This is a genomic window from Pedobacter heparinus, assembly GCF_032678725.1.
In the GTDB taxonomy this organism is placed as follows: domain Bacteria; phylum Bacteroidota; class Bacteroidia; order Sphingobacteriales; family Sphingobacteriaceae; genus Pedobacter; species Pedobacter heparinus_A.
In genome coordinates this window covers 1-115,343 of sequence record NZ_JAVTSC010000009.1, presented here as the reverse complement: position 1 = coordinate 115,343, position 115,343 = coordinate 1, and the positions used below count along the sequence as shown (strand labels likewise).

At 43.2% G+C, this 115,343-nt stretch carries 97 protein-coding genes and 2 tRNA genes (1 of these 99 running past the window's edge); 49 read left to right on the top strand and 50 right to left on the bottom strand.

The genetic code is table 11. The annotated features are described in order from the left end of the window. From R2Q85_RS14715 to R2Q85_RS14685, 7 genes are all read left to right on the top strand, one after another. Positions 1 to 230, top strand: partial view of an Rpn family recombination-promoting nuclease/putative transposase gene (locus R2Q85_RS14715; protein ID WP_316812553.1) — the 3' portion only. 682 nt of this gene lie to the left of the window's left edge; only the last 230 of its 912 coding nucleotides appear in the window; the start codon falls outside the window, past its left edge; the stop codon is at positions 228 to 230. Between the two features lie 92 nt (positions 231 to 322). Next, positions 323 to 466, top strand: coding sequence for a hypothetical protein (locus R2Q85_RS14710; RefSeq protein ID WP_316812552.1), 144 nt, complete (start codon positions 323 to 325; stop codon positions 464 to 466). Positions 467 to 482: 16 nt separating this feature from the next. Beyond that, a complete protein-coding gene (locus tag R2Q85_RS14705) occupies positions 483 to 1,040 on the top strand; it encodes a hypothetical protein (RefSeq protein WP_316812551.1) in 558 nt (185 codons plus the stop codon). Positions 1,041 to 1,447: 407 nt separating this feature from the next. Beyond that, positions 1,448 to 1,681 (top strand): hypothetical protein, encoded by a 234-nt coding sequence (locus R2Q85_RS14700; protein ID WP_316812550.1) that lies wholly within the window; start codon positions 1,448 to 1,450, stop codon positions 1,679 to 1,681. 327 nt (positions 1,682 to 2,008) lie between these two features. Further along, positions 2,009 to 2,509 (top strand): N-acetyltransferase, encoded by a 501-nt coding sequence (locus tag R2Q85_RS14695; RefSeq protein ID WP_316812549.1) that lies wholly within the window; start codon positions 2,009 to 2,011, stop codon positions 2,507 to 2,509. After that, positions 2,505 to 2,978 (top strand): PD-(D/E)XK nuclease family transposase, encoded by a 474-nt coding sequence (locus R2Q85_RS14690; RefSeq protein WP_316812668.1) that lies wholly within the window; start codon positions 2,505 to 2,507, stop codon positions 2,976 to 2,978. Before R2Q85_RS14695 ends, R2Q85_RS14690 begins: the two co-directional genes overlap by 5 nt. A gap of 167 nt (positions 2,979 to 3,145) precedes the next feature. After that, positions 3,146 to 4,570, top strand: a complete 1,425-nt coding sequence (locus tag R2Q85_RS14685) for an alpha/beta hydrolase family protein (RefSeq protein WP_316812548.1) — start codon at positions 3,146 to 3,148, stop codon at positions 4,568 to 4,570. Positions 4,571 to 4,646: 76 nt separating this feature from the next. Here the strand turns inward: R2Q85_RS14685 and R2Q85_RS14680 are convergent, their stop codons facing one another. After that, entirely contained in the window at positions 4,647 to 6,821 is a 2,175-nt protein-coding gene (locus R2Q85_RS14680) for a tetratricopeptide repeat protein (protein ID WP_316812547.1), read from the bottom strand. 194 nt (positions 6,822 to 7,015) lie between these two features. Between R2Q85_RS14680 and R2Q85_RS14675 the strand changes: the two genes are divergently transcribed. The 3 genes from R2Q85_RS14675 (at position 7,016) to R2Q85_RS14665 (ending at position 10,014) form a co-directional block, all read left to right on the top strand. After that, on the top strand, positions 7,016 to 7,555 hold the full coding sequence (locus tag R2Q85_RS14675) for a GNAT family N-acetyltransferase (RefSeq protein ID WP_316812546.1): 540 nt from the start codon (positions 7,016 to 7,018) through the stop codon (positions 7,553 to 7,555). A gap of 100 nt (positions 7,556 to 7,655) precedes the next feature. Continuing rightward, positions 7,656 to 8,807 (top strand): tetratricopeptide repeat protein, encoded by a 1,152-nt coding sequence (locus tag R2Q85_RS14670; RefSeq protein WP_316812545.1) that lies wholly within the window; start codon positions 7,656 to 7,658, stop codon positions 8,805 to 8,807. A 226-nt stretch (positions 8,808 to 9,033) separates the two neighbouring features. Then, positions 9,034 to 10,014: a hypothetical protein gene (locus tag R2Q85_RS14665; protein WP_316812544.1), complete on the top strand. Its 981-nt coding sequence runs from the start codon at positions 9,034 to 9,036 to the stop codon at positions 10,012 to 10,014. A gap of 222 nt (positions 10,015 to 10,236) precedes the next feature. Here R2Q85_RS14665 and R2Q85_RS14660 read toward each other — a convergent pair whose 3' ends face one another. Continuing rightward, positions 10,237 to 10,935, bottom strand: coding sequence for a DUF4377 domain-containing protein (locus R2Q85_RS14660; RefSeq protein WP_316812543.1), 699 nt, complete (start codon positions 10,933 to 10,935; stop codon positions 10,237 to 10,239). A 102-nt stretch (positions 10,936 to 11,037) separates the two neighbouring features. Here R2Q85_RS14660 and R2Q85_RS14655 point away from each other — a divergent pair, with 102 nt between their 5' ends. Then, positions 11,038 to 11,286, top strand: a complete 249-nt coding sequence (locus R2Q85_RS14655; RefSeq protein WP_143715770.1) for a hypothetical protein — start codon at positions 11,038 to 11,040, stop codon at positions 11,284 to 11,286. A gap of 28 nt (positions 11,287 to 11,314) precedes the next feature. On the opposite strand, the gene surE (R2Q85_RS14650) is transcribed toward R2Q85_RS14655, so the two are convergent. Continuing rightward, entirely contained in the window at positions 11,315 to 12,046 is a 732-nt protein-coding gene (gene surE / locus R2Q85_RS14650) for a 5'/3'-nucleotidase SurE (protein ID WP_316812542.1), read from the bottom strand. 56 nt (positions 12,047 to 12,102) lie between these two features. Here surE (R2Q85_RS14650) and R2Q85_RS14645 point away from each other — a divergent pair, with 56 nt between their 5' ends. Then, positions 12,103 to 13,023, top strand: coding sequence for a diacylglycerol/lipid kinase family protein (locus tag R2Q85_RS14645; protein WP_316812541.1), 921 nt, complete (start codon positions 12,103 to 12,105; stop codon positions 13,021 to 13,023). Between the two features lie 463 nt (positions 13,024 to 13,486). On the opposite strand, the gene R2Q85_RS14640 is transcribed toward R2Q85_RS14645, so the two are convergent. The 5 genes from R2Q85_RS14640 to R2Q85_RS14620 are packed head-to-tail and all read right to left on the bottom strand — an operon-like array spanning position 13,487 to position 19,284. After that, complete coding sequence (locus tag R2Q85_RS14640) at positions 13,487 to 14,089, bottom strand: histidine phosphatase family protein (RefSeq protein WP_316812540.1); 603 nt, start codon at positions 14,087 to 14,089, stop codon at positions 13,487 to 13,489. Then, positions 14,082 to 15,536 carry an FGGY-family carbohydrate kinase gene (locus R2Q85_RS14635; protein WP_316812539.1) on the bottom strand — a complete coding sequence of 485 codons (1,455 nt, stop codon included), beginning with the start codon at positions 15,534 to 15,536 and terminating at the stop codon, positions 14,082 to 14,084. Before R2Q85_RS14635 ends, R2Q85_RS14640 begins: the two co-directional genes overlap by 8 nt. Position 15,537: 1 nt before the next feature. Next, the gene (locus tag R2Q85_RS14630; protein WP_316812538.1) at positions 15,538 to 16,989 is read right to left on the bottom strand and encodes an FGGY-family carbohydrate kinase; all 1,452 of its coding nucleotides are present in this window, start codon (positions 16,987 to 16,989) and stop codon (positions 15,538 to 15,540) included. A 7-nt stretch (positions 16,990 to 16,996) separates the two neighbouring features. Then, positions 16,997 to 17,956: a 2-hydroxyacid dehydrogenase gene (locus tag R2Q85_RS14625; protein WP_316812537.1), complete on the bottom strand. Its 960-nt coding sequence runs from the start codon at positions 17,954 to 17,956 to the stop codon at positions 16,997 to 16,999. Between the two features lie 41 nt (positions 17,957 to 17,997). After that, entirely contained in the window at positions 17,998 to 19,284 is a 1,287-nt protein-coding gene (locus tag R2Q85_RS14620; protein WP_316812536.1) for an MFS transporter, read from the bottom strand. A gap of 276 nt (positions 19,285 to 19,560) precedes the next feature. Here R2Q85_RS14620 and R2Q85_RS14615 point away from each other — a divergent pair, with 276 nt between their 5' ends. Next, a complete protein-coding gene (locus R2Q85_RS14615) occupies positions 19,561 to 20,325 on the top strand; it encodes a DeoR/GlpR family DNA-binding transcription regulator (protein ID WP_316812535.1) in 765 nt (254 codons plus the stop codon). Between the two features lie 84 nt (positions 20,326 to 20,409). Here R2Q85_RS14615 and R2Q85_RS14610 read toward each other — a convergent pair whose 3' ends face one another. Continuing rightward, entirely contained in the window at positions 20,410 to 20,769 is a 360-nt protein-coding gene (locus tag R2Q85_RS14610) for a response regulator transcription factor (protein WP_316812534.1), read from the bottom strand. Positions 20,770 to 20,840: 71 nt separating this feature from the next. Continuing rightward, the gene (locus tag R2Q85_RS14605; RefSeq protein ID WP_316812533.1) at positions 20,841 to 22,157 is read right to left on the bottom strand and encodes a DUF3887 domain-containing protein; all 1,317 of its coding nucleotides are present in this window, start codon (positions 22,155 to 22,157) and stop codon (positions 20,841 to 20,843) included. Between the two features lie 144 nt (positions 22,158 to 22,301). Between R2Q85_RS14605 and R2Q85_RS14600 the strand changes: the two genes are divergently transcribed. The 4 genes from R2Q85_RS14600 to R2Q85_RS14585 all read left to right on the top strand — a co-directional run bounded on the left by R2Q85_RS14600 (position 22,302) and on the right by R2Q85_RS14585 (position 25,888). Continuing rightward, a tRNA-Ala gene (locus R2Q85_RS14600) sits at positions 22,302 to 22,375 on the top strand. Positions 22,376 to 22,470: 95 nt separating this feature from the next. After that, complete coding sequence (locus R2Q85_RS14595; RefSeq protein ID WP_316812532.1) at positions 22,471 to 24,075, top strand: Na+/H+ antiporter; 1,605 nt, start codon at positions 22,471 to 22,473, stop codon at positions 24,073 to 24,075. Between the two features lie 18 nt (positions 24,076 to 24,093). Further along, a complete protein-coding gene (locus R2Q85_RS14590) occupies positions 24,094 to 24,663 on the top strand; it encodes an acyl-CoA thioesterase (RefSeq protein WP_316812531.1) in 570 nt (189 codons plus the stop codon). A gap of 28 nt (positions 24,664 to 24,691) precedes the next feature. Next, positions 24,692 to 25,888, top strand: coding sequence for a phage tail sheath family protein (locus tag R2Q85_RS14585; protein ID WP_316812530.1), 1,197 nt, complete (start codon positions 24,692 to 24,694; stop codon positions 25,886 to 25,888). 3 nt (positions 25,889 to 25,891) lie between these two features. Here R2Q85_RS14585 and lpxB read toward each other — a convergent pair whose 3' ends face one another. The 3 genes from lpxB to surE (R2Q85_RS14570) are packed head-to-tail and all read right to left on the bottom strand — an operon-like array spanning position 25,892 to position 28,133. Then, positions 25,892 to 27,004: a lipid-A-disaccharide synthase gene (gene lpxB / locus R2Q85_RS14580; RefSeq protein WP_316812529.1), complete on the bottom strand. Its 1,113-nt coding sequence runs from the start codon at positions 27,002 to 27,004 to the stop codon at positions 25,892 to 25,894. Further along, positions 27,005 to 27,286 carry a stationary phase survival protein SurE gene (locus R2Q85_RS14575; RefSeq protein WP_316812528.1) on the bottom strand — a complete coding sequence of 94 codons (282 nt, stop codon included), beginning with the start codon at positions 27,284 to 27,286 and terminating at the stop codon, positions 27,005 to 27,007. Between the two features lies 1 nt (position 27,287). Then, positions 27,288 to 28,133: a 5'/3'-nucleotidase SurE gene (gene surE / locus R2Q85_RS14570; RefSeq protein WP_316812527.1), complete on the bottom strand. Its 846-nt coding sequence runs from the start codon at positions 28,131 to 28,133 to the stop codon at positions 27,288 to 27,290. 257 nt (positions 28,134 to 28,390) lie between these two features. Here surE (R2Q85_RS14570) and R2Q85_RS14565 point away from each other — a divergent pair, with 257 nt between their 5' ends. Next, the gene (locus R2Q85_RS14565; protein ID WP_316812526.1) at positions 28,391 to 31,324 is read left to right on the top strand and encodes a M16 family metallopeptidase; all 2,934 of its coding nucleotides are present in this window, start codon (positions 28,391 to 28,393) and stop codon (positions 31,322 to 31,324) included. Positions 31,325 to 31,386: 62 nt separating this feature from the next. Here R2Q85_RS14565 and R2Q85_RS14560 read toward each other — a convergent pair whose 3' ends face one another. Next, positions 31,387 to 31,572 (bottom strand): CsbD family protein, encoded by a 186-nt coding sequence (locus R2Q85_RS14560; protein WP_316812525.1) that lies wholly within the window; start codon positions 31,570 to 31,572, stop codon positions 31,387 to 31,389. A gap of 80 nt (positions 31,573 to 31,652) precedes the next feature. On the opposite strand from R2Q85_RS14560, the gene R2Q85_RS14555 reads away from it, so the two are divergent. Then, a complete protein-coding gene (locus R2Q85_RS14555; RefSeq protein ID WP_316812524.1) occupies positions 31,653 to 34,070 on the top strand; it encodes a hypothetical protein in 2,418 nt (805 codons plus the stop codon). A 46-nt stretch (positions 34,071 to 34,116) separates the two neighbouring features. Here R2Q85_RS14555 and acs read toward each other — a convergent pair whose 3' ends face one another. The 3 genes from acs to R2Q85_RS14540 form a co-directional block, all read right to left on the bottom strand. After that, positions 34,117 to 36,015 (bottom strand): acetate--CoA ligase, encoded by a 1,899-nt coding sequence (acs, locus tag R2Q85_RS14550; protein ID WP_316812523.1) that lies wholly within the window; start codon positions 36,013 to 36,015, stop codon positions 34,117 to 34,119. A gap of 239 nt (positions 36,016 to 36,254) precedes the next feature. Next, positions 36,255 to 36,425: a quinol oxidase subunit 4 gene (locus tag R2Q85_RS14545; RefSeq protein ID WP_316812522.1), complete on the bottom strand. Its 171-nt coding sequence runs from the start codon at positions 36,423 to 36,425 to the stop codon at positions 36,255 to 36,257. Between the two features lie 69 nt (positions 36,426 to 36,494). Continuing rightward, positions 36,495 to 37,019 (bottom strand): hypothetical protein, encoded by a 525-nt coding sequence (locus tag R2Q85_RS14540; protein ID WP_316812521.1) that lies wholly within the window; start codon positions 37,017 to 37,019, stop codon positions 36,495 to 36,497. A gap of 202 nt (positions 37,020 to 37,221) precedes the next feature. Here R2Q85_RS14540 and R2Q85_RS14535 point away from each other — a divergent pair, with 202 nt between their 5' ends. Together R2Q85_RS14535 and R2Q85_RS14530 are read left to right on the top strand one after the other, a co-directional pair. Beyond that, positions 37,222 to 38,220 (top strand): pentapeptide repeat-containing protein, encoded by a 999-nt coding sequence (locus R2Q85_RS14535; RefSeq protein ID WP_316812520.1) that lies wholly within the window; start codon positions 37,222 to 37,224, stop codon positions 38,218 to 38,220. Between the two features lie 127 nt (positions 38,221 to 38,347). Continuing rightward, positions 38,348 to 38,527 (top strand): hypothetical protein, encoded by a 180-nt coding sequence (locus R2Q85_RS14530; protein WP_316812519.1) that lies wholly within the window; start codon positions 38,348 to 38,350, stop codon positions 38,525 to 38,527. A 6-nt stretch (positions 38,528 to 38,533) separates the two neighbouring features. Here R2Q85_RS14530 and R2Q85_RS14525 read toward each other — a convergent pair whose 3' ends face one another. After that, entirely contained in the window at positions 38,534 to 39,826 is a 1,293-nt protein-coding gene (locus R2Q85_RS14525) for a sialidase family protein (protein WP_316812518.1), read from the bottom strand. A gap of 547 nt (positions 39,827 to 40,373) precedes the next feature. Between R2Q85_RS14525 and rpmB the strand changes: the two genes are divergently transcribed. The 7 genes from rpmB (at position 40,374) to R2Q85_RS14490 (ending at position 46,142) form a co-directional block, all read left to right on the top strand. Continuing rightward, positions 40,374 to 40,607: a 50S ribosomal protein L28 gene (rpmB, locus tag R2Q85_RS14520; RefSeq protein WP_084237516.1), complete on the top strand. Its 234-nt coding sequence runs from the start codon at positions 40,374 to 40,376 to the stop codon at positions 40,605 to 40,607. A gap of 40 nt (positions 40,608 to 40,647) precedes the next feature. After that, entirely contained in the window at positions 40,648 to 40,830 is a 183-nt protein-coding gene (rpmG, locus tag R2Q85_RS14515) for a 50S ribosomal protein L33 (RefSeq protein ID WP_015809322.1), read from the top strand. Between the two features lie 38 nt (positions 40,831 to 40,868). After that, a complete protein-coding gene (locus tag R2Q85_RS14510; protein ID WP_015809323.1) occupies positions 40,869 to 41,027 on the top strand; it encodes a DUF4295 domain-containing protein in 159 nt (52 codons plus the stop codon). A 72-nt stretch (positions 41,028 to 41,099) separates the two neighbouring features. Continuing rightward, positions 41,100 to 42,062, top strand: a complete 963-nt coding sequence (ftsY, locus tag R2Q85_RS14505) for a signal recognition particle-docking protein FtsY (protein WP_316812517.1) — start codon at positions 41,100 to 41,102, stop codon at positions 42,060 to 42,062. Between the two features lie 21 nt (positions 42,063 to 42,083). Further along, a complete protein-coding gene (gene rimO / locus R2Q85_RS14500) occupies positions 42,084 to 43,418 on the top strand; it encodes a 30S ribosomal protein S12 methylthiotransferase RimO (RefSeq protein WP_316812516.1) in 1,335 nt (444 codons plus the stop codon). A 46-nt stretch (positions 43,419 to 43,464) separates the two neighbouring features. Then, positions 43,465 to 45,051: a bacillithiol biosynthesis cysteine-adding enzyme BshC gene (bshC, locus tag R2Q85_RS14495; RefSeq protein WP_316812515.1), complete on the top strand. Its 1,587-nt coding sequence runs from the start codon at positions 43,465 to 43,467 to the stop codon at positions 45,049 to 45,051. Positions 45,052 to 45,056: 5 nt separating this feature from the next. Further along, positions 45,057 to 46,142 carry an Ldh family oxidoreductase gene (locus R2Q85_RS14490; protein ID WP_316812514.1) on the top strand — a complete coding sequence of 362 codons (1,086 nt, stop codon included), beginning with the start codon at positions 45,057 to 45,059 and terminating at the stop codon, positions 46,140 to 46,142. Here the strand turns inward: R2Q85_RS14490 and lepB are convergent. The 5 genes from lepB to R2Q85_RS14465 all read right to left on the bottom strand — a co-directional run bounded on the left by lepB (position 46,139) and on the right by R2Q85_RS14465 (position 50,505). Further along, a complete protein-coding gene (lepB, locus tag R2Q85_RS14485; protein ID WP_316812513.1) occupies positions 46,139 to 47,350 on the bottom strand; it encodes a signal peptidase I in 1,212 nt (403 codons plus the stop codon). The genes R2Q85_RS14490 and lepB overlap by 4 nt on opposite strands. A 5-nt stretch (positions 47,351 to 47,355) precedes the next feature. Next, positions 47,356 to 48,096, bottom strand: a complete 741-nt coding sequence (dapB, locus tag R2Q85_RS14480; RefSeq protein ID WP_316812512.1) for a 4-hydroxy-tetrahydrodipicolinate reductase — start codon at positions 48,094 to 48,096, stop codon at positions 47,356 to 47,358. Positions 48,097 to 48,151: 55 nt separating this feature from the next. Further along, positions 48,152 to 48,703: a DUF5683 domain-containing protein gene (locus R2Q85_RS14475; protein ID WP_316812511.1), complete on the bottom strand. Its 552-nt coding sequence runs from the start codon at positions 48,701 to 48,703 to the stop codon at positions 48,152 to 48,154. Between the two features lie 68 nt (positions 48,704 to 48,771). Beyond that, positions 48,772 to 49,692 carry a ParB/RepB/Spo0J family partition protein gene (locus tag R2Q85_RS14470; protein ID WP_316812510.1) on the bottom strand — a complete coding sequence of 307 codons (921 nt, stop codon included), beginning with the start codon at positions 49,690 to 49,692 and terminating at the stop codon, positions 48,772 to 48,774. A gap of 9 nt (positions 49,693 to 49,701) precedes the next feature. Further along, on the bottom strand, positions 49,702 to 50,505 hold the full coding sequence (locus tag R2Q85_RS14465; RefSeq protein ID WP_316812509.1) for an AAA family ATPase: 804 nt from the start codon (positions 50,503 to 50,505) through the stop codon (positions 49,702 to 49,704). 182 nt (positions 50,506 to 50,687) lie between these two features. Here R2Q85_RS14465 and R2Q85_RS14460 point away from each other — a divergent pair, with 182 nt between their 5' ends. Beyond that, on the top strand, positions 50,688 to 51,209 hold the full coding sequence (locus R2Q85_RS14460; RefSeq protein ID WP_316812508.1) for an NAD(P)H-dependent oxidoreductase: 522 nt from the start codon (positions 50,688 to 50,690) through the stop codon (positions 51,207 to 51,209). Here the strand turns inward: R2Q85_RS14460 and R2Q85_RS14455 are convergent. Then, positions 51,196 to 51,654, bottom strand: coding sequence for a hypothetical protein (locus R2Q85_RS14455; RefSeq protein WP_316812507.1), 459 nt, complete (start codon positions 51,652 to 51,654; stop codon positions 51,196 to 51,198). The genes R2Q85_RS14460 and R2Q85_RS14455 overlap by 14 nt on opposite strands. Positions 51,655 to 51,699: 45 nt before the next feature. On the opposite strand from R2Q85_RS14455, the gene R2Q85_RS14450 reads away from it, so the two are divergent. After that, the gene (locus tag R2Q85_RS14450; protein WP_316812506.1) at positions 51,700 to 53,334 is read left to right on the top strand and encodes an ABC transporter substrate-binding protein; all 1,635 of its coding nucleotides are present in this window, start codon (positions 51,700 to 51,702) and stop codon (positions 53,332 to 53,334) included. On the opposite strand, the gene R2Q85_RS14445 is transcribed toward R2Q85_RS14450, so the two are convergent. Continuing rightward, positions 53,331 to 55,766, bottom strand: coding sequence for a TonB-dependent receptor domain-containing protein (locus R2Q85_RS14445; RefSeq protein WP_316812505.1), 2,436 nt, complete (start codon positions 55,764 to 55,766; stop codon positions 53,331 to 53,333). The two genes, R2Q85_RS14450 and R2Q85_RS14445, sit on opposite strands and share 4 nt — an antisense overlap. A gap of 113 nt (positions 55,767 to 55,879) precedes the next feature. On the opposite strand from R2Q85_RS14445, the gene R2Q85_RS14440 reads away from it, so the two are divergent. Further along, a complete protein-coding gene (locus R2Q85_RS14440) occupies positions 55,880 to 56,335 on the top strand; it encodes a hypothetical protein (protein WP_316812504.1) in 456 nt (151 codons plus the stop codon). A 1-nt stretch (position 56,336) separates the two neighbouring features. Here the strand turns inward: R2Q85_RS14440 and R2Q85_RS14435 are convergent, their stop codons facing one another. The 6 genes from R2Q85_RS14435 to R2Q85_RS14410 all read right to left on the bottom strand — a co-directional run bounded on the left by R2Q85_RS14435 (position 56,337) and on the right by R2Q85_RS14410 (position 64,297). Further along, the gene (locus R2Q85_RS14435) at positions 56,337 to 58,289 is read right to left on the bottom strand and encodes an LTA synthase family protein (RefSeq protein ID WP_316812503.1); all 1,953 of its coding nucleotides are present in this window, start codon (positions 58,287 to 58,289) and stop codon (positions 56,337 to 56,339) included. 134 nt (positions 58,290 to 58,423) lie between these two features. Next, complete coding sequence (gene leuS, locus R2Q85_RS14430) at positions 58,424 to 61,234, bottom strand: leucine--tRNA ligase (RefSeq protein WP_316812502.1); 2,811 nt, start codon at positions 61,232 to 61,234, stop codon at positions 58,424 to 58,426. Positions 61,235 to 61,280: 46 nt separating this feature from the next. Then, a complete protein-coding gene (locus R2Q85_RS14425; protein ID WP_316812501.1) occupies positions 61,281 to 62,528 on the bottom strand; it encodes a chloride channel protein in 1,248 nt (415 codons plus the stop codon). A 48-nt stretch (positions 62,529 to 62,576) separates the two neighbouring features. Next, positions 62,577 to 62,984, bottom strand: coding sequence for a lipocalin family protein (locus R2Q85_RS14420; RefSeq protein WP_316812500.1), 408 nt, complete (start codon positions 62,982 to 62,984; stop codon positions 62,577 to 62,579). A 142-nt stretch (positions 62,985 to 63,126) separates the two neighbouring features. Beyond that, positions 63,127 to 63,357 (bottom strand): hypothetical protein, encoded by a 231-nt coding sequence (locus R2Q85_RS14415; RefSeq protein ID WP_316812499.1) that lies wholly within the window; start codon positions 63,355 to 63,357, stop codon positions 63,127 to 63,129. Between the two features lie 58 nt (positions 63,358 to 63,415). Beyond that, on the bottom strand, positions 63,416 to 64,297 hold the full coding sequence (locus R2Q85_RS14410; protein ID WP_316812498.1) for a DUF1080 domain-containing protein: 882 nt from the start codon (positions 64,295 to 64,297) through the stop codon (positions 63,416 to 63,418). A 183-nt stretch (positions 64,298 to 64,480) separates the two neighbouring features. Here R2Q85_RS14410 and R2Q85_RS14405 point away from each other — a divergent pair, with 183 nt between their 5' ends. From R2Q85_RS14405 to R2Q85_RS14370, 8 genes are all read left to right on the top strand, one after another. Beyond that, entirely contained in the window at positions 64,481 to 65,359 is an 879-nt protein-coding gene (locus R2Q85_RS14405; protein ID WP_316812497.1) for a cell division protein FtsX, read from the top strand. Further along, positions 65,359 to 65,583 carry a DUF3098 domain-containing protein gene (locus R2Q85_RS14400; RefSeq protein ID WP_316812496.1) on the top strand — a complete coding sequence of 75 codons (225 nt, stop codon included), beginning with the start codon at positions 65,359 to 65,361 and terminating at the stop codon, positions 65,581 to 65,583. The genes R2Q85_RS14405 and R2Q85_RS14400 overlap by 1 nt, the downstream gene beginning before the upstream one ends. Before the next feature lie 9 nt (positions 65,584 to 65,592). Continuing rightward, positions 65,593 to 66,387, top strand: a complete 795-nt coding sequence (locus R2Q85_RS14395) for an undecaprenyl-diphosphate phosphatase (RefSeq protein ID WP_316812495.1) — start codon at positions 65,593 to 65,595, stop codon at positions 66,385 to 66,387. Next, positions 66,384 to 67,070, top strand: coding sequence for a tRNA pseudouridine(55) synthase TruB (truB, locus tag R2Q85_RS14390; RefSeq protein WP_316812494.1), 687 nt, complete (start codon positions 66,384 to 66,386; stop codon positions 67,068 to 67,070). Before R2Q85_RS14395 ends, truB begins: the two co-directional genes overlap by 4 nt. 2 nt (positions 67,071 to 67,072) lie before the next feature. Then, positions 67,073 to 67,936, top strand: a complete 864-nt coding sequence (locus tag R2Q85_RS14385) for a YitT family protein (RefSeq protein ID WP_316812493.1) — start codon at positions 67,073 to 67,075, stop codon at positions 67,934 to 67,936. A 15-nt stretch (positions 67,937 to 67,951) separates the two neighbouring features. Next, positions 67,952 to 68,887: a bifunctional riboflavin kinase/FAD synthetase gene (locus R2Q85_RS14380; RefSeq protein WP_316812492.1), complete on the top strand. Its 936-nt coding sequence runs from the start codon at positions 67,952 to 67,954 to the stop codon at positions 68,885 to 68,887. 82 nt (positions 68,888 to 68,969) lie between these two features. Beyond that, positions 68,970 to 69,308, top strand: a complete 339-nt coding sequence (locus R2Q85_RS14375) for a hypothetical protein (protein WP_316812491.1) — start codon at positions 68,970 to 68,972, stop codon at positions 69,306 to 69,308. A gap of 59 nt (positions 69,309 to 69,367) precedes the next feature. Beyond that, on the top strand, positions 69,368 to 71,602 hold the full coding sequence (locus tag R2Q85_RS14370) for a cation:proton antiporter (protein WP_316812490.1): 2,235 nt from the start codon (positions 69,368 to 69,370) through the stop codon (positions 71,600 to 71,602). Here R2Q85_RS14370 and R2Q85_RS14365 read toward each other — a convergent pair. Further along, positions 71,595 to 72,176, bottom strand: a complete 582-nt coding sequence (locus tag R2Q85_RS14365) for a LysE family transporter (RefSeq protein ID WP_316812489.1) — start codon at positions 72,174 to 72,176, stop codon at positions 71,595 to 71,597. The genes R2Q85_RS14370 and R2Q85_RS14365 overlap by 8 nt on opposite strands. Positions 72,177 to 72,244: 68 nt before the next feature. Beyond that, positions 72,245 to 75,052: an excinuclease ABC subunit UvrA gene (uvrA, locus tag R2Q85_RS14360; protein WP_316812488.1), complete on the bottom strand. Its 2,808-nt coding sequence runs from the start codon at positions 75,050 to 75,052 to the stop codon at positions 72,245 to 72,247. A gap of 264 nt (positions 75,053 to 75,316) precedes the next feature. Between uvrA and R2Q85_RS14355 the strand changes: the two genes are divergently transcribed. The 4 genes from R2Q85_RS14355 to recA all read left to right on the top strand — a co-directional run bounded on the left by R2Q85_RS14355 (position 75,317) and on the right by recA (position 78,089). Beyond that, positions 75,317 to 75,892 carry an RNA polymerase sigma factor gene (locus tag R2Q85_RS14355; RefSeq protein ID WP_316812487.1) on the top strand — a complete coding sequence of 192 codons (576 nt, stop codon included), beginning with the start codon at positions 75,317 to 75,319 and terminating at the stop codon, positions 75,890 to 75,892. A gap of 94 nt (positions 75,893 to 75,986) precedes the next feature. Next, complete coding sequence (locus R2Q85_RS14350) at positions 75,987 to 76,223, top strand: hypothetical protein (protein ID WP_316812486.1); 237 nt, start codon at positions 75,987 to 75,989, stop codon at positions 76,221 to 76,223. A 53-nt stretch (positions 76,224 to 76,276) separates the two neighbouring features. Then, on the top strand, positions 76,277 to 76,954 hold the full coding sequence (nth, locus tag R2Q85_RS14345) for an endonuclease III (protein ID WP_316812485.1): 678 nt from the start codon (positions 76,277 to 76,279) through the stop codon (positions 76,952 to 76,954). 121 nt (positions 76,955 to 77,075) lie between these two features. Next, complete coding sequence (gene recA / locus R2Q85_RS14340; protein ID WP_316812484.1) at positions 77,076 to 78,089, top strand: recombinase RecA; 1,014 nt, start codon at positions 77,076 to 77,078, stop codon at positions 78,087 to 78,089. A gap of 58 nt (positions 78,090 to 78,147) precedes the next feature. Here the strand turns inward: recA and R2Q85_RS14335 are convergent, their stop codons facing one another. Both R2Q85_RS14335 and tsaD read right to left on the bottom strand, forming a co-directional pair. Then, on the bottom strand, positions 78,148 to 78,369 hold the full coding sequence (locus R2Q85_RS14335; RefSeq protein ID WP_316812483.1) for a hypothetical protein: 222 nt from the start codon (positions 78,367 to 78,369) through the stop codon (positions 78,148 to 78,150). A gap of 14 nt (positions 78,370 to 78,383) precedes the next feature. Further along, complete coding sequence (tsaD, locus tag R2Q85_RS14330) at positions 78,384 to 79,385, bottom strand: tRNA (adenosine(37)-N6)-threonylcarbamoyltransferase complex transferase subunit TsaD (protein ID WP_316812482.1); 1,002 nt, start codon at positions 79,383 to 79,385, stop codon at positions 78,384 to 78,386. 153 nt (positions 79,386 to 79,538) lie between these two features. On the opposite strand from tsaD, the gene R2Q85_RS14325 reads away from it, so the two are divergent. Further along, entirely contained in the window at positions 79,539 to 83,897 is a 4,359-nt protein-coding gene (locus R2Q85_RS14325; protein ID WP_316812481.1) for a translocation/assembly module TamB domain-containing protein, read from the top strand. Here the strand turns inward: R2Q85_RS14325 and R2Q85_RS14320 are convergent, their stop codons facing one another. From R2Q85_RS14320 to R2Q85_RS14310, 3 genes are all read right to left on the bottom strand, one after another. Continuing rightward, a complete protein-coding gene (locus tag R2Q85_RS14320) occupies positions 83,898 to 85,109 on the bottom strand; it encodes a bifunctional 3,4-dihydroxy-2-butanone-4-phosphate synthase/GTP cyclohydrolase II (RefSeq protein WP_316812480.1) in 1,212 nt (403 codons plus the stop codon). A 140-nt stretch (positions 85,110 to 85,249) separates the two neighbouring features. Next, the gene (locus tag R2Q85_RS14315; protein WP_316812479.1) at positions 85,250 to 86,680 is read right to left on the bottom strand and encodes an LptF/LptG family permease; all 1,431 of its coding nucleotides are present in this window, start codon (positions 86,678 to 86,680) and stop codon (positions 85,250 to 85,252) included. Between the two features lie 30 nt (positions 86,681 to 86,710). Beyond that, positions 86,711 to 87,091, bottom strand: a complete 381-nt coding sequence (locus R2Q85_RS14310; protein ID WP_316812478.1) for an START-like domain-containing protein — start codon at positions 87,089 to 87,091, stop codon at positions 86,711 to 86,713. 104 nt (positions 87,092 to 87,195) lie between these two features. Here R2Q85_RS14310 and R2Q85_RS14305 point away from each other — a divergent pair. Further along, a tRNA-Met gene (locus R2Q85_RS14305) sits at positions 87,196 to 87,269 on the top strand. A 200-nt stretch (positions 87,270 to 87,469) separates the two neighbouring features. Continuing rightward, positions 87,470 to 88,231 carry a hypothetical protein gene (locus tag R2Q85_RS14300; protein ID WP_316812477.1) on the top strand — a complete coding sequence of 254 codons (762 nt, stop codon included), beginning with the start codon at positions 87,470 to 87,472 and terminating at the stop codon, positions 88,229 to 88,231. A 28-nt stretch (positions 88,232 to 88,259) separates the two neighbouring features. Here R2Q85_RS14300 and R2Q85_RS14295 read toward each other — a convergent pair whose 3' ends face one another. The 7 genes from R2Q85_RS14295 to R2Q85_RS14265 are packed head-to-tail and all read right to left on the bottom strand — an operon-like array spanning position 88,260 to position 103,971. Next, positions 88,260 to 89,930 carry a sodium:solute symporter family protein gene (locus R2Q85_RS14295; protein WP_316812476.1) on the bottom strand — a complete coding sequence of 557 codons (1,671 nt, stop codon included), beginning with the start codon at positions 89,928 to 89,930 and terminating at the stop codon, positions 88,260 to 88,262. Then, complete coding sequence (locus R2Q85_RS14290; RefSeq protein WP_316812475.1) at positions 89,927 to 92,227, bottom strand: FAD-dependent oxidoreductase; 2,301 nt, start codon at positions 92,225 to 92,227, stop codon at positions 89,927 to 89,929. Before R2Q85_RS14290 ends, R2Q85_RS14295 begins: the two co-directional genes overlap by 4 nt. A gap of 49 nt (positions 92,228 to 92,276) precedes the next feature. After that, positions 92,277 to 95,687, bottom strand: coding sequence for a hypothetical protein (locus tag R2Q85_RS14285; protein WP_316812474.1), 3,411 nt, complete (start codon positions 95,685 to 95,687; stop codon positions 92,277 to 92,279). A 12-nt stretch (positions 95,688 to 95,699) separates the two neighbouring features. Beyond that, positions 95,700 to 98,288 (bottom strand): glycerophosphoryl diester phosphodiesterase, encoded by a 2,589-nt coding sequence (locus R2Q85_RS14280; RefSeq protein WP_316812473.1) that lies wholly within the window; start codon positions 98,286 to 98,288, stop codon positions 95,700 to 95,702. After that, positions 98,285 to 99,184: a DUF5017 domain-containing protein gene (locus R2Q85_RS14275; protein WP_316812472.1), complete on the bottom strand. Its 900-nt coding sequence runs from the start codon at positions 99,182 to 99,184 to the stop codon at positions 98,285 to 98,287. The genes R2Q85_RS14280 and R2Q85_RS14275 overlap by 4 nt, the downstream gene beginning before the upstream one ends. Before the next feature lie 17 nt (positions 99,185 to 99,201). Further along, positions 99,202 to 100,773, bottom strand: a complete 1,572-nt coding sequence (locus R2Q85_RS14270; RefSeq protein WP_316812471.1) for a RagB/SusD family nutrient uptake outer membrane protein — start codon at positions 100,771 to 100,773, stop codon at positions 99,202 to 99,204. 18 nt (positions 100,774 to 100,791) lie between these two features. Beyond that, positions 100,792 to 103,971 carry a TonB-dependent receptor gene (locus R2Q85_RS14265; RefSeq protein WP_316812470.1) on the bottom strand — a complete coding sequence of 1,060 codons (3,180 nt, stop codon included), beginning with the start codon at positions 103,969 to 103,971 and terminating at the stop codon, positions 100,792 to 100,794. A 274-nt stretch (positions 103,972 to 104,245) separates the two neighbouring features. Here R2Q85_RS14265 and R2Q85_RS14260 point away from each other — a divergent pair, with 274 nt between their 5' ends. Next, entirely contained in the window at positions 104,246 to 105,271 is a 1,026-nt protein-coding gene (locus R2Q85_RS14260; protein WP_316812469.1) for a GntR family transcriptional regulator, read from the top strand. A 44-nt stretch (positions 105,272 to 105,315) separates the two neighbouring features. Continuing rightward, positions 105,316 to 107,547 carry an alpha-L-rhamnosidase C-terminal domain-containing protein gene (locus tag R2Q85_RS14255; RefSeq protein WP_316812468.1) on the top strand — a complete coding sequence of 744 codons (2,232 nt, stop codon included), beginning with the start codon at positions 105,316 to 105,318 and terminating at the stop codon, positions 107,545 to 107,547. A gap of 1 nt (position 107,548) precedes the next feature. On the opposite strand, the gene R2Q85_RS14250 is transcribed toward R2Q85_RS14255, so the two are convergent. From R2Q85_RS14250 to R2Q85_RS14235, 4 genes are read right to left on the bottom strand one after another with little or no spacing between them, the layout of a single operon-like run. Next, the gene (locus tag R2Q85_RS14250; protein WP_316812467.1) at positions 107,549 to 108,394 is read right to left on the bottom strand and encodes an N-acetylglucosamine kinase; all 846 of its coding nucleotides are present in this window, start codon (positions 108,392 to 108,394) and stop codon (positions 107,549 to 107,551) included. A 7-nt stretch (positions 108,395 to 108,401) separates the two neighbouring features. Continuing rightward, positions 108,402 to 109,697 (bottom strand): sugar MFS transporter, encoded by a 1,296-nt coding sequence (locus R2Q85_RS14245; protein ID WP_316812466.1) that lies wholly within the window; start codon positions 109,695 to 109,697, stop codon positions 108,402 to 108,404. A gap of 5 nt (positions 109,698 to 109,702) precedes the next feature. Then, positions 109,703 to 111,451 carry a hypothetical protein gene (locus R2Q85_RS14240; RefSeq protein WP_316812465.1) on the bottom strand — a complete coding sequence of 583 codons (1,749 nt, stop codon included), beginning with the start codon at positions 111,449 to 111,451 and terminating at the stop codon, positions 109,703 to 109,705. Positions 111,452 to 111,479: 28 nt separating this feature from the next. After that, entirely contained in the window at positions 111,480 to 112,283 is an 804-nt protein-coding gene (locus tag R2Q85_RS14235) for an N-acetylmuramic acid 6-phosphate etherase (RefSeq protein WP_316812464.1), read from the bottom strand. 426 nt (positions 112,284 to 112,709) lie between these two features. On the opposite strand from R2Q85_RS14235, the gene R2Q85_RS14230 reads away from it, so the two are divergent. Further along, the gene (locus tag R2Q85_RS14230; RefSeq protein WP_316812463.1) at positions 112,710 to 113,459 is read left to right on the top strand and encodes a DeoR/GlpR family DNA-binding transcription regulator; all 750 of its coding nucleotides are present in this window, start codon (positions 112,710 to 112,712) and stop codon (positions 113,457 to 113,459) included. On the opposite strand, the gene R2Q85_RS14225 is transcribed toward R2Q85_RS14230, so the two are convergent. Further along, positions 113,460 to 115,214 (bottom strand): S8 family peptidase, encoded by a 1,755-nt coding sequence (locus R2Q85_RS14225; protein ID WP_316812462.1) that lies wholly within the window; start codon positions 115,212 to 115,214, stop codon positions 113,460 to 113,462. It lies immediately after the preceding gene. Between the last annotated feature and the right edge of the window lie 129 nt (positions 115,215 to 115,343).

The following is a 115,343-nucleotide window of genomic DNA, read 5'->3' as shown; positions in this document are numbered from 1 at the left end:
GCAATTTAACACCTGAAGAGATGAACGAATATCAGCAAAGTCTAAAAATACAACGTGACAATAATGCCACGCTACGCTACGCCGAAAAAGAAGCCAGGGCAAAGGGATTGGCTGAAGGCGAACACAAAAAAGCTGTAGAAATGGCGCTCAAACTCTTAACCAAAGGTACTGCTCTTGATGAAATTGCGGATTTAACCGGCCTTACCATCAAAGAGATCGAAGAACTTTAGCTCACCCGCCAATTCAACGCGTAAAGATACCATTGGTTCCGCGCAAAAATTACCTTATTTTTGTGGTGATAAATCACCACATTTGATCGTCAATGGACAAATTGCTGAAGAACTACGATGCGCTGGTACAAGAATACAACAAAACTATTGTTGACAGTTTTAATATAGACGATTTCAGGAAATACAATGAGATTTTGCTTTCGGCCCATAGCTGCGCTGTTGAGGGCAATCTATAAATAAAGAAAATGTCTGATGGAGCCTGTAATCATTAAAAAGTCCAGAGACGGAGAAGAAAACGCAAGTATTGGCTGCCTGTTTATCATTATCATCCCGGTTATCTGGGCCATATACGAGATCGCAACAACCAAACATAGCTTTGAGGTCTGGTTTTTCTCCGGATTCATTGCTGTTCTATTCGCCGTTCCGCTCGAATATTTCCTGGTTTCCAGGCTGCCTTTAAGTCCGTCGATGATCATCAACAAAGAAGGGATCACATTTTTTTCCAATCTCAAAAGATACAGCGGCCTGGCGCTGGTTAGGAAATATTACCCAATTCATGAAGCGCTGATCAAATGGGATGAGGTCAAAGACTTCATGCTCGATACCCGCTATGAAGACAGGCCCAATGGAGATCAGGGTGGCACCATGACTGTTCGGCTCGACACGCTCATTATGGTGGGTGCCCCTGATAAAAGGGACCATTACCACTCCATAGGCAACTTAACGTTAGCCCCGGAGCAGATCCTTGCGCTGTGCAAGGAGTTTCACATTACGTATAAAAGCCTGCCAAAACGCAATATCATTCGTTAATTTACCCCTAAAACTAGCCAATATCTAATTCTTATGTTTTGTCTTATACAGAGCTCTATTAAATCTTTGCAACTCATCTCAAAATATTGAATATTTAAACAATATATTGCTATAAGTCAAATACTTAAAAAAATAAATGTTGCTTTTTCTGTGGTTACTAAATTCAAATCTGTCTAGATTCACCTGACTAACTTAAAATCTATGACAGAAAAAAACAGCCGCTACATCGATCCGCTTACAGCCTATAACCATTTCACGTCATTTCGAGGGAAGCGAAGCGACGAGAAACCCCTTGAACTATGCAAATCCACGTTAAAGCACGCTCAAACAAGAGGTCTCTCTTATCGTCGAGATGACGGCAAGAAAAATAAAACAATCAATGATTAAAAATCTTTAAAATTGCGGAGATGAGTAAAATGACTAAAGAAGAACGTGAATTGTACCACTCAGATGTGAAAGCAAAATCTGACTGGAATGCGGGTATTCGTTACGCAGAAAAAAAGGCTAAGGAAGAAGGAAAGGAAGAAGGAAAACTGGAAGAGAAAATTGAAATTGCTAAAAGCCTCAAAGATGAGGGACTATCAATCGAGTTAATATCTAAAACGACAGGTCTTCCCATCGAAGAAATCGAAAAGCTATAAATTTTATATAAAAATTTATAGGCCCTGGAAAATTCCAGGGCCTTTTATATTATAGATCCTGTTTCATCGATAGGATCACTACAAGCATCGCCAGTTTTACCACACGTTTCCAATTGTCAACACACCGGCCCCTCACTCCATCCGGGGGTTTTATCCTGATCAACGGGAAGCGTGCGGTCTACCTTTAAAAACATTTATACGATTCCCTTGGTTTTATAGCTAAAGAATAAAGCCATGGCAGATAACAACAATATCATAAAAATAGCCACGGCACCGGATCAAGCCGGCGCCATTGGCGTATTAACCTTGGCATTCAGCCTTGACCCGATGGCCAGATGGTCACTGCCGGACCCGGCAAAATATCTGGCAGCTTTTCCGTCGATAGCGAAGGCTTTCGGTGGAAAAGCGTTCGAATCGGGAACTGCTTACATGGCCAATGGGATCACCGGCGTTGCCCTATGGCTGCCGCCTGGTGCCAGATCTGATGAAGAATCCCTGACAAGACTGTTCGACGAAAACACTGACAACGATATAAAAGAGGATATGCAGCGGATTTTTGAGCAAATGGAAAAATTTCATCCAACCGAACCGCACTGGTACTTGCCGATGATAGGTGTTGACCCGGTACATCAGGGTGCGGGGGCAGGCGCTGCACTGATGACCGAAGCACTCAAGGCCGTTGATCGTAATGGATCAATGGCCTATCTCGAATCTTCAAATCCCAGAAATATTTCGCTATATCAGCGTCACGGTTTCGAGGTAATAGGAGAAATTCAATCTGGCAGCTCCCCTGTTTTACGGCCCATGTTAAGGAGAGCACAATATTAGATTACCCAATACTCTTCCATCAGCATATGTCCATGATATCTGTCTGACAAACAGGTATACCGGCAAAATATTCTACGATAAAATGGGACTTATATTCATAGAGATGCTTAGCTTTGTAAAGAGCCCCACTGAGCTGGAGACCGACCTTGACAAATGGTTATACGCTTTAAAGCACTTAACCGAATTTAAGGAACGTCCTCAATATCTAAACGGCTCAGAATTTGATCCATTATTTGACCTGGCAAACTATGCCAATTTAAACGAAGAGGAAAGAAATATGTACAACGATAGTTTAAAGCACAAGTGGGATAATGAAAATGTGATGGATTATGCCATTAAAACTGCTGAGCAGAAAGGTCGCGAAGAAGAACGGGCTAAGATGGCTCTTAAACTCCTAGCCAAAGGCACTCCTATTGATGAAATTATAGAGTTAACAGGCCTTACTATTGAAGAAATCCAAGCCCTGTAATGCTCCCTAACCTTAATTATGGATACCGCTATCAAACCAACTGTCACGCTCTGCGACAATCCCTAAATACTACGGAAGGTTTTTGGCTAAGACCCTTTCAGAACAATTACGACCTGAGTTTGGGAGTGGATTTTCTTACAGACAATAAATAATCATAAATTGCCTATATGAAAAAAACGCTTTCTATCCTCCTGCTCCTTTTAGCAATAACCTCTACATACGCCCAGGAAATGACCGGAACCTGGTATGGTACACTCGATACTAAAGGCAGCAAACTACGTATAGTGTTTCACGTTTCTAAAACCGGAGACGCTTACACCACTACAATGGATAGCCCGGATCAGGGTGTTAGCGGCATTGCAACAGATAAGACCACCATACAGGGTAAGCAGCTTACGATCAGTGCTGCAGAATTTGGTTTAACTTATACGGGCAGCTATGTTCCTGACAGCAGTAAAATTACCGGAACATTTACTCAGGGTACAGGAAATTTTCCGCTCACGCTTAGTAAAAAAACTGCTACAGCTGTAACCGTAATCCGTCCTCAAGATCCTAAAGACTTTCCCTATAAACAAGAAGAAGTAACATTTGTCAACGTCAAAAACGGCAACCAGCTGGCCGGAACCCTGACCATGCCCTCCAATGGGAAGGCTTCAAAGATCGCAATACTGATCAGTGGCTCTGGCCCTCAAAACCGCAATGAAGAATTAGCTCCGTTTAACCACCGTCCTTTTCTGGTATGGAGCGACTGGCTAACCCGTAATGGAATAGCTGTATTAAGATACGATGACAGGGGAATAGGTAAATCAACCGGCAATTTTGCAAAAGCCAGCAGCGCCGATTTTGCAGATGATGCCGAAGCAGCTGTTAATTACATTTCCTCCAGGGCGGATCTGAAACATCTTTCCATAGGCCTGGTAGGTCATAGTGAAGGGGGTATGATTGCCCCTATGGTAGCCAGCCGCAATAAATCTGTTAAATTCATAGTACTGCTGGCCGGTACTGGCGTACCAATAGCAGAGTTGATGGTTCAGCAAAACCAGGATCTTATGCGTTTATCCGGTGCCCCGGCTAGTACAATAGCATTATCTGCAGCCACAAACACGAAGATCTATCAGGCCATGAACCAATATAAAAACTTGCCATTTGACGCTTTTAAAGCCAAAATAGATACCCTTATGTATGATGAATTCCGAACCCATCAAAAGGAATTATTATTAGGACAAGACGTTAACAAAGTTGTTGGAACGCTGTCAAAAACATTCTATACGCCATGGTTCAGGTACTTTATATCCTTTAACCCTGCGGTATACCTGAGTAAAGTTAAATGCCCGGTACTGGCCCTTAACGGTACACTGGATATGCAGATAAAAAGTGACACGAACCTTGCTGCAATCCAAACTGTCTTACAAAAAGCAGGCAATACCAGATTTGACATCATGCCGCTGCCAGGCCTCAATCACCTTTTTCAGCAAGCTACCACAGGCGGCACAGTGGAATATGGCCAGATTAGTGAAACAGTTAACCCGAAGGTGCTGCAAAAAGTGTCAGCATGGATAGCTGAAGTAGCGCTAAGGCCATCCGCGCAGTAGACACCGAGCGGGTACTGATGTACTGGCACATCGGCCAGCGAATATTCCTGGAAGAGCAGGAAAGAAAAAACCGCGCTCATCGCAGGATAAACACAAACTCGCCACCTTCATCACCAACCCCTTTTATGGCTGCATATTGAGGGAATGTTTGCGTGTTGTTAATAATCGCCTTGTAAAAATTATTAAAGAGATCTTTGGCGGTCAGGTATTTTAGCTTATTTTCTTTCAGATTTTTATTGAGGTAATAGATAAACTTACTGTTATCAGGCACAGGCTCCATATTGCCACTGGCCATAATTTTCCGGCTGGGATAAGTATACTGAACTTGTATATCCTTTGGTGCGTCGCTATCGATAGACCTGGTAAAGGCCCCGCTGAAACAGGCATCGGCAATGACGAGAATGTGTTTGGAATTGCTGCGTTTCAATGCTTTGTTGATATCATCCGAAGAAATATAGGTGGAGTTCATCCCCTTTTTAGCGGAAGCTGGGATCCAGTAGCCGTCTACATCACCAAACTTGTCTTTTTCAGCAATGCCATGCCCGGCGTAAAAAATTAGCAGGTTGTCATTGTCACCTAAGGAATTCGCTTTCTGAACAATGGTCTGCATGATTTCTTCACGTGTTTTGTTGTACACGGTCTGAATGTTACTGGTTTCAAAAGTATAGTTGCTTTGCAATACCTGCTTTAGCGACTCGGCATCCCTGGTTGGGTTTTGCAAGTCATCTATGCCTGGGTCCTGGTATTCATTTGCCGCAATCAGGAGGGCGTGAAAGACCGGCGGTTTATCTACGTCTACAGGAATGATCGCAGGTTCTTCTTTTTTCGCAGTAACTGGAGGTACGGATGCATTGAGCTGAAAAGTCTTTGTCCCGGTATTGTTATTCTTATCTGTGGCGATGATGCTGATGCTGTTCTGACCTTCCTTCAGCGCTATGGTAGTTAGAAACAAACCATCGTCCTCTACTTTCTGTGCCAGCAGCCCATTTACAGTGACACTTTTTATCCCTGATTCGTCTTTTGCCCTGCCTACAATCTCAATTTTCGTCTCATTCTTTACGATTTGCAGGCCCCGCGTAATTTGCGGACTGATCAGCTCAATTATTGGCTGGGTATTGTCTTTCTGATTTGCAATGCTTTGTTTTTGAGCTATGCGTTTAAGTGCTTCACTCACATCGGGTTGATTGGAGTTGATTACAGAGGCCTGGTTATAGGCATCGACCGCCTCAGCGTCGCGGTTCAGCTTTTCCAATACGTAACCCTTTAAGGCAAGTACATCTGAATACCCGGATTTATTTGCTGTCTTAATTTCAGAACCATATTCTTTCAGGGATTGATTGAGGCCGTTCAGGGCTTCCTGATACATTCCAGCAGGAATATACTCCGTAGCGGCCTTTAGATAGTGGATAAAAAATTTCCAGTCATCATTAGTGATGTATGAAGTTAATCCTTTTGCCTGGTAGTCTTTATAAACTGCCCTTGCCTCACTAAACTGACCCATCCTGATCAACGATGGCATCAAACTGATGTATGCCCTCGATTCTTTTGGGTCAAGACTGATCAGTGTTTTATAGTCGGCAACGGAGCGTTCATACTGGCCTGTTCTGGCAAATGACCAGCCTCTGTTGTTAAGCGCAACGGCATTTTTTGGGTTCATACTCAGGCTGGCATTTAAGTCTGCTATTGCTTTTTCAAACGCTCCAATATTAACATAAACCGATCCCCTTTTGGCCCATTGAATGGGATTTTTAGGATCGAGCAACACCAGCGTACTTAAATCTTCCAGTGCCTTCATTTTATCACCAGAGTTGTTGTAGGATGCTGCACGGTTGGCCAGGGCCATTAAATTTTTAGGGTCAAGCTGAAGCGCTTTATTGTTGTCTTCAATAGATTTATCGTATAATTTCTCGTTAAAATAGGCGTACCCTCTGCCGGTCAATGCGATCAGGTTTTGAGGCTCCAGCCGGAGTGCCTCGGTATAATCCGCGATTGCGCTGGTCCTGTCTTTCTTAAAATTATAGGTGCGCGCCCTGGTGATGTATAAATACGCCTCACCGGGGCTCTGTTTAATGGCTTCGTTGATGGCGGCCAAAGCCTCTTCATATTTACCAGCAAGGTTAAAAGTATTGGCATTTGAATTTAAGGTAGACGCCGTATTGCTTTGAGCTATACCTACAAACGGAGACAGAAAAAAGAGAATTGCGGTAATCTTTATGGTAGCATTAATTATTTTGATCATCATAGTGTTCATAGACCTTCCGTCTAATTTATTCAAAATACTTCATCAATCCAGCCTGTTTAAATTAATTTTTTATCCGGTAAGGAGACCTGGTATTCTAAACTTAAATACAGACAAATATTTACTAAAAATATTAGCACAACATACTGACTTTACCAGCCGGATTATTTATCTTTACCATAAGATAGTTATATAATTCAAGAACCATGAATCAGCCCGATTATTCAACATTCCCAACATTAACAACCCAAAGACTGCTACTCAGAAGACTTTCATTAGCCGACACGCCTGTAATTTATGAGTTGCGCTCTGATCCTGAAGTAGCCGTTTTAACAGGCAAAAAGCCCTTTACCAGTTTAGACGAAGCAACCGCCTATATCAATAAGATCGATAACCTCATCAATAACAATGAAAGTATCTTTTGGGCAATAGCTTATAAAGATTCCCCCACAATGTTAGGCGGAATTTGCCTCTGGAATTTTGACATATCCAATGAAACGGTAGAAATTGGTTACGAGTTGCTTCCACAGTTTCAAAGCAAAGGCATTATGGCAGAAGCCATTGCTTGTATACTGCAATATGGATTTGATACCATGGGCGCAAAAACGATTGTGGCATTCCCCTCCGCGGACAACCCCGCCTCTGTAAAACTGCTGGAAAAGACCGGCTTTACATTAATGCCCCGCGATTTTAAGCATACACATGCGGATGTTCCCGGAATGTTAACTTATACATATCAGCAATAGGTCTCCCACAATAAGTTTTTTATATCATCATTCCCGATGTAAGAAATTAAATTAGGATTAATAGTTGAAAACTAATAACTTAGTTATAAACTAAAAAGATATGAAAAAGCTGCGCTACTTTATCCTAATCCTATACACATCTTCTGCATTAGCTCAGTCCTCTGATACAATTGACAAGGAAAAATTGATTGAGTTCTATCAAAGTCAGCGTTTCACGGAAGCGGCAGCTTATCTGCAAATAGTTTACGGCGCCGAAACAGATCAGCCGAAAGAACTTGCACAAATCGCCTATACAAACCTGATGGCTGGCAACCTCGCCATTGCGGAAAAAAGTTATCTGAAGTTATACACACAGCAACCAGCCAGCCTACCTGTTTTATTTAATCTGGCGGCTATCAGTATGCGCAGGGGGGATGACGGGAAGGCGATGAGTTTTTACAAGGAGATCATAAAGATTGACAGCATGAATTTCAATGTTTACAAGCAACTCGCTTCGTTTTTTTTGAATCCGGCATCTCCAGAAAAAATAGCTAATCTTGAAAAGGCAAACAAGATCAACCCTACACATCCGGATGTAGCATTTGATCTGGCAACGGGCTATAATAAATTAAGTAAAAATGATTCTGCTTACCATGTATTGGATGTTGCATTAATTGCCGATACCGCTAATCTTTCGCTTTTAAAAGCCAAAATGCCGGTTTGCATCGCCCTATTAAAAATGAATGAAACTATTCAGACAGGTGTAAAGCTTATGGTTTATGGCGATAGTTCAGGTTATGTGCTCAGTAATCTTGGAAAGGCATATTACCTCAATAAGGAATATCAAAAAGCTATTGATATGTATACCATTATTGAACGGCTGCAGCAGCAGACAGAGTCTAGCCTTTACTATACCTCTCTGTGCTATAAGGAACTAAAAAACTATGTGAAAGCTGCCGACTATATGAAACGCTCTATTAAGGAGGGGATTTCACCATACATCTCGAACTATTATCAGATCTTGGGAGAGATCTACGAATTGACAGGCATGATTAAAGATGCAAATTTCGCCTATCACAAAAGTTTTGATTTCGAAAATACCGGAGGTGCATACTATAATCTTGGCTTGATTAACGATTTTAAAATGGATAACAAAAAGGCTGCTTTAAAATACTATCATCTGTATCTGGCCAGCAAACCTGATCCAGAAAAACGTAAAGAAGTAATTAAGTATGTAAAAATGAGGATCGCGTACTTGCAAGGGAAAAGCTAATTAAGTAACCACCCCTCCTCTATTTTAATTTCCACTTATATTGATTTCAAGGCTGACAGCAACCATAAAAAGGCAGCCATTTTTACCAGTTTGACACCCAGATTTTAATTCAATCCAAACTAAATTTGGTAAATCCATAAAACTTTAGTGTTTCCAGCTGATCTTTCCTAAGATTAAATTTCGTAACAATATCCAGTGTAGCTTTGTTCCATCTAAACAGCAATAAATGCCAGAAGAACTAATTGAAGCTGCACAAATATCAAATAAAAAGAAGGATGAAAAAGATCCCCGAAAAAAGAATGATATCATTTTTAAAGGGGCTTTTGAAGATTATTTCGTCCACCTGCTTCGTTTTACTTACCCAAATGCAGATCAGATCTTCGACTTCAATAAGGAGATAATATTCCTGAACCATGAACTGGCTGAAATAAATATTGATCCAGGTCTGTCTGGAGGAACAACAAGGACAGATCTGCTGGCAAAAGTCTTTTTAATGGACGGGACGGTACAATGTTTCTACCTCCATATCGAAATCCAGGCTGTAAGCAATGTCACCTTTCCAGAACGCGTTTTCGACTATTACATCCGTTTACGCGACAAATATGGCCCATCTGTAGTTTCATTGGCCGTATTTACTGGCAAAAAAAATCAATTGCGCCCAAATAGCTATAAATCCAGCATCCTTGGAACAGAACTCAGTTTCAAATTTAAAACTTATCAGATCTTTGACCATACAGAAGACGAATTGCTGGCAATGGATAATCCGTTTGCTTTGGTGGTAATTGTAGCACAACAGGAAGCGTTATCTAAGAAACTAAAAGATGCCGAACGGCATACTACAAGAATGAAGATTATTGATAAAATGGCGGCCAGCGGCAGATTTGATCAGGTGAGAATCAAGGAATTTGTACTGTTTTTGAACAGAATTATAATAGTTAAAAATTCAAAGTATAACGCTATATTTGATCAGCAGGTTAGCAACTTAACAGGAGGAAAAGTTACAATGGGAATAACAGAAACTTTAAAAATGCTGGATAGAGAAGAAGGCATTGAAATTGGAATTCAAAAAGCCGAAGCCCGAAAAAACCACGATTTCGTAGAAAACTTAATTACAAAATTAAGCCTGTCTGATGAACAGGCTGCCGATATTGCAGAAGTTACAATAGAATTCGTCGCCAAAGTCCGTGAAGAATTAAAAAATAAGTAGAGCTACTACCTTTCTCAACTCCATTCACACTACAACCTGTTTCCCCTTCAGGCAAAACGGAGACCAATTGAGCTTACCATGTCCTATTCATCAGCCAGCTGTATTGGCCGCATCAACTTCATGTCTCCTTCGGCTGCAGCCGAAGCAAAGCCGAATAAAACACGACCAATACACCTCCGGATGCCGAGTGAATAGCACATTACCAAATGGCAATTTTACCGCTTACAAAGGCATCACCCCAAACATTAGCACCAGCTTGTTGTTCTGGTATAAATTCAGGGTCTGGTCTGCCACGTCATATTTAAAGGTTTGGTCGCCAATCAGCGTCAAGAACTGGTGCTCCAGTTTATTGAGTTCATCACTGCAAGCCATCATGGTTCCTGCCATTTGTTTAAAGCTAAGGTTCCCTTCACTTTTATCATAGCCACCAAAAAAAGTATTACATCCTGATTTGCCTCCAACCCTTTTTTTCGTTCCGTCAAAGGTCATGTATATCGGAGATTCCGTTTGGGTTTGCCCGTTCATCTGGATCAGCTTCCATTTATGGTTCACTACAAAATCCCAGGCAGTAGTGGTGTTTACCTTCATTTTTATTTTTTTCAGCACCTTTTTGAGCTTGTATTCATAAGCTGAAGCATCAGCCGGTACATTTTTTCTCCTGGTCCTGTTCACCTGTAATACATACCGATAGCCAGGCATATAGGTAAATCCGGAAATCTGACTGTAAAATAACTCCCAGCTTTTGCTGTTCTTGTATTTCACCTGCATACAGGTCATAGGCGCAACGCCGGTACAACTGGCCAGCTCTTCTTTTACTACTAAGGTAATGACATCGGCTTTACCGGCCACCGACAAGCCTAACAGCATAACGAGTGTTAGCATGAATTTAGCACTGATCATTTTAAGCATATTGGTATTCATTTATTGGTATGTTAACAATAAGATGCAGCGATTGTTCTTTTTCCATATTTCCAAACCTTATTTAGTCTGCAAATGTTCTTAACTTTATATAAACAGCGGGCTATGGGAAAGTATCAACAGGAATGGAAAAAAATGCTACAGCAGGATGAAGCATTTGAAGATTGGAAGATCAGGACCAGCGGTGGCGATCTTTTGATCCGGGTACCCGAAGAAACCGACATGGAGGTATTAAAAATGCAATTTGCAGATACGATCTCTCACGTTGCCCCATTGGTAAAATCACCCAAAACCACGCTCAAATTCTTTGTGGGCAATTCGGCAGAAACAGACTTTATATTTACACTCAATTAAAAAACAGGGTCAACGGTCTTTCAGCGATTTACTTTGCAACAGCGAAATGCTGTGCCAGTTCAGTCTCATTGGTCAGGTCAAGCCGCAAAGGCGTAATGGAAACAAAGCCGTTTTCAACAGCCCATCTGTCAGTCCCTTCTTCTGCGGCTGCCAGTGGCGATACAGTGATCCAGTAATGCTTTCTTTGCATGGGATCTATTCCTGGCACCACCTTGCCATCATAAAGCCGGACAGATTGTTTTGTCCACCTGATCCCAACAGGCTTGGGCGGAAAGTTCACATTGTATAAACCAAGAGCAGTAGTGTTCAGCAACTCTGCCAGTGCCTGTTCTACATACTTGCCCAGCCCTTCAAAATCCGGCTCGGTTTTCCCTACCGGAGTACTCAGGGCAACTCCCTTCACGCCCAGTAAAACGGCCTGTTTGGCTGCTGCCAGTGTACCGGAGTGCCACATAGAATTGCCAAGGTTTGGCCCCATGTTTATACCAGACAACACCACATCGGTATCCGGATAAATGTGTAAGCCTAAGGCAGCACAGTCGGCAGGTGTACCATTTACCCGGTAAGCCTCCATACCTTCAAATGCTATAGGTGATTTTTTTATGGATAATGGCCTGGAATGAGTAATGGCATGGCCCATGGACGATTGCTCTACATCAGGGGCCACTATCCTTACTTCGCCAAACCTCAGCGCAATTTTTGCAAGTGCGGCAATTCCCGGGCTGTATATGCCGTCGTCATTTGTAATCAGGATCTTCATGATAAATTATTTAGGTACATTTAAAACCTTATTAAGGTCCATATTGTTCAGTCGATATGAAAAAACCTGGTAAACTGGTAAGATTAGTACACAACCCCACTGCTGGAGAAGGTGATTATTCCAGGAAAAACATCGTTAAACTGATCGAATCCCACGGTTATCGCTGCGTTTACAGCTCCTCTAAAAATAAAATACTGAAATCCATATCACCGGAGACAGAATTTATCGTAATCGCTGGCGGTGATGGAACGATCAGAAAAACCATCATCACTCTTCTTAATAAAAAACTGAAGTACAAACGCCCCATAGCCTTACTGCCTTTTGGAACAGCCAACAACATTGCCAGTTCATTAAACATCCCCTCAAACAATGCCATAAATATCCATTCCTGGGCAGAGTATAACCTTAAAAAGTTTGATGTTGGCCAGGTGGTCGGCTTAAAGAAAACAGCCTATTTTATCGAATCTTTTGGCTTTGGTATTTTTCCCAGATTGATGAAGGATCTGGAAAAAATGGACACCGCCCACATTAAAACTCCTGAACAGGAATTTAAACTTGCACTGGAAACCCTTTTTTCCATCAGTAAAAACTACCAATCCGTTCCGTTTAAACTGGAAATTGATGGGCAGCTGATCGAAGACAAGGCCATCATGATCGAGGTCATGAACATTTCTTACCTGGGTCCGCAATTAAAAATAAGTAAAGATGCAGACTCCGAAGATGGTTTTTTTGACGTGGTCATCGTAACAGAAAAAGACAGGAAAAAAATGGAAACCTATCTCAGCAACAAAATCGGGCTCAAAGATCCCCTCTTTCCTATTAAACCCATTCGCACCAAGAGCCTCCATATCAACTGGGAAGGGAAAGACATGCATGCGGATGACCAGGTCATCAAAACCAATCACCCCAGCTTAAAAATTTCCCTGATCGACAGCCTGCTCGAAATGGTTACCCCATCAAAGATTCCTAAAAGCTAGCCTGCCAACTTTTCATTCCTAAAAAAAGGCTGCAAAGGAAGAGCTAACCAAACCCCTCCCTTTAACAACCTGATTTGAAAAATCTTTTCTAAGTATCTGTCTTTACAAATCAATTAAAAAATAGTGCTTTGCTGATGAGGCATAGGATTCATTTTTTTCTTCTGTTAAGGAAGAAAAAACTTATTCCAGCCTCAGAAGGAATGTGCTATTTTTTAAGTAAATCATATAATGTCACACCCCAGCATACTAAGTATATAAAAACACCAACAATAGGCTCCCTGCTTTGAGCAAAAAAATTACCTTCTCTTATGAAAACCCCTTCTAGAAAATAAAATTACCTTCTCAGAGGAGGCCTAGCGTCTTTTTATTTTTTTCCTCAGAAAAAAATAAAATTTTTCGGAAGCTCATATTGATTTGGGTCCTCAAGAGCACTTCGTGGTTATGCAGCCTCCGAAGAGAACGGTTATTTTATCCTACTATTTAGCAATTTCAGGTTCAACTCCCCCGTTTCATCCAGACTAAACAACGTAATGGAAGAATTTTCCTGCACAATGCGCCGGTAATGTTTTAAAGGCATCCCCAGCTTATGGGCCAGGTATAAACGATTGAGACCATTATGCCCGACAACAAGAATGTTTCCCGAAGGATGTTTACGCAATATTTCCTGGTAAAAATCATCTACACGGGCCACAACCTCAGCTGCACTCTCGCCAGTACCACCTGCTTTTGCTACCGCCGGATCATCCATCCAGCTGTTCCATAAACCAGCATTTTCTGCAATGAACTCTTCCTTGGTCTTACCTTCCCATCCCCCAAAATCCACTTCTATCAGGCGTTCATCTGTTTGTACAGGCTTTAGTCCCGATGCGATCTCTGCTGTGTATTGAGCCCTTTTTAAAGGAGAAGAATAAACCGCATCAAAGCTCATCCCCTTTAGCTGGCTGTTCACCAGGTTGGCCTGGGCAATGCCTTTCTCCGTAAGGTCTATATCTGTTCTGCCGCAATAACGGTTTCCATCGGCATTGTATTTCGTTTCTCCATGACGGAGTAAATAAACATTAAGCATGTAACTCTCCCTTTTTAATATATCCCTTTTCCAATAATAAATTCAAAAACCTGTGGTAATTTTTATCATATACAGCCGCCAGTGCCGGCTCCGGATGCACCTCTTTGTCAATGGTGGTCAAAGCCGTTACCGCATCGGCCAGTGAGCCGAAATGCGTGTTCGATGCCGCCAGAATTGCCGCACCAACCGCACCCGATACCTCCTTCATTTTATAAATGGGCAGGTTCAGTACATTGCTGCGTATTTTCAACCATACCTCGCTGTTGCTACCGCCACCGGCAGTGAAAACAGCTTTGATCTTTTCATTGGTAAAGCCCTGTATCAGTTCAAAAGAAAAGCGTTCCAGGTAAGCAACCCCTTCCATATTGGCCGTAAATCGCTCTGCCATCGATAAACCTTCCGGTTCAAAACCAACTGCGTCCGGCGCCACCATCGGGAAGCGCTCGCCATGCTGGCGCAAAGGATAAGAGATCAGGTCTGTAGGGATCAGCTTTTCTGCCGCTTTGCTCAAGGCTTCCAGGTTATCACCAAACTCATTCGTTACCCAGTCGGCCCCGGTATTGCTCGCCCCGCCCGGCATCCAGTATCCCGCAGGGTGCCTATGGCTATAAATACGCCCTTCTTCGTCCACAATCTGTTTTTTGGTTACACCTTTTATCACCATCGTAGTACCAATAGTCGTATTCCATTCTCCTGGTTTTACCGCACCCGAAGCAATTTGCGAAGCGCAACCATCCGTAATACCTACTGTAACCTGTATACTTGCCGGCAGGCCCAGTGAATCGGCAACTGTCTGATCCAGGGTACCAATTACCGTACCCGAAGGAAACACCTCCGGCAGCCAGGATTTTTTCAAAGGCAAATGCGTGTATAAATATTCCGGCCATTCGTAATCACTTACGTCATAGCCTGTTTTAAAAGCATTGGTATAATCAGTCTTGCCCCAGCGGCCACTCAGTTTACCGGTAATGTAATCTGCCGCATGGATCCATTTTGCTATATGAACAGCTTTTTCCGGGTAAGTTTCGCCAAACCACACGATTTTAGCCAGCGCACTTGAGCTGTTAAAAGCCGTAAAACCCTTGTTATGGTATTTTACCGCTGCAGCCGTACACACTTCGGCTTGTTTGCCGGAGCGTTTGTCACTGTACATGATTGCATTGTGCAATGGTCTGTTTGCTGCATCCAAAGGGATTACCGTACCTGAGGTAGAGGTAACCGCCATCGCCATCACCTGTCCGAAATCGATATCCGGAGCCTTGGTTTTCAGGGATTTTAAACAAGCTACACAAGCCGCCCACCATAATTCTGGCGACTGCTCCTCTCTTGACTCCTCACTGAGCGGAAATACCTCGCCAGCACTTGCCACAACAACTCCGTTCACATCCAGCAAAACTACCCTTGCGCCTTGTGTTCCTATGTCAATTCCTATAAAATAAGGTGCCATACTAGCTGAATATTTCTATAAATGAGGCCCTGGTTTTTTTCCATTCTTCGTACAGTTTGGCATGCTGTTCATTTTGTTGGGGTAGTGTTTCTTCCAGCACAAAAGGTTCAATTTCGGCTTTGCCTAGCGCTTTGTTACAGATATATACTCCACCTACTACCGATGATTGACGGTAACTGTTCCTGATGATCACCCGCTTTTGCAGCAAATTGGCAATAAACTGCCGCAATGTAGCGCTTTGTACACCGCCGCCACAAGCCCAGATGTAATCCTGGTCGTGTGTGGTTACGCCGCAAAGGCTTTTATAATTTTCACTGATGCTGCAGGCAATATCCCATAGCGTGGCCCATACAAAACTTCCCCTGGTGAGCAAATGCGAAACCGGCGCATCAAAAATAAAACCACCCCGGGTAAGCGGCGCTTTTTCATCTGCTACTAAAGAGCCCAAAGAAGCGATGCACTGAAAATGGGTAACTTCTGCAAGCTCCCTTTCAATTACTTCATAACCTTCGACAGGGTAGAATATCTCTTTTAAGCGCTGGTAATTTAAACCGGTAACACCGGCATTGGCTTCCAGTATAAAGCTATGCCCATCCGTATGCCTGCTTGTCCAGGTACGTTCCTGTTCGTCGGTAATGTATGCTCCGGTAATCTTGATGATCGGGGTAGTGGTACCGGAAACCATAACCACATCGTTTTCCAAAGGTTTGGTACTGATGATGGCCAGTTGTGTATCAGCACCACCAACAATCACCTTTGCTTCGGGGTTAATGTTTAATGCTGCTGCCTCTCCAGGTAAAATTGTACCCAGCACTGTGCCCGACAAGGTCAGTTCAGGTAATACGGCAGTATCAATTTCAAATACATTGCACAGTTCGGCAGACCAGGTATGCTTTTCTACATCATAAAGCAAAGTCTCGGAAGCCTGCGAATGCTCATAGTGCAGCACACCACTCAATTTATATTCTACCCAGTCACTGATGCTTAAAAACACAGCAAACTCATTCCATATTTCAGGCCTCCTGTGTTTAATCCCTACTATCTTTAAGGCTGAGAAAAGCGAAGTCGGATAACGACCGGTCAGTTGGTAAACTGCACTCTTGTCTTTAATCATGCTGTCCCACTCCCTGCCCCTATGGTCAATATTTGGCAAACCGATCAGTGATTCGCCTTTTTTGCCGATCAGCACAATGCCTTCACGCTGGCTTGTTGCTGTTAAAGCCAGTACTTTTATCCCTGCAGGTGCCTGGCTCAATGCTTTGCCCGCCAGGCGCAGGATTTGTTCCCACAATGCATTCGGGTCAAAAAACAGCGCCTCCGGATAATTTTCATCCTTCTGGTTTTGCAGGTTCTCTCTTTCAATTCCCAGGATCTCTCCTGAAGTAGTTGCAACAGCTACGCGTACGTTTCCTGTACCAATGTCTATTACAATATATGCTTCCTGATTTGTCATGTCTGATCTAATTTACCTTTTCCTTTACAAACCAGGCCATGATCCTGCTGTTCATGATCTCTACATGGTGATCTTCCACCTCGTGAGTGGCACCCGCAATGTGCGGCGTAGCCAGTACATTTGGCAGATTGATGATCCGGTAATCCTTTTCATCAGGCGGTTCATGGTCAAATACATCCAGCACTGCGCCCCTGATGCGATTGTTTTCCAATGCCTCCAGCAAATCATCCCGTTTTACCACACTTGCACGTGCTGTATTCACAAATATAGCGTCCGGTTTCATTTTAGAGATCAGGCTTTTGTCGATCATCCCTATGGTAGCGGCATTTACCGGCAAATGGATCGACACGATATCACAGCTGGCAAATACATCTTCCAGTGAAGTCTTGGTATATTTGGCATCAAAATTTTCCAGGTAAGGATCGTAAAATCTGATCGCGCATGGAAAATTCTCTACCATGCTGGCAATCCGCTGCCCTACCGCACCAAAGCCCACCATACCAATAGTTTTGCCTGCCATCTCGTTACCTTTAAACTGCAGGTACGAGGTATGCGCATCGGCTGTCCAGTTTTTACCTTTCAGCCAGGCAACGCCTGCGTACGTATTCCTCATCAGGTCAATTACGGTTGCCAGGAACATTTCGGCCACAGCCTGTGCATTTCTGGCCGGGGTATGAAATACGGGGATCCCCATCTCTTTTGCAGTATCTAACGATACATTAGAAGGTGTTCCCCTGCACACTCCTATAAACTGAAGTTGCGGATTCGCTGCTATAACTTTTGCGGTAACATGATCGTGTTCTGTAATTAAGGCATCGGCTTTGGTTTCTGCCAGCAGCGCAATCAGTTCGTCCTCGTGAAATGCACGGCCAAGATCCTTCCATGGACGGTATACCACTTCGCCCAGTTTCTCTGCCAGTGTTTGTTGTCCCCGCTCATTGTAAGGGGCCGTAATCAGTATCCTCATATATGCTATATTATTATTGTTTTAATGCTTATTTAAACCTATTATGTTGCGGCTATAACTGCAGCAGGCTCACCAGAATGTGCAGTTTTAGCATTGTCAGGCAAGGTGATGAAACGGGTCAGAATGGCACTCAGCACGTAAAGCCCGGCAAGGATCCAAACCACACCTTCGTTACCCAGGCTACCGATAAAGATACCCACAATAGCGGGACCTACAAATACTGCCAAACCGGCACCAAGGTTTAAAACCGCCATAGCCGCGCCCTTGTCTTTTTTTACCAGAGATGGGACCAGCGCTGATAAAGGCACGTAGCCTGCCAGTAGTGCACCCCACAAAATACCACAGAACATCACCATCCAGAAACTGCTGCCAAACAATACCGGCGAATAATAGAACAATAAAGTGGTAATGGCACAGCCTACACCGCCAAACCACATCACTGTATTTCTCCAGCCAAAACCATCACCAACAAAACCAAAGATCAGGTTAAAGGCAATATTTGCTGTAAATATCGTTCCCCAGATCTGCAGCCATTCTGTAGTTGAAAAACCATGAGCTGCCATATAAGTAGGCAGGAATACCGGAAAAGCAAATTGTGCGGTAGTATTGATGATGCGGACAATCCCACCCAGTAAAACCTTAGGTTCTTCTTTCATAATGATCAATCCCTTGGCGAGCTCTTCCGCTTTTGTTGAAGTATTTTTACCAGCCGAAGCTTCAAACTTATCTTTGTTCAATACCAAAGCAAAGAAAGCACCTAAAAGAACCCAGAAGATGGAGCTCCATAATGTATCCAGATAGCCGAGATGCTCAATGGCCCAACTTGAATAATAGGCACCAAATACGTTTAAACCACCGGTAAAAACAAACCAGAACCATCCTACCGCAGAACCCAGCTTTTTGCCGGGACTGCGATAAGTTATCCAAACCAAAAACGAATAGGCAAATAGCGGATAGCCAAAGCCTCTTATAGCGTAAGTAATCAACATCATACCAAAGTTCAGGTCAGGCAGGCCATAGCCAACAAAACCTGCGGTACCGATAATATAAAGCAGCAGGCCCATCAGCATGGTCTTCTTCGGACCAAAGCCTTCGGCCAGTACACCCGAAAACCAGGAAGAGATGGCAATGGTAATACCATAAACCGTAAACAGTGACGCCGACTGTTGTATGGTCATTCCGCGACCGATCAGATAAGGGCTAAGCCAGCCCTGCTCTACTCCATCGCCCATCATGAAAATCATGATTCCTAAATAGCCCCATGCCAGCTGCTTTGGGATACCTGCCCTGCTGAGCAGGGAATTGTCTGAGTTTAATTCTTGTTTCATTTATATTTGGTTTTTGTTTATCCGCCTTCGGGTTATTCCGTTTTTATACTAATTACGTTTCTTTTATCAAAAGAATGAAATTAAACATAATAAAACAAAATAAAAGAGAAATAAATATTTAGAAAGTGATATTAAAAAAATTTACCGATCTTTAAGAGAACCTGTATTAAAGAATTGTGAATTGTTTTAGTTTACTATATTTGGAAAATTATAGGTTGTATTATAAAAATTTCGTAATATTAACAATCTGAAAATAGCGTTTAAAGCCATTAATAAATGAAGAACATTACCGAGCGCCATGAATTTATCATTCAGCAGCTGAAGAAGAACGGCAAAGTAAATATTATTGAACTCATCGAACTGATGAAAGTTTCAGGCGTAACAATAAGAAAGGATTTGAAACTTCTCGAAGATAAGAACCTTCTTTTTCGCACGCGCGGCGGTGGATCAATTAACAATCCTTACGCAACGGAGCGTACCATCAACGAAAAAGAGTTTATCAATTCTGAAGAAAAACAAAGAATTGCCAAAGCCGCACTGTCTATTATCGGCCAGAACGATTCCATCAGCATTGGCTCGGGCACAACTGTATTTGAACTGGCACGCTGTTTATACCCAAGCAAACACTTAACGGTAATTACACCCGCTTTAAAGGTAGGCCTGGAACTCAGCAACCGCCCTAATGTGGAGGTATTACAACTTGGCGGTCTGATCAGGCCAAATTCTTCATCCGTAGCGGGAGCCCATGCGGAAAAGATCCTGGCTGAGATTTCCTGCGGGGTATTGTTCCTTGGAGTGGATGGAATAGACCTGGACTTCGGATTCTCCATTACCAATATAGCCGAGGCTACCCTGAACCAAAAGATGATTGATACTGCACAAACACTGGTCATTATGGCCGACAGCACAAAATTTGACCGCAGGGGCTTGGGCAAAGTTTGTGGCTTTGATCAGGTACACTACGTGATCACCGACAGTAAGGTATCACCACAAACTGTAAAAATGATAGAAGATAAAGGCGTAAAAGTGATTGTTGCCTAGTTAAACATACAGCATTATCCTTGCATAAAAAGAAGGCCCGGCAAAAAATTGCCGGGCCTTCTTTTTATTTTCGAGACTAATTTTTTAATTCAGCAGCTTGTTGATCCTTTTAACAATATAATCAATATCAAAAGGTTTGCTGATGTAATCATTTGCACCTGCAGCCAGACTCTTATCCTTGTTCTTGTCATTTGCAGACATCACAATGATCGGGATGTGTTTTGTAAAAACATCCGTTTTAAGATCTGTACAAATATCAGTGCCATCTCCGTCTGGTAACATTACATCTAAAATAAATAAATCAGGCACAGAATCTTTAAGTTTACTTTTTAGTTCACCAAATGAAGACGAAAGTTGAAGTTCATAGCCCTCATCTTTCAACAAAACACCAATGATGTATCTGATATCTTCATCATCTTCAAGCACATGTATTCTTTTGATCATAATATAAAATAGCTTTACGTTTAACTAGTGGTTTCATAGCAACAATTTTGCCATAAATTCAAACAAGTAAACTAAATCTTAAGTTTTATCCAGGCGGCGATGTCATTAACAAGCGCCGGGGACACACTGGCGGGCGTTTCATACTGCTGCAGAGTGCCTTTTTCTGTCTGGGAACTTAACATATGGTTGAGGTCAGGATATAACTTCAGCGTGACATTTTTTTTCTTTCCCAAAGCGGAGTTCCATAAATTAAAATCGGTTACTGAAACCTGGAAATCATTGCCTCCCTGTGCAATAAAAATACGCTGTTTTAGTTTTTTAGCCGTTTCTACCTGCTTGTAATTGTTCAGGTCTACCCAATAAGCTGCTGACATTCCAAACAAGCTGGAATCAGCCTTCATCGTGCCCAGCTTGGTGATCCTGGTTTTATCGAACTCTTTGATCAAACTGTCCAGCATTTTTTTTCCCGCATTTGTGGTGTCCTTTGCCTGGGCAAACATATATTTATTCTGTTCAATAATGATATCTGTTAAAGACCTGGCCGGTGCAGCGGCCAGTATAATCCCGTTCAGATCAGGCGCCAGCAAGGCCAGTCTTGGTGCCAGTACACCGCCTAAACTATGTCCAAATAAATAGAGCTGTTTTTTATTTACCTCTGGCAGTGTCCTGGCCAGGGCAACTGCAGCAATTGCATCATCCAAAACCTCTTCCTTTACCGTACTTGCCCCCACAAAATCCATCGGATAGATCTTTGTCCTTTTCACGTAACGGATGCTGGCAATCCCCTTGGAAGCCAGGCCTAAAGCCAGGTCTTTTAAAGGTTTGTTCGGTCCGAACGTAGCATCCATATCCTGCGGACCAGATCCATGTACCAATACTACTATAGGAAAGCCAGTACCCTTTTTCGGTTCGGTCAGCATGCCCACCAGGTTATGTCCCGGCGTTTTCACATTAATCTCTTTTTCTTTATACAATGTGGTATCGGCATAAGCCGGAGGGGTATAAACCACCGATTTGGGTTTTGGCAAAGGGAAAAGTCCAACTAATTTTTCTGCTTTATTGTAAGCCAGTAAAAAATTCTGGGTATCCTTGGTAAACTTGGCTTCCACGATAACCCTGTAGAAATCCCCTTCGTTCTTACTGCTCAATACCGAGGTATTTTCCAGTTTACCCAATTGCTCGGAGATTTTGGTCCAGAGTTCCTTCAGATTGGCTTCAGTTACCTTAGCCTGAAAAGTAGGGTCGAAATTCCCGTAAGCCTCGGTAAACTTATCCTCAGAAAACAGGATAAAAAGGTCTTGCGAACGACCCAAAAGGTTCAGAAGGCCCTGCGAAAATGAGGCACTGGAAATGAAAAGTGTAAAAAACAGCAAAAATATTTTCTTCATGTGATTGGATTAGTTGTACCAAAGTTAGCATTAGCTTTAAATAAAGCACAAAATCAGCAACATATTTCAACATTTAATTTGCAGGGTTTCCAAAATTAATTACTTTTGCCCCACACTGATGATTTCGATCATTGGTAGCCACAAGGGGGATTAGCTCATTTGGCTAGAGCGCTTCGCTGGCAGTGAAGAGGTGATCGGTTCGAATCCGATATTCTCCACCCTTAAAGCCTTTCAGTTTTACTGGAAGGCTTTTTTTTTTGAAGATTACAATTCATACCTGCCTTATTCTGATACAATTTCCTATTTTTAGGACATGATACATGCCAACCTGCTTTTAATCCTGGCCCTGTTCTTTGCTATGGCGCTGCTCTTCCTGCTCAGTCAGCGCTGGAAGATCTCTTACCCCATATTTCTGGTCATTGGCGGGCTAGGTATCAGTTTCATACCAGGCATGCCCGTCATTAACATTAATCCCGACATTGTCTTCCTGATCTTTTTGCCCCCGCTGTTATTTGAAGCAGCCTGGTATACCTCCTGGAATGAGTTCTGGAAATGGCGGCGTTCCATCTTTTCCCTCGGTTTTGGGCTCGTACTCATCACCGCTCTGGCCATTGCCTATTTCTCTGTCAGCATCATTCCAGGTTTTACCCTTGCATTCGGCTTTTTATTAGGGGGCATCATCTCCCCTCCCGATGCGGTTGCAGCTACCTCCGTATTAAAGGGAGTAAACATGCCTAAAAGGGGCTTAACCATATTAGAAGGAGAGAGTCTGGTAAATGATGCGGCCTCACTAACGGTATTCAGGTTTGCCCTGGCGGCCATCCTGACCGGGCAATTTGTATTACAGGAGGCCGTTACCGATTTCCTGATCCTCGCTGTAATGGGTGTGGTAGTTGGCCTGGTTATCGCGCACCTGCTTTACCTTGTACTCCGGTACTGGGCCAAATCATCTAACATTACCACCCCCATCACACTGATCGCACCTTACCTGATGTACATTGTAGCTGAGGAATTTCACTGGTCTGGCGTACTTGCCGTAGTTAGCGGTGGCTTATTCCTTTCTTTCCGTTCCGGTGATTTTCTAAACTACCATACCCGCATACAAGGCAAGGAAGTATGGGCTACTGTAGGCTTTCTGCTCAATGGCTTTGTATTTATCCTGATCGGGCTGGAACTGCCCGTAATTGTAGCCGGGCTGGAAGGTTATTCCATGGAGGAAGCCATCAAATATGCGCTGATCATCAGCGCCATTGTTATTGTCGCCCGCATTGTGCTGGTATACATTTCGGCCTTTGTACCCCGGATGCTCAGCTCCCGCATCCGTAACAGAGAAAAAAGCCCGGGCTTAAAACTGCCTTTCATTATCGGATGGGCTGGCATGCGGGGTGTAGTCTCATTGGCTTCGGCACTGGCCATCCCCCTTACTTTAAGTACAGGAGAGGCTTTTCCGCACCGTAACATGATCCTTTTCATCACCTTCGTGGTGATCCTGGTTACCCTTGTGTTCCAGGGTTTAACCCTGCCCATCTTCCTCCGCCTGCTTAAAGTAGAAGAAATAGATGAACATATCCCTGAAGATGAACAACTGGAGACCATCCGGATGCAGCTGGCAAAAGAATGCGTAAGCTACCTGAACGAGCATTATAGTGCCGAAATGAACCAGTTTGAAACCATAGCCCGGGTTAAGGAGCAACTGGAAAGAAGCATCAGGGCCACAGAGCGGACCCTGATTGAACAATCGCAAAAAGAAGAGGTAACTTCGGTACGGAAGTTATACCGGCAGATCATGCTGGAGCTGATTGACCTCCGGAGAAAAGGCCTGAAGAAAATGAAAGCAACAAAAAAATATGACCACGAAGTGCTCCGGGATATGGAAGACAACCTGGACCTGGAAGAAGCCCGTTTAAATAAGCACTGACATTTTAAATTAAAAAACATGACCAAAACACCCCAAACTGAATCCAATACCTACAAACCTGTCAGTTTTTCTCAAACCGTACTTACCGAACTTATGATCCCTTCCTATTCCAATTTTGGGGGGAAAATCCATGGGGGGATCCTGCTTTCCCTGATGGACAAGGTGGCTTATGTATGCGCAGCCAAACATGCGGGCAATTATTGTGTCACCGCTTCTATAGACACTGTTAATTTCCTGGCACCCGTAGAAGTCGGAGAACTGGTATCGCTGATGGCCTCTATTAATTATGTAGGCAAGACCTCACTTGTAGTGGGCATCAGGGTGATCTCTGAAAATGTGAAAACCAATACCATCAAACATACCAATACCTGCTATTTCACCATGGTGGCAAAAGATGAGCAGAATAAAACCGTAATGGTTCCGGGACTGATCCTGGAAAACCATGAACAGGTACGGCGCTTTATTGAGTCCAGAGAACGCAAAGACATCCGGCGCAGTTACGCAAAAGAACTGGAGCAGGTGAGTATCCCTGAACAAGATGAGCAATGCATGGCCCTGCTGGCAGGTGAGCGCTGTAAACTGGCTTGATTAACGGAAAATAATTGTAACTTCAGGTATGGCAAAAACCTATAAAACCCCGGGGGTATATGTAGAAGAAGTACCTGGTTTACCACCATCGGTGGCACAGGTACCAACAGCCATCCCTGTATTTATTGGCTATACCGAAAAAGCTGGCGGGAATGCCGCTGAACTTCTGGCATCAGCAATGATCAATGACATCCTGGTAAGCGAGGCCAAATTGATCAGCTCCTTATTGGAATACGAAAGTTATTTCGGCAAAGCAGCGGTAGTAAGTACCGACATTCAAAACATGCAGCTTCACCTGCAATTGTTTTTTGCCAATGGTGGTGGCCCTTGCTATATCATTAGTGTAGGAAACACTACAGGAACACCTGAAAAAAACAACCTGCTTGCCGGCTTGGAAATGGCGGCAAGATACGACCAGCCCAGCTTGCTGGTTATTCCACAAACTGTTCAGCTAAATACAGCTGCTGCCGCTTATGAAGTATATAATGTGGCGTTATTGCAGGCAGCCGAACGCAAAGACCGCTTTGTACTGATCGATTGTTATGGAGATGATCCCCAGACCCTGCGCGGTGCGGAAGGCATAGGTGATGCACATTTAAAATATGGTGCTGCCTACCACCCTTTTCTAAAAACAACCCTTAACGCTGCCATCCTGCCGCCATCCGCCGCAATAGCCGGTATTTATGCGACCACAGATCAGAACCGTGGCGTATGGAAAGCCCCGGCAAATATAAGCCTGAACCTGGTGACCGCTCCTACACAGCAAATCACCAGCGAGATGCAGGACAATCTTAATATAGATGAAGTTGCAGGAAAATCGGTCAATGTGATCAGGATGTTTACCGGAAAAGGTGTGTTGGTATGGGGTGCCAGAACATTGGCCGGCAACGACAACGAATGGCGCTACATCCCGGTTAGCAGGTTGTTCATCATGGTAGAACAGAGCTGTAAAAAAGGAATGGAACGTTTCATTTTTGAACCCAATACTGCAAATACCTGGATTAAGATACGGACGATGCTGGAAAACTATCTCAGCAGTTTATGGCGGCAAGGTGCATTGCAGGGTGGCAAAGCCGGGCACGCTTTTTATGTATCCATTGGCTTGGGCCATACCATGACCGCATTGGATATCCTGGAAGGAAGGTTGATTGTAGAAATTGGTATGGCTGCCATACGCCCGGCAGAATTCGTCATCCTGAAGCTTAACCTCCGGTTAAATAGCTAAACCTTAAACTACTTCATGTTTGAGGTAATCAAGGATCAGTCCGGCTGTCCGCTGCGAAGCACCGGCAGTACCCATTTTGGCTGAAAGCTCCCGGTAATCCTCCATCATTTTAGCTCGAACAGGTCCCTGCAATATGTTTTCAAGCCTGTGGGTGATATTGGCAGTATTGCAGTCGTTCTGGATCAGCTCTGTAACCACAGCCTTGTCCATAATTAAATTTACCAGCGAGATGAACCTGATCTTGACCAGCGCGCGGGCAATAGCTACCGAAATGGCCCCGCCCCGGTATACCACCACCTGGGGCACATGAAACAACGCAGTTTCCAACGTTGCTGTGCCGGAAGCTACAATTGCAGCTTTCGCTATGTTCAGTAAGTTATAGGTCTGCGCAAAAACAAGGGTTACATTCTCTGTTTTAATAAACTGCCGGTAATAAGCTTCCTCAAAACTGGGCGCTGCGGCCACTACAAAGTGATGATCGGGAAAATGCGATGTTACACTCAGCATATCCGGCAACAAGCGTTCGATTTCCTGTTTACGGCTACCAGGCAGCAAAGCAATCACCTCTTTTTTCAGCCCGTACTTATTTCTGAATTCGGTATCTGGCGTAAACTGTGCAATTTCATCCAGTAAAGGATTGCCCACGTAGTCTACCTCCATACCCCATTCTTTGTAAAATTCAACTTCAAAAGGTAAAATGCAGAACATCTTATCCACTATCCTTTTTATTTTGAGCACGCGCTTCTGGTTCCATGCCCATACCTTCGGCGAAATGTAATAACACACCTTAATCCCGTTTTCTTTGGCAAAATCGGCAATTTTGAGGTTAAAGCCCGGAAAGTCTATCAGGACCAGCACATCGGGCTGATAGGCCAATACTGAGGCCTTGCAGGCCTTTAGGTTTTTAAAAATGGTCCGCAGGTTCAGTAGTACTTCGGTAAAGCCCATGAAAGCCATTTCCGAGTAATGTTTGTCCAATACCCCACCTTCTGCCAACATTTTATTGCCGCCATAAAACCTGAACTCCGCAGTCCCGTCCGCTGCTTTCAGGGCCTTCATCAAATTGGCCCCGTGCAGATCTCCGGAAGCTTCTCCTGCAACCAAATAATATTTCATCTACCGGTTTATTTTATAAAAAAAGAAAGCAAAGGCCCATAAAAAAGTGGCGCTGATGATGCCCCGGCCAATGTTCTCCTTGTTCAGTTTAAAAAAATAGTGCATCAGCAAGGCATTTACAGCAATACAGCCAATCAACAACAGATCGGCTTTGGCCAGAAATGCAAAGCGCTGCATCAGGTACATTACAATGGCGATCAATATACCTGGAACAACAAGCCCGATACCCAGACCGGTAAATACAGAATTTTTAAGGCGTTTCAGCTGTTCTTGCATATCCATTTTATCCAAGTGACAAGCCGTCCGGCGCTGGGGTCCTGCCGGTTGTTTTTTTTCCTGACACAGCAGCGACCTCACCAAAATCCCAGGTATTCAATACCGGAATGGCATGATGTGCAGTGAGGTCAAATTGTACCGGAACCACCGATACAAAACCATGTTCCAAAGCCCATACATCGGTATCTTCGCCTTTGTCATTGTTCTGAAAAACGCCGGTAAGCCAGTAATACGGGCGTTCATAAGGATCTTTACGCTCATCAAACTCTTCTGCCCATTTGGCATTGGCCTGCCGGCATATCTTAATGCCCTTCAATCCGTCACCCTTCGGAAAATTTACATTCAGCAGGGTTGCAGCCGGTAGTCCATGTTCCAGTACCAGCTCAGAGATCACTTTAATGAATTTTTTACAATGGCTAAAGTCTGCCTGCTGGGAAAAATCATCCAGCGAAAAACCTATGGAAGGAATTTGCTCTATTGCCCCCTCTACCGCAGCAGACATGGTACCTGAGTAAATCACGTTGATGGAATTGTTTAGCCCATGATTGATACCTGAAACACAAAGATCCGGCTTTTTACCTTTAAATATCTTATTTACAGCCAGTTTCACGCAATCCACCGGTGTGCCGGAGCATTTGTACATCTCCACGCCAGGATAAAGGTCTACTGCATCAAAGCGCAGGGGTTTGCCGATCGTAATGGCATGCCCCATACCTGATTGCGGGCCATCGGGGGCCACAACTACCACATTGCCCAGCTCCATCATTACTTCTATCAGGTTTTTGATGCCCGGTGCGGTGATCCCATCGTCATTCACTACTAAAATATTTGGTCTCAAATTTTGCTTCTTCATGATGTTTATTTTATATATTAAAGGCATGATCTGGATTGCAAACAGGATTACTGATATGCCAAAATCACCCATTTTACAAACGACATCGCCTTATGGCATTTCTGGAAGTAAAAGTACAAGAATTAGGGCACATAATTCAGCAATCAACTTATATTTGCCCCGAACTTATTCATCAGGGTACAGTCAAAGTAATTCGTCATCCAGGGACGGCAACCAAACTAAACACCTTGAAAATTAAAAAAACTAAATTAATCTAAATGAAGAACAAATTATTGTTGCTTGTCTGTTTTCTGATAACAGGTACAAGCCTGATGGCGCAATCCACCTATCAATGGAAAACAGCCTCTGCCGGTGGTTACAGCTATAAATATGTAACCAATGATCCTACAAAGTCACGCTTTTACACCTTAAAAAATGGGCTAACGGTGGTATTGTCTCCAAACCCAAAAGAGCCGATCATTGAATTCCGTCTGGCAGTGAGGGCAGGTAGTAATACCGATCCCCGCACCGCAACAGGCCTGGCCCATTACCTGGAGCACCTGCTGTTTAAAGGAACGGATAAATTTGGCACGCTTGACTTTGCCAAAGAGAAACCTTTGCTGGACAAGATCGACGCCTTGTATGAACAATACCATGAAACCAAAGATCCGGTAAAACGTAAGGAGATCTATGCCCTGATCGACAAGACATCAGGTGACGCTTCCAGCTATTCCATCGCCAATGAATACGATAAAATGATGAAAGCCATCGGCGGGCAGTCTACCAATGCGCATACCTGGTATGAGGAAACGGTGTATAAGGAAGATTTCCCTTCCAATGCAACCGATCAGTTCCTGGCCTTACAGGCAGAGCGTTTCCGTGCGCCTGTCTTCCGCATTTTCCATACAGAACTGGAAGCTGTATACGAAGAAAAGAACCGTGGCCTGGACAATGACTCCTGGAAAGTAAACGAACAAACCGGCGCCCTGTTGTTCCCAACTCACAATTACGGACAGCAGACTACCATTGGTACAGTGGAACACTTAAAAAACCCCTCCTTACTGGAGATCAGAAAGTACTACAACAAATATTATGTACCGAATAACATGGTCATTGCGCTTGCCGGTGACCTGAACCCCGACGAGATGATCAAAAAGATAGATCAGTCTTTTGCCTACATGAAGGCCAAACCCCTGGAGCTGTACAACCCTGCGCCTGAAAAACCGCTTACCCAGGTACAAAAAATCGACGTCTACGGCCCAAGTGCTGAAAGCGTTAGAATGTCTTACAGGGGTTATGCACAAAACACTACTCAAAGCCTGTTGCTCGACCTCATCTCCAGTATCTTATACAATGGAAAAGCAGGTTTACTGGACATCAACCTGAACAAACAACAGAAAGTTTTAGGCGCAAGTGCTGGTTACCAGCAGATGAAAGACTATGGTATTTTCACCCTGGCTGCGCAACCCAAGCAGGGCCAAAGCCTGGACGATGCCCAAAAGCTGTTGCTGGACCAGGTAAACATCCTTAAAAAAGGCGATTTTGATGAAAGCCTGATCAAAGCTACTGTTGCGAACAGCAAGCTGAGTTTGCTGCAGGCTTTTGATAAAAACCCTTTCCGGGTGGAGTCGGTCACCAATGAATTTATTTTAAACCGTGGCGAAAACTGGGACAAATCGCTAAATGCCCTGGATGCCATGGCCAAAGTCACTAAAAAACAGGTGATCGATTTTGCCAACGGGTTCTTTACAGACAATTACGTAGTGGCATACAAACATAAAGGTGAAGACAAGAACATCGGGAAGGTGGAAAAACCGGCCATTACACCGGTTAAAACCAATGCCTCAGAAACTTCGGAATTTGCCAAAAAACTACTGGCGATGCAGGTAAAACCGATTGCGCCTAAGTTTTTAGATTATAAAAAAGACCTGAACTACGGAAAAGTGGAAATTGCCGATGTAATTACGGTACAAAACAAGGAAAACAGCATTTTTAACCTGTCGTACCGGTTTGACATGGGCGCATGGAACTACAGGTTGCAGCCTTACGCTGCCCAGTATCTTAGCTTTTTAAGTACCGACAAATATACTGCAGAAGAGATCAGCAAAGCGTTCTACAACATCGCCTGCAGTTATAGCTTTAATGTAAGCAATGAAGTAACTACCATTAACATCAGTGGCCTGCAGGAAAACTTTGACAAGGCAGTAAGCCTGGTTGAACATATTTTTGCCAACTGCAAACCGAATGAGCAGGCCTTGAACGAATTAAAAAGCCGCATCTTAAAATCAAGGGAAAATAACAAACTGAATAAGGCCTCCATATTAAACGGCTTGACCACTTATGCCCAATATGGTGCCAGCAATCCCTTCAATTATACCCTGAGCAATGAAGAAGTTAAAAACATCACTTCGGATCAGCTGCTGTATATTTTGCACAACATCAACAACTACAGGCATGCCATTACCTATTACGGGCCCCAAACTTTAGCGGCATTCACTGCAAACATTGGCAAACTGCACAAGCTACCAAAGGAATTTACCCCAGAAGCTCCGGGAAAGAAATTCACTTATGCAACAGAAAATGGCAATCAGGTGTACTTTGCAAATTATGACATGGTACAATCAGAAATCCGATGGGTACGCAACGGTGGTCCTTACAACCAGACATGGGCCCCGAAAGTAACCCTGTTTAACAGCTATTTTGGCGGGGGTATGGGCTCTGTAGTTTTCCAGACCATCAGGGAATCCAAAGCCCTTGCCTATTCTACTTTTGCGGTATTCTCTTCACCAGACAAAAAAGAAAAGAATTATACGCTGGTAGCTTATGTAGGCAGTCAGGCCGATAAAATGAATGATGCCGTAAATGCCATGAACGAACTGCTGAACGATTTACCACGCACAGACAAGGCTTTTGATGCCTCAAAATACAATGCGCTGAATTCGATTGCAACCAGCAGGGTTACCAATGAAGACATCATTGGTGCTTACTTTTCGGATAAAAAACTCGGCTTTGATCACGATTCCAGGATAGATGAGTATTCAGGTTTAAAACCACTCCATTTTGATGACGTTAAAACATTTCATGAAAACAATGTAGCCAACAAAGCTTTCAACTACTGTATTGTCGCTTCAGAAAAGAATATAAAAATGGACGATCTGGCTAAATTTGGCACAGTAACCAAACTGACATTAGAACAGATATTTGGGTATTAAACTAAATATTTACGCACAAAAGAGGGGGCATGAAATTCATGCCCCCTCTTCATTTTACCCCTTTATAAAGATTTTATCCAGGTAACCAGTTCATCCCGTGTTTTGCCTGTTTTTTGCTGCAATTTACCCAACAACTCCTCGTCTTTTCCTTCTTCGTGTTTCAGATCATCATCTGTAAGATCAGCATAAGCTTGTTTCACTTTTCCCTTGATCTCGTTCCACTTTCCTTTTAATTCTAATTTATCCATGATCTTGTTTATATGTTTTACAATTGTTAGCTTGCTATTAAAACAGCCCTCATTCAGATTTGTTTTTTAAACCGAAATAAATGCGCTACTGGTTCGTCTGTATCTGCTGCTTCCTGCTAACTGGTCACATAGCCATGGCACAGCCAGGGGTTTCCATCCCTAAAGATCCTTTAGCTGAACAGCAATACTTATACAGCAAGGCCAAAAACAGGGCTAGCCTGTTCGTGCATTTTGACAAAAACATTTACACCAATAACGAAACGGTTTGGTTTAGCGGATACCTGATCAATGAACTGCAAACTGCCGCACATCGGTTAATGTCAGTTATCCTGGTCAGAAACGCCGACAGTTCCATTATCAAACAGCAAAAATTTATCATGGAATCGGGCTTATCCTCGGGTAGTATGCAATTGCCTGACTCTTTACTTGCCGGCGATTATCATTTCATAGCCAGTACCAGCAGGGTTAGTCAGGGCAAACCGGATGTTGTATTTATACAGCCCATCCTGATCAAAACAAATATAGAACCGGCTTTTAAAGCCAGTATCAAAATCCTGGAACGCGGCAGTGCAGGTAAAAAGCCAAACCAGTTGCTGATCAGTGCCACGACTTCCGACGCGAGGTTTCTCCCCAAGCCAGTTATCGTCAATTACCGCTATGGCAAAACCATCGATAAAACCAGCACCAATAGCTCTGGTGAAGTGATCTTAAAAGTAAACGAAGAGGAAAACATAAACGACCCCAACATCTATCTGAAATTAAAATATGGGAAGGACAGCAGCTTTTTAAATCTGCTGCTGCCCATCAGCAAACAAAAAGCCAGGGTAAACTTTTACCCTGAAGGTGGACATATGGTGAATGGCATTTCGGGAAGGGTTGCATGGGAAGCGAAAGACCAGAAGCAAGCCGTTCTTAGCGTTAAAGCCCAATTGTTTAAAAACGAAAAAGTAATAGATACCGTCGAAACCACTAGCTATGGTACGGGCAGCTTCTTTCTGAGGCCAGAAAAAGGAAGCAGCTATAGCCTTAAACTTATGCATGATGGTTTTGCCGACAGCACGTACCAGCTGCCTGTTGCCTTAAACCAGGGTATAGGCATTTCGGTGGCTAATGCCCTGGCAACCGATACCCTTTATGTACAACTCAGTAATCCTGGTAACCTACAGGTTTTAGTACGGCTCCACAATTTCAGAGAAACCTATATATACAATAGCATTACCGAAACTGCCGCTAAAGTATCTATCAAAATCCCCCTTAAAGACGTACCCAAAGGCCTATGTGCCTTAACTGTAACAGACAGCCTCGGGCGTCCTTTGGCCGAGCGTATGTGCTTTAGCCATTTCGATGCCAGCCAAAAGATCAAACTTACCACCAACCAGAAAAGCTATAATACCAGAAAAAAAGTAAGCCTTAAAATCAAACTGGACAGTCCTGACAGCCTGGCCATGGTCTCTGTGGCCTGTGTTCAGAGCGACCGCCTCTCTTCAAGGCTCAGCACCGATATAGAAAGCCATATTTACCTCAGCAGTCAGCTCAGCGTCCTTTCTCCCTATACTACCAAACGGGGCTATGAAGACCCGGATTACCTCCAAAACGTATTACTGGTTAAAGGATGGCGCAAATACAACTGGCAGGACCTGATGAACGCAAAACCCGCAGATACCCTGAAAAGCTATGACGATACCAGGATCTACCTGCGGGCCAAAGCAAAGCCAAGAACGAAAATACCGGTCTGGAACCTGTCTTTCAGCCTGATGAAACCAAAAGAAATTATCCTCCGTACTCTTGACAGTGCAGGCGCCTATGAATTTAAACCCTTTGACCTCCTCATCGAAAAGGAAAAACCCATTTACCTTTTTACCGGCCAGGATAATGTTAAAAAATTTGAATACAAACTAAGCGACCCCTACCCCAAACTCCATAAATCCTATTCAAAGATATTTAATCCGGAATTTCGTGAAGTACCTTCTGAAGTGCAAAACAACCAGGTAATTTCCCTCAAAAACAACGAAGGTGCCCACCGGCTCAAAGAAGTGGAGATTACGGCGAGAAACAGCGATTTCAGAGGCCTGAAGGGCGCAAATAATTGCGGGGATTATGTATGCAGATACCAGATCCTCAACTGTATCAATCACTACTACGATCCTGAAAATACCCAGCCGCTTGCTGGCAGAACTTATGCTGTCCGGACCCCATCAGGCGCCATGGGCAAAGAAACTTACCAGGCCTGCAAAGAACCGCCCAATGTTCCCGGAATGATCCTCATGGAAGGCATTTACGGCAAAAAAGAATTTTATCATAACGATTATGCAGACCCGCTTGAACCTGCTTTTGCATCTACTATTTACTGGAACAATGGCATCGTCTTAACAAAAAACGAACAGGAAATCAGCTTTTACACCAGCGACATTACGGGTAAGTTCAAAATAATTGTACAAGGAGTAGCTTTAAGTGATGTGTTGTATGGCGATTATGACTTTGAAGTAAAAAGGGAATAACAAAAATGTCATTCCCTTTTTATAGCCTCAGGATTAAACCCAGGTATTATTTCAGCTGTCCTGCTTTTTCGATGATCTCGGTTACAACAGCCGGATCTAATAACGTAGAAGTATCACCGATCTGCGAAGTTTCACCTTCGGCGATCTTCCTTAGGATGCGGCGCATGATTTTTCCGGAACGGGTTTTCGGTAAACCAGATACAAACAAGATCTTATCCGGCTTTGCAATGGCCCCAATAACACGGGTTACGGTTTGCAGGATATCCTTACGGGTAAGGTCTTCATCGTTGTGTACATTTGGATTGATCACGAAGGCATAAATGCCCTGTCCTTTTACATCATGCGGGTAACCTACTACGGCACTTTCTACCACGCCGGCATGCATGTTGATGGCATTCTCTACTTCAGCGGTTCCAATACGGTGGCCAGATACGTTGATCACATCATCTACCCTTCCGGTGATGCGGTAATAGCCATCTTCGTCTCTTAAACAGCCATCGCCAGTAAAGTAAAGTTCTTTATAGGTAGAGAAATAAGTCAGCTTGCAACGTTCATGGTCTTTATATAGGGTACGCAGCATACCCGGCCATGGAAACTTGATACATAGGTTTCCATTAACGCCATTGCCTTCAATTTCTTTACCCTGCTCATCTACCAGCATTGGCTGGATACCAGGCAAAGGTAAAGTTGCAAAACTTGGTTTGGTAGGCGTAACAAAAGCAATTGGCGAGATCATGATACCGCCAGTTTCTGTTTGCCACCAGGTATCCACAATAGGGCACTTGCTTTTGCCTATCTTTTCATCAAACCAGTGCCATGCTTCTTCATTAATTGGCTCACCTACTGATCCTAAAACCCGCAAAGAACTCAGATCAACGTCTTTAAGTGGCGCATCGCCAAAGCTCATTAACGAGCGTATGGCCGTAGGGGCTGTATATAAAATGTTTACTTTGTGTTTGTCTACCACCTGCCACATGCGCGAAGCATCAGGAAAAGTAGGAATCCCTTCAAACATCAATGTGGTTGCACCTTGCGACAGTGGCCCATATACGATGTAGGAGTGCCCGGTGATCCAGCCGATATCGGCAGTACAGAAAAACACCTCACCAGGCTGGTAATTGAATACATTAGAAAAAGTATAGCCCGCGTACACCATATAGCCACCAATGGTATGTGCTACCCCTTTAGGCTTACCGGTTGAACCCGAAGTATACAAAATGAACAACAGATCTTCTGCATCCATTTCTTCAGCCGGGCAATTCGTATCTACGAGTTTAATTTCATCTTCCCACCATACATCACGGCCTTTCAACATGGAAACAGCTATACGGGTGTGGGTAAGCACGATCACCCTTTCTACTGTAGGACAACCGATCAGTGCATCATCAATGACTTCTTTTAACTGGATCTGTTTGTTTCCCCTGAATGCACCGTCTGCGGTGATAACCACTTTACATTCTGCGTCGTTGATGCGATCGGCAATAGATTTGGCAGAAAAACCACCAAATACTACAGAATGGACTGCACCGATGCGGGCACAGGCCAGTACCGCAACCGCCAGTTCGGGCACCATTGGCATATAGATACAAACACGGTCGCCTTTTTTAACTCCATTTTTTTTCAGCACATTGCCAAAGCGGCAAACCTGCTCATGTAATATTTTATAACTTAGGGTAATGCTTTCTTTTTGAGGATCATTTGGTTCCCAGATAATGGCCGGTTTATCTCCATTTTCTGCAAGGTGTCTGTCTAAACAGTTTTCAGTGATGTTGAGCTTGGCGCCTTCAAACCACTTAATGTCTGGTTCAGAAAAATTCCAGGACAATACTTTGTTCCATTTTTTTCTCCACTGAAAGTTGTTGGCTATTCCTTCCCAAAACTGTTCAGGGTAATCTACACTATACTGATAAGTTTTTTGATACTCTTCAAATGATTTAATTTGCATGGTTTAATTTATTTCGGATACTAAAGTTCAAATATAACTTTATTAAAAAGCTATCAAAACTTTTATAGTATGTTTTATAAGATAAAATTGCAAAAAGTCATCACGGACACATCCAGAGCGGTTACGTAAACAAATTATTTTAAACGAACCTTTTCCAGATTATATTTTAGAACAAACGAAAAGAATTCATACCATTTTACAGGTGTAAATATGAGTTAACTGAACCAATACCCCCTTAGTTAATTCTTTTTCTGTTGTCCTGGGGCAAAAGGTTTTGCAGATTTTGAACTAGTCCCTTTTTTTGCCTGTCCGGGAGGAACTTTTCCACTGTTTCCAGCTGTCCTTGTCGTGTAGCAGGAAGTTAAAAACAGAAAACCTGAAAGGGTTAATATTAAATATATCTTTTTCATATATGTACTGATGCCAAACATGTGCCAAAAATAGGAATGGCCACTTATTGCGGCCATTCTCTCATCAAACTAGTGTTTTCCTTTGTTTCCCTTACCCTGGGAATTGGAATTACCTTTGCCATTTCCTTTAAAATTCCCATTGGCTGGTTTTGACTGACCACCTTTGGCCTTAAGCTGATTTTTTGGATGCCCTTTAACCACATAGTATTTAGGGTTATCGCTTCTTAAAATAACAGCTTGTCCGCGATTGGATTTATACTTGGCATATTTAATTTTCTGTTCTTTAAAATGCAGATAAGGTCGGGGCGAGTTGATTACAACCTTATAACCATTATATAGATCATAATTGCTATACCTGGACGGCAAATTGGAATTGAACACCCAGGCTCCATTATCCAGATAAACAAATTGTCTTTTTGGAACGTAATAATAGCTTTCTATATCCGGCAGGTAATAATAATCTACGTGATCATAACCAACAGGCCCCCAAAGTGGCTGAGAACCGATGTTAACATTTAAACTGATCTGTGCAGAGGACCGGGAAGGCATAAAGCCAGATATAGCGAGCAGGATTAAAAAAAATAACTTTTTCATAACTAAATCTGTTTTTAAAGGTGATGAACTTATCATAAGTTACTCAAAGTTCCAATATGAACATGAATTCAACATGAAATTCTAAGTTTATTACTCCATACCACTATAAGTAGCGCAAATACAACTAAGAGTTGTTGTTCTTTTACCAGTTCTGAGCATGAATCTGAATATCTTTGCCTGTCAAAACAAAGAGATAATAGCTATGTTAAATACTAAGATGATCGGCAGTAAAATTGCAGGAGCACGAAAGAAATTAAACATTTCTCAAGCCCAGCTTGCTGAGCGTCTGTTCATCAGCGCTCAGGCAGTCGGAAAGTGGGAACGCGGAGAATCAATGCCTGACATTACCACTTTTAATCGGCTGGCGGAAATTCTGGGTGTTGATCTTAACTATTTTTCAGAAAGCTTCATGCCTGAGATCGCTGGGGAGACAACTGTTGAATCTCTACCTGAAAAGCCAGAGAAAAAGCTAAGCTGGGATATGTCAAGCGGAAACTGGGTAGATGCTGATTTTTCCGGGTTGAAGAACCTGCAGGAAAAATTCAGCTCATCCAATTTGCAGCGCTGCAAGTTTATCGGTTCAGATATATCGGGACTTCTTTTAAAAAGCAATAATCTTGACAGCTGTGACTTCTCCAGTTCCGACATCAGCAACAGTCACATTCAGCGATCTCATTTAGACAACAATCTATTTAAGAAGAGCTCCCTGAGAGAAGCTAAATTCTTGAAAAGTTATATCAAATGCTGTGACTTCTCCAATTCTGACATCAGCAGCAGTCAAATTCAAAGCTCCCACCTGAGCAATAACCTGTTTAAGGACTGTTCGCTGAAAGGAGCTGATTTTTTTAAAAGTCATATCGAAGGCTGCGATTTCTCTCGTGCCAATTTTACCGGTATAAGATTTAAATCCGGGGGGTTCGAGCACAATAAACTCACAGATGCTGTGTGGAACCAGAGCTCTTTTATTGACACACAGATTGCCGATATTGTGTTTGATGGCACATTGGAGGACTGCTATTTTGAAAACTGCAGCTTTAACTGGGTTAAATTTCAGAATTCAACGCTTATCAACACTTTCTTTAAAAACAACAGGTTTAAACGGATCCGGTTTGTGGATTGCCAGGCAGATCGGATAACCTACGAATTCCTGAAAAGCGGGAAAGCAGACTTAACCGGCATCACGCTGTTAACATCTTATTGAAGCAGGCGACTCAACTCCATTAAAGAAAGACCTGATCAATTTAAAACAGCTGAAACATATTAATCCGTACAATGTTATACGTGTTTAAATGTATATACTATGGAAGCATGGTGAAAAAACTACAGCTATGAATAAATTTTTCAGAGGTATCATTGCCGCATGGGGCGCAAAGAAACTGGGAGGCGGTTGCCTGTCTACCATTATCATCTTCATTTTAATCTATACATTGTTGGGCAAATGCAATAACAATACGCGTGCTGCAACGCAAAACCAGCAAACAAAACCAGCTGTAGCCATCGGGAAATAATCAGCCTCAATATTTATTCCAATGGTGATTAGGCTTCATCCAGATGATCTTTGCGGCATATACCCTGCCGTCTGCACCATATTTGGTTGGCTGACGTTCTGACATTCCCTCTGAGGTGGTAACCCAAGTTTCGTTCTCATTGACATTAACTACGCCGAAGTTACCCAGCTGAGCACCTTTATTCGGCACCAGTACGCGCTCAGATGCCCTGATCACTACAAGCCGCTCTGGATCGATCTGGGCAATAAAAAGAGGGGCTCTGTGACGGACAACATTATCATTGTCTGTACTGCGCCTGGTATATACCAAAAAAAGTCCGTCATTATGTGTAACCCAATGTTGTTGCGTATTGTAACTTCCAAGATCTTTTCCATCATCAAAACGCCAGATTTTTGGTTTGGAAAAATGTAACCCATCCTTGCTCACAGCAACGTAGGCAGCAGAATCATTACGTAATGTCAGGTAAAAATGATGTTTATAAAATGTGAGCGATGGTTCTGGGAAGCCTCTCCCGGTAGGATGGCTGAGCACGTTTCCATGAGCTACATAGCTCAATTTCTTACCGTCAAATCTACAACGTAACACGGTAGCATTATACACACTAGCATTTCTGGCCTTAAAATAAATGGGGAGCAGAATATCTCCATTGGATAAATCTACACGCTGGGTACTTCCTGCGCCTGCATCATAAAACATATTGCTATCAGGTATCTTTAAGGGTAGCCAGGCAGACCAGCATTTTTTTTTGTCATCATAAACCGACCAGGCTGTGTATCGCCTTTCATTTTTGGCGTGGTGGTTGTCTTTGTATGGGATGGTATGTCCTGTACCAAGTAGTTTTTTTGTTTTATAGTGCCATTTCGGACTGAAATCCGACAACCCCATTTCCAAACCATTTGCCATGGATACCCGCCCAAGCGTTTTGGGGTTTGCCATCGGATCAGACCAGGTTTTACCCAGGTCCTTACTTTTTAAATGTGACAATGCAAAAAAAACATCACTCCTGCTAATCAGCCATTTTTGCATGGTCAGGACCACTTCGTTTGTTCCTTTTTTTGGAATGATTCCGGCATGGGGATGAAACCAGGTATCTATGCCATTGTAACCAGAGCTGATCACATCCAACTGTATTTTATAGTCGGGTGTTGCAGGACGATCCCTGTTTGCATCCTGGGCGCAGGCCAGTGAAAATAAAAAGGTAAAAAGAACAGTCCCCCATACCCGGTCAAAAATGAAACTAGAAAAACTATTGCCTGTCATACGACAATCAAAATCTTCCTGAATTTTTCTGCTATACATAATTTTATTTTTAATAAAGTTACTGTTTTTAGTTTTTACTGGAAATCATCAGCTCCGGATAAACAGGAATTGAAGAAAAACTAAATTCATGCAGCCTCAGCGGAAAACGGTCTTTACAATTATCCAACTTACCTAATATATTTAGTCAGCCAAAGCTAACACACCTGCTTTACAAAAAATTTACCTTTTCCGAAGAGGCATAGCGTTATTTTAGTTTTTCAATCAGAAAAACTAAATTCATGCAGCCTCAGCGGAAAACGGTCATTTACAACTATCCAACTTGCCTAGTATATTTAGTCACCCAAAGCTAACACACCTGGTTTACAAAAAAATTACCTTTTCCGAAGAGGCATAGCGTTATTTTAGTTTTTCAATCAGAAAAACTAAATTCATGCAGCCTCAGCGGAAAACGGTCATTTTTTCTCCTTAACTCCTTAAAAATAAATTGAAAATATTTTGAGCACCACTTGACTGTTACAAATATTTTATTGATATTTGCAAACTCTTAAAAAAATTAAGAAAGTATAATTAACATATAAATAAAGGCATGTCTAGAGTTTGTGATTTAACCGGAAAAATGGCAATGACAGGTTTTAATGTTTCTCACTCAAACGTTAAAACTAAGCGTAAGTTTTATCCCAACTTACAACTTCAGAAATTTTATATTCCTGAAGAAGATCGTTGGATAACACTGAAAGTATCTACTTCAGCAATCAAAACCATCAATAAAATTGGTATTACTGAAGCGATCAACCGTTTCGTGAAAAAAGGATATTTGTAAATAACATTGGTTGATGTGAATCAACCTTAAGATTAATAAAATGGCAAAAAAAGGTAACAGAGTACAAGTTATTCTAGAGTGTACAGAGCATAAAACTAGCGGCATGCCTGGTATGTCTAGATATATCTCTACTAAAAACCGTAAAAACACTACTGAGCGTTTAGAATTGAAAAAATTCAACCCTGTATTGAGAAAAGTAACGGTTCACAAAGAAATTAAGTAATATCATTTAGTATATAACTAAATACAATCCATTAAATCATGGCAAAAAAGGTAGTTGCAACCCTTAAAACGGGTAAAGGAAAAGAATATTCGAAAGTTATTACAATGACTAAATCACCTAAAGGTGCTTATTCTTTCAAAGAAGTTATTGTTCACAACGATCACGTTCAGGATGCTATTGCTGCATCTAGAAAATAATTTTAATATTTAATCATATTAAAGCCGTCCCTTTTTACCGGGAGGGCTTTTTTTGTTTTGTTGTACATTCGTATGGGTTTATTCGATTTTTTCAAGAAAAAAGAAACTGCACCTGAAGCGCAAGAGGCTCTGGATAAGGGATTAGAAAAAACAAAAGAAGGTTTTTTTAGCAAGATTACGAAAGCTGTTGCTGGTAAATCAACCATTGACGATGACGTACTGGACAACCTGGAGGAAGTACTGGTTACTTCAGATGTAGGGGTAAGTACCACCTTAAAGATCATTGAGCGTATTGAACAGCGTGTAGCTAAAGATAAGTATTTATCTACAACTGAGCTGAACCATTTGCTTCGGGATGAGATCCAGCTGCTACTGGCAGAAAACAACAGCAACGATTTCCGCCAGTTTGAGTATGGACAGCACAAGCCTTATGTAATTATGGTTGTTGGTGTAAATGGTGTAGGTAAAACCACCACCATCGGCAAACTGGCCCATAAACTTAAAGCAGAAAATCTGAAAGTTGTACTTGGCGCAGCCGATACTTTCAGGGCTGCCGCTGTAGAGCAGATTAAACTTTGGGCTGAACGTGTTGGGGTACGTGTAGTGGCTCAGGCGATGGGTTCTGACCCTGCCTCTGTGGCATACGACACCTTGCAATCGGCAGTTGCCAATGGCGAAGATGTAGTGATCATTGACACTGCAGGTCGTTTACACAACAAAATAGGATTGATGAACGAGCTGGGGAAAATTAAGAATGTGATGCAAAAGGTGATCCCTTCTGCCCCACATGAGATCCTGCTGGTACTGGATGGATCAACCGGGCAAAATGCTTTTGAACAGTGCAAACAGTTTACCGAAGCTACGGATGTAAATGCATTGGCCATAACCAAGCTGGATGGCACCGCAAAAGGTGGTGTAGTGATCGGCATTTCCGATCAGTTTAAAATTCCCGTAAAATATATAGGCGTTGGCGAAGGCATGAACGACCTGCAACTATTTGATAAAAAAGCCTTTGTTGAGAGCTTGTTTAAATAGATTTAACTTTGAATACTAAAAATGAATACAAAAACCACTTCCAAAATAATTTCCGTTAAAAAACCTAAGATCAATGTAATTACACTAGGCTGTTCTAAAAACACCTATGATTCTGAAGTTTTGATGGGACAGCTGCGCGGCAACAGCATGGATGTGGTTCATGAAGCCAATAAAATGGGTAAGGACGATATCGTGGTGATCAATACCTGCGGCTTTATCGACAATGCCAAGCAGGAGTCTATCGATACCATCTTGCAATACAGTCAGCTCAAAGAAGAAGGAAAAGTAGGTAAAGTAATCGTAACCGGATGTTTATCCGAGCGGTACAAGCCAGAGCTGGAAGCCGAAATTACCAATGTGGATGCTTTTTTTGGCACCAATGATTTAAACAACTTATTGCATTCCTTAGGTGCAAATTACAAACACGAGCTGATTGGAGAGCGTTTGTTAACTACGCCTGCTCATTTTGCTTACTTTAAAATTGCCGAGGGCTGTAACCGCCCCTGTTCTTTCTGCGCCATCCCATTGATGCGGGGAAAACACGTTTCCCGCGACATGCAGGAATTGGTAAACGAGGCCAGAATACTGGCTGCAGGCGGCACCAAAGAATTGATATTGATTGCGCAGGACCTGACTTATTATGGCCTGGACATTTACGGGAAACGTAACCTGGATGAATTGCTCCGCAGGTTATCTGATGTAAATGGGATTGAATGGATCCGGCTGCAATATGCCTACCCTTCCGGTTTCCCTATGGAAATTCTGGATGCCATGAACGAACGCGAGAACATTTGCAAATACCTGGATATGCCTTTACAGCACATTACAGACAACATGCTGAAATCTATGCGCCGGGGCATCACCAAGCAAAAGACGATTGATATTGTAAACCAGATCAGGGATAAGGTACCAGGTATCGCCATGCGTACCACCTTAATCTGCGGCTATCCGGGAGAAACAGAACAGGATTTTGAAGAAATGATGGACTGGGTTGAAGAGACCCGTTTTGACAGATTGGGCTGTTTCACTTACTCGCATGAAGAAAAAACACATGCCCATATGCTGGTTGATGATGTACCTGAAGAAGTAAAACAGGAGCGTGTAGATGCCATCATGGAATTGCAGCAGGGAATTTCATACGACATTAACCAGAACAAAGTAGGAAAGACCTATAAAGTACTGGTTGACAGAAAAGAGGGGGACTTCTTCATCGGCCGTACAGAATTCGATTCACCGGAAGTGGACAATGAGGTTTTAATTGATGCCAGTACAGGTTATGCGGCCAATGGCAGTTTTGTGCAGGTGAAGATTGACCGTGCGGAAGACTTCGATCTATATGGACAAATTGTAAAATAAAAGCCTCCCTGTAAGAATTATGGTTTATTAACTTAAATTCGTGGCAATGCAGGCTAAATACATCTCTTATCAGGAAACGAATGCTTTTTCTGCCGCTGTACTGGATTACATCAGCGGGAAAGATCAGTTAAGGTCATTTTACCGTTATAGTCCGGACTTGAAAGGCTTCGCTGAAGCCATCGCTAACCGCAATTTTAAGGCAGACAGAACGCTGCTGGCAGAAACTTTACAAAGCCAGTATAAAAATATCCGTACATCAGAACAGGTTGCCGAAAACATAACCTTGTTAAAGGATCAGAGAACTTTTACCATTACTACCGGCCACCAGTTGAATATATTTACGGGGCCGTTATATTTTATTTATAAAATTGTAACAGCCATTAACCTGGCAAAGGAATTAAAAGCAGCATTTCCGGAATATAATTTTGTGCCGGTATACTGGATGGCCACCGAGGACCATGACTTTGAAGAGATCAATCATGTAAAGATTGAGGATAAAATGCTGACCTGGAACAAACAGGCGGCAGGGGCCACCGGAAGAGTAGACACCCGGGATATCGAAGATACTTTACTGGCTTACAAAGGCTACCTGGGTATCAGCGAAAACGGGTTGGAGCTTTCTGAGATGGTAAACGAGGCCTACACCAGCCATAACAAGTTAAGTGATGCCACCCGCCACCTGGTGGATAAATTATTTGGTAAATACGGCCTGATTTGCGTAGATGCCGACGAACGGCAGCTTAAACAGCAATTTGCTGAAACCATTTACAAAGACATTACGGAACAGCACAGTTTTAAGTTGATCAGCGAAAGCAATGCGGCACTGGAAGCGCTCGGCCACAAGCCACAGGTAAACCCCAGGGATATCAATTTCTTTTACATGACGGACCAGCTTCGGGAGCGCATTGTGGAAGAAGATGGCCTGTACAAGGTAATGAACTCCGACATCAGTTTCAGTAAAACGGAACTTAAGACGGAAGTAATGACCTTTCCGGAGCGTTTTAGTCCCAATGTAGTCATGCGTCCTTTATACCAGGAAGTAATTTTACCTAACCTTGCTTATATAGGTGGTGGTGCAGAAGTTACTTACTGGCTGCAGTTGAAAAGCAATTTTGACCATTATCAAATCGATTTTCCTGTACTTTTGCTCCGCAACTCCGCCCTGGTGATTGACAAAAGAAGCGAGCTGAAGATGGAGATACTGGGCATCAGTCATAAACACCTGTTCAGCGATACAGAAACACTTAAAAACGACTGGGTCAAAGCCCATGTGACTTTGCAGCTTTCCCTAAACGATGAAGAACGTGCCGTACGGGCAGTGTTTGACCAGATTAAACTGAATGCCTATAAAATAGACAAGAGCCTGTCACAATCTGCAGATGCTGCCAAGACCAAGGCGCTGAAGTTGATGGCCAATCTGGAAAAGAAAATGCTAAGGGCTGAAAAACGCAAACATAAAACTTCGCTGGCACAAATAGAAAACCTGAAGGAGAAACTTTTCCCAGGCGGGGTATTGCAGGAAAGGATCTTGAACATTGCCCCGATGTTTGTATTGTACGGCGACGGTTTTATCGGATCGCTGATCAGCAGTTTCCAGCCACTCGATCATCAATTTACCGTATTATTTGCCTGAACACCATGACATTTTACACTTTTACCGAAGCACACTTACGTCAGTTTACCGAAAATGTATTCCTGCAGATGGGTTGCCCGGATGTGGATGCAAAACTGGCTGCCGATGTATTGTTGCGGTCTGATTTAAGAGGCATTGACTCCCACGGAGTAGCACGTTTAAGCGGCTATGTAAGGCTATGGGAGAAGAAACGCATCAATACCCGTCCGGTAGTAAAAGTAGTTCACGAAACAGCGACCACTGCAACAGTGGATGGTGACGGAGGACTTGGTCTTGTGGTTGCGCCATTTGCGATGAAAATAGCGATAGAAAAAGCTCAGACCTACGGCAGCGGCTGGGTTGCGGTGAAAAACTCCAATCATTTCGGCATTGCGGGCTATCATTCCCTAATGGCTGTAGCACAGGATATGATCGGCATCAGCATGACCAATGCCAGTCCGCTGGTATCGCCCACCTATACCACAGAACGTTTACTGGGCACCAACCCTATGTGTTACGCCTTTCCTGCCGGAAAATATCCCCCGGTTGTGGTAGATATGGCTACCGCAGCAGCAGCCAATGGAAAACTGGAGATTGCCCAGCGGGCCAATTCACCGATACCGGAAGGCTGGGTCCAGGATGCTGACGGAAAAACATCTGTAAATCCGCACGAACTTAAACAAGGCGGTTCTTTACTGCCCCTGGGCAGCGACAAAGATCATGGCAGCCATAAGGGTTACGGCCTGGGGGCAACGGTAGATATTCTATCTGCAGTATTGTCTGGTGCCAATTACGGCCCATGGGTACCTCCTTTTGTAGCCTTTCTTGATCCACCTTCCGATCCTGTTGGAGCAGGTATCGGTCATTTTTTTGGCGCCATGCGGGTAGATGGATTCAGACCGGCCCAGGATTTTAAAGACCACCTCGACAACTGGATCAGCCGTTTTAAAAGCGCAAAGCCTATCGATCCGGAAAAGCAGGTGATCATCCCGGGAGAGCCGGAATATGCTGCTGAAAAGGAGCGCAAAAAAAACGGCATCCCTTTAATAGATGCCGTTGTAAATGATTTAAATGAACTTGCCCTTAAACTGGGCATAGCCGGTTTATCCTAATGGATTCCCCGGAGTAGCCTACTCCACCTGATCTTATTAAAGAAGTTGCCATTGGTATCAAAGCTCATCCAGATGAACAGGGCCTTACCAACAATGTGGTCTTCCGGAACAAAACCCCAGTAACGGGAGTCCAGAGAATTGTGCCTGTTGTCCCCCATCATCCAGTAGTAGTCCATTTTAAAAGTATAAGAATCAGCAGGCTTCCCATTGATCAGCCAGCCATTACCAGATTTCTCCAGCTTGTTACCCTCATAAATACGGATGCTTCGCTCGTAAAGCGGCATACTTGCACTATCGAGTTTAACTGTCCAGCCTTTTTTAGGAATGATGATCGGGCCAAAGTTGTCTACGTTCCAGTTTCTGTTTGGATCATGCGGAAAAACATCTATTTCGGCTTGTCCTGCTGGTTTGGAGAGCTCTTTAACCGAAGCTACAAAATCGAGTTTTCTGACTTTGTCCATCATCAGTTCCGAACCGGTAAAGGCATAGGAATTCTGGCTCATTTGCATAATATCAGGATCTGCACTCCTCATGCTAAAACCCATTTCTTCGAAAATGCCAAAATTTACATCTGTGGATTTAAAGGTGACTTCATAAGAAAACTGCCCCGTATTTTTTAATTTTTCAGGCTTTCCGTTAACAGATACCAGTCCGGCTGTCATGCTTACGGTATCACCGGCTATGCCGATGCAACGTTTGATGTAGTTCTCTCTTTTATCTACCGGCCTGCTCACTACAGTATATTGGGTATTGACAGCAGACCAGCCCTCACTCCTTACCATCTGGTAGTAATCAACATCCTGTCTTTCCAGCGCAACAGTATCGCCTTGCGGATAGTTAAAAACAACCACATCATTTCTTTTAATGTCCGACAGGCCTGGTAACCTGCGGTATTTCCATTGCACCCCATCCCAGTAAGCTTTAGTACCGGTTAAGGGCATGGTATGATGAGCAAAAGGAAAAGCAACAGGTGTCATGGGTATCCTGGCCCCATAATTCACTTTACTTACAAACAGGAAGTCACCGATCAGCAGAGATCTTTCCATAGAACCTGTAGGGATAGTATAGGCCTCAATAAAAAAGACCCGGATAATGGTAGCGGCAACAACGGCAAAAACAATAGCATCCAGCCACTCGCGGCTCCTTGTTTTTTTCTTTCTTGGCTTATTGTCTTCTTCTTTAGTTTTTTGCCAGAATTTCCAACTCATATCTTTTATTTAAAATTAAATATATCGGCTATGTTATAAAAGCCCTGCTTATTTTGTAACCATTCTGCCGCAACAACAGCACCCAGTGCAAAACCTGCACGGTTATGAGCAGTATGTTTCAGTTCAATTTCATCTACCTCCGAACTGTACAATACGGTATGGGTACCCGGTACATTTTCAATGCGGAGCGATTCGATCAGCAATTGTTCCTTTTTAACCACCTCGTCAAACTGGGTACCACCCAGTTCGTTTACCCATTCAGTCTTCCGGTCTATCTGCTCAATAATGCCTTCTGCAATGGTCATTGCCGTACCGCTTGGCGAATCCAGCTTCTGGGTATGGTGAATTTCTTCTACCTGCACTTCATAAGCCGGGTAATCGTTCATCAGTTTTGCCATTACCTTATTGATGTGAAAAAACAGGTTAACGCCAATACTGAAGTTTGATCCGTAAAGCAGGGTATTGTTACGGCTTAAACATTCATTTTTTACTTCCTGCAACTGCCCGTACCAGCCGGTTGTACCCACTACAACAGGCAGGTTGGCGTCAAAGCAGGCATAGATATTACTCAATGCTGCATCAGGGGCACTGAAATCGATGGCTACATCAGCCTTCGACAGGTTTGCACTTGTCAGATCCGCTGTATTGTCAATATTGATCTTCAGGACAACTTCGTGTCCCCTTTCTAAGGCAAAACGCTCTATGATCTGCCCCATTTTACCATAACCGAGTAAAGCTAATTTCATATATATCTTTTTTAGGTTAAGAAAGCTGCTGCGCAGTTTTCATCCTTCTATTGTTTTAAAATGTTAAACTGAGCTTTATTCCAGGTGTAGCCTGGTTAAAGCCATATAAAGTATTGGTATTGATCAAATCCGGCGAGACCTTAATCCGGCTCACATCCCCTACATCAAAATTCGCCAGGCGTGCATCTATATAAGCTTCTACAATATTCAGTAAATATAAGCCTACATAAGAAAAAATAATAACCTGTTTGTTCCGGCGGTAAATGTCCTTGGCCTGGGTCAGGCGATCGGTTGGTGAATTGGCATAAGGGCTTCCTGGTTTAGGCTCGTCTTTATGATCAGCTCTCCATTGCAGTTCGTCCAGAAAAATATCGTATTTTTTGCTGTTGTCTATATAAGAGATGGTAAGTAAAGTAGCGCCGGTGTATAAACCAGCCACTTTTAACCCCCGGTAAAAGGTAAAACCATTTCTGATCTGCCCCAATCCGGGCAGCATCGCCGATCTTATCGCCGCCCTGCGGCCAGCGACCTTGCCCATGTTTACATAAGGTTTTATGGAATCCCCTTTGGATGTCTGGAGCACTGTGCTATCCTTTTTTTTGGTCAAAACCTTTTGAGCTTTTGCCCTAAAACCAGCAAAAAACAAAAGGACCGATAACAGCAGGATCTTATACATTACCAGTCTAACAGCTCTAAGATCCTGTTTAGGTCGTCATCAGACATAAAAGGGATTTCTATGGCGCCCTTGCCGTTTTCGCCAACTTTCAGCTTAACTTTGGTGGCAAACTTGGAGGCCAGGTCTTTCTGTAATTTCTGGTATTCGGCAGGTACTGATTTGGTTTTAAGCTGGAACTTGGGCTTTACTTCCACACTGTTAATGCTCCGGACCAGCTCTTCCACTTTCCTTACGGAAAGCCCTTTATCAATAATTTCCTGGTGGATAAAAAGCTGTTTATCGGCCTGTTCCACGTTGATCAGTGCCCGGGCATGGCCCATAGATATTTTCTGGTCCCGGATAGAGATCTGTATGACTGGTGGCAATTTCAACAAACGCAGGTAATTGGTTACTGTAGTCCGGTTTTTGCCTACTCTTTCACCCAATTGCTCCTGTTTCAGGCTACATTCATCCAGCATGCGCTGAAAACTGAGGGCGACCTCAATAGCATTCAGGTTTTCCCGCTGTATGTTTTCAATAAGCGCCATTTCCAGCATCTGCTGATCATTTGCAAGCCTTACATAAGCGGGGATCTGGGTTAAGCCAGCCAGTTTAGAGGCCCGTAACCTGCGCTCTCCGGAAATCAACTGGTATTGATTTGCAGCCTGTTTTCTAACTGTGATTGGCTGGATCAGCCCCTGCACCTTTATGGATTCTGACAACTCATTTAAAGCCACCTGATCAAATTCGGTACGCGGCTGGTAAGGATTGGTTTCGATTTCGCTGATATTGATCAGGCCAATACTGCTATTGCTGGTTTCCTGCCTGGTTTCGCTTACCGGGTTAACCCCATTATTTTTAGGCGGATTGGCCGATTCGCTATCATCTAAGAGCGCACTTAATCCTCTGCCTAAACCTGTTTTTCGCTGAAAAGATGTCATTAAAAATAATTATATAATTGCTGTTGTTACATCCTGCACTTCTTTAACCATTCCGTTTTTGCGGACAATCTCCCGTGCCAGGTTCAGATAATTGATCGCCCCTTTGCAATTTGCATCATGCATAATTACCGAAACCCCATAACTTGGCGCTTCGCTGAGGCGGGTATTCCGTTGAATAATAGTTTCAAAAACCAATTCCTGAAAATGTGTTTTTACTTCTTCAACCACCTGGTTGGACAAGCGCAAACGGACATCATACATGGTCAGTAAAATACCTTCAATTTCCAGTTCAGGATTTAAACGGTTTTGTACAATTTTAATTGTGTTCAGGAGTTTTCCCAGACCTTCCAATGCAAAATATTCACATTGCACCGGGATGATCACAGAATCGGCAGCAGTAAGCGCATTAATGGTAATCAGACCCAGGGAAGGAGAACAATCAATGATGATAAAATCGTATTGATCCTTGATCTTTTCCAGCACCGCTTTCATTTTATATTCCCTGTTGTTCAGGTTGATCATCTCGATCTCCGCACCAACCAGGTCTATGTGCGCAGGCAACAGGTCCAGGTTAGGGGTTTCCGTTTTCTGTATGGCGTCTGTAGGTTCAATATCGTTGATGATACATTCGTAAATGCTGTTCTTGATATTTCTTGGATCAAAACCAATACCGGAGGTAGAATTTGCCTGAGGATCTGCGTCAACCAATAATGTCCTGTATTCCAGTACGGCTAAACTTGCGGCTAAGTTTATAGAGGAGGTTGTTTTACCTACACCACCTTTTTGATTTGCCAATGCAATAATTTTACTCATTTATCTTTTTAATAATTTACCAATTATTTAATAAGGCTTTAATTTACATTGAAGTAATCTATAAAAAATGCTATTTTTGTATTGATTTAGGCATATTTTAACGATTAGCTAAGATACAAACTAAATGGCAAAATTAGTACTAATGCCATAAGTGTTTTACACATCTTATTAACAATTCATACATGGTAACCATCATATCGGGAACAAACAGGCCGGCAAGTAATACCTTAAAAGTTGCAAAATATTATCAGAAAACATTAGCAGAAAAAGGGTTACAAACCAGGCTTTTTAATTTAGAAGAATTACCCGAATCTATAATAACAACCGACCTTTACGGAAAAAGAAGTGCGGGATTTGAACCCATCCAGCAGCTGATTACCGAAACCAGCAAATTTTTGTTCATCATTCCAGAATACAACGGGAGTTTTCCGGGTGTGCTGAAAACGTTTATCGACGCTTGTAATTTTCCGGAAAGCTTTTACGATAAAAAGGCGGCTTTGGTAGGTCTTTCTTCCGGCAAATACGGCAACATCAGGGGGATAGATCATTTTGGAGGTGTTTGTAGCTACCTGCATTTAAATGTCCTGCCCTTAAGGATCCATATTTCTGCCATTAAAACTGAACTGGACGAACAGGGAAACCTGTTCAAAGAGGATACTTTAAAATTTACCGGTCAGCAGATGGACAAGTTTATTGCGTTTTAAAACTCAGCCAGTCAATACCCTCATTGCCAAATACAAAAGAGCCGGGATGCAACATTTCAGCGATGTCTTCCAGCAGCGCGATCAGGTCTTCCGGATCACTAAGATCCAGGTCTAGTCCGTTCATCAGGTAAACCCTGTTGTAAGCCACAGCGGGCCAGGTCTTTTGCAGTAAGGCTGGCACAACGCCCATCAATTCGAGCATGGTGCGCCCCTTTTCCATATAGATGACCACTTTGGCAGTAGCTATAAAATCATGGATCAGCCCGCCGGCATCTACAATTACCTCTTCCAGGGCATAATTTAAGTTATTATGGCTATCCAGACAGGCAACAGGAACTTTATCCATGAACTTTATCTTATGCTGGATTATAGCTGCACGTTCCTGCAGGTCTTCTCTCAAAGCTTCATCTTTAACTTTATTTATAACCGCATTTAAAAAAGACATATAGATTTATTTATTACTTTGTACAAAATTACTATTCCTGAACTGATGCGCCGAACGATACGCAATATTTTTTCTTTGCTGCTCCTTTTAACATTTGCAGCTTGTAAAAACTCCTCTTCCAATGCAGAAAAAAAGGTTTTTAGCATGAACCTTGATCAAAATGTGACCTCCCTTGATCCTGCCTTTGCCCGCAACCAGAATGCCATCTGGATGATCAACCAGATCTTTAACGGCCTGGTACAGATCGACAGCGCTTTAAACACCCTGCCCTGCATTGCCAAAACCTGGAATATTTCGGCAGACGGCCTGACCTATACCTTCCATCTCCGAAACGATGTTTATTTTCACGACGATCCTATTTTTCCTGGCGGAAAAGGCCGCAAAGCAGTGGCTGAAGATTTTAAATACAGTTTTTACCGGCTCATTGACCCTAAAGTAGCCTCCTCAGGAGGCTGGATATTTAGTGATAAAGTCAAAGACATCAATAGCTTTATTGCCCTAAACGACAGCACCTTCCAGGTCAAACTCATGAAACCCTTTCCTGCGTTTATGGGGCTGCTGACCACGCAGTATTGTTCGGTTGTACCAAAAGAAATTGTGGAACATTATGGCAAAGACTTCCGCAGCCATCCTATAGGCACCGGCCCTTTTAAGTTTAAATACTGGAAAGAGGACGAAATACTGGTGATGTTAAAAAATGAGCACTATTGGGAAAAACAGGGCAATGAACAGCTGCCCTTTCTGGATGCAGTTAAGGTCACTTTCATCAGCGACAAACAGAGTGCCTTCATGAATTTCATTAAAAAAGACCTGGATTATTTTGATAAAGTAGATGGCAGCTACCGCGATGACATTTTAACCAAAAGCGGGAAAATGACCAGTAAATACAAAGGGAAATTTCAGTTGAGAAAAGGCCCATACCTGTGTACTGAATATGTGGGTATACTGGTAGATACCTCCAAGGCCATTGCCAAAAACTCCCCGCTCAAATACAAGAAAGTAAGACAGGCCATCAACTATGCCATCGACAAACCCAAGCTGATCAAATATTTAAGGAACAGCATTGGTATGCCTGCCACTTCAGGCTTTATTCCGCATGGCATGCCGGGTTTTGACAGCACAGCGGTTAAAGGCTATCATTATGAGCCACAAAAAGCAGCCAGGTTGCTTGCTGAAGCAGGTTTCCCGAATGGGAAAGGCATGCCGCAGATCACCCTGAGCACTTCTACTACTTACAAGGACCTGATCGAATTCATCCAGGGAGAGCTAAGTGCAATTGGCATCAATACCAAGGTAGATGTTAGTCCCAGTGCCAGCCTGCGCGACCTGGTCTCTAAAAATGGCGTAAACTTTTTCAGGGGCTCCTGGATTGCAGATTACCCCGATGGAGAAAATTACCTGGCGATGTTCTATTCCAGGAACAAGGTGCCAAACGGCCCTAATTACACCGGTTATTTCAACAATGATTTTGACCGCCTTTTTGAGCAGAGTTATTATGAAAATGACAACCAGAAGCGTTACCTGTTGTATCAGAAAATGGATAGGATGATTGTAGAATATGCGAATGTAGTGCCGATATTATATGACCAGTCACTGGTGATGACCCAGAACAATATCAGTGGCTTACCTATGAATGCCCTGAACCTGATGATACTGAAGACAGTAAAAAAGGAAAATTAGTTAGCACCCCCTCCCATTTGTCCGCCTTGCTGCTCTTCTTTTTTCAGGTCATCGTTGTTGATCCCTTTTTTCTTTTTAGGCTGGGCATTGAAGTTCATTTTGCCAAAGTTGTAGCTGAAGTTAAGTCCGAATGAACGTAAAGGATAATGGATATCGGTACGTTGGACAGAACTGGCCGTGGTGTTGGTGGTTTTGATGTTCAGGTCGCGGTTAACCGGGTTCAATACATTTAATCCAATGGTCGCTTTTTTCTTCAGGATCTCTTTTTTGACTGCCCCGCCATAAAAATACATCATATCGGTCTTGCCCTGAAAAGTACGCTTTGGCGCATTCAGCACGCCCCATAGCTCTGTGCTCCAGCCGCCCGGCAAGGCATAAGCCGAACGTAAAAAAGCAGTATAATTTAAAAACGTACCTGTATTTACATTGTTCTGTGTGCTGTTGATCTCATAAGTATTTAAGCCCATATTGGCCATCAGGGTCCATTTGGGCTTTGGGTTATAAGAACCGAACACATTGAAACCGTAAGACTGACTGGTACCCACATTGATATAAGTTTTCAGGGTTTTACTTATTCCATTGTCTAAAAATGGCCTGATCGCACTTTCGATCACATCCTGCGTATTGCGGTAAAACAGGGAAACATTAATGACAGAGCCTTTTATAAAAGTCGAATAGCCCAGTTCTATATTGTCCGAAAGCTCTGGTAACAGCTTGGGATTTCCTTCCATTGGATTAAACACATCACTTTCATTTCTAAAAGGATTCAGGTAAAATAAACTTGGGCGCTGTACCCGGCGGTTATAACTCAGCTTTACAGTGGACATACCCTTTAAGGTCTGCGAGATCACCATGCTTGGAAACAGGTTAAAATAATCGTTATCAAAATTAAAGCTATTGCCCGCCAGACCGTTTATCCTGGTGTATTCTGCCCGCAGACCGGCTTTAACAGTAATCTTTTTGGACAATTTAAAACCCATTACCCCATAAGCAGCGGCCACATTCTGATCATAATCAAAATCCTGTGCAGCCTGGTCGTAATCGCTGATGATATTCCTGAAGATCCCTTTTAAACCTGTTTCCAAAGTGGTGGTTTTGCTGAAGGGATAGGTATAATCTGTTTGAACAGTATACTCATTATTTTTGCCGGTATTGTGGCCCAGTATCATTACATCCGGTACGCCGGCGCTGGTAAACAGATTGGTAAAATCGCTGCCATTTCTTCCGGCAGACAGCTGTGCAGAAACACTAAACTCCTCCCCTTCTTTTTTGCTGGTTTTCCGGTAATCCATATTCCAGTCCAGGTTGTTAAAACTCATATCCATATCTCTGATATTGGTAGAGGAAATACCATTCCTGAGGATTTCTGAGCTGCCCGGACCACCATTGGAGAAACGGTTCATTTTTACCGTACTGCTGATGTTGTTATAAGCATTAATGTCATAATCGAGGCCAAAACTTCCGTTGTATCCAAGCCTGGACCATTTAGAGTAACCATCCTGTAAAACCGTGTTGGTAACTCCATCAATGGTTGCGCTGTTAAAAGTTACCACTTTAGAGTTTTGAGGATAAGCATGGTTTACCCCAACATTTCCGGTTACCGCCAAACGCCCTGTTTTGGCACTCAGGTTAAACGTACCATTATTGGAACGTGTACCAACCGTAGTATTTACACTCCCGCTGACACCTTGTGCAGTTTTCTTTTTGGTAATGATGTTGATGATCCCGCCAGACCCCTCAGCATCATATTTAGCCGATGGACTGGTGATGACCTCTACGCTCTTAATCTGTTCTGCAGGAATCATTTTTAAGGCATCAGCAACGCTATTGGCCATTGTTCCTGAAGGTTTGCCATTGATTAAGACCCGTACAGCGCTGCCACGCAGCTGTACATTTCCATTGATATCCACCGAAAGCATGGGTACTTTACGCATCACATCTGTGGCATCGCCCCCTGCATTGGTGATGTCTTGTTCAGCATTATAAACCAGTTTATCTACTTTATTCTCGATCATTGCCTGCTGTCCTGTGATGGCAACTTCCTTTAAATTACCAGTAACAGGACTAAGGTAAACGCTTCCCACATTATGGTCCGGTTTTTCAGGGGTAGTTTTAACATTTAAAGTTTTGGTCTTATACCCTATAAAACCAATCGTCAGCCTATAATCATCTGCGGTAACATTTTGCAGCACTACCTTACCCCTGGCATCGGTAACCGCACCATTTACTGATTTATTGTCCTTTACTTTGACCAGGGAAATACTTGCATAATCTATCGGCTTCCTTGTCAGGGAATCCAGGATAAGCGCAGTAATGCGACCGGTAACAGCAGGTTTTGTGCTGCCACCGCCCAGTAAAAATTGCGCATTGGCATTAAAAACGGCAACTAAAATTATAGACAATAAAATGAGGGGTTTCTTAGAGGATTTCATACCACAATTAGTTGCCAAAAGATAAAGATTGTTACAGGTTGAGCTGAAAAAAAATTGATCCTGAGAAACCATTCCAGCTGTTTATTCGTTTAATTCAACAACATCACATTGGCATGAAGCCATTATTACAGATATGTACCATGAAATCATTTGCATTTATAATTACAGCAACCCTGCTAACCGCCTCTACCTGTACCAGGCAGCAAATTGAAGCCGGTTTTGCACAAACCATGATCGGAAGGTGGGAGTTTAAAAGTTCAATGGGTGGTTACGCTGGTAAACGGATCGAAGCCGAAACCGGTAAAAAACTGGTTCTGGAATTTAAACCAAATCAGGAATTTCAAAAAACATTAAACGACAGCGTTACAGAAAAAGGCACCTACGAGCTGGTTAAAGTGAAAAGTATTTACACCGGCAAAACAGACAACGCCATCCGCTTCAATGCTGCTACGGCAGCCGCACCTGAAAGTTCCAGGCTGGATAAGATCATCGCACTAAAAGGCGATAGCCTCAGTATAAGCGATAATTTCTATGATGGCTTCCAATCCGTATATACCCGGCTAAAGTGATTTATTGATGTAGCCCCCCGTTTTTAAACAGATCGTAAGCCGTTTGGTAATTGGCCATAGCCTGATCAATTACCGACCGGGACAATGGATCGGGTATTTGCTCATTGCTTGCCTGACGATAAATAAAGGTTTCTGTTTTTTGCTGAGGGCCCAATATCACCAGGCTATCGTTTTTCAGGTACACCAGTTTCTGGTAGGTACCTAACATCACCCTTGCCTGGTAACCTGGTTCTAAAACATTCTGACCATACAGGTTACTTTCGTAATTCCAGCCCAGTAAACCAAACAAGGTTGGGTAAAGGTCGATCTGCGAACACAGTTTGTCAATCACCAGTTTCCCTTTTACAGGTAAGTTGAGTACAATACAGGGGATATGGTATTTGCTGATGTCAATCTCGTTTTTCCCGGCGCTGGCAGCACAATGGTCGGCCACTATGATCACCACTGTATTTTTGTACCAGGATTTTTTCTGCACCTTTTTAAGAAAATCACCAATGGCATAGTCGGTGTAACGTACCGCAGCCTCCCTGTTTTTCACCTTAGCTTCAATTTTCCCATCCGGATAAGTAAAGGGCCTGTGGTTAGAAGTGGTCATCACAAAATTGTAAAAGGGCTTACCATTCTGGTAGTCCTTATCAGCTCCCCGTATTACAGCATCAAAAAGATCACCATCACATATTCCCCAGGCATTTTCAAAAGTTACCTGCCTGTCCGCAATGATGGTTCTTTTGGTCAGGTAACTCTCTCCTACCTTCATGTTGCGGCCCCTGTCGGTAATGTCAAAACCATTGCTTCCAAAATATTCATTCATGTTATCGAAATAACCATCACCACCATAATAAAATGTACGGGTATAACCTGCCCTTTGAAAAATATAGCCAACGGTAGTCAGGTTTTCATTTTTCCTCCGCCTTACAATGCTGCTGCCGGGGGTTGGCGGTATAGAAAGCGTCAATGCCTCCATTCCCCTCACGGTACGCGTACCTGTTGCATACATATTGTTGAAAACCAGGTTCTGGTTTGATAAAGAATCAAGTACCGGTGTTAAATTTTGCGTATTGCCAAAATGCCCCAGAAAATCAGCACTAAGGCTTTCTACTGTAATCATGATCACATTAGGCTTATATAGGGGCTGGTCACTTTTAACCATTCTTTTAATGGAATACCCACTATCTTTAAAGGTACTGTGCTGATCCTGCAGCTCTTTTCTGATCAGGGCAAATGCCTTATTTTCAGGAAGCAAGGCATAAAAATCATTATAATTGAGCTCATTGCTCTTAAAAGCCGCAAAAATAGAGTAAATGCCTGCTTTGGAAAGCTCATTCTGATAGCGGTTCCTGCCCGACTCCGCAAAGGAATTACTGAGCACCAGGGGATATAAAATGGTCATGAGCAGTAAAGTGCCGGATATCCTGAGTCTTTGCCTGAAAGGCATGGCAGACTGAAAACTATACTGAAAGATTTTCCTTTTGCGAAAAAGCCAGACCACCAGCACTGCCAGCAGCAAGATCCCGCTAACCAACAAAGGTAAAGGATAGGATTCCATAATGTTATTGATTACCTCCGTGGTGTAAATGAGATAGTCAACAGCGATAAAGTTAAACCTGCTTTCAAATTCCTGCCAGAACGTAAGTTCTGCAAAAAACGAAAAGAAAGAGATGAGCAAAATGATAAAGAGCCAGGCATAGGTAAGCCCCTTGTTTACCCTGGAATTTGTCCATTTACGGGGCAATAGCAACAAGTACAAATTGTATAATGCGGTTAAGAACAAGCCCACTGCAACGTCATAAACAAAACCCAGCAGGTAGAGCTGCAATATGCCAAAAAAACTAAAATCAGTTTTTCCAACGGAAATGATCAATAATACCGTTCTGATCAGGAAAGAGAAAAAAATAAATACGGTCAGAAACGAAAATAAGACACTATATCTACTTTTAAATAATTTATCAGGCATACTCGTTTGGTTAAGCCGCACAAAAATGACGGCAAATTCTGTTTAAATTTTGAACTTAATGCTTTTTTTTAAAAAAACAATAATTTAATCCAAACAAAATTTATTTACACCCAAAAAAACATCCGCCAGAAAAACTACAAAACAATATTTACAATCCTGCCCTTCACTACAATCACCTTTTTCGGCGCTTTACCATCAAGGTATTTCTGCACATCTTCATTTGCCAGCACCGCTTCTTCAATGGCTGCAGGCTCCAGTGCAAGGCTCAGGTTCAGGTTTAAACGGGTCTTACCATTTACTGATACCGGGTAGCTAAATTCATCCTCTACCAGGTAAGCCGGGTTAAAGGTAGGGTACGGTGTATACGATAAACTGCCTGCTTCATGACCAAGCATTACCCAAAGCTCCTCACAGATGTGCGGCGCATAAGACGAAAGTACTACAACGAGGTCTTCCAGCACCTGCCGGTTTTTACATTTCAAATCTGTTAACTCATTTACCGCAATCATAAAGCTGGAAACAGAAGTATTAAAAGAAAATCTTTCAATATCATCCTGCACTTTTTTAATGATCTTATGTAAAGCCTTCAATTCTGCCTTAGCAGGTACTGAATCATTAACATGGAAAGTCCAGTTCTCGTTATGGAACAAACGCCAGAACTTACGCAGAAATTTAAATACCCCTTCAATACCATTGGTATTCCAGGGCTTACTCTGCTCGAGTGGCCCCAAAAACATTTCGTACATACGCAAAGTATCAGCCCCGTAGCTTTCAATCAGCACATCAGGGTTTACCACGTTGAATTTAGATTTAGACATTTTCTCTACCTCAACGCCGCAAATGTATTTGCCATTCTCCAGAATGAATTCCGCATCGGCAAACTCTGGCCTGAACAGTTTAAACTGTTCGATATTAAGGAGCTCATTGTCTACAATATTTACATCTACATGCAATGCTGACGTTTTATAATCTTTCCTTAAGCCATAAGAAACCAGTTTATTGGTCCCTCTTCCCTCTTCATCAATAACCCGGTATACAAAATTACTTCTGCCCTGGATCATGCCCTGGTTGATCAGCTTTTTGAAAGGTTCCTCTTCCTGCACATAACCCAGGTCTTTTAAAAACTTGTTCCAGAAACGACTGTATAACAAATGACCCGTAGCATGCTCTGCACCACCTATGTATAAATCAACATCCTTCCAGTAAGCAATGGCTTCTTTCGATGCAAAATCCGAATCATTCTTCGCATCCATATAACGGTACCAGTACCAGCTCGATCCAGCCCATCCTGGCATGGTGCTCAGTTCATACTCATATTCATCTTCATATTTCCAGCCTTCAGCCCTGCCCAATGGCGGTTCCCCACTTTCAGTTGGCAAATATTTATCAATCTCAGGCAACAGCAAAGGCAACTCTTCTTCCTTGATGAGATAAGGCAGGCCATCTTTAAAATAAACAGGAATAGGTTCTCCCCAATAGCGCTGACGACCAAATATTGCATCACGCATGCGGTAATTGATTTTTGCTTTGCCCAGGCCCTGCTCTTCCAGCCAGGTGTTCAAAGCGGCGGTAGCGTCAGTATAGTTCATTCCGTTAATGAAGCCGGAATTGATGTATTTTCCTTCTTTGGTGGCATCGGCCTGCTGCTCAATATCCTGTTGCGCATCCAGGATCTGCACAATCGGCAGGTCAAAATGTTTGGCAAACAACCAGTCGCGCTGATCACCGCTCGGCACACCCATTACCGCCCCTGTACCATAACCGGCAAGCACGTAATCGGCTATCCATAACTGGATGCGCTCCCCACTCACCGGGTTAATCACATAACTGCCTGTAAATGCACCTGAAACCGTTTTGGTATCGGCCATACGGTCCAGTTCCGATTTCTTCCTGGTTTGTGCAATATAATTGTTAATGTCATTCTGCTGTTCAGGTGTAGTTAATGCAGCTACCAGTTCATGCTCCGGGGCCAGTACCAGGTACGAAACCCCAAATATCGTATCCACGCGCGTAGTAAAAACTTCAATTGCACCCACACCAAATGGCAGGGACTTATGATCCGCAGCCTCAATTCTAAACTTCACCGAAGCACCAACGCTTTTGCCAATCCAGTTGCGCTGCATCTCTTTAACCGGTTCCGGCCAGTCTATGGTATTCAAGCCCTGCAGCAAGCGTTCTGCATAGGCAGAAATACGCATGCTCCACTGCATCATTTTTTTCTGTTCTACGGGATGCCCGCCACGTTCCGAAAAACCGTCTTTTACTTCATCATTGGCCAGTACCGTGCCTAAAGCCGCGCACCAGTTTACCGTGCTTTCCTTTAAATACGTTAAGCGGTATTTTAACAGCTCCTCCTGTTTTTGTTCATCGCTCATGGTGGCCCAGTCGCTTGGCATAAAGTCTTTCGTGTCTTCATCACAAACGGCTTTAACATCGGCACTGCCAGAAGCATTAAATTTCTCTATCAATGTGGTGATGTCCTCTGCACGGTCGGTCTCCAGGTTATACCAGGAATTAAACAATTGCATAAAGATCCACTGCGTCCATTTGTAATATTCAGGCTCACTGGTGCGTACTTCCCTGCTCCAGTCAAAAGAAAAACCAATCCCATCCAGCTGTTTGCGATAGGTATTGATATTGGCTTCGGTGGTTAAAGCAGGATGTTGTCCGGTCTGTATGGCATATTGTTCCGCTGGCAAACCAAAAGAATCATAACCCATTGGGTGCAATACATTAAAGCCTTTCAGCCTTTTATACCTCGAAAAGATATCGGAAGCAATATAACCGAGCGGATGACCAACATGCAATCCTGCCCCAGAGGGGTAAGGAAACATATCCAGCACATAAAACTTAGGTTTGGTACTGGCTTCTTCGGCCTTAAAAGTTGAATGCTGAGCCCAGAATTTCTGCCACTTTTGTTCTATCTCTTTAAATTGGTAATCCATTATTGCTATTCCTTTTTTATAGCGCGAAAATAAAGAAATAAAGGTGTTAAAAGAAGAAGTTCCTGATTTTGCCAAACAATAAATGCTTTGGTGCTTTGTTTTCCGGTGCATTATAAATGCTGTGCCTGCCCGAAATAAAATAGGAAGCCATACACGCAAGGGCCACATAAATGCCGCAAGACAACCCAAATAACTCCATGGCCATCACACAACAGGCCAGTGGCGTTTTAGCTGCACCCGCAAAAACAGCTACAAAGCCCATTCCGGCCAACAGACCAACCGGAAGTGGTAAAAATATGGACAGCGCACTGCCCAAAGTAGCGCCAACAAAAAAAAGCGGGGTCACCTCGCCCCCTTTAAAACCAGAACCCAGAGTAATGGCCGTGAACAGGATTTTAAGTGCAAAATCCTGGGCCTGGCTTGCAGTGCCAAATGATTCCAGTATCGTAGGTATACCCAGCCCGGTAAATTTATAAGCACCAGGCACAAGAAATAACAGCAGCAGCACTATACCCCCCGCAAAAGGCCTCAAAGGTGCGTAGCTGATCTTTTTAAACAAATGCGAACAGCCTTCGGTCAGCTTAACAAATATAACCGCTGCAAATCCGAAGGCCACACCAGCCATTGCACTGTATATCATTCCTCTGAATGTCAGGGGCAAAAACTGGCTGATCGGGTAATGAGTATGTCCAACGCCCCACAATTCAGTAACATAAGCAGCTATAAAAGCTGCAGCTATTGCAGGGGCAATGGCCCTTACTGGTATTTTACTGAGCAAAAGCACTTCCATGCCAAAAATAACACCAGCCAGTGGCGTGCCGAAAACTGAGGCAAAGCCAGCACTTAAACCCGCTATCAGCAAAATCGTCCTGTCGGCAGCACTCAGTTTAAAAGGGATATGCAACTGGTCAGCAGTGGCCGCCGCCATCTGTAAAGCTGTACCTTCCCTACCTGCAGATCCACCAAACAAATGGGTAACTACGGTTCCGGTAAGTACCAGCGGCACCATTTTAAATGGAATTACATCCTTTGGATTGTGAACGGTATCAAATACCAGGTTATTGCCCCTTTCTACCTCTTTTCCCTTATGGTGGTACACCAGGCCAATGATAAGCCCGGCCACCGGCAGCAGGTACAACAGCCAGGTATGGTGGTCCCTGAAAAGGGTAACCAGGTTTAACGCAGCCAAAAACACGGCTGATAAAGTTCCTGCAGCAATACCAACGATCAGAATTAACGTGATCCATTTCAGCAGGTAAACAATAAGGGAGGGCAGCGTTGTTTTTTTAACCATAAAACGAGCTCATGCAAAGTTTAAATGGCTCCCCGCAAATATAAAAGATTACCTGGTCAAGTAATACTTTTCTGTCGTTTTTGGTGTTGCTCCCTGTATATCTGCAGTAAATTCCAGTTTGTTGGGCGTAAGGGTATTTATTTGTGCAATGTATAATTTACCACCATAATTGATGTTTACACCAGTCCCATCCAGTACCGTAAAAGTGCCGATATGGCTATTGCTCTTAAGGTTGATCACGACCTCGTCTTCTTCATTATTGCGGAATTCAAAATAATCTGAAGCAATACCTGTATAAGATACCATGGCACTGCCCGCAACGGTAGTCTCAATTTTTGCGAGCTGCCACTTGCCGATCATGTTCTTTTTGTTACTGGTCTGTTCGTCCTTTTGACAAGCAGTAATACCAGCAACTATTAACATTAAGGTTAGGGCGAAAGTAATTTGTTTTCTCATAGGGGTAAGTTTTTAAGTTTTTTATTTAGTTCTAATTGTCATTAATTCTAATTGTCATTAATTAGAACTGTAACGAAGAAAAAAATGTTTTGGTACAAAAATGTTACACAAAATGCATTAGCATAAATCGGGCCAATACAAATTACAGCCTATACCTCAGCTTAATATTTCGTGCAATAACCTTCAGCAATCCTGGATGATCACTAACAGTGGCATCAGCATCATCCCAGTCACCTTTCAAATTCCGGCAAAGCTCATATTCTTCACCATTCAGGCTTATCCGAATGGAATCCGTTTCTTTTGTAATTGATTTGGTTAAAACGATGTAGGTATAATCCTTTTCTTCAAAGGTGATGCGCAAAGGTAGACTCATAATTTATCTATAGCGTCAAGAATGCATTTTTATTGTGTAGCAATACAACTACGTTCAATCAATATTTTACCACTCTTTTTCCCGTCATCAGCTTTCGAACCACCTCATTTAATTTTACCGGATCATTTGCATACTTTTCTAAATTAACGATTGCTACTTTTCGAAAATCAACTGGCTGCCCTTCACTTTGTAAAGCAATAAATCCTGCTTTCAATAGCTTGCCGTCAAGTTTAACGGCTGGATCGAAATTATTTACCACGCCACCGCCAATTTGTGGTTTTGAATATTGCAGCACAGTATCTCCATTGATGAGGTGAGTGATCAGTGAATCGCCCAATACAATTAATTCGGCCGTTACCCACTCCTCTTTTTTATAGGTTTTGGATGTAGAATTTATGCAATGCCTGCTGTCAATCTTTCCTTTATATATGACATCAGTGCCTGGCGAACACATGTTTCCGGTAGGGCGGGGTTTTCCATCAGCCAGACCGGCAAGCAATTGACACTCTATGGATATCGGCCAATCCTGATCTTTAAGCATGGTTTTGGGGTCCTGAGAATGGAACATGATCCCGCTATTGCTAACGGTATAAGATGGAGCGTCTGTTTTCCAGTCTCCTGTGATCCTATATTCTACCCGCAAACAGTAATGAGAAAAGGGTTCCTTAAAATACAAATGTCCAAATTGATTGTTATACGCACCATACTGGTCGTATCTGACTTTGATCACGCCCTCTTCCACCCGAAAGGTATTAGCATAATTATCACCAACCTCATGATGATTGATTTTTACGATCCAGTCTTTAAGGTCTTTACCATTAAAAAGCGGCGTCCATTTCGGATCGGAAGACGATTTTACAGATGAACAGGTAAAAAAAAGAAAAGGCAAACACAGAATGCTTACAGGCCGGGTGATTAAAGAGATAAAATTTTGTTTCATGCTGCGACAATATATGAAAAAAGAACCTTTCTCCCTTAACAACCCCAATTGCCCTTCTCCATGAATGACCCCTCTAAAAAGAACGGTATTTTTTCCCTTATACGTCTTTTTAGTTTTTTACGTTCTAGCTTTGTACTTTAATGGCTTATATTTTTTATTTTCGCAAAACATAAATAAAATTACATGGAAGAATTTGAAGTTAGCGATGCTTCTAAGAAGACAAAAACCATATACATTTCTACTATTTTCAGTATTGCGCTGGTATTACTGATGCTGGGTATGCTGGGCTTGATTTTAGTGCATGCTAAAAACCTTTCTAACTACGTAAAAGAAAATATTGTTTTGAATATTATTGTGGATGAAGGTGCAAAGGAGACAGCAGTACTTGCTTTTCAGAAAGAACTGAATGCCAATCCGGCCATCAAAAGTACGGTTTATGTAAACAAGGAAATGGCAGCAAGAAGCCTGACGAACGACCTTGGTGAAGATTTTGTCAACTTTTTAGGATATAATCCATTGCTCTCTACCATAGACGTCTATTTAAAAGCGGACTATGCCAATAATAAAAGTATCGATGCCCTGAAAGCAAACATTGGTAAAAACCCGATCGTAAAAGAAGTGATCTACCAAAGCTCACTGATCGACATGGTCAATAAAAACATCAACACCATCGGGTTGATCATATTGGGCTTTGCCGCTATACTATTGATCATTTCAATTGCCTTAATCAACAATACGATCAGATTAGCTATTTATTCCCAGCGCTTTCTGATCAAGAGCATGCAGCTGGTGGGTGCCACCCGGAATTTTATCCGTAAACCTTTTATCCTCATTGCTGCACTCCATGGTCTTATCGCCGCATTTATAGCCATCTTAATTTTGCTGGGTATACTTTATTACGCCCAGAAAGAAATCCCTGAAATGGTCATCCTAAGAAACTATACTGAATTTGGAATAGTATTGCTGGGCCTGGTTGGCGTGGGCATCTTTATCACAGCCATCAGCACCTCATTTGCGGTGAGCAGATATTTAAATCTAAAAATTTACGATCTTTACAGATAATGGCAGAAAAAAAATCATCTCCTGCAGGTCAGGATAACAAAAGTGAACTGGTGTTCACCAAAAAGAACTATCAGTTGTTACTGATCAGCATTGCTATAGTGGTGCTTGGTTTTATCCTGATGATCGGCACAACAGATATTTACGATTTCCGGAAAACCTTGCTGGCCCCTATGGTTGTTTTATTTGGGTTTGGCTTTGGCGTATATGCCATTTTAAAAAAATAAAGGCATTTCATGGATTATTTACAGGCCTTCATTCTGGCTGTAATAGAAGGATTAACCGAATTTTTACCGGTTTCATCAACCGGACATATGGTGATTGCCAGTTCCTTTATGGGGATTGGGAAAGATGACTTTGTGAAACTGTTTGAAGTGGCCATCCAACTCGGAGCCATTTTAGCAGTGGTGGTGCTGTACTGGAAAAAATTCTTTGACTTCAGCAAATGGCAGTTTTATGTAAAGCTGGTCATTGCTGTAATACCAGCCTTATTTTTTGGCTTTCTGCTCAATGATTTTATAGATGAGACTTTAGGTAACCCGCTGTTTATAGCAGTAGTATTGCTGCTTGGAGGTATCGTATTGCTCTTTATCGATAAACTCTTTAAAAATCAAACCATCAGCAATGAGGCGGAGATCAGCAATTTAAATGCTTTTAAAATTGGCTGTTTCCAGGTTTTGGCGGTTGTTTTTCCAGGCTTAAGCAGAAGTGCGGCCACCATCATCGGGGGCATGCAGCAAAAGCTGAGCAGGCATGCTGCAGCCGAATTTTCATTTTTCCTTGCCGTACCTACCATGTGTGCCGCAACAGGATATAAATTATTGAAAGGCTACCACCTTTTGAATGCGGAAAACGTAAAATTGCTGCTTTTTGGTAACCTGATTGCTTTTATTGTTGCCATAATTGCCATTAAATCTTTTATCGGCTTTTTATCTAAACATGGGTTCCGTATTTTTGGCTGGTACAGGATAATCATTGGTGTGGTATTAATTGCACTTTATTATTCCGGGGTTGAAATGAACGTATTATGAGGGAATTTAATTTTGCCGAAGGAGAATTACTGCTCATCAACAAGCCCTATAAATGGACCAGTTTTGATGTAGTCGGGAAGATCAGGAACTCCCTGAAACCCTTAAAGTTAAAAGTGGGCCATGCAGGCACGCTGGATCCGTTGGCCACCGGTTTGCTGATCCTTTGCACCGGGAAGCTGACCAAACAGATAGACACTTTCCAGGCCGAAGAAAAAGAATATACAGGCACCATGATACTTGGCGCCACTACCCCATCCTACGATCTGGAAACAGTAGTTGACCAGGAATTTCCATTGGATGGCATTACAGCGGAGGCCATTTATGCCGCTACAGCGCCTTTTACCGGGGATATACAACAATACCCACCGGCCCATTCGGCGGTGAAGGTAAATGGTGAGCGTTCATATGTAAAGGCCCGCCGGGGTGAAGAAACGGAATTGCGTTTACGTAACGTTACCGTATCGGCCTTTGAAATTACCAGGATAGCCCTGCCCGAAATCGACTTCAGGATTGTGTGCAGCAAAGGGACTTACATCAGGTCACTGGTTTCTGATTTCGGAAAGCAATTAAAAAACGGCGCCTATTTATCCAAACTGGTGCGCACGCGCAGCGGAAATTTTTTACTGGAAAATGCATTTGAAGTAAAAGATCTGGTTGATTACCTTAGAGAGAAAAAAGCATAACGATGCGGGGGCATATTAAAACTAAAAAGCTGAACTTTACTAAAAACATGTTTTTGATCATGTGTGGTATTGTTTCGGCCTGTTTTGGACTAAAGAGTTTCTTACTGCCCAGCGGTTTCATTGATGGCGGAGTTACCGGAATATCGCTGCTGGTGAGCAACATCACCGGGCTTAAACTATCCTACCTGATCGTCATCATCAACATCCCCTTTGTGATACTCGGTTACCGGCAGATCGGCAAAGTTTTTGCCATTAAAACATCTGTAGCCATCTCTCTGCTGGCTATTTTGCTCATTGTTGCCCCTTTTAAACCCATTACACACGACCCGCTGCTGATCGCCTTTTTTGGAGGATTGTTTTTAGGAGGCGGCATTGGTTTGGCCATGCGCGGCGGTTGCGTAATTGACGGCACCGAAGTTTTAGCCTTGTACATCAGTAAAAAGAGCACGCTTACTGTGGGTAACATCATCCTGATCCTGAACATCCTGATCTTTTCGGTAGCCGCCATATTTTTAGGGATAGATAAAGCGCTGTATGCGATCCTTACCTATTTATCGGCTTCCAATACGATTGATTATATTGTAAACGGCATCGAACAATACACCGGTGTTACCGTGATTTCAGAGAAGAATGAGAACATCAGAAAATTCATCATCCACCAGATGAAAAGAGGGGTAACCATATACAAGGGCGAAGGTGGTTACGGCATTAAAAAGGATATTGACATATTATATACGGTGGTAACGAAGCTGGAAATGGGTAAGCTGCAAACTGCCATCAGGCAAATTGATCCGGATGCATTTGTGATACAGCAGCAAATTGCCGATATAAAAGGCGGGGTGGTAAAACGTCAGGCCCTGCATTAAAGCATATATATACCAATGAACATATACCATCATTTTTCTGAGTTTAAAAGATTAAATAATGCCGTTGTTACCATTGGCACTTTTGATGGGGTACATTATGGCCATCAGAAAATTATTAAAAGACTATGTGAGCTGGCCAGAGCCACCGGTGGTGAAAGTGTGATCCTTAGCTTTTTTCCGCATCCGAGATTGATCATTGACCCGGAAAACCAGGACCTGAAAATGATCAACACCATTGATGAGAAGGCCAGAATTTTAGCAGCCCTGGGTGTAGATCACCTGATCATTACCCCTTTTACCCGGGACTTCTCTAACCTTAGCCCTGAAGAATACATTAAAAACATCCTGATAGATACCATAGGTGTCAAAAACCTGATTGTAGGTTACGACCACCGTTTTGGGAAAGACAGGAAAGGCGGCATGCCTGAGCTGGAAGCCATGGCCAAAACCTATAACTACAAAATTGAAGTGATACCGGAGCAGGACATCAACGACGTTGCGGTAAGTTCGACAAAAGTGCGCAATGCCTTGTTAAACGGGCAGGTTGCCCTGGCTGCCGAGTACCTGGGTTACCACTTCTCTTTGTATGGAAGGGTAATTAAAGGCGACAAAATTGGCAGGACCATAGGTTTTCCTACCGCCAATATTTTTATTGAAGAGACTTATAAGCTGATCCCCTCTGATGGTATCTATGCGGTAACGGTGGATATGAACGGCCAAACTTTTAAAGGAATGGCCTATATTGGTCAACGACCTACCATTAATGGCATGACCCGTAATATTGAGGTGAACATTTTTGATTTTGACCAGGAAATTTATGGGCAAGATATCACCATGACCTTCCTCCAGTTTTTAAGGCATGATGTTAAATTTACAGGCCTGGAAGCCCTTAAAATACAATTGCAAAAAGATAAAGAAGACACTTTAGCTTACTTTGCCCAGCTGCCTTAATTTAAATTTAATGCGTTAACATTCGGATAAAAGGCCTTTTTTTGCTATATTTACAGCAATGAGGTGTTTTTTCAGTGTTATAATGCTCGTTTTTATACAACTGATTTCCCTGCAGTACGCATCGGGAAAAACAGGCAGCGCCTTAAAAAACAAAAAGCAAAAAACAGCTGCCGGCATAAGCGCTTATCATTTCAAACTCAGTAAAAAGCAAAATCCTTCTGTTAAAAAGATCCTTTTTGAGGACCTCCCTTTTGTACACTATTCTGTTAAAAAACCGGGACTTGAATGTTACCTTTTCCCGGAGACGCAGTCAAAGCCTGGTACCCATCAGGTGCCCGAAACTAAGATTCAGCAGTTTTTTACCTATAGCTGCTACACCTTTATATTTGACCAGCTGTACCCCAAACATGTTTTTTGGTAAAACAAATATGCTAAACCCGTTTTAACATATCATTATACCATAATAAAATACACGTTTCTATGATACATTTACCAGTATTAATTACTGATTTAGGTTTAATACTTGCTGCCGCAGGAATAACTACTTTGCTATTTAAAAGAATTAAGCAACCACTGGTTCTAGGCTATATCCTGGCTGGGTTACTGGTTGGGCCCCACATCAAATTCATTCCAACCGTTACCGATAATGAAAGCATCCACATCTGGGCAGAGATCGGGGTGATCTTTTTACTCTTTAGCTTAGGCCTGGAGTTCAGTTTCAAAAAACTGGTCAAAGTTGGGGGCTCGGCCTCCATTACCGCCATTGTTGAAGTGATATTTATGCTGTTGATCGGTTTTGTTGCGGGTAAGGCAATGAGTTGGTCTACCATGGACAGTATATTTTTAGGAGGTATCCTCTCCGTTTCTTCTACCACGATCATCATCAGGGCATTTGAAGAACTGGGTGTAAAACATAAAAAGTTTGCCGGACTGGTATTTGGGGTATTGATCGTAGAAGATTTAGTGGCCATTTTATTATTGGTATTGCTATCTACACTGGCGGTAAGCCAGCAGTTTGCCGGCGCAGAAATGCTGGTCTCTATTTTAAAACTCTGTTTCTTCCTGGTATTGTGGTTCATTGGCGGTATATTCCTGGTACCGACTTTTTTAAAGGCCACCAAAAAACTCATGAACGACGAAACGATGCTGGTGGTTTCCATCGCATTGTGCCTGATCATGGTGTTACTGGCGGTAAAAGTTGGATTTTCACCGGCATTAGGTGCCTTCATCATGGGTTCTATTTTGGCGGAAACCACCCAGGCTGAACGCATAGAGCATTTGACCAAATCGGTCAAAGATCTTTTTGCCGCCATATTCTTTGTTTCGGTAGGAATGCTGATCGACCCAAGTATCCTGATCGACTACGCCGTACCGATTTTAATCATCACCCTGGCTACGGTTCTGGGCAAATTTTTAAGCTCTGGTATGGGCGCACTGCTTTCCGGCCAGCCACTCAAAACATCGGTACAGACAGGTTTGAGCCTGGCCCAGATTGGCGAATTCTCCTTCATTATTGCCACATTGGGCGTTACCTTAAAGGTGACCAGTGATTTTCTTTATCCCATCGCTGTGGCGGTATCGGCCATCACTACCTTTACTACCCCCTATTTAATCAAAGCTTCAGAACCCTTTTATTTTTTCCTGGAACGCAAACTGCCTAAAAAGTGGGTAGAGGGATTGAACAGGTACAGTTCCAGTACGGCAGGCATTACCACATTGAGCGACTGGAAGATCTTACTGAAGTCTTATACTTTCAATACCATTATCCACTCGGTAATCCTGATCGCCCTTGTTTTTCTGGGTGCAAAATACCTGCAGCCATTTATTACAGCCAACATTATTAATGGGAACAAGGGGATCATCATCAGCCTGGTGCTGACCTTAATTTTCATGACACCCTTTTTATGGGCCCTGGCCATCCGAAGGATAGAAAGAAAAGCATATTCCCATTTATGGCTGAATAAGAAATATACACGGGGTCCGCTGATTTCACTGGAGATATTGCGCATTGCCCTGGCCATTTTCTTTGTAGGTTTTCTTATTTTCCAGTTTTACAATACCTGGCTGGCCATTACCATTGCCATTGTGCTGATCGTTTCCGGAATGATCATATTTTCGAGAAAACTGCAGGGCTTTTACAACAGGCTGGAAAGTCGTTTTTTACTCAACTTAAATGCGCGGGAGGCTCAGAATGCACAGCCGGAGATTTTGCCCTGGGATACCCACCTTGCCGAACTGGTAGTGGCGCCTGAATCTAAACTGGTAGGCCAGACCCTGATTGAGCTCTCCATAAGGGAAAAATACGGGGTAAACATCGCGCTGATCGAACGGGGAAAAATCATGATCCCTACGCCTAGCAGGGATGAAAGGTTATACCCTAACGACAAGGTGCTGGTTATTGGAACAGATGCCCAGCTGGCTATGATCAAAGAACTGTTTGAGGGTAGTGTGGATGAGCAGATGGAAGAAGTGAGTTTCCCTAAAAAAGACATGACCTTACAGAAAATCGTGATCAATACCAATTCACCCGTTTACGGACAAAGCATCCGCAGTTCGGGCATCAGAGAAACAACGCAAGGCCTGGTGGTTGGCATTGAAAGGCAGGGCGAAAGGATCCTGAACCCCGATTCGAATATGGTTTTTGAAAATGAAGATATTGTCTGGATCGTAGGGAACAATAAAAAGGTCCCCGAACTGCTCGTTAAGGCTACCTGATCCAGTGGATATAAGTGATCTTACCAATATGATAAGCGGAAAGGGCAAAGAAGAGGAAGGCTATGCTTTTGTTAACAATGTAGCTGCTGAGCTCAAATTTTTCCTGTATGTACTGGGCAAATCGGGCAAAACCATATAAGGCAAGCGCTGCACCAATACCAGAACCGATGCTGAAAACAGAAAGGGAAAGATAACCAATATCAATCCATTCATGGGAGATCAGGTAAGTGCCTACAAACAACCAGTAAGGGATCTGCATGGGGTTGATAACACCCAGCAACATGCCATACCTGATGCTGTCCTTTTTGGAATAATCAGCTTTGGGCATTTCTTTTCTCGACCTCCAGGTTAAAATCCCCAAAACGGCAAACATCAGTACCATCACTACATCAATGGTATTTTCTAGATCGATCTCGCTGGAAAGCCACTGTACAAAACGCATCACCCCAAAAGTGAAGAGGATTTCTACAGTTGAAAAAGCAGCAATAAAGTATAAAGCCTGGCGGATACCCCTGGTTATCGTAATCTGGACTACAGTAAGGTTAATGTTTCCCGGGGGGATGTAACCTAGCATATTTAATACAATCCCCAGAAAGAGTGTTAAAAAAAGCATGGGCGAAGATACAATGATTTCATCAAAACTTATATCGGTTTCATGTGGTCCTTTAAGTATTTGGCGGTATAAGAGCCTTTGGCCGATAAAAGCGCTTCAGGCGTACCTTCAAATACTACATGACCGCCTTTATCACCACCTTCAGGCCCGATATCGATGACCCAGTCGGCCGATTTGATCATGTCCATATTGTGTTCGATCACCAGGATAGAATTGCCCTGTTCAATTAAAGTGTTCAGCGCGATCAGCAATTTTTTAATGTCATGAAAATGCAGGCCGGTTGTAGGCTCATCAAAAATGAACATGGTTTTATTGGCATTGTTTCCTTTGATCAGAAAGGAAGCAAGCTTGATGCGCTGGGCCTCGCCGCCGGATAAGGTATTGGAAGACTGTCCCAGATGCACATAACCCAGGCCAACATCTACCAGGGGTTGTAATTTATGCAATATTTTAGGTTCATTACTAAAGAAAGCTACCGCTTCCTCGATGGTCAGGTCTAAGATATCCGCCACATTTTTATCCTGGTAAGTGATATCCAGCACCTGCTGTTTAAACCTTCTGCCACCACAGGTTTCGCAAGGCAGGTAGATATCAGCCATGAACTGCATTTCGATCTTCACCTCTCCTTCACCCTGGCAAACATCACAACGCCCGCCTTCTACATTGAAAGAGAAAGCCGCGGGTTTTAAGCCGGCTGCTTTTGATGCCGGTAAGGCCGAGAACAGCGCCCGCACATCATCCCAGGCTTTGACATAAGTAACAGGGTTTGACCTGGATGAGCGGCCTATAGGGTTCTGATCTACCATTTCTACCTGGCTAACCAGGTCGTAATTGCCGTAGATGCCGTCGTATGCACCGGTTTGTTCGCCCGAATAGTTGCCTATGGCTTTTTGCAGGGCAGGGTAAAAGATCTTTTTAATTAAACTGGTTTTTCCGGAGCCGGACACCCCGCTGACTACCGTAAATATACCGAGCGGTATTTTTACATCGATATTTTTGAGGTTGTTTTCTCTGGCACCTTTAATGAGCACATGGTCTTTCCAGGCCCTGCGTTTCGCAGGAATGGCGATCTTTTCCGCACCAGAGAGGTAACGGCCCGTTAAACTGTCCTTATCCTTTATAATTTCACTATAGGTACCGCTAAATACCAGGTTACCCCCATGCGTTCCGGCTTCCGGGCCGATATCGATGATGTGATCGGCAGCCTTCATCATTTCCTCTTCATGCTCTACAACAAGAACGGTATTGCCCACGTTCCGGAGTGCCTGCAGCACTTCTATCAGTTTGTTGGTATCCCTGGGATGCAACCCAATGCTCGGCTCATCCAGCACATAGATGGACCCGACCAGACTACTGCCCAATGAGGTAGCCAGGTTAATGCGCTGCGATTCACCACCCGACAGGGTATTGGAAAGCCTGTTCAAGGTTAAATAGCCCAGGCCCACATTGTTTAAATACAATACCCGGTTCACAATCTCGGCCAGTAAACGTTTAGAGATCTTTTGTTCCGTATCCGAAAGTTTCAGGTGTTCAAAAAAGTCGAGTATGGTGGCCAGCGGCATCAGTACCACATCAATGATAGATTTATCTGCAATTTTAACGTAGGAGGCATCTTTACGCAATCTTGAACCTTTGCAATCCGGACAAATGGTTTTCCCCCTGTACCTGGACAGCATAACCCGGTACTGGATCTTATAGGTCTGCTCTTCCAGCTCTTTAAAAAAATCATCCAGGCCACCAAAGTACTTATTACCTGTCCAGATCAGTTTTTGCTCCTTTTCGCTAAGCTCACTATAAGCGCGGTGAATCGGGAAATTGAATTTATCCGCGTTTCTGACCAGCTTGTTCAGCCATTCGCGCATTTTTTCTCCGCGCCAGGGCGCAATGGCATTGTCGTATACACTCTTGCTTTTATCCGGAATCACCAGGTCTTCATCTATGCCGATCACGCTGCCATAGCCCTCACACCTTTTACAGGCACCATAAGGATTGTTGAAACTGAAAAAGTTAGGTGTTGGTTCTTCAAAGCGGATACCATCCAGCTCAAACCTGTCGCAGAAATGGCTCAGTTTACCTTCATGATCTACATAGCAATCGCCCTTTCCTTCAAAAAAAGCAGTTTGCACAGAATCGGCTATACGGCTTAAAGTTTCCTCTTCTGTATTGACCACAATCCGGTCAATCAGGATCCGGATGGTTTGCTCATCAGTAAGCTCAAAATCCTTAAAATCCTGGTCTTCCAGGATATCCTCAATTTTGTGGATCTTATTTTTATAGGAAACCCTGAGGAAGCCTTTTTGCAGGAGCACGGCAAGCTCTTCTTTCAAAGAACGGTTATTGTGTGGGAATAAAGGGCAAAAGATAGTGACCACGCTGTCTTCACCAAGACCAGATATGAAATCAACAACAGTGGTAACGGTATCCCGTTTTACCACTTCACCTGATTCAGGTGAATAGGTTTTACCGATCCGGGAAAAAAGCAGCTTTAAATAATCGTATATTTCTGTAGAGGTACCAACCGTAGAGCGCGGATTGGAAGTAATTACTTTTTGTTCAATGGCAATTGCGGGGGCTATCCCTTTAATGTAATCCACATCAGGTTTGTTCATCCTTCCCATGAACTGTCTGGCATAAGACGACAAACTCTCTACATAACGCCTTTGCCCTTCAGCATACAGGGTATCGAAAGCCAGAGATGACTTGCCGGAACCCGACATTCCGGTGATGACCACCAGCTTATTTTTAGGTATAGCAACGTCGATATTCTTCAGGTTATGAACTCTGGCACCCTTTATGATAATATTTGTGTGTGGATCTTTATTGATTTCTTTACTCATTGACTTCCGGATAGAATGATGCTAATATACCCCAAATAACGCAATATTGTTTTTTTGTGGAAATGCAAAAATAAGGCTCTGAGCGCACTTTTAATTTTTTTTAACACTTTTTATATGGTTTTATGATAAAAAAATCCTTCTTTTGAATTATTAACAGATAATCAAACCACTAACAAACAAACTAATAGGAGAACTCATATAGAAGAAAACATCTACTAAATAATTTTTTAGCAAGCAGCAAGGGAATTTAGTACGGATACTCCTATGAAATTACAACAATATAGTGATCAAGAATTGGTGAAGTTATACCTGACGGGCAACGAAACCGTTTTGGAAGAACTTCTAAAAAGACACAAGTCTAAAATTTACACCTCTATATATCTATTGGTAAAAGATCAATATCTGGCTGAAGATATATTTCAGGATGCCTTTATAAAAGTAATCAACACTTTAAGATCAGGACGTTATAACGAAGAAGGTAAATTTTTGCCTTGGGTAATGCGCATTGCTCATAACCTGGTGATTGATTATTTCAGACGTGAAAAACGTGCCCCGGTTATTACCAGTGCAGATGGCACCGATGTTTTTAACCTGCTCCAGTTTCATGAAGAAAGCGCAGAAGATAAAATGCTGAGGGAACAGACACATTTTGACCTGAGGGCAATGATCCATCTATTGCCGGATGACCAGAAAGAAGTGTTGATCATGCGCCATTATGCTGATCTGAGCTTTAAAGAAATTGCGGACCTGACCGATGTAAGCATCAATACGGCATTAGGAAGAATGCGTTATGCACTGAACAACCTGCGCAAAATGATGAAAGTGAAAGAAATCTCCTGATTATAGGCCGTTATCGCTTTAAAATGGGCTTATTTCATTTGTAAAAAATAAATTACAAATAATTATAGTTAAGGTTAAAATAAATGAATAGCTATTGCGTTTATTAGTAAAAACCAATACCTATTCATTGCTTATGATGGAAACCTTTACTTCAATTGACAACTTAAATTACCAGCAACAAAAGCAGGACAGTAGTGCTGCAGATGAAACTGAGGGAATGGACACGATGTTTTATGATCACCTTAAAGCACCGCTGAATGCCCTGAAAAGAGACCCTGCCGATGAAACCATCGCGAGGATCCTGGCTTACTCTAAAAGCAGCGTAATTTAAAAAGAACTTCAAGCTGCCGGTTTCCCGGCAGCTTTTTTTATTTAAATTTGCCTATGCTCAAAAAAGAAAGATACCGGCTCTTTGTGGCCCATTTTTCTGCAAGGCAACCCAATGCTGAAACAGAACTACATTATAACAATCCTTTTCAATTGCTGGTGGCTGTGATTTTATCTGCTCAGTGTACAGACAAACGCATCAACCAGGTTACGCCTGCCCTGTTTCAGCGCTTTCCGAACGCAAGGGCTTTGGCCGAAGTTACACCTGATATCGTATTTGACTACATCAGAAGTGTAAGCTACCCAAACAATAAAGCAAAACACCTGGTCGGCATGGCCAATATGCTGTTACATGATTTCAACAACGAGGTTCCTGCTGACATTGACCAATTGCAGAAAATGCCTGGTGTAGGCCGAAAAACAGCCAATGTCATTGCTTCTGTTATTTATAATGCGCCTGCAATGGCGGTTGACACCCATGTTTTCAGGGTAGCCAACAGGATAGGCCTGACCAATGGCAAAACGCCCCTGGCTGTAGAGAAAGACCTGGTCAAACACCTTCCGGAGCACACCATTCATGTAGCACATCATTGGTTAATACTGCATGGACGGTACGTTTGCGTGGCAAGATCGCCCAAATGCAGCATTTGCGAGATCACACATTTTTGTAAATATTATCAAAACAATAACAAAATAACTAAAATAATTAGTGATACAACGGGGCTTACAAAATAAAACAAACTTTATTTGTTGATTTAAAATTAAATTACATTATATTTGCTAATATAATTAGCATACAGATAAAACATTTTTGTACTAAGCTAAATGTTTATCTTAACAAAGAATTATAATTACTATGAGCACAAACGCAGACAAATTAAAAGCACTACAACTGACTTTAGATAAGTTAGAAAAATCATACGGTAAAGGTACTGTGATGAAACTTGGAGATAATGCAGTAGAGCCTATTGAATCTATTTCTACCGGTTCCATCAGTTTAGATATTGCTTTGGGCATTGGTGGTGTACCGAAAGGAAGGGTCATAGAAATATACGGGCCTGAATCTTCCGGTAAAACAACCCTGGCTACACATATTATAGCAGAAGCACAGAAAAAAGGTGGCATAGCTGCAATTATAGATGCAGAACATGCCTTTGATAAGGGCTATGCAAAAAAACTCGGGGTTGATGTAGACAACCTGCTCATCTCTCAGCCGGATAACGGCGAGCAGGCATTGGAAATTGCCGATAACCTGATCCGCTCTGGTGCCATTGATGTGATCGTGATTGACTCCGTAGCAGCACTGGTGCCAAAGGCAGAGATCGAAGGCGAAATGGGTGATTCTAAAATGGGTTTACATGCGCGTTTGATGTCTCAGGCCTTGCGTAAATTAACAGGGACCATTTCCAAAACAGGATGCTGCTGCATTTTCATCAACCAGTTGCGTGAAAAGATCGGAGTGATGTTTGGTAACCCCGAAACAACTACCGGTGGTAATGCGCTAAAGTTCTATGCATCTGTCCGTCTGGATATCCGCAGAACTTCCCAGATCAAAGATTCGGATGAGGTTTCCGGAAACAGGGTAAAAGTAAAAATTGTAAAAAATAAAGTTGCGCCTCCTTTCCGTATCGCAGAATTCGACATTTTGTTTGGTGAAGGGATCTCTAAAACAGGCGAGATCATTGATCTGGGTGTTGATTTTAACATCATTAAAAAAGCAGGTTCCTGGTTCTCTTACGGAGATACCAAACTTGGACAGGGCAGGGATGCGGTAAAACAACTGTTAATGGACAACCCGGAATTGTCTGACGAAATTGAAGCAAAAATACGTGCAGAAGTAACCGGAGAAAAACTGGAAGAAAAAGTATAATATCATTTGCAGCAAATAAAAAAATCCGATCGCATCATGATGCGATCGGATTTTTTTATTAACGGTAACTTGGTGGTTGTGATTTCAGCGTACTCCCCGCCCCTGTTTGCATAAACTTGCTGTCATATTTCAGAATGGCAATCAGGGCAATCACAGCCATGGCAATCAGCACCAGTAAACCGAGGTAATTCTTTTTCTTGTCTTTTTTAATCAACCAACCTAAAAAAACAATCAGCGGGATTAACAGTAATCCGAAAAAAATATAGCTAGCTGCATTCATTATCTTTTATTTATTTAAAATTCCATTCTGGAGAGTGGCGCTACGTCCTGCCCAACAAAATCACCCTTTAAGTATTTATGGTATCCGGCAATCGCAATCATGGCAGCATTATCCGTGCAATATTGAAATGCCGGGATGTAAATATTCCAGTTTAACTGACCGGCCATATTTTGCAGTGCAAGGCGAAGGCCGCTATTGGCCGAAACCCCTCCGGCTATAGCAATTTCCCTGATGCCATATTGTGCCGCTGCCTTTTTTAACTTATTGAGCAAGATATGCACAATACTGTATTGTACAGAAGCACAGATGTCATTTAAGTGGCTGGCAATAAAATCGGGGTTTTCCTTTTCCTGGGCACGGATAAAATACAAGATAGCCGTTTTCAAGCCGCTAAAGCTGTAATTTAAATCCCTGATCTGTGGTTCAGGAAATTTAAAGGCCAAAGGGTCCCCTTCTTTCGCATGTTTGTCGATCAATGGTCCGCCGGGATAAGGAAGGTTCAGTATCTTGGCGGTCTTATCAAAAGCCTCGCCCGCAGCATCATCCAGTGTCTCCCCTACAATCTCCATGTCAAAATAATCCTTAACCAGTACAATTTGGGTATGACCTCCCGAAACCGTAAGGCATAAAAAAGGAAATGCAGGTTTTGGCTCATCAATAAAATGCGCCAGAATGTGTGCATGCATGTGATTAACGGCCACCAATGGCAAATCAAGGGCCAAGGCAAATGATTTAGCGAAGGATACCCCTACCAGCAACGAGCCGAGCAGACCAGGCCCCCTGGTAAAAGCAACCGCATTTAAGTCCTTTTTGCTTACCTTAGCATCCGTCAATGCCTGTTGAACTACCGGAACAATATTTTGTTGATGTACCCTTGATGCAAGTTCAGGTATTACACCACCATAATTTTCATGAATTGTTTGGTTTGCAATAACATTGGCAGTAATTTTGCCGTTGTTACATATAGCAACTGAAGTTTCATCGCAAGAAGATTCTATAGCAAGTATTACAGACACGGTCATTTATAATTAAGCTACAAAACTATTAAAAAACTATTACAAATACTGCTTTGGCTTGTTGCATCGGTAATATTACTTGTTGCTGTCATTCTGTTTGCGCTCCAGTTCCGGCCTGTGCAAACTTACGTCGCCAAAAAAGCAGCGGCTTATTTGTCAAAAGAACTCCACACCACCGTTTCTTTAAGCGGAATATACGTCAGACCCTTCAAATCTGTGCTCATTGAAGACCTCCTGGTGCTGGATCAGCAAAAAGACACCCTGCTCAGCACCCCAAAGTTCCTCGTGGACATCACCCGATTTTCTTTAAAAAAGCGCATTATAGCAGTAAATACGGTACAGATCAACAATGGTTCTTTTTTCCTCAAATCGTATAAAGACCGTTCTACCAACCTGGATTTTATTATCGATTACTTTGACTCGGGTGCTGCCCCAGTAAAAAAGAAGAAACCTTACGAGATTTCTTTTGACAGGATCATTCTCAACAACTTTGGTTTTAAATATAAAAACTACAGACGGGATACGGTGATGCGGGGAATAAATTTCGACGATGTGGCGCTGAGCAGTCTGAACGGCATTTTTGAAAAGTTAAATACCAGCGACCACCTCCTGCAAGCCAATATTAAAGACCTGACTTTTAAAGAAAAAAGCGGCTTTTACTTAAAAAACCTGACTGCCTTTACCACCGTCGATACCAATGGTATCGAGCTCAAAAAACTAATGCTGGTAACCAACAGGAGCCGGCTGTCCGATTATTTCCAGATGCGTTTTAAGCGTTTCGCTGATTTTAACGACTACATCAACAAAGTAAGGATGAACGCCAACTTTGTAGACAGCCACATTTCTTCGCGCGACGTTTCTTTTTTCACTTCAGAACTGGACCACATGAGCCTTGACATTGATGTGGATGGCCGCATTACCGGGCTGGTCAATAACTTAAGGGCAAAAAAACTTGCAGTTAAGGCGGGTAAAGCGACCTATATTAAGGGCGATTTTGTGTTAAAAGGCCTGCCCTATATTAAGGAGACCTTCATGGACCTGAAAATTGACATGGCCGGAACAAATAAAACTGATCTGGACGAAATTGTAGCCAGTATCACCGGCAAAAAAGGAACGGTTGTTCCCAAAATCATTGACAAATTTGGCAACGTTAATTTTAACGGTTCATTTACAGGGTTTAAAAACGATTTTATTGCCTTCGGAGAGTTCAAAACCCGGCTTGGCAGGGTGGTATCGGATGTCAACATGAAGATAGACAACAAAGGAACACCTTCTTATACCGGGAATGTCAAAACCTATGATTTTGATATCGGGACGCTCATTGACGAAAAACTGCTGGGCAGGCTCTCTGCCTCTTTATATGTAAAGGGCCGCGGAACGGAGATCAACAGCCTTTCTGAAAAACTAAATGGTGATATTGATTATATCGATTTCAAGAACTACAGGTACCGAAATGTTAAAATTGACGGCACATTTGATAAAAAATATTTTGACGGCAGCTTAAAGATCAATGATAAGAATGTACAACTGGTTTTTGATGGCGGGGTAAACCTGAACCCTAAACTTCCGGTATTCAACTTTAAGGCCAGCATAAAAAATGCGAAACTTAAAGCCCTGAAACTCTACAAAGATTCCATGAAGATAGATGCGGTATTCAGCACCAATTTTTCTGGCAATAACCTGAACAACATACAAGGTACCCTCCGGCTTCAGGAAATAAGACTGGACAATGTTAAAGGGATTTACAACATCGATTCTGTCGAGTTGAGGGCCAGCGGGCTGGGCAAGGACCGCAGTCTGACGGTCAAATCCGATATTCTTGATGCCAGCATCAAAGGGCAGTACGATTTAAATACCATTCCATCCTATTACAAGGCCCTCGCCAAGAAATACATCCCGTCATTAAAGGCAGACATTGTTAAATTCGGGGATCAGATATTTCAGTTTAACCTGGTCGTAAAAAGATTTGAGCCCATTGCTGAACTACTGGTTCCTGGCCTGGAGATTGAAGACCAGGCCATATTTGCAGGTAATTTTGATTCTCCAAACAATACAGCAACCTTAAACGGGTTCATCAAAAAGCTTAAATATAAAGGCATAGTTGTCAATAACATCATTATTGATGAAAATACGAGTACCAATCAGCTACAGGCCATTTTCACTTCTGACAGGGTTGACCTGAACGACAGCCTGCACATTAAAAATGTTAACATTTCTAACATCCTGCGAAACGACAGCCTGTCCCTGAACGTTAAACTTTCCAACGAGGACAACGTAAATCAGCTGGATTTAAACGGTCTGATTGAATTTGCCAGCGATACCACTGCACGCATCAGCATTCTCCCTTCTATTTTAGTGGTGAACAATGAAGAGTGGAAGATCCAGGAAAAAGTAAGGATCAGTTTTCACGAAGGAAAAACGGAGATCAATAATTTTGACCTCACCAATGGCCGGCAACTGCTTACGCTGGACGGGATACTTTCCAGCGATCCCAATGACCTGGTACTCGTCGGTTTTAAAGATTTTAGTTTAACTACCCTGAACCCTTTTATAAAAACCCTTGGCCTGAAGCTCAGCGGAAATGTGAACGGGGAGACCAGGTTATCCAACATCCTCAAATCACCCGAGGTCCACGACAACCTGAAGATAGACTCCCTTGTATTTAACGATACCTATATCGGCACTTTAACCGATACATCTTCGTATGACAAGGCCAAAAATACAGCCAATATATTTACCAATATTGTAACTACAGACCGGGAAACGCTAAGGGCTACCGGAAACCTTGACCTGGAAAAAAAAGAAATAGACCTGGATGTAAAACTGGATCAATGTGAGCTTGCTGTTTTTGAACCCTTCCTCAACAAACTGGTATCTAATTTAAAAGGACATGTATCTTCTGATCTTAAGGTAACAGGACCATTTGAAAAGCCCGCCATCAAGGGTACCCTGGCACTGGATGAAGCAACTATGACCATTAACTACCTGAAAACAAGGTATAGCATTACAGATGAAGTGACGGTTGACAACAGCGTGATCAAAATTGACGAGCTGAAACTGTTGGATGAAGACAATAATGAAGCAATAGCCAAAGGAACAGTAGATTTAAACGACATCAATAACCCTACCATTGATGTGGTGATAAATGCCCGCAATTTTATGGCCTTAAATACGACAAGTAAAGACAATTCTCTTTATTTCGGACAGGCCTACGCAACGGGTATCTTTAAGTTTAAGGGCCCTACAAACAAGATGTCTATAGACATTGACGCGAAAACGGAAAAAGGAACGGTATTTAATTTACCTCTAAATAGCTCTGAAACGGTATCCAGTAAAGATTTCATCACTTTTGTAAGTAAAGACACTGCCGGTTACGTGAAAAAACAGACCAGCTTTGATGGATTGACCATGACTTTAAAGCTCAGCGTAGATGCAAACAGTACGGCTAATATTTTTACTACATTGGGCAATCTGAGTGGAAAAGGTTATTCTAAAAACCTGGCCCTCAATATCAATAGTTTTGGCGATTTTGAAATGTCGGGCGACTACATCATCGAAAGTGGTAGTTTTGATTTTACAGCCCAGGAAGTGATCAATAAAAAATTCAGTATCAGGCAGGGAGGGACCATCCGATGGACAGGCAATCCTTCTGCAGCCCAAATTAATTTAAAGGCCATCTATGCCCTCAGGGCAAGTACCACCGATCTGTATGCTGCTGCAAACAGAGAAAGCGGCAACGCCAACCAGCGGGTACTTACAGAAGTGGAAATGGGCCTTACCGGCCTGCTTTTAAAACCAGATATCAAACTGGATGTATTTTTTCCTTCCAATCCGGCCATTAAAGAAGAGATGCAGTCTTATTTTAATGACGACAACAACCGGAACCTGCAGGCCTTAAGCCTGATCATCAGGCGCAGCTTTGCCCCCGGAAGCGGAAAGGAAGATCTTGGCAAGCAGCTAAGCTCGGGCGTAGCCAGTACAGCTACCGAATTGCTGTTTAACCAGTTTAATAATGTGCTCTCTTCTTTAAACCTTGATTTTGTGGACATCAATATCCGCTCGCTCAGCGAGGCCAACGCATCGTTCCGGTTTTTTCAGGACAGGGTTGTTTTAAATGCCGGGATCGTAGATAAGAACAGCAGGAACGATCTTTCTCCTATCGGATTTTCCAGAGATAATGTGGGCGGTGAAGTAGAGGTACTGGCCCTGATCAAGAAAGACGGGACCCTGGTGGGCAAGCTGGCAAATAAACCGCCAACACAGCAGAGTATTTTTAACACCAACTTACAGAATACCAATGTGACCTCACTGGGACTTATTTATACCCAGCAATTTGACAGTTTCAGAGAGTTTGTGCAAAAGATCTCCGGCAAATTACGCAGAGAGGAAAAACAAAAGAAAATAGAGCAGGAAAAAAAGACAGCAGAAGAGGAAAAAAACCCTTCTGCTGTCCAGACGCCTCCAAACAAGGAAGCCATTACCAATAAGGAGAAAAAACTTAAAAGGAAATAACTAACCTTTCATAATCTGATGGCCCATTTTATCACGCTTGGTTTTTAGATAAAGCTCATTGTGTACATTACTCTCAATTTCAATAGCGATGTTCTCAACGATCTCCAGACCATAACCGATTAAACCTGCCCTTTTTGTAGGATTATTTGACATTAAACGCATTTTGGTTACCCCCTGGGCCCTTAATATCTGTGCACCAACGCCATAGTCCCGTTCATCGCCTTTAAAACCCAGTTTAATATTGGCCTCAACCGTATCAAACCCGGCATCCTGGAGATTATAAGAACGCAGTTTATTGACCAGGCCAATTCCCCTGCCCTCCTGGTTCATGTAAACTATTACGCCTTTACCTTCTTTATCTATCATTTCCAATGCTTTATGCAACTGCGGTCCGCAATCACAACGGCATGAACCAAAAATATCACCGGTAACGCAAGAACTGTGGACCCTTGCCAATACAGGTTCGTCGGCAGCCCATGTACCTTTACTTATGGCCAGGTGCGTTGCATTATTGTCTATCTGCGTATAGGCGGTCATTTTGAAATCACCCCACTGGGTTGGCAAATTAACCGTTACTTCTTCTTTGATCAGGCTTTCCTTACTCAGCCGGTAAGAAATCAGGTCTTTTATGGATATGATTTTGAGCTGATGTCTTTCTGCAATTTTAACCAGGTCCGGAAGTCTAGCCATTTCCCCGTCTTCCTTTAATATTTCTACCAGTACACCTGCTTCTTTCATTCCAGCCAGTCTGGCCAGGTCAGTAGAGGCCTCTGTATGGCCTGCACGCCTTAAAACACCTCCATCTTTAGCCCTCAGGGGGAAAATATGTCCGGGTCTGCCCAGTTCTGAAGGATCTATTTTAGGGTCGATTAAGGCAAGAATGGTTTTTGACCTGTCAGAGGCCGAAATCCCGGTAGTACAACCGTGGCCCAGTAAATCTACAGATACGGTGAAATTGGTTTCATAGGCTGCCGTATTTTTGCCAACCATCGATTCTAAACCCAGCTCATCGCACCTTTGCTCGGTTAAAGGCGCACAGATTAACCCGCGCCCATAGGTGGCCATAAAGTTGATCACCTCCGGAGTAGCATTCTCAGCTGCCGTTAAAAAATCGCCTTCATTTTCACGGTCTTCATCGTCTACAACAATAATGACCTTCCCTGCTTTTATATCCGCAATAGCATCTTCTATTGCATCCAATTTAATTTCCATTTTATGAGTATATCAACCTTCAGCTCCAAGGAGATCGAAGATTCCTTTAAATTAATGCAAAGTTACAACCTTCAAAGACAATTTACGTCTTAAAATATCATAAATAAGTAAGGAATAAGCAATTCTGTTTAAGCCCCTGACTAAAGCGCTTTGGTTTTTTTCTTTTTGAAAAAATTAACAATGAGCTGTTTGAAATAGTTTACATCAAATAAAGCGGAATCTACCGTAGCTTTATAGGTTAAAAAAGCACCTAGCGGAGACAAAATCACAAAAGCCAACCACATCCCGGAAAAGGGTGTCAATGAACCCTGTATTGCAGATTTCTCAGAAACCGTTGAAATGATATGGTAGAAAAGAAAGAAGATAATGGCCATTACCACGGGTAAGCCGAGGCCGCCCTTTCTAATGATGGCACCAAGCGGGGCACCGATAAAAAAGAGCAATAAACAGGAAGCAGCCAGGGTAAATTTTTTCTGATACTCAATCTGCACCTTAATGATGGCCCTGGTCCGGTCTCCATAGTCCTGAAGCCGCCCGGAGGTAGTTTGCTGCACTGCATTCGCCTGGTCTAAAGCACTTTGAATAATTGCCAGCCGCTGATCCTTAGGAATGGTGCTCAGCACAGTTCCCTTAAAGGCCTTCGCCTTTACCACAACTTTCGTGTAGCCCTTAGTATAATTGTTCTGTTTGTAATAACTGTTCAGATTTAGCGCAGCAAATTTATTGATACTATCCAGCTCGCGCGTTAGTGAATCCTGCTTTTTGGTCAGGCCTTTCAGGTTAAGCATTTGCGTATTGCCCCTAAAACCCTCCTCATCCGTACGGTTCATTTTAAAACTGGAAATGTCAAATTTCTGGTCGGTTTCCTTAAACCGCATCCTGGTGAGTTCCTGTCTTGGATTATAAGAAGCGCTTTTGCCATTTGATTCCTCATACCGCACTCCATCGTGCAGGGTTAACAGCAGGTAATCATCATTTTTCGACATCTTGCCATTTTTGGCAATGATGATCTTAGCAATCCCGCTGTTACTTGTATGATCGTAGATCATCACATTGTGTAAGGAGATCCCATCACTTCCCTTCTTATCCACACGGATAGAATAACCGGGTATACTGTTGTTAAAAACGCCTTCTTTAATTAAAAAAGATAACTTTTTATTCCTGATGTCCCATAGCAGGGAACCAAACTTGAGGTTTGCCTTTGGCAACATATAGTCGGAAAAAATAAAAGAACTGATGGCAAGAAAAATAATGAGTACCAGCAGCGGCATCATCGCTTTTTGTAAAGATACGCCCGCAGATTTAATGGCAACCAGCTCATAATTCTCGCCCAGGGTACCAAATGTCATGATGGAAGACAGCAGGATAGATAGCGGAAGCGCCATGGATACATTGGCTGCCGATGCGTAATACATCAACTCGAGTATCACATACCATTCAAAGCCTTTCCCTATTAAGTCGTCAACGTACTTGAATAAAAAAAGCATCAACAAAATAAACATCACTATAAAAAAAGTGACGAAAAATGGCTTTATGAATGCCTTGACCAATAGTAAATGAATCTTTTTCAATATACAAATGTAGGCAAAGCCAGCGAAAATTTAAGCACCTAATACACTATGCAGGTAGTTGATCTGGTTATCCCAGATCTGCGTACGTTCCACAAGTGTATCATCTGTAGCAAAATCGGTGATGGCCAGTGCTACGTCGTTTGTCAATTCGTCCTGAACAATTTCCATTTCAAAATAACAATGGGGTTCATCATCAACCCATTTAAACTTAACCAGTTTATTTTCTTTTATGCTTAACAACTTTGCTTTCTGCACTTCATCATCCCATGTAAAAGTATATACCTGATCACGAAAAATCACATCGTCGGCAAACCACTGAGATAAGCCATTTGGCTCACTGATAAAGCTAAATAAAATACGTGGAGACGATCTCAATTCATATTCTAAGGTAAATTTTTTCTTTTCTGACATCGTTAAGCACTTATATCCTGAATTTTTTAGACTATTTTTAACATTTGTTTCTAAAGAAAAGTAATTTATTCTATATTTGCAACTCTTTAGAAAAAAGACCACCCGGCGGGGTAGCTCAGATGGTTAGAGCGCAGGATTCATAACCCTGAGGTCGGCAGTTCGATCCTGCTCCCCGCTACTAAAAAGCCCATCTTTCGATGGGTTTTTTGCATTTATAAACATTCTTATACGGGTGATCAAAATGCGCTTTTTCAATCGATATTTCTGCTCCTTAATAACAGTTCCCAGTAGAGTTGCAAACTTTATATTAATCCATATATTTATAAAGAAAATTTATTCATTTAACACAATTCCCATAACGCACTCATCAAATAAACTATGAAAGCTATAAAAATGTCATTAGCATTTGTTTTGCTAAGCCTTACTGTATTTGGTCAATCGATTAAGTTTCCCATGGTAGGCAGTTCAGAAAGCCCCACAACAGTTATAACCGAAATTGTGACCAACAGCCGCAACACTGTAGTTTCTTTCAAACATATTTGTTCAAGAAAAGGCAATTGGGTACAATTGAATAAAAGCATGTATTTACAGGATGCTAACGGTGAAGAAAGGTATAGTTATGTTCGATCTGAGGGTATTCCGTTAAGACCAGAAAAGTTTGTGGCCACCGAAGATCGGCAGGAAGTAAATTTTAAAGTATACTTTGAAAAGCTGAGGCCAGGCACCAAAGAGATCAATGTCATTGAACGGGCCCGTTCTTTAGCTGAGCATTCCAATGGCTTCAGCTTTTTTAACTATTTTAAGGTGAGCTTAAATAAATCTCAGCCGGAGCCAGGTAGCAGAACTGTGTCTACGGTTGATGTAGTTGTAGCCCCACCCGTTCCACCAAATGGTGATTTTGCGTCTTCATTTGCTAAAAGTGAGATGAAAAATCTTGGCCCGATGATCAGCAACATGTATTCAGGCATGCTTACTGCACAATTGAATATGTACAGCAACCCTGCCACAACTGACCAGCTGGCCAGGATTATGAAAAACTATTACGACGCATTGATTAAAACAGGCTTCTCTTCGGATGCAGCGCTGAAGATCATAACGTCCAAACCGTTGATCTCGGCAGATGGGAAACCAGGGAATTAGCCAGCTCCCCAATTTCCCACCAACAGCGTCATGCTGCTTTACGCCTTGATGCCCTCCAGGGAATTATTGCGCCCAGCATGATGACAATTGCGATCACAGCCACCAGCACATTTCCTTTCGAAGTAATGAAAGCCAGCAGCAACAATAACACAGCCATAAATAACAAGGAGAAGCTGATCATTTTCAGACCAAATACATTTTGCTTTCTGATCAGCTCCAGCTCTTCATCGTCTATAGCAACAGCTGCCTGTTTCTTGTCTGCCTTATAGATCAGGTAGTGCGCGTAATCAGGGCTTACCTTTTTGTTTCTCCTGATGATTTCATAGATCAGCAACATAAAAAATGGCAGCAAAACCCCCACTAACATTTCATTGGCCCTTGACAATTTATTCCCGTCGATTAAAGGGATGATCAGCTTAAACACCACATTTACCGAAAGCGAGATCAAGGTGATATAAATAGTGGCTTTCCCCGACAGGCGCTTTGAAAACAGGGACCATATGGGTGGCAGCAATAACGGCCCTCCTGTTAAAGCACCCACGCTTAAGGTAAACTCGACAATGCCACCAATATAGGGAACCCCCAATGCAATCACGATCATCAGCAGGCCAAAAAACCAGGAAGAAGCCCGTGCCACAAACATTAACTTTTTATCATCTGCATCAGGATTTACAGCCCCTTTATAGATGTCGTTGGTAAATACTGCAGATACTACATTAAGGGCTGTATTGGCAGATGCGGAAGTGGAGAAATACATCCCCGTCAGCATTAATCCCAGGAGCCCTGCGGGAAGTACCTGTTTGCAAACCATAATGTAGGCATTCTCAGCATCCAATCCCGAAAGTGCTGGATTAATCACCCGGTATACCATAGGAGGCAGCATCCAAAGGATAGGGCTTAAAATATACAGGCCTGCAAAAAGATAGGCTACTTTTGAGGCATTTTTAGTAGAGTCTACACTGGTATAGCGCTGTACAAATGTCCAGTTACCCCCAATGTAAAAAACGTGGTATATGGCAAAGGCAAAGATGAAACCCCAGGTATATTCGCCATGGACCAGGCTGAAAAAATCATCCGGAGCCTTGTCGATAAAACCCTGTACACCGCCTACCTCGTTAAATACCATGGGAAGAATAATCAATACCGCAGCGGTAAGCACTACAAATTGCAGGATATCTGTAACCATCACTGCCCATAACCCACCTATAGCGGTATAGGAAATCATTAAAATGCCCAGCACAACAGTAACCTGCATCAGCGGATAGTCCAGTGAGCCGGAAACCAGTTTGGCCACAGAGTACAGTACCGATCCTTTGATGAATACCGATACAATGGTGAAGATAAAAATATAGCTTTTCTGCACATTGCTGCCCAGCCTTGCCTTGATAAACTCGGCTGCAGTAAGGTTGCCGGTGGCCTTCCACCTTGGCGCAAGATAAAGCCCGGTAATTAATGCACCGATGCACATGGTCCATTGAATGGTAACTGCTACCCATCCATGCTGATAGGCAATTGCCCCCCAGACCACAAAAGTCCCTGCAGAAAAGAAGCTCATGAATAAGGATAATCCGCCGATAAACCAGGGCACAGATTCGCCACCTGCAAAGAAAGATTTTAAGTTTCTCCCCGTTTTAGAAAAACTGATGCCAACCAGCATGATGAAAACAGAGAAAACGACTATGACTATGGTATCTATCATGATTCAGGTTGATTTGGCGCATAACATCTCAACGAGAACAAGGACGCCGGTACATGCACAGATGGATGTGCCAATATAACTTTTAATTTTTTAGTTTGTAAAGGTGTATCAAACAGGATTTGGTTTCGCGTCTGATAATTGCCGGTTTTACGGTAAACCACCTTTCCATGCTCATCCTCGATATGATAGTTCCTTACACAAAAAGGCATTACGGTTTCAGGGTGCGTCATCAGTACAGATTCCATAGGATGATCTGTATCGGTATCAAACACAAGATCGATTCTCCTGATGGATTTTACTTCGTTCCAGGACACTTCAACGGAAGGTACCTGATCAGCCGGATCTGCTACCCAGGCATTGGGTTGTACGGTTGGCCGGTCTGTTCCGTTTCTGATATGCCCAACTGCAAAGGTATGAAGGGTCTGATTGAACTGTAAAGCGATGTTCTGGCCTTCGGGTCTTCTTTGTGGACACCAGAATTCAAAGCTGTCAACTCCTGATCCTTCGGGCGCCAGCTGTTTTCCGTTATTGGAAACAGCCTTATTGACCCCGTTAAAAACAGAAAGCACACCGGTGATCCTTTCATCGGAATAAGCCAGCTGGACTTTTTCGTTGATGGAAAAGCAAACAAAAACATATTGTTCCCGATCAATAACAACATCAAAATCGATACTTACCTCTCGTTCTCCGGCCTGCAATTCAATATGCTTTACAGCAAGAATGTGATCCGGCGTAAAACCACCGTATCGGCTACTGGCCCTTAATTCTACATTTAATAGGGTTGTGCTGTCAGCTTTAAGCAAAACAGTAAAGGAAGGCAACCTGCCGGATTGTACGGGCAGCATTTGCCCCGCAGCAACAGAAAGTACTTTAAAAAAGCAGTTTTCCCTATCAAAACCTTTAAACACCAGGTTTGAGCTGCACTGCAGGTCTGCATCCTGAATCAGGTCTTCTTTATCTTCCCAGCTCACATCCGGAATATACTGCCCCGTTTTTATCAGCTCTTTTTGTAAAAGCGGCAAATAATTTTCCTGATACAATTCGGCAGGCAGCTTTTTATATTTCAGACATAGCGATGCCGCAACGGCTGTTGCCTGGGCAACATAGGCACAGGTGGCCATAACGCGGGTACCACCGAAGGCCACATGGCTAACGCTGATGATGCGCCCGGCAAGGAACAGGTTTTTGATATTCCTGCTATAGAGCGACCGGTAAGGTATCTGAAAAATACCCTTGCTATGCCACTGGTTACAAGGTGAGCGATCACTGAATACCCCATCTGCCGGATGGAGGTCAATAGACCACCCCCCATAGGCAACACCATCCTCATGAACTTTTTGCTCAATTAAATCTGACTGGGAAAGGATATAGTCACCTTCAAACCTGCGGCTCTCCCTTTTGCCGGGTATTGTTCCTACCCATTCTAGCGTATAGTTTTCTGCCTCAGGGAAATTACCTGAGTTTTTGATATAGTCCCACACCCCATAAATCACCTTCCACAGTTCCCATTTGATTTGTTCGGTATCATGTACGGTATCCATGCGGCCTCCATGTTCTACCCACCACAACTTACAGCCATGCTCTTTTGCATTAAAGCTTTTATACCGCGGTATTTCTTTCTGCACATCCATTGCAAATGCGGGCGCGGTAAACTGAACGGGTTTCCCGGTATCTTTGGTGTAAAAATAAAGTGAATGCCCCAGCAGTTCGCCATAGCTGGTATCCGGCGCCATCGGCTCATTAAATTCTTCAGCTAACTCTGCCCCCATTCTAAATGCAGCTCCCGAAAGAAAGCCCGCAATGCCATCACCAGATGCATCGCAAAACAGTGGGGCTTTAATGAGATATGCTGTCGCGTTCTGGCTGCAGAAAGCCTTAATGCTGTCGATCTGGTCTGCTTTAATTTTAGTTACCTCATATACGGCGGTATTGAGCAGCAAGGTAATATTAGCTTCCTGTTTCACTTTATCCAGGATGATCATATCTAATATTATCGGGTTCCCCTCAGGGTTTCTGTAGGTGTTTTCTACAAGCAGCTCGTCTATGATGCCCCCTTCCCTGCTCCAGCGGTTGTTATTGCCCATGTGCGAAGTAGCACCAAGTATCCACAGCCGGACCTCACTGGATGCATTGCCGCCCAGAACCGGTCTGTCTTGTACCAGTATTACCTTCAAGCCTTGTCTGGCTGCGGTTATTGCGGCGCATACACCAGACATCCCACCACCAATTACAGCAAAATCTGCGTTACACCTTTCAATTTTTAAACTGCGGCTTTCCTCTGCCTCTTTTCGTATCATTACTTTATTTTTTTAATTATCTATCTGCCTAATCCCGTTTTGCCCGGTTTTATTCGTTACCGTTAAGTATTATTTTTTTTGATTTTGTTTTCCCGTCATCCCCTTTAAAAATGAGTTCCAGTTTTGCGCTCTCGCCCATGGCCAGCTTGTTAAAACTCCACTCATAAGGGTACTGTTTGATTTCCTGCACCTGATCATTGCAGTTAACGGTTACCGAATAGCCCTTTAACGGCGCTGTTTCCGCAAATCCGTAGCAGGTATCCCAGCCAAAGGGAGAACGGATGCGGAACAGGAATACACGACCCCAGGGTGCACCCAGATCAATTATTTTCATCCCTTCTTTAACTGGCTGATATTTCTTTAATACGGGCGCCGTTGCCAGGGGAACGGAAATTGCCCGGAATCCCTTTGCAGGAACAACAACCTCAGCCTTTGCCTCTTTAAAATCCAGCGCGGTCGACTGGCCATCTTGTGCATAGCAGAGGCCTTTCCCTGCTTTCAGGGCAGTCGTAGCCTCGCTCCATTTTACAGTTACTTTTTGCGCGGAGTCAGCTTCGGAAGAAAGCAGGATCCAGAAGTGCTGATCAGAAACTGCGGTAACGTAATTGATCCCCGGATGCGGAATGCTTACCAGGCCTTTATGCATGCGCAGCGTTACTTCCTGGTCTCCAAAAACCTTTCCTTTTCCTCCGCCATATACCCGGCTATTGAACCAGACAAAGCCTTCTTGTTTTCCATAAGGAAATGTTACATGTCCATTTGAGCGTTGTATGGTCTCCGTGATCAGGTAATCCAGGCTGAAAGCGATGTGCGGAGGAATATGATGATAATAAATAGAACTCAGATCAGGTCCTTTGTAAGGGAAACCGGCCGACATCGGTACATCTGTAAAGCCTGTACCATAATACCCTGGATAATTTGCATATCGCCCTATGACTGCATTCCGGGCATAGATTTCATATACGGGTTTATTGGTATACTGAAAGAGGCGCAGCAAATGCGGTGCCCAGCTGCTCATAAATACCGGATGGACAGTCTGGCCTTTTACCCGGGTAAAATAGGTGCTGGGTTGCTCCAGGCCCAGGCCAACTGGCGATACCAGCCATTCCGGTACTTTCTTTTCCTGTACATCACCGTTTTTTCTGGGGAAGCCTAAGCGATAAGGCGCATTGCCCTTCCACCAGATGCGCGTAACGCCATCATAGCGATTACCCCGGTGTATGGTTTGCAGGCTGTCTTCCACTTTGGGATAACTGCGTATCCCGGCAATCGTAAAATAAGAGCCGTATGCCGCAGCATCCAGATATTTTTTATCCTTTGTGGTTTCAAACAGGTCCAGCAGGTCCCACCAGGGTGCATAAAAAGTTGCATTGTAAAAAGGAATATGGCTAAGCAACTTACTGCTGTTGTGATATATTTTCTGCTGAATAAAAAGATCCGCATCTTTTTTTGCCAGTTGCAGCCATTTGGCCTGGCCTGTAAGCCGGTAGGCCCAAAGTGCCTGGTTCCAGGGGAGAAAATCGGTCGAATAACCCTTTACTGCCCTCAGGCTATCTCCCGGTAAGGCTATGGCTTTCAGCCAGGGATTCAATCCTTCCAGCAAACGGTCTAAACCTGCGTAATAAGAAGTGGTAAACTGGGAGGTAAAAGGGTTCAGCTCCAGCGTTTTTCTGGTGGCATTAAATGCCGTAGGCACAACATCGGTGGCCCAGCGGTAGCCGCTTCTGGAAAGTGTAAATTCTATAGTTGGCAGCGACCGGCTGATGTAAAATTCTTCATCATTTTGCAGTACGGAGAGTGCAACATTAGCCAGTGGCGTAGCATTAACCACTGTGGGTGCTGTTTCAGGATCTCCTTCGATGTCATAAAAGCCCTTTAACCTGGGGGCCCATCCCGCTGCATTGTCATTTTTAACCAGTTCAATCATGTTAAACACGGCATCAGTAAGCGAGGTCTGTTCCTGTTTCCGGTAATCCTTTACCTCAAATACGTCCTTCGATACATCATCCATGGCCGCGTCCCAGTTGCCGGCCTTTACACCAATGATAAAACGTCTGTCAATCAGTTCTCCCGCACGGTATCTGGAATCATTCATTCCAAGAACCGGTGAAAACATAACCGGCTGTATCTGGTTGTTATGGTTTTTTAAGGTAAACCCCGCCGGCGAATAATCTACTGATCCCCAGTCTTTTTTAAACAATTCTGGCCCGGCTGCAACATAGCTGGAAACAATGCCTTGCTGTGTTTTTGACGAAACTATGGCTACGGGTTGCTGCATCATAGCAGTAATCATCATTTGCGGGCCATCAGAAAGTCGTTTATATTGAAACATGGGTGCCATAAGTACGTTTTCCAGTTCCTGATCGGCAACAGGCTGAAAGGCCGCAACACCCATGCTGTAATACCCGGGCTGGGCAGCCTTGCAGATCAGCCGCAGCTCAATATGCTGCTTTCCCGGCGGCAACGACCACAAACCGGTGATGCCGGAACCATTGCGGGTAATGTATTGCACTTTTACGGTTTGTTTATCCACTGCTTCTGCCGATATGGGAATGGCTTCACTGAGGTTGCCTGCTTCAAAAGGATTGAGGTCTGCACCGGGATGTTGTACCGCATGTTTCTGACCATTAAAAACAAAATATGCCTTTGGTGTCTGGTTGTCCCAGGTTGGATAGTATTTATTAAACCGGATAGCAGTAGCATCGGTGCTGATTAAAAAGACCCTGTGATCTTCGGTGTTTGCAGCCCCTGCCTGTTGCCACTGTCCGTCCCTTTTTATTTCTGTTTTACAGGCGATGGCCTTGTGGTTTGCTCCCGTCCTTACAAACTGTACCCGTAAGGCCTCATTTTCAATTCCTGCGATGACTTTATCGGCAGGGCCCAGCTGAAGTGAAGGTGTCGTGTTCTTCTTTTCATCGCTATGGATTTCCTGTGCGGCAGGAAGTGTTTTCCAGGACAGAAGTGTTTTCTTGTCCAGGGCATTTGGATTAACCACACTGTCCTGCGTAAAAAGGATGGCATCGCAGCGGCCAAAGTTAAAATTGTGGAGGCGCAGCAGTACTTCCGCGTTCTGCAGTTCCGCATAGCCCAGGTGCTCCCAGGCATATCCGGGTTTTCCATGTCCCCCTGCTTTTTTTAGCCGGGCATTGCCAACGGAAAGCTGGAACAGCCGGGTTCGCGGAGCCGTTTCGAAATCCGGTGTGCGTATCCATATGGCATAGCGGCCGGCTTTGCCGATATGCATCACCGTGAGTGCATCCGATGTGCTGTCCTTCCCCCCTTCCAGAAACCTCAATATGCTGCCACTGATGCCTTCTTTGTTTGTTTCAGTAAACCATTTGCCCTTAAACTGAAAATCGGTTCCCAGCAGCAGGTATTTTTCCTGCTGGGCAATGGCTGTTCCTGTTTTTACAAGTAAGCAGGCCAGTAGCATTAAACATAAGCGGGTTTTCTGATGCATAGCGTTAAAGTATTATTTGTATTTAAAGGTGTATACCTGCAGGCCGTACGGAGCGATCTTAATTTTATCACCGTAAGCGAAGCGGATGGGCTGGCCAGCTGCCGAACGGCATCCGGCACCTTCGGTTTCCAGCCTGTGCTGCTTCATAAAGTGGGCCGGATCTAGCTGAAGAGCCCCTTCCTGTGTTTCATCATCGTTATTGAGCACAAACAGGTAAAATATTTTCTCCTGTTTATCCTGGGCACATAAATAGTCCATATTGGGATTGTCTAAGGAAACCAGTTTTTCCATTAAGATCAGGTCTCCCTGCCCGTTAAATATTTTTCCTTTTTGGAACCCAAAGGTTTTGTGCGGGCCAACTTTAGGCGCCAGAAAGCCGGAAGGAAAATCAATCCTTCCTTGTGAGCGCAGGGAAAGTTCTGCCATCAGGTAATCCGTGATCCAGCCTACCTGCCACCAGGCATGATGAGGAAAAGGCCCTGCGCCCTTGTTCATGGCGCTCCAATAATAGGAGGCAACCCCTGTGGCCGAATCTACAAAAGCATCCTTGCTCAAAGCTGCAGTTCTGGCCATTTTAAGGTACAGGGAATCCTTTGTCAGTTCAAATAACCGCACAAACATACCGGCATGACTGGCCAGTAAGATAGGGCCGCTCGGGTTGGCAGAGCCTAAAGTCCCGCCATGTTCAAAACTAAGCCCCACCTGGCTCAGTTGCCAGTCTTTGAGTGTTCTGGTTCCGCTTTTTTTAGCTTTCAGGTTAGGGATTGGGTGAGAATAAATGGAAGTGGTGTAGAACTGTGCCGTTTTAATGGCAGCCTGCTTAAACCTTTGTTCCTTTGTGACTTCGTATAAGTCAAGCATCGCCTGGGCACTTTGTCCGGTTGCAAAATCGGGTGCAAACCTGGCGTCTCCGCAAACACCTAAAAAGTATCCCCGTGCTACTGCGTTCTGAATATACCAGTCGGCCGCTTTTACAGCTGCATCCAGGTATTTTTTATCCCGGAGGGTCTGGTAGGCAACCAGCAGGCCGTAAAAAGTAGGCCGGTAATCTTTCAGGTCTGTAAACATAGGTTGGCGGGTATTGTTATTGTACGCTACTTCCCAGTATCCTTCAGGCTTCATTTTTTCAAGCAGCCAGTCGGCGGCCAGGCGTATGCCCGATTTCAGCTGCTGGTTGTGCGGCTCAAACAGCGCCACATTGCCCATGTCCAGCAGCATGTAATAGGTGGTCGCTATGGGCTCGGTATATGGGCCCCATTCTTCGGTGAAGCGTTTTGAACGATAAAGGTAGTATTGCCCTGCAGCGGCCCCTTTAAAGAAGCCTTCAGTGGTATGTTGTTGAGCCAGCTTAAAGTTCAGTGCATCCTTAAGGCGCTTCTGGATAAGGATTGGGTCTTGTGTGATATTGGCCAGCATCCACATCGCCCCATAGTCTGCATTTTTTACGGCATCCTTTTCCGACCCGTATACGCCTCCCAGGTATTCCTGGGCCCCAATGCTGCGGCCCTGATAGTCAAAAGTCCGCCAGCGGGATGTGCTGTCCTTTTTTACATAGTCTAAAAGCTGTTCCAGGCGGGCAGATAAGGACTGGCTGGTCTGTTTTAAATGCAGCAGTTCATCAAAGCGGTAAACATCGTTTACGACATGCTGGTATACCTGGTACCAGTTTGAAATTTTGAGGGTATACCTGAAATCAAAGGAAATGCTTTCTCCCTTTTTTAAATAAGATTTTTTCTGCCCCAGTACCGGGTGATATAAGGTTGGGCTCAGCTGTTCCTGCCTGTTGATGAGTGAAAGGCCGAGCAGCCAGTTAGACTGGGTAGACTTATCATATTCCCATGGGTCTCTGGCTGTCCCCGGATCGGCTGTTACTGCCAGCGTAATGCCTTCTTTAGTGCTGAGTATGGCTGTAAGCGCTGCCGCTGTTCTTTCTCTTACTACAACTGGTTTGTCCGGAATGCCGTGCCCATAAGCATAGGCGTCGATAAAATTACTGTTGATGCTATTGCCCTGGAATACTCCGGGAATACAGGCCCATTCAAAGCTGTTTTTATCGTTCGCATGAAGTGCCGGACTGGCTATTGAATAATATCCATCTTTATCGGCGGTTAAATTGATCGAAACCCGCAGGTCATTTTCGTAAACAGGGTCTAACTGCCATACGGCCCTAATGGTAGCCACAGCTGTTTGCTGCTGAAACACCACTGAATTACCTGACCGTTTGTATTGTTTGGGGTAAAATGAAACCGCACGCCCTTCTTTATTTAAAGAAACTGCAGAGGTATTGGCTTTCCAGGTCGGAATAATATAGCGGTATTCCGCTTCTGGAAAATTGAGCGCTTTTCCGTTTTTATCTTTCAGCTCTGAATCCATCTTAGGCTGTACTTCACTGTACAGCAAGGTATACTGCCCCAGAGCGCCGGATAATGACTGCCATCCTTGCTGTCCTTTTACCGACAATTGTTTTACCTGATAACCTGTACCGCTGTCTTCCCAGTTCAGGCGGATCACATTGTTGGTTAACGCTGCTTTGGCGGCCTGCTGCGCATAGCTGCTCCCTGCCGATGCAAGCAACAGCATGATTACACCGTTTAATCTCATGGGGTAATGTTTAGCTCTATTTCTTTTACAACTGTTGCTGAGCCTTTTAAATTGGCGTTGGTTGCTACAAAAGTGACTTTGTATACCCCAGCTTTAGTGTAAACCTTAATGTAATCTGTTAAATTCTGAGAAATGTTTTTGATGGGCTCTCCGGTATCGGGCAGGGCACTGTTGGGGTTAAACTGTTTAGTTACCACCCAGTCGTCATCCAGTTCGGTACTGTTCCTGACGGTAAGCAGCTGGGCAGAGGTAATGCTCCAGTTGGTAGCGGGCCCGCTAAAGTTAAAGGAAGTCCATCCGGCGGTAGCCATATTGGCCAGTATGGTTTCTTCACCCTGCTGGTTAACGCTCTTAAGGTCGAAAGAACGGACTACCCAGCGGTTTTGCTGTGCTTCCGGTTTTATGACAGTAGTTTTATAGACCAGGGCTACTGCCATACTTTTATTGCGTGCTGCAAAAGTGCTGAGGTCGATATTGCCCGAAGGGGTCTGGTCCAGGCCTGAAGAAAAAACGGCCTTACCGGTAATGTCTTCCCAGGTGGCCGATCTTATACTTTCGGCCTCATATTTCCCGTTAAAATCGGTTGATACCACCAGTTTCATGACCGACTGATCGATGGGTGTCAGTCCGAACTGGGCAAAAGTCTTAAAATTGAGGAAAACGGAATTGCCTTCTACTGCTGTCCTTTTTCTGAACTCATATTTTCGCCCTGCCTCACCCGACCAGAACACGATGTTCTCTGGTTTTCCATTGATGACAAACCGGACGGACTCTCCAACTTTATAGCTGGTTTTTTCGGGTTCAACAGAAAAATCATCCTGAGGGGCCAGCTCATAGGTCTTCTGGCAGGAGGCCAGGAAAAAGACCATAACCGCTGCAATTATTAGCTTATTCATCTGATACAATTTAAGGGTTACCATCCTGTATTTTGTTTGATATTTGGGTTAACAGACAGTTCACTGTTCGGGATCGGGAATAAAACAGCCCGGTCTGTTACCCGCTGTGCCTGCGCGATAGCAGGATCTTTTAAAGCTGCAGGCATATTGGCCTGATATTCCCTTACCTGCGTCTGCATCACAGATGGGTAGATGCCCCATCGTACGAGATCATGCTTCCGGAGACCCTCGAAAGCAAGCTCACGCAGCCGTTCATTCCTGATCAGGTCCAGGAAGTCCTGCTGAGATAGACCAGCAGCGGCATCTGCCTGTACATCGGGTGTAAGCACATCTTTTCCGTAACCTCTTCGACGTACCATGTTGATGGCTTTATACGCATCCGCAGAGGGTCCGTTATTGACGTAATTGTCAGCTTCTGCAAACATCAGCAATACATCTGCATACCTTAACAAAGGCCAGTTGGTACCGGTGATATTTTGATTTCTTGGCAGAAGGAGTTCGTACTCACGCCTCCACTTCCCGTTGCTGCGGTCGTAGATCTGATCTGCTGCCCAATTGGTCTTTACTGCCGTTTGTCCGGTAGTTACATACCTGAAAGGTGCAACCGTCCAGTCCCTTCTCTGGTCGCCAGCTGCATAAGCATTGTAAAGTTTGGCAGTAGCATGCACATAATCATAGCCATAGCCGATCTCAATAATCCCGCAGGTAATGCCGTTATAACTGCCAATCGAGCCACCTTCCTGTATTTCGCCCTGGTTGGTCCCTTTAAACTCTACTTCCCATAAATTTTCCCTTGTGTCAAAGATCTCCTGAACATGGTTGATATAGATCTGTTTAAAATCAGGGTTCAGGCCATGCGATCCGGACTGCATCACTTTTTCTGCATAGCTTCTGGCATCAGCATATTTTGCTACATCATTTAGGGGGAAACCTGCCATGGTCAGGTAAACTCTTGCCAGTACACCCTGTACTGTAGTTTTTGTAATCCGCGTATTATAACCATAGTCAGAGACCAGTTTTACCAGGCCTTCCGCCTGTTTCATATCCGTCACAATCCGTTCGTAAAGGTCTTTAACCGGAGTGCCGGGAAGGGGATCTTCTTCAGGTGATTTGCTGGATTTAAGCTTTAAAGGAACCCCTCCAAACTCATCGACCAGCATAAAGTAATAGTATGCCCTTAAAAAAAGTGCCTGCCCTTTTATTTCGTCGCGTTTTGCCTCAGTTACCTGAACTGCCTTATCGATGTTATCCAATAGCATATTCGCTCTTTCAATGCCGGTATAAAGTGCTTCCCAATGCCTGTTAACTTCAAGGGTAGAAGCATCCACAATATTGGCATTCATCCCAGAGATCTGATTTTTCATAAAGAACTCGTCACTGAATACCATATAACAGGCCATTCCCTGTGCATAAACCCGGTTATCGCCTAAACGGTCATATACCCCTGCCAATGCAGATTGCAGGTCACTTTCTGTATTGTAATAATTTACTGGCGATACAAAATCCTGCGGGGTGGTGTCCAGGATCTTTGAGCATGAGGTGGCAACCAATGCCAGCATCATACCGATATAAAATAAAGTCGTTTTCATTTGTAAAAACATTTATCGTTAAAAAGTTAGGTTCATACCAAGGGTGATGGTGCGTGCCCTTGGATACGCGCTCCAGTCGAAACCGGGTGTAAGTGCAGAATGCCGTACCGAAACTTCAGGATCCAGACCGGAATAGTTGGTCCAGGTTGCCAGGTTCTGTGCCGAAACATGTACCCGGGCCGATTGTATCTTCAGCTTCTTCATCAGTTCCCGGGAAAGGTTATATCCCAGCGAAACTGTCTTTAAGCGAAGGAATGATCCATCCTCAATGTTCCGGCTCGAAAATACGTTGGGGCCATAACCACCGGCAACCGGCAAATCGCTGTTCTGGTTTTCCAGAGACCACCTGTTCTCATAGGTTTTAAACATGTTCAGGCTTTGTCTGGCTTCCGCTCCTTCAAACACAATCCTGTTTGCATTTAAAATGTCATTGCCGTATGACCATTGTAAAAAAACATTGAGGTCAAATTGTCCGTACCGGAAATTATTGGAAAAGCCCCCGATGTGTTTAGGATTAGGATTACCGATAATGGTCTGGTCGTTTGCATCTACTATCCCATCTCCGTTAATGTCTTTGTATTTGATGAACCCTGGCTTAATGACAGAGCGGGCGCTCCCGTTGTTCGGCACTTCGGGCTTTAGCTCATAGCTGCCGTTAGACAATACATTAAAATCATTTAAAGGATATACGCCGTCAAAAACATAGCCGTAAAACAAGGCTACCTGGCGCCCGGGTAATGCAATATAGGGTAAGGAGTTATTAAAATTGGAATTCCAGTTCGTAACACGTGTGATCAGGCTGGGCTGATCGCCATTTAATTCTTCAATCTTGTTGGTGTTAAAGGCAATGTTGAAATTGGAGGTCCAGTTAAATTTCTTTGTATTCAGGTTTACCGTATTCAGGGTAAACTCCAGCCCCCTGTTTACCACAACACCTATATTCTTAAAGGCAGTAAGGTATCCGGTTGAGGTTGGCAGTGAGGCATTCAGCAATAGATCTGTGGTTCTTTTGTAATAATAATCGGCAGTTAAACTCAGGCGCTGATTAAACAAACTCAGGTCCAGTCCGGCATCAAAGTTGCCGGTACGTTCCCATTTTAGGTCCTCGTTCCCTACACCAACAGGTACCGTTCCTTTAATGTATTGCCCGTTAAAATAGTAGCCGCTCCTGGTATTGCCGGTATTGGCCCCTACCTCCTGATCTAAAACACTCAGGTAGGCAAAATCTGAAACCCTGTTATTTCCGGTTACACCATACGACAGCCTTAGCTTGGCAGCAGAAATGGCTTTAACATTCTTTAAAAACTTTTCTTCTCCGATGTTCCATGCAAATGCCCCGGAAGGGAAATACGCCCACCTGTTTTGCGGAGCAAACTTGGAAGATCCGTCGCTGCGGAAAGAGGCCGTAAACAGGTAACGGGAATTAAATGTATAATTTAAACGTCCCAGGAACGATACCAGCGTAGAATAGGAACCCGACATGAGCTTTGAAAGTACTGTCCCCTGATCAAGCCCTCTGACACCCAGGGCCTCATTTGGCAGCAAAATAGACACGTAGCCATCTCCTTCTGTACTGTTTCTCTGCATGGTAAAGCCAGCTACCGCATCTAACTTATGCCACTTGTTAAATGTCCTGTTATAGGTGAGCAGGTTCTCATTCAGCAGGCTGCGCACATTCATGTTCTCAATTGATCCGTTAATCCCGTAAGTTGCCCCGTAAACGGTACGCGGGTTTCCGGCTGCAGTTTTAGAATTGTTGAAGCGCTCAAACAACAAATGGGTATCTGTCAGGCCGCCATTCATCCTGAACTTAAAATATTTAAGGAAAGCATACTCCACAAACGCATTGGCAGTAAGCGACTTGTTAAAAGCATACATATACATATTGTTGGAGTTTACCACCGGGTTTATCCTTAGATCTGTATTACCGGCCACATCGTCGTCAAATGGCTGATCAAGGAAATTTTCATCATCCGCATTGCCTGTAACCGGCCTGTAACCCCAGGTGCTGTACATCAAATACGAACTGGCATTTCCGGCCGAGCTGCTGTTCAGGTTGTCACTGGTTAAATTGGCAATCTGACCTTTTTTGATTCCGTAAGTATAATTGGTATTCAGGCCCAGCCTGAAGTTTTTGGCAATACGCTGATCTATCTGAAATCGCCCCTGGTACCTTTTATATCCGCCATTGATGACAATTCCGTTCTGATCTAGATAGGAACTGCTTAACGAATACTTCGTAGCTGCAGTCCCTCCCCGCATAGAGAAGTTATGGTTTTGCATAAATGCATTCTGCAATACATAGTCCTGCCAGTTTATTCCCTGCTCATCCCGGTAGGCATCCAGCGTTTTACCGTCCTTAAGATATAAAGCAGTGGCCGAATTCCTGTTCAATTCCAGCTGATACTTCACAAACTCATATGGGCTCATCACCGCTATCTGCTTTGTTGGATACTGATAGCCCAGCCAATTGTTGTAGGATACTTCCGGAGGACCTGTCTTACCCTGTTTTGTCTTGATCATGATCACACCGTTGGCACCTCTTGCTCCGTAAATTGCAGTAGAGGAAGCGTCTTTCAGCACATCTATGGATTCTATATCGTCGGGGTTAATGATATTGTTGTCAGGGCTTTCCATAGGGAAACCGTCAATCACATACAATGGTGCATTTGACTGGGTAATGGAATTTCCTCCGCGAATGGTAATGTTGCTCACACTCCCCGGCTGGCCATCATTAGAGGCTACCTGCACACCGGCTACCCGGCCCGCCAAAGCATCCTCAAAGGAAACCACTGGTGCCTTTTCCATGTCTTTCATGGTTACAGAACCCACCGAACCGGTAAGGTCTTTTCGCTTTACTTCGCCATAACCAACAATTACCACATCATCCAGGGACGTATTGCTGGGCTGTAACTGAATTTTATACTGGTTCTGGCTGGTTATAACCAGCGTTTTGCTGGTATAGCCAATCATGGAGACCACCAGCAAGTCGCTTTCCCTGGTATTGGAAAGACTAAAGCGGCCTTGAGCATCTGTTACGCCAGAAACAGCTTTCCCCTGGATGATGACTTTCACGCCCGGCAGCGGTTGCCCATTTTCTTCTGTAACAGTTCCGGTAATGGTTTTTACCGCCTGGGCCAGGCCGGCCAGCGGAATACCAATGACCAGTAACATGGTTAAAAGTAAGTTTGGTTTCATATTACAATTTATATTTGGTTTGGTAGTATTACATGCATTCTCCCCACAAAATTCAACAAAACGGCGTGCTCTGTTGAATAATTCCATCCCTTAAAAAGATCTAGTATGGTATGGTCTGGTCTGCTAAACAAATATAATGCATTTTATTTCTATTAAAAAAATAAAATTTCAAAAACGTCCGTCAGTGGCTCAAGATAAACGATTACCGGAAATTTGTGTTTGTCTGGTTTGGTTTGTTTGGTTGATTAATTACATTTGCCTAAATAATAACCCCATGACAGAAGTTCCAACTGAAAATACGCTTCAAAAAGGCGGTCAAGGTAAAATGAAATACCAGCAGCTTGCCGATCACATCATGTCATTGATTGAAATTGACCAGCTCCATATCGGAGACCAGCTGCCTTCACTGAAACAGCTTCAGCAACAATTAAAAATGAGTAAAGAAACTTTGCTTAAGGGTTTAAATGAGCTTGTTGAAAAAGGCATTGTAGAATCCGTTTACAGGAAGGGGTATTATGTACGGAAAAAATCCATTCACCACTCCTATCGTGTTTTTTTATTGCTCGACAAAATGAATATCCTGCGTGAACAGTTTTACCGCACCCTTTTTAACCAATTGGAAGACCGGGCCGATATAGACATCTACTTTCACCATCACAATTACCAGGTATTTGAAAAATTAATCAAAGAAAATCTGGGAGCATATACACATTATGTCATTGCAACTTTTTTAAAGGAAAATGTAGCTTCTCTGTTAAACTTAATTCCGGATAAAAAAAGAATAATCATTGATTTAAACGAGAAAGGCTTATCAGGCAACTATAGCACGATATACCAGGATTATGGTTATGACATTTACCATAGCCTTCATAAGCTAAAAGATGAATTGAAAAAATACGACCGGCTGATTCTGGTTGCACATCCCGAAGCGATACATGCCAGACTGGTGATTGAAGGTTTTTTACATTATTGCACAGAAATTCAACATCCCTACCTGATACAATCTGAAATTGATGAAAAGACCTTTCAGAAGGGTAATGCTTATGTAACCTTTAGCAGGTATGACACGGATGATGTCATGTTAATTAAGCTGGCCCGAAAAAAGAAACTTAAATTAGGCAAAGATATAGGCCTGATCTCTTATAACGACACCCTGGTGAAAGAAGTACTTGAAGACGGGATCACCGTGATCTCCACAGATTTTGAAGCAATGGGTAAAACAGTAGTGCAAGCCATTCTGGAAGACAAAATCATCACAAAAAGAAATCCCACAAAAGTGATAAAGAGACGTTCACTTTAGCGAAGGCATGCCATACTAAATCCACTTCATTTATTTATGACCATATGAAATGTTTTCTAATGATCCTTGCCTTATCAGTTCCTATCCTAAAAACAATGGCCCAGTCTTTAAAAGCACCGTCTGCACTAAGGGTAGACCTGCTTTTACAAGGCAATCGCACTGATACCGCCCAGCAGCCGGTATTGACGGCTAATCTGCAGCCCGGTTTTACATGGCAGATGAACGACGCAGCCGAAAACAGGTACCAAACGGCCTATCGGATGCTCATTGCCACTACCGCAGAAAAACTAGCAGCAAATCAAGCTGATGTATGGGATTCCGGAAAAGTATTGGACGGCTGGCAGCCAGCGGTTTTATACCGGGGAAATCAACTCCTTCCAAACACCACTTATTACTGGAAGGTCATGAACTGGAATAACCGGAAGGCGGCAAGTGCATTTTCAGCTCCGGCGGTTTTTAAAACAGCCCCGGTTTTAACACCATACCAGACAGCCTTCCGTCCGTTGGTCAAATCAGCACAGCGCCCTGTCGCGATCCAGCTGCTAAAAAACAAAAATACCCTTTACGACTTTGGCAAGGATGCTTTCGGACAATTGAGTATCCGGGCCATTTCTGCTTCCGGAAAGGATACCTTAAAGATCCACGTCGGAGAAATGACAACCGGTTCCGGACAGGTAGAAAGAAAACCTCCGGGTACACTTCGTTATCGTTTGCTGAGCCTGCCTTTGAAAAAAGGTGAACATCAGTATCCACTTACATTTTTACCCGATAAGCGGAATACTGGCGCCAATGCCATAAAAATGCCTGCTGAAATTGGTGAAGTACTCCCCTTTCGTTATGCTGAAATTGAAAAAACGCTTAAGGGATCAGAAATATCAGAGGTAATACGATACGCTGTGCACTATCCTTTTGACGATGAAGCAGCGGTATTTAAAAGTACTGACAGCCTCCTGAACCAGGTATGGGAACTTTCAAAATACACCATCAAAGCGGCCTCCTTTACCGGATTGTATATAGACGGGGACCGCGAACGTATCCCTTACGAAGCCGATGCCCTCATCAACCAGCTGTCACACTATGCCGTCGATGCCGAATTTAGCATGGCAAAAAGAACGCTTGAGTACCTTATTTATCATCCTACCTGGCCTACCGAATGGTCTTTGCAAAACCTGTTGCTGGCCTGGAATGATTATCTTTATTCGGGCAATATCAGCACTGTAAAATCACTTTATCCGCAACTGAAGCCCAAGCTACTGACTGCCCTTGCCCGGACAGACGGATTGATCAGCACCCGGACAGGCAAGCAGGACAGTGCCTTTATCAGCTCCATTCACTTCGAAAAATTCAATGAAAATGCAGCGCTGAAAGACATTGTGGACTGGCCGCAAAAAGGCGGTTTTGGGCTGAAGAAGGAAGCGCCAGGTGAAACCGATGGTTTTATTTTTACCGATTACAATGCAGTTGTAAATGCATTCTATTACCAGGCACTCCTGTCCATGCGCAACATCGCCCTTGCGCTGAATGAACAAAAAGATGCGGTTTTTTACACTGCACTGGCAGCCAAAGTCAAGTCGGCATTTCAGCAAGCTTTTATTAATCCTGTTACCGGAACGATAAAAGATGGGGAAACTACGGATCACAGTTCGCTACATGCCAATATGTTTGCCCTGGCATTTAACCTCGTTCCTGAAAAAAATAAGACCGCTGTGCTGGATCATATCCGTTCAAGGGGCATGGCTTGCAGCGTATATGGTGCACAGTTCCTTCTGGACGGGCTTTACGACAGTCATGAGGCAGAATATGCTTTACAACTGTTAACAGCCACAGACAAACGCAGCTGGTACAATATGATCCGCAGTGGTTCCACAATGACTACGGAGGCATGGGATACCGAATATAAGAACAATCAGGACTGGAACCATGCCTGGGGGGCGGCACCTGCAAATGTGATTGTAAGAAAACTTATGGGATTAGAACCCCTGTCTCCAGGTTTCAAAAAGATCCGGATCAAGCCACAGCCAGGCCATCTGAAAACAGCTGCACTAGAACTCCTGACCCTACCGGGAAGCATAAAAATCGCTTTCAAAAGGACTGACACTCTATTTAGCTTGCAAACCATAATTCCGCCAAACGTAACAGCTGTACTCTACCTCCCTAAAAAAACAGCAACGGATCAGGTATTGAAAAACGGTAAGGCGATCAGCGCAATCGCTGAGGGCAAATTTTGGAAGATTTCTGATGTAAAATCCGGCACTTTTACCTGGAAAGTGAAATAGTTTAATTTTCCTGATGGTAGTGGGCCAGTTCAGCAATCAGTGAAGGTAAGATCCGCCCGGCCTGCATCTGAAAGTCGCTTAATACTTCTTCCAGTATGTCTTTAAAGTGATAACTCACAGAGCCTATGCAATTAAAGCTGTATTGCCTGTAACCGGGATAACAGGAAACCAGGTTTTGAAAAAATTCTGTAAAAGATGTTTTTACCAGCTGATGGCCATAGGCCGCATCAACCTCAGGATATTTCAGAAAGCGGGTAAAACCGGCGCAAAACCTGTTTGCCATGGGCTCTTTATAGATTTTGTGTATAATGTCTTCCGCATCAAGCTGGTATCGGTCCTCAAATGCCTGTTGCACTGCTTCAGGCATTTTATTGCGCAGGTAATCTCCCAGGATCTTTTTTCCAATGGCCGCCCCGCTCCCCTCATCGCCCAGTATAAAACCCAATGAGTCAATGTTATGAATAATCCGGTTCCCATCATAGATGCAGGTGTTTGTTCCTGTACCCAATATAGCTGCAAAACCAGGCCGGTTTCCCAACAGTCCCCGGGCAGCTGCCAACAGGTCAACCACTGCATTTACCCGTTTGCAATTTGGAAATACCGACTGTAAAACGCCTTGCATTACACTGACCTTGTCGTCCTGGCAACCAGCGCCATAAAAATGCACTTCATTAATTCCCAGACGATCCAGTTGCGCAGGCAGTTGCGCTTCAATGGATTTAACCATATACTGTTCATCCACAAAATATGGATTGTAGCCTTCCGTTGTAAAATAGCTTTGCTTTTTGCTGGAATCTATCAGGCACCAGTCTGTTTTGGTAGAGCCGCTATCGGCAATTAAAATCATGTGCAGCTTATTTATTTGTCTTTTTACCAGCCTTATGTCCGGAAATGGCATAATAACCGATCGCGATATAACAGGGTACTACGATCCAGTAGGCTTGTTGCGGATTTGCATGGTCTGTAACGTAACCGTATAACAAAGGCAACAAGGCTGCACCCGAAATGGCCATAACCAATAGTGAAGAACCCATTTTTGTGAACCGCCCCAACCCGGCAATTGCCAGGGGCCATATGGAAGGCCACATCAGGGAGTTCGCCAGGCCGAGTAAAGCCACAAATACCACTGAAACTACTCCATTGCTAAAAATAGCGATAATGGCAAACAAAACCCCAAGCACAGCGGAGCTTTTAAGTGCAGTTTCCTGGCTGAAAAACCTGGGAATACAGATAATGCCGATCAGATAACCCACAAGCATGCTAATGAGGGTAAATGAGGTAAAAAATTTAGCAACAGAAAGTGGAATTCCTTGAAATGCTCCATAACCGATGATGCTGTTGCCGGCAATAACTTCTACCCCGGTATATAAAAAAAGTATCAGCACCCCCAACAACAGGTGAGGGAATTGGAAAATGGAAGTTTTGGCTTGCTGTTCAAGCCCCGCATCTTCTTCATTGCTGTCTTCTTCGTTAACTTCAGGCAACTTAGAAAAACGGATAATAATCGAAAGCACTACCAGTATTCCGGTAATGATCAAATAAGGGACAATAACTTTTGCAGCCAGGCCATTGAGTTCCTGCGCTTTTTGGAAAGGGTTTAGCAGGGTTAACCTGTTTTTTAAATCATCTGCATCATTCAAAATAACAGCACCCAGGATAACCGGCGCCATCGCTCCGGCGATGCCGTTACAGATGCCCATGAAACTGATCCGCCTTGCGGCACTTTCCTTCGGTCCCAATATGGCCACGTAAGGATTCGATGCGGTTTGTAATACCGTGAGCCCAGCACCCTGAACAAACAAACCCAATAAAAACAAAGGATAGAACCTGTAAACTGCTGCCGGAACAAACAAGAGAGAACCTGCAGCTACCAGGACCAGGCCTACCGACAAGCCGTTCTTAAATCCTGTCTTCTTCAGCAGCCAGCCAGATGGCACCCCCATCACGAAATAAGAAATGTAAAAGGCAAAAGCCACCAGGTAAGATTGAAAGTTATTGAGTTCACAGGCAATCTGGAGGTAAGGGATCAGCACGGCGCTCATCCAGGTCACAAAACCAAATATGAAAAATAAAGCTCCTATAATAATCAGCGGCCCTGTAAATGAAGGCGTACTTTTCAGCACAATGGATTCTTTAACAGTTGTATCCATGTTCATTAGTGATTTTGATCCTTTATTCTTTGCAGAATGGTATCGTAGACAGATTCGGGGAAAATGGCCGGCTGCCCGTACCACAGAAAAGAATCATACCCTTCATATCCACCTCCTCTGATGTGCTTTGAAGTTGGCAGGTAACTGGAAACATCATTACAATATCCTGCAACGCTAACCATGCGATCTGGCCAAAGCGCCTTTATGCCTATACTGTATTCTGTTACCGTTTCCCGCGAAATCCCAACCAGTTTCCAGCTTCCTATATTTACCGTCTGGATGTATACCGGCATCTGAGTGGGCAACTTATTGTTCTTTTTAAGGTCTTGCATGAGTTCAGCCCATCTTACATTTTTCTCTGCATACACATCGCCTATGGCCAGACTGTTCTTTGCCTTAAAATCCTCCAGGTCATCCGCAATCAACTTCGTAACCGGAAAATTAACAGAATCCATGAAAAACGTAATGTTTCCTTCAATTTTACGCAGTTCTTTATGCAATACGTTTAAAATATCTTTTCCCAATGCCTCTCCTGTTTTGATGTATTCAACTTCCTCCTTCGGATTGATGTCACCTCCGCAACCCTGGACAAACATGGCATTGGTAATTCCACCTTCCTTTTTTAAATAATTTCTGGTAATTCCAGGATAGTTAGCACTGATCGTAATCCCCGTTAAACCAACATTACCGGCCACAGGGTGACATCCTGTAGAAAACAGGACCGTTTTATTTTTGTTCTTTTTGTTGATGATCTGCAAAACGTCCACATCATTATCATAAGGAACATCGGCCCCTTTCAACCTGCGGTTAAAGCCGATAGCTGTTTTTCCTCTTCCGAAGTAAAGTTCAGCAGGTGCCATTGAAGAAATGGCTGTGGTGATGCTGCTGATAATCGCCGGCCGAACCACACCATATAAGTAGGCTTTATCAGGCCTCTGATTGTGAGGCCCCCAGGTAGTCCAGCTCTGCGACCCGGGTGCAAAATGGGTGTGAGAAGCATTGATCAATACCGCCGAGGCAGGAATTTTATGCTTTTTATAGACCTCAGCTTTGATATCATTGATAAAGTCAGCGTTGAATCCACATAAATCTACAGTAACCAGCACTACCCGCTGCTTTTGTTGAGCAATGGCCAAAGCTTCTACACCCAGGAATCCTTCTGTCTGATGTGTTGCCTTATATAGCAACCGGTCCTTATCCAGGCCAATTAACTGATTACCATTAAAAAATATAGCTTTCAATTCTATGTTATAGGCAAGCCCGTTAAACTGGGCAATTTTTACCCAGGGTTCCTTATTTTCCTGTATATCGTATTTCCAGATCTCGTTCTTATTTGTCAGTCCAAATAATACACCCGCATGTGCAGTTAAACTCTGTATTCCGGGTAATACCGTAATTTGTTTCCAGGTTTTGCGTTTTTCACTAAGGCCGGCACTGGAAATTTTTCCGCTGCTGTCGGCCATGTAGCTCCTATTACCGATAACTACTGATGCAACTGATCCGGGAACGCCTGTCTTTTTAGAAAGTATGGTTTCCATCTGCTTTCTGACAGCAGCATCCGGAGTTGTTTGTTTTACCCATTTTAATGTAAATCTTCCATCGCGGGGCAATCCATATCCTGCCAGGGCAAGAGAAAACGGATAATCTTGTGGCTCGATGCTTTTCTGTGCAAAACCAGCATGATAAGCTGTCTGGGCAAAACCATTGGTACAGCAAAGCGCAATACAAAAAAGCAGGTAAAATTTAATCTTCATCAGCATACATTAGGTTTAATGGTTCATTCTACATAGATCTGAGTGCCTGGCTAACGCTGCCGTGCTTCATTAATATTTGTTTCGCTTCCTCATAATTTTCAAGGCCAGCTCTGTTCATTAACATTTTAACTGCACGGTCTACAATCTTATCATTGATGAGCTTCACATTGGTCATCTGGTTTCCTTCCACCCTTCCAAGTCTGATCATTACTGTAGTAGATATCATATCAAAGATCATTTTTTGTGCCGTGCCGCATTTCATCCTGGTGCTTCCGGTAATAAATTCTGGCCCTGTTACCACTTCTACAGGATAATCTGCCAATGCAGCAGTCGGAGTTGATGGATTACTTACGATACAGCCCGTGCTGATATTCATTTCCCTGCATTTTTTTAACCCTTCCAAAACAAAAGGTGTCGTTCCACTTGCGGATATACCGATGACGATATCCTTTGTGCTAACTTCAGCCGCGCCAAGCTTAGTCCAGGCTTCGTGCAAATCATCTTCCTTTTCTTCAAGTGCATCCGCCAAACGGTCAATACCGCCTGCAAGTATCACATTAACTATACCTTTAGGTATTCCGTAGGTTGTTGGCAACTCTATTACATCAAGTACAGATAAACGCCCCCCGCTTCCGGCACCAATATAGAACATCCGACCTCCCGCATTTAATTTATCCACTATTGCTGTAATCAGATTGTTTATACTTGGCAGAACCCCCTCAATGGTCTTCGCTACCTTTTCATCTTCCTGATTAATGTATTTTGTTAATTCTTCAACCGACCGCTGTTCCAGATGGTCATACAAAGATGGTTGTTCAGTAATTGGTGTCATTTCTTAATTTTTTTATATGTATTTATTTGCTTAAAAACTCATTTCCCACATCCAGACTGTTACATCAACTAGAAGACAGGTAACTTTCAATCTCTGTTCCAATACGAAATGACAAATGCGGTTTTATTGCGTTTATAACACAAATATAAACGCAATAAAATAGCAAACAACATTTTTCTTAAAAAAGATTTTTTTAGCCCAATTAAAACAAAATCAATGATAAAGCATAAAAACCCTTACTTGAAAATAAAAATCAAATCACTAAGAACCACATAAAAACTGCATATTTGTACATAGCGGCATTAAAAACCGCAAAATATACAGAAATTCATTGTTTTTCCCTGACCCGTCACCTTCAGCAGCTCCAAAGAAAATTAATGACTATATCTGGATAGATTTTATATTTGTAGACAACTGCTCAAAAATATGCGCAAAGAAGAAAGACATAAACTTATCATGAGAGAGATAAACCTACACAATAAGGTGCTATCTACTGATTTAAGCAATTTGTTAAACATTTCCGATGACACTGTCAGACGTGACCTGAAGGAACTGGCTGAAACAGGAAAATTGCTAAAAGTACATGGGGGAGCTGCCAGCAAATCATTTGTTGCTCCTTTCAATACACAAAATGAGGTTTATGCGCTAAACGAAAAGAAAAAGATCGCAGAGAAAACATTGAAACTCATTAAGAATGAGATGGTCATTCTTACGGAGGGTGGAACAACCATATTAGAGCTGGCTAAAATGATTCCGGAAAACCTTAAGGTTACTTTTTTTACCATAAGTCCGCAGGTAGCCATCACCTTATCTGATCATAGTAACCTTGAAGTGATCACTATAGGAGGTAAACTGAATAAAAATGCAAATCTCCATGTCGGGGCAAGCGTGATCAATCAGCTTGTAGACATCAAAGTAGACCTCTGCCTTTTGGGTGCCAATGCTTTTTCAGCCGAAGAAGGACTCACAGATATGGACTGGGATATTGTTCAGGTTAAAAAGGCCATTATACGGGCTTCAAAAAAAGCGGCTGTACTCAGCATATCTGAAAAACTGAACACCGCACAAAGGATAAGAATTTGCGATGCCAATCACATAAATTATCTGATTACCGAACTCCCTCCGGAACACCCTTTGCTGGCAAATTACAGGCATGATTACCTGAAACTGCTGTAACTATTTATAACGCTCCGCCAGTCTCAATGCCTCATAAGCATTAACAATGCCTCCGCTTACGCATAACTCTTTAAAATTTACCCGCTCTGTCTCGCCTCTGGAATTTTCATATTTCACTTTTTGTTCTACTTTTACAACGGATTTCATGATGATGTCCCGTACCTCATGCGGTTTAAGGTCAGGATAATAGCTCAAAATTAAAGCAGCCAATCCGGAAACTACCGGTGCAGCCATACTTGTTCCGTCAAATTCCTCATACTTTGATCCCGGAACTGTGGAATTGATCATAAATCCAGGTGCAAAAACATCTACAGTATATTTACCATAATTGGAGAAAGAAGCTTTCAGAGTGGCGTCATTCTTATAGGCACTTGCACCAACCTCGATCCAGTTTTTAGCATGCGGCAGGTTAAACTTCGCGGTATCAAGCACAGGCTTTAATGGCAATGCAGGCATGTTACGGCCCATCCCTGCGCCTTGTTGCTGGTTAGCATTAGGTCTGAACAGCAATGCATTCAGGTCGGGCTTCTTGTGTGCTTTCTTATAGGCTATAGCCTCCGGGCTGTCATAATACTTATTGGGGTAATTCTCTTCCAGGTCATTATTCTGATTATCATTACCAGCTGCATGCACCAGCAATACGCCCTTCTCTTCTGCATATTTAATCGCTTCATCAACCACTTCCTTATTCCATTTAAAACCCTTCCCGAAGCTCATGTTGATCACTTTTGCACCATTGTCTACGGCATATCTGATGCCGTTAGCCACATCCTTGTCCCGTTCATCACCTTCCGGCACAACCCTGATGCCCATAATACTTACATGATCAGCAACACCGTTTATGCCTATGCCATTTGTTCTGTTCGCTCCGATTATACCAGAAACATGGGTTCCGTGTTCGGCATTCGGGCCTGTTACGTCATTATTGCCATACAACTTTTCTCTTGCATTGGAATAATCATCCCCAACCAGGGCCGCGCGCTCATCGTATTTGGGATTCAGGTTGTACTTCAGCATCACATCATACTGCTTATAGGCATCTTTCATCTCTTTGTGGAATTTCTCCATAGATCCACTATCCTTTGCGCCACGCCTGATGATCTTTTTACATTGCTCCTCTTCTTCACTGTCGGCTTTATAAGCTTCCACATCTTCCAGTGAAGGGATTGCCTTGTGGTGTATCTGCCCAACTGAATCCAGTACTTTATTGATCATTGCCACTACAGCAAAAGTCTGGTGTGCCTGATCATATTTCTTTCCAAACTCCGCCGTTACCTTAGTATAAAGCGCAAACTCTTCCTTCTGTGCACTGTCCAGAATCGTAGATTTAATGGTAGATCTGTATTTGGGTTGATATTCTCTGAAAATTCTTACCAGTTCCAGGTTATCGTAAGCCAGGTTCCCCTTTTTTGAACCTATAAAATTCCAACCGTGTACATCATCAATGTACCCATTCCCATCATCGTCAATGCCATTTCCAGGGATTTCTTTTTTATTTGTCCAGAGTACATCCTTCAAATCCTCATGTGTAGTTTCAACCCCGCCATCTATTACTGCAACAATAATTTCTGCTTTTGGCTTTTTATGCTGCAAAAGCTCATTGTAGGCCTTTTCCGTACTGATACCAAAATATCCATCTTTTATTAAATCTAAATTATACCAATTGGCAGGAAGTTTCACATTTTTATCTTGTGAAAAAACCGCCGTATTAAGGAAAAGGCATAGCATCAAATATAATATCGCTTTCGATTTCATAGTTCAGGACTTTCTGTAGATTAACGTAAAATACAATTATACGGTTTTATTAGCTGCAGGGTAAAGATTTAGCATATTTTAACATTCCCTTGCTGTTTTTTTATAAACAAGAAAAGCCGGTAGTCAATT

What these genes read in the sequence shown, in the direction of transcription:
- R2Q85_RS14300 (WP_316812477.1), top strand. Translation starts at nt 87,470, where the DNA reads ATGAAAGCTATAAAAATGTCATTAGCATTTGTTTTGCTAAGCCTTACT.
- nth (WP_316812485.1), top strand. Translation starts at nt 76,277, where the DNA reads ATGCTCAAAAAAGAAAGATACCGGCTCTTTGTGGCCCATTTTTCTGCA.
- R2Q85_RS14405 (WP_316812497.1), top strand. Translation starts at nt 64,481, where the DNA reads ATGGAAGAATTTGAAGTTAGCGATGCTTCTAAGAAGACAAAAACCATA.
- R2Q85_RS14245 (WP_316812466.1), bottom strand. Translation starts at nt 109,697, where the DNA reads ATGGATACAACTGTTAAAGAATCCATTGTGCTGAAAAGTACGCCTTCA.
- R2Q85_RS14235 (WP_316812464.1), bottom strand. Translation starts at nt 112,283, where the DNA reads ATGACACCAATTACTGAACAACCATCTTTGTATGACCATCTGGAACAG.
- R2Q85_RS14400 (WP_316812496.1), top strand. Translation starts at nt 65,359, where the DNA reads ATGGCAGAAAAAAAATCATCTCCTGCAGGTCAGGATAACAAAAGTGAA.
- R2Q85_RS14640 (WP_316812540.1), bottom strand. Translation starts at nt 14,089, where the DNA reads ATGCTTAATGTTTATTTACTCCGTCATGGAGAAACGAAATACAATGCC.
- R2Q85_RS14415 (WP_316812499.1), bottom strand. Translation starts at nt 63,357, where the DNA reads ATGAGTCTACCTTTGCGCATCACCTTTGAAGAAAAGGATTATACCTAC.
- R2Q85_RS14680 (WP_316812547.1), bottom strand. Translation starts at nt 6,821, where the DNA reads ATGAACACTATGATGATCAAAATAATTAATGCTACCATAAAGATTACC.
- rimO (WP_316812516.1), top strand. Translation starts at nt 42,084, where the DNA reads ATGAATACAAAAACCACTTCCAAAATAATTTCCGTTAAAAAACCTAAG.
- R2Q85_RS14710 (WP_316812552.1), top strand. Translation starts at nt 323, where the DNA reads ATGGACAAATTGCTGAAGAACTACGATGCGCTGGTACAAGAATACAAC.
- R2Q85_RS14700 (WP_316812550.1), top strand. Translation starts at nt 1,448, where the DNA reads ATGAGTAAAATGACTAAAGAAGAACGTGAATTGTACCACTCAGATGTG.
- R2Q85_RS14450 (WP_316812506.1), top strand. Translation starts at nt 51,700, where the DNA reads ATGCGCCGAACGATACGCAATATTTTTTCTTTGCTGCTCCTTTTAACA.
- R2Q85_RS14645 (WP_316812541.1), top strand. Translation starts at nt 12,103, where the DNA reads ATGAAAAAACCTGGTAAACTGGTAAGATTAGTACACAACCCCACTGCT.
- R2Q85_RS14490 (WP_316812514.1), top strand. Translation starts at nt 45,057, where the DNA reads ATGACATTTTACACTTTTACCGAAGCACACTTACGTCAGTTTACCGAA.
- rpmB (WP_084237516.1), top strand. Translation starts at nt 40,374, where the DNA reads ATGTCTAGAGTTTGTGATTTAACCGGAAAAATGGCAATGACAGGTTTT.
- R2Q85_RS14425 (WP_316812501.1), bottom strand. Translation starts at nt 62,528, where the DNA reads ATGGTTAAAAAAACAACGCTGCCCTCCCTTATTGTTTACCTGCTGAAA.
- R2Q85_RS14275 (WP_316812472.1), bottom strand. Translation starts at nt 99,184, where the DNA reads ATGAATAAGCTAATAATTGCAGCGGTTATGGTCTTTTTCCTGGCCTCC.
- R2Q85_RS14380 (WP_316812492.1), top strand. Translation starts at nt 67,952, where the DNA reads ATGAACATATACCATCATTTTTCTGAGTTTAAAAGATTAAATAATGCC.
- R2Q85_RS14555 (WP_316812524.1), top strand. Translation starts at nt 31,653, where the DNA reads ATGCGCTACTGGTTCGTCTGTATCTGCTGCTTCCTGCTAACTGGTCAC.
- R2Q85_RS14295 (WP_316812476.1), bottom strand. Translation starts at nt 89,930, where the DNA reads ATGATAGATACCATAGTCATAGTCGTTTTCTCTGTTTTCATCATGCTG.
- R2Q85_RS14665 (WP_316812544.1), top strand. Translation starts at nt 9,034, where the DNA reads ATGCCAGAAGAACTAATTGAAGCTGCACAAATATCAAATAAAAAGAAG.
- R2Q85_RS14545 (WP_316812522.1), bottom strand. Translation starts at nt 36,425, where the DNA reads ATGAAAAAGATATATTTAATATTAACCCTTTCAGGTTTTCTGTTTTTA.
- acs (WP_316812523.1), bottom strand. Translation starts at nt 36,015, where the DNA reads ATGCAAATTAAATCATTTGAAGAGTATCAAAAAACTTATCAGTATAGT.
- R2Q85_RS14280 (WP_316812473.1), bottom strand. Translation starts at nt 98,288, where the DNA reads ATGAGATTAAACGGTGTAATCATGCTGTTGCTTGCATCGGCAGGGAGC.
- R2Q85_RS14560 (WP_316812525.1), bottom strand. Translation starts at nt 31,572, where the DNA reads ATGGATAAATTAGAATTAAAAGGAAAGTGGAACGAGATCAAGGGAAAA.
- R2Q85_RS14420 (WP_316812500.1), bottom strand. Translation starts at nt 62,984, where the DNA reads ATGAGAAAACAAATTACTTTCGCCCTAACCTTAATGTTAATAGTTGCT.
- R2Q85_RS14310 (WP_316812478.1), bottom strand. Translation starts at nt 87,091, where the DNA reads ATGTCAGAAAAGAAAAAATTTACCTTAGAATATGAATTGAGATCGTCT.
- R2Q85_RS14445 (WP_316812505.1), bottom strand. Translation starts at nt 55,766, where the DNA reads ATGAAATCCTCTAAGAAACCCCTCATTTTATTGTCTATAATTTTAGTT.
- R2Q85_RS14575 (WP_316812528.1), bottom strand. Translation starts at nt 27,286, where the DNA reads ATGGATATGCAAGAACAGCTGAAACGCCTTAAAAATTCTGTATTTACC.
- R2Q85_RS14255 (WP_316812468.1), top strand. Translation starts at nt 105,316, where the DNA reads ATGAAATGTTTTCTAATGATCCTTGCCTTATCAGTTCCTATCCTAAAA.
- R2Q85_RS14525 (WP_316812518.1), bottom strand. Translation starts at nt 39,826, where the DNA reads ATGTATAGCAGAAAAATTCAGGAAGATTTTGATTGTCGTATGACAGGC.
- R2Q85_RS14270 (WP_316812471.1), bottom strand. Translation starts at nt 100,773, where the DNA reads ATGAAAACGACTTTATTTTATATCGGTATGATGCTGGCATTGGTTGCC.
- R2Q85_RS14510 (WP_015809323.1), top strand. Translation starts at nt 40,869, where the DNA reads ATGGCAAAAAAGGTAGTTGCAACCCTTAAAACGGGTAAAGGAAAAGAA.
- R2Q85_RS14410 (WP_316812498.1), bottom strand. Translation starts at nt 64,297, where the DNA reads ATGAAACAAAATTTTATCTCTTTAATCACCCGGCCTGTAAGCATTCTG.
- dapB (WP_316812512.1), bottom strand. Translation starts at nt 48,096, where the DNA reads ATGAAATTAGCTTTACTCGGTTATGGTAAAATGGGGCAGATCATAGAG.
- R2Q85_RS14250 (WP_316812467.1), bottom strand. Translation starts at nt 108,394, where the DNA reads ATGATTTTAATTGCCGATAGCGGCTCTACCAAAACAGACTGGTGCCTG.
- R2Q85_RS14615 (WP_316812535.1), top strand. Translation starts at nt 19,561, where the DNA reads ATGAAGAACATTACCGAGCGCCATGAATTTATCATTCAGCAGCTGAAG.
- bshC (WP_316812515.1), top strand. Translation starts at nt 43,465, where the DNA reads ATGCAGGCTAAATACATCTCTTATCAGGAAACGAATGCTTTTTCTGCC.
- R2Q85_RS14535 (WP_316812520.1), top strand. Translation starts at nt 37,222, where the DNA reads ATGTTAAATACTAAGATGATCGGCAGTAAAATTGCAGGAGCACGAAAG.
- R2Q85_RS14260 (WP_316812469.1), top strand. Translation starts at nt 104,246, where the DNA reads ATGACAGAAGTTCCAACTGAAAATACGCTTCAAAAAGGCGGTCAAGGT.
- R2Q85_RS14705 (WP_316812551.1), top strand. Translation starts at nt 483, where the DNA reads ATGGAGCCTGTAATCATTAAAAAGTCCAGAGACGGAGAAGAAAACGCA.
- R2Q85_RS14540 (WP_316812521.1), bottom strand. Translation starts at nt 37,019, where the DNA reads ATGAAAAAGTTATTTTTTTTAATCCTGCTCGCTATATCTGGCTTTATG.
- truB (WP_316812494.1), top strand. Translation starts at nt 66,384, where the DNA reads ATGAGGGAATTTAATTTTGCCGAAGGAGAATTACTGCTCATCAACAAG.
- R2Q85_RS14335 (WP_316812483.1), bottom strand. Translation starts at nt 78,369, where the DNA reads ATGAATGCAGCTAGCTATATTTTTTTCGGATTACTGTTAATCCCGCTG.
- R2Q85_RS14435 (WP_316812503.1), bottom strand. Translation starts at nt 58,289, where the DNA reads ATGCCTGATAAATTATTTAAAAGTAGATATAGTGTCTTATTTTCGTTT.
- R2Q85_RS14455 (WP_316812507.1), bottom strand. Translation starts at nt 51,654, where the DNA reads ATGTCTTTTTTAAATGCGGTTATAAATAAAGTTAAAGATGAAGCTTTG.
- ftsY (WP_316812517.1), top strand. Translation starts at nt 41,100, where the DNA reads ATGGGTTTATTCGATTTTTTCAAGAAAAAAGAAACTGCACCTGAAGCG.
- R2Q85_RS14530 (WP_316812519.1), top strand. Translation starts at nt 38,348, where the DNA reads ATGAATAAATTTTTCAGAGGTATCATTGCCGCATGGGGCGCAAAGAAA.
- R2Q85_RS14695 (WP_316812549.1), top strand. Translation starts at nt 2,009, where the DNA reads ATGGCCAGATGGTCACTGCCGGACCCGGCAAAATATCTGGCAGCTTTT.
- R2Q85_RS14355 (WP_316812487.1), top strand. Translation starts at nt 75,317, where the DNA reads ATGAAATTACAACAATATAGTGATCAAGAATTGGTGAAGTTATACCTG.
- R2Q85_RS14625 (WP_316812537.1), bottom strand. Translation starts at nt 17,956, where the DNA reads ATGAGGATACTGATTACGGCCCCTTACAATGAGCGGGGACAACAAACA.
- R2Q85_RS14595 (WP_316812532.1), top strand. Translation starts at nt 22,471, where the DNA reads ATGATACATGCCAACCTGCTTTTAATCCTGGCCCTGTTCTTTGCTATG.
- leuS (WP_316812502.1), bottom strand. Translation starts at nt 61,234, where the DNA reads ATGGATTACCAATTTAAAGAGATAGAACAAAAGTGGCAGAAATTCTGG.
- rpmG (WP_015809322.1), top strand. Translation starts at nt 40,648, where the DNA reads ATGGCAAAAAAAGGTAACAGAGTACAAGTTATTCTAGAGTGTACAGAG.
- R2Q85_RS14370 (WP_316812490.1), top strand. Translation starts at nt 69,368, where the DNA reads ATGATACATTTACCAGTATTAATTACTGATTTAGGTTTAATACTTGCT.
- R2Q85_RS14675 (WP_316812546.1), top strand. Translation starts at nt 7,016, where the DNA reads ATGAATCAGCCCGATTATTCAACATTCCCAACATTAACAACCCAAAGA.
- R2Q85_RS14670 (WP_316812545.1), top strand. Translation starts at nt 7,656, where the DNA reads ATGAAAAAGCTGCGCTACTTTATCCTAATCCTATACACATCTTCTGCA.
- R2Q85_RS14265 (WP_316812470.1), bottom strand. Translation starts at nt 103,971, where the DNA reads ATGAAACCAAACTTACTTTTAACCATGTTACTGGTCATTGGTATTCCG.
- R2Q85_RS14605 (WP_316812533.1), bottom strand. Translation starts at nt 22,157, where the DNA reads ATGAAGAAAATATTTTTGCTGTTTTTTACACTTTTCATTTCCAGTGCC.
- R2Q85_RS14460 (WP_316812508.1), top strand. Translation starts at nt 50,688, where the DNA reads ATGGTAACCATCATATCGGGAACAAACAGGCCGGCAAGTAATACCTTA.
- uvrA (WP_316812488.1), bottom strand. Translation starts at nt 75,052, where the DNA reads ATGAGTAAAGAAATCAATAAAGATCCACACACAAATATTATCATAAAG.
- R2Q85_RS14320 (WP_316812480.1), bottom strand. Translation starts at nt 85,109, where the DNA reads ATGGAAATTAAATTGGATGCAATAGAAGATGCTATTGCGGATATAAAA.
- R2Q85_RS14655 (WP_143715770.1), top strand. Translation starts at nt 11,038, where the DNA reads ATGGGAAAGTATCAACAGGAATGGAAAAAAATGCTACAGCAGGATGAA.
- R2Q85_RS14240 (WP_316812465.1), bottom strand. Translation starts at nt 111,451, where the DNA reads ATGAAGATTAAATTTTACCTGCTTTTTTGTATTGCGCTTTGCTGTACC.
- R2Q85_RS14440 (WP_316812504.1), top strand. Translation starts at nt 55,880, where the DNA reads ATGAAGCCATTATTACAGATATGTACCATGAAATCATTTGCATTTATA.
- R2Q85_RS14565 (WP_316812526.1), top strand. Translation starts at nt 28,391, where the DNA reads ATGAAGAACAAATTATTGTTGCTTGTCTGTTTTCTGATAACAGGTACA.
- R2Q85_RS14590 (WP_316812531.1), top strand. Translation starts at nt 24,094, where the DNA reads ATGACCAAAACACCCCAAACTGAATCCAATACCTACAAACCTGTCAGT.
- R2Q85_RS14285 (WP_316812474.1), bottom strand. Translation starts at nt 95,687, where the DNA reads ATGCATCAGAAAACCCGCTTATGTTTAATGCTACTGGCCTGCTTACTT.
- surE (WP_316812542.1), bottom strand. Translation starts at nt 12,046, where the DNA reads ATGAAGATCCTGATTACAAATGACGACGGCATATACAGCCCGGGAATT.
- R2Q85_RS14230 (WP_316812463.1), top strand. Translation starts at nt 112,710, where the DNA reads ATGCGCAAAGAAGAAAGACATAAACTTATCATGAGAGAGATAAACCTA.
- R2Q85_RS14365 (WP_316812489.1), bottom strand. Translation starts at nt 72,176, where the DNA reads ATGCTAGGTTACATCCCCCCGGGAAACATTAACCTTACTGTAGTCCAG.
- R2Q85_RS14465 (WP_316812509.1), bottom strand. Translation starts at nt 50,505, where the DNA reads ATGAGTAAAATTATTGCATTGGCAAATCAAAAAGGTGGTGTAGGTAAA.
- R2Q85_RS14635 (WP_316812539.1), bottom strand. Translation starts at nt 15,536, where the DNA reads ATGGCACCTTATTTTATAGGAATTGACATAGGAACACAAGGCGCAAGG.
- R2Q85_RS14385 (WP_316812493.1), top strand. Translation starts at nt 67,073, where the DNA reads ATGCGGGGGCATATTAAAACTAAAAAGCTGAACTTTACTAAAAACATG.
- R2Q85_RS14685 (WP_316812548.1), top strand. Translation starts at nt 3,146, where the DNA reads ATGAAAAAAACGCTTTCTATCCTCCTGCTCCTTTTAGCAATAACCTCT.
- lpxB (WP_316812529.1), bottom strand. Translation starts at nt 27,004, where the DNA reads ATGAAATATTATTTGGTTGCAGGAGAAGCTTCCGGAGATCTGCACGGG.
- R2Q85_RS14660 (WP_316812543.1), bottom strand. Translation starts at nt 10,935, where the DNA reads ATGAATACCAATATGCTTAAAATGATCAGTGCTAAATTCATGCTAACA.
- R2Q85_RS14470 (WP_316812510.1), bottom strand. Translation starts at nt 49,692, where the DNA reads ATGACATCTTTTCAGCGAAAAACAGGTTTAGGCAGAGGATTAAGTGCG.
- R2Q85_RS14225 (WP_316812462.1), bottom strand. Translation starts at nt 115,214, where the DNA reads ATGAAATCGAAAGCGATATTATATTTGATGCTATGCCTTTTCCTTAAT.
- R2Q85_RS14395 (WP_316812495.1), top strand. Translation starts at nt 65,593, where the DNA reads ATGGATTATTTACAGGCCTTCATTCTGGCTGTAATAGAAGGATTAACC.
- R2Q85_RS14620 (WP_316812536.1), bottom strand. Translation starts at nt 19,284, where the DNA reads ATGAAACAAGAATTAAACTCAGACAATTCCCTGCTCAGCAGGGCAGGT.
- surE (WP_316812527.1), bottom strand. Translation starts at nt 28,133, where the DNA reads ATGAAGAAGCAAAATTTGAGACCAAATATTTTAGTAGTGAATGACGAT.
- R2Q85_RS14290 (WP_316812475.1), bottom strand. Translation starts at nt 92,227, where the DNA reads ATGATACGAAAAGAGGCAGAGGAAAGCCGCAGTTTAAAAATTGAAAGG.
- R2Q85_RS14375 (WP_316812491.1), top strand. Translation starts at nt 68,970, where the DNA reads ATGCTCGTTTTTATACAACTGATTTCCCTGCAGTACGCATCGGGAAAA.
- recA (WP_316812484.1), top strand. Translation starts at nt 77,076, where the DNA reads ATGAGCACAAACGCAGACAAATTAAAAGCACTACAACTGACTTTAGAT.
- lepB (WP_316812513.1), bottom strand. Translation starts at nt 47,350, where the DNA reads ATGAGTTGGAAATTCTGGCAAAAAACTAAAGAAGAAGACAATAAGCCA.
- R2Q85_RS14610 (WP_316812534.1), bottom strand. Translation starts at nt 20,769, where the DNA reads ATGATCAAAAGAATACATGTGCTTGAAGATGATGAAGATATCAGATAC.
- R2Q85_RS14585 (WP_316812530.1), top strand. Translation starts at nt 24,692, where the DNA reads ATGGCAAAAACCTATAAAACCCCGGGGGTATATGTAGAAGAAGTACCT.
- R2Q85_RS14630 (WP_316812538.1), bottom strand. Translation starts at nt 16,989, where the DNA reads ATGACAAATCAGGAAGCATATATTGTAATAGACATTGGTACAGGAAAC.